The organism is Candidatus Nitrospira neomarina (assembly GCF_032051675.1).
Taxonomy (GTDB): Bacteria; Nitrospirota; Nitrospiria; order Nitrospirales; family UBA8639; genus Nitrospira_E; species Nitrospira_E neomarina.
Window position 1 is genome coordinate 3,170,746 of sequence record NZ_CP116968.1, and the last position, 115,343, is coordinate 3,286,088.

The 115,343-nt window shown below is 48.8% G+C and carries 109 protein-coding genes, 2 tRNA genes and 1 other RNA gene (2 of these 112 only partly in view); 48 read left to right on the top strand and 64 right to left on the bottom strand.

Features of this window, described 5'->3' with window-relative positions; all coding sequences use genetic code 11:
- The 3 genes from PQG83_RS13545 to PQG83_RS13555 form a co-directional block, all read right to left on the bottom strand.
- On the bottom strand, positions 1 to 1,055 hold the 5' portion of the coding sequence (locus PQG83_RS13545) for a V-type H(+)-translocating pyrophosphatase (RefSeq protein ID WP_312742004.1). The gene continues 1,087 nt to the left of window position 1, outside the view; 1,055 of the gene's 2,142 nt are visible here — the first part of the coding sequence; the start codon lies at positions 1,053 to 1,055; the stop codon falls past the left edge of the window.
- Between the two features lie 502 nt (positions 1,056 to 1,557).
- On the bottom strand, positions 1,558 to 2,160 hold the full coding sequence (locus PQG83_RS13550) for a pseudouridine synthase (protein ID WP_312742007.1): 603 nt from the start codon (positions 2,158 to 2,160) through the stop codon (positions 1,558 to 1,560).
- Positions 2,161 to 2,229: 69 nt separating this feature from the next.
- Complete coding sequence (locus PQG83_RS13555; RefSeq protein ID WP_312742035.1) at positions 2,230 to 2,463, bottom strand: hypothetical protein; 234 nt, start codon at positions 2,461 to 2,463, stop codon at positions 2,230 to 2,232.
- A gap of 467 nt (positions 2,464 to 2,930) precedes the next feature.
- On the opposite strand from PQG83_RS13555, the gene hflK reads away from it, so the two are divergent.
- The 3 genes from hflK (at position 2,931) to PQG83_RS13570 (ending at position 5,557) form a co-directional block, all read left to right on the top strand.
- Positions 2,931 to 3,971 carry an FtsH protease activity modulator HflK gene (gene hflK, locus PQG83_RS13560; protein WP_312742037.1) on the top strand — a complete coding sequence of 347 codons (1,041 nt, stop codon included), beginning with the start codon at positions 2,931 to 2,933 and terminating at the stop codon, positions 3,969 to 3,971.
- Complete coding sequence (hflC, locus tag PQG83_RS13565; RefSeq protein WP_312742039.1) at positions 3,968 to 4,825, top strand: protease modulator HflC; 858 nt, start codon at positions 3,968 to 3,970, stop codon at positions 4,823 to 4,825. Before hflK ends, hflC begins: the two co-directional genes overlap by 4 nt.
- 66 nt (positions 4,826 to 4,891) lie before the next feature.
- Entirely contained in the window at positions 4,892 to 5,557 is a 666-nt protein-coding gene (locus tag PQG83_RS13570) for a pentapeptide repeat-containing protein (protein WP_312742041.1), read from the top strand.
- A 219-nt stretch (positions 5,558 to 5,776) separates the two neighbouring features.
- On the opposite strand, the gene PQG83_RS13575 is transcribed toward PQG83_RS13570, so the two are convergent.
- The 6 genes from PQG83_RS13575 to PQG83_RS13600 form a co-directional block, all read right to left on the bottom strand.
- Positions 5,777 to 7,912 (bottom strand): PAS domain S-box protein, encoded by a 2,136-nt coding sequence (locus PQG83_RS13575; RefSeq protein ID WP_312742044.1) that lies wholly within the window; start codon positions 7,910 to 7,912, stop codon positions 5,777 to 5,779.
- Positions 7,913 to 7,976: 64 nt separating this feature from the next.
- A complete protein-coding gene (locus PQG83_RS13580; protein WP_312742047.1) occupies positions 7,977 to 8,147 on the bottom strand; it encodes a hypothetical protein in 171 nt (56 codons plus the stop codon).
- A gap of 226 nt (positions 8,148 to 8,373) precedes the next feature.
- Entirely contained in the window at positions 8,374 to 8,670 is a 297-nt protein-coding gene (locus PQG83_RS13585; RefSeq protein ID WP_312742050.1) for a hypothetical protein, read from the bottom strand.
- Between the two features lie 580 nt (positions 8,671 to 9,250).
- Positions 9,251 to 10,180, bottom strand: a complete 930-nt coding sequence (locus PQG83_RS13590) for a CobW family GTP-binding protein (protein WP_312742053.1) — start codon at positions 10,178 to 10,180, stop codon at positions 9,251 to 9,253.
- 60 nt (positions 10,181 to 10,240) lie between these two features.
- A complete protein-coding gene (locus PQG83_RS13595; RefSeq protein ID WP_312742056.1) occupies positions 10,241 to 11,002 on the bottom strand; it encodes an SIMPL domain-containing protein in 762 nt (253 codons plus the stop codon).
- Positions 11,003 to 11,257: 255 nt separating this feature from the next.
- Positions 11,258 to 12,487 carry a TraB/GumN family protein gene (locus PQG83_RS13600; RefSeq protein ID WP_312742058.1) on the bottom strand — a complete coding sequence of 410 codons (1,230 nt, stop codon included), beginning with the start codon at positions 12,485 to 12,487 and terminating at the stop codon, positions 11,258 to 11,260.
- Between the two features lie 127 nt (positions 12,488 to 12,614).
- Here PQG83_RS13600 and PQG83_RS13605 point away from each other — a divergent pair, with 127 nt between their 5' ends.
- Positions 12,615 to 12,818 (top strand): hypothetical protein, encoded by a 204-nt coding sequence (locus tag PQG83_RS13605; RefSeq protein ID WP_312742059.1) that lies wholly within the window; start codon positions 12,615 to 12,617, stop codon positions 12,816 to 12,818.
- 35 nt (positions 12,819 to 12,853) lie between these two features.
- Here PQG83_RS13605 and PQG83_RS13610 read toward each other — a convergent pair whose 3' ends face one another.
- The 3 genes from PQG83_RS13610 to PQG83_RS13620 form a co-directional block, all read right to left on the bottom strand.
- Positions 12,854 to 13,165: a hypothetical protein gene (locus PQG83_RS13610; protein WP_312644755.1), complete on the bottom strand. Its 312-nt coding sequence runs from the start codon at positions 13,163 to 13,165 to the stop codon at positions 12,854 to 12,856.
- 55 nt (positions 13,166 to 13,220) lie between these two features.
- Positions 13,221 to 15,005: an aminopeptidase P family protein gene (locus PQG83_RS13615; protein ID WP_312742060.1), complete on the bottom strand. Its 1,785-nt coding sequence runs from the start codon at positions 15,003 to 15,005 to the stop codon at positions 13,221 to 13,223.
- 174 nt (positions 15,006 to 15,179) lie between these two features.
- Complete coding sequence (locus tag PQG83_RS13620) at positions 15,180 to 15,515, bottom strand: STAS domain-containing protein (protein ID WP_312742062.1); 336 nt, start codon at positions 15,513 to 15,515, stop codon at positions 15,180 to 15,182.
- Between the two features lie 357 nt (positions 15,516 to 15,872).
- Between PQG83_RS13620 and recQ the strand changes: the two genes are divergently transcribed.
- On the top strand, positions 15,873 to 18,173 hold the full coding sequence (gene recQ, locus PQG83_RS13625; RefSeq protein WP_312742064.1) for a DNA helicase RecQ: 2,301 nt from the start codon (positions 15,873 to 15,875) through the stop codon (positions 18,171 to 18,173).
- Positions 18,174 to 18,419: 246 nt separating this feature from the next.
- Here the strand turns inward: recQ and PQG83_RS13630 are convergent, their stop codons facing one another.
- From PQG83_RS13630 to PQG83_RS13650, 5 genes are all read right to left on the bottom strand, one after another.
- Positions 18,420 to 19,196 (bottom strand): hypothetical protein, encoded by a 777-nt coding sequence (locus PQG83_RS13630; RefSeq protein WP_312742068.1) that lies wholly within the window; start codon positions 19,194 to 19,196, stop codon positions 18,420 to 18,422.
- Between the two features lie 705 nt (positions 19,197 to 19,901).
- Positions 19,902 to 20,390: an FKBP-type peptidyl-prolyl cis-trans isomerase gene (locus PQG83_RS13635; protein WP_312742070.1), complete on the bottom strand. Its 489-nt coding sequence runs from the start codon at positions 20,388 to 20,390 to the stop codon at positions 19,902 to 19,904.
- 62 nt (positions 20,391 to 20,452) lie between these two features.
- Positions 20,453 to 21,154 (bottom strand): ribonuclease H-like domain-containing protein, encoded by a 702-nt coding sequence (locus PQG83_RS13640; RefSeq protein ID WP_312742072.1) that lies wholly within the window; start codon positions 21,152 to 21,154, stop codon positions 20,453 to 20,455.
- Positions 21,155 to 21,264: 110 nt separating this feature from the next.
- Entirely contained in the window at positions 21,265 to 21,492 is a 228-nt protein-coding gene (locus tag PQG83_RS13645; RefSeq protein ID WP_312742075.1) for a hypothetical protein, read from the bottom strand.
- A gap of 236 nt (positions 21,493 to 21,728) precedes the next feature.
- Positions 21,729 to 22,328: a hypothetical protein gene (locus PQG83_RS13650; RefSeq protein ID WP_312742078.1), complete on the bottom strand. Its 600-nt coding sequence runs from the start codon at positions 22,326 to 22,328 to the stop codon at positions 21,729 to 21,731.
- A 296-nt stretch (positions 22,329 to 22,624) separates the two neighbouring features.
- Between PQG83_RS13650 and PQG83_RS13655 the strand changes: the two genes are divergently transcribed.
- Positions 22,625 to 22,801 (top strand): hypothetical protein, encoded by a 177-nt coding sequence (locus PQG83_RS13655; RefSeq protein WP_312742080.1) that lies wholly within the window; start codon positions 22,625 to 22,627, stop codon positions 22,799 to 22,801.
- Positions 22,802 to 23,040: 239 nt separating this feature from the next.
- Here the strand turns inward: PQG83_RS13655 and sucD are convergent, their stop codons facing one another.
- From sucD to PQG83_RS13725, 14 genes are all read right to left on the bottom strand, one after another.
- The gene (gene sucD, locus PQG83_RS13660) at positions 23,041 to 23,910 is read right to left on the bottom strand and encodes a succinate--CoA ligase subunit alpha (RefSeq protein WP_312742082.1); all 870 of its coding nucleotides are present in this window, start codon (positions 23,908 to 23,910) and stop codon (positions 23,041 to 23,043) included.
- Positions 23,911 to 23,960: 50 nt separating this feature from the next.
- Entirely contained in the window at positions 23,961 to 25,136 is a 1,176-nt protein-coding gene (sucC, locus tag PQG83_RS13665; protein ID WP_312742084.1) for an ADP-forming succinate--CoA ligase subunit beta, read from the bottom strand.
- Positions 25,137 to 25,219: 83 nt separating this feature from the next.
- Positions 25,220 to 26,797 carry an FAD-dependent oxidoreductase gene (locus PQG83_RS13670; protein WP_312742086.1) on the bottom strand — a complete coding sequence of 526 codons (1,578 nt, stop codon included), beginning with the start codon at positions 26,795 to 26,797 and terminating at the stop codon, positions 25,220 to 25,222.
- A gap of 21 nt (positions 26,798 to 26,818) precedes the next feature.
- Entirely contained in the window at positions 26,819 to 27,535 is a 717-nt protein-coding gene (locus tag PQG83_RS13675) for a 2Fe-2S iron-sulfur cluster-binding protein (protein ID WP_312742088.1), read from the bottom strand.
- 77 nt (positions 27,536 to 27,612) lie between these two features.
- A complete protein-coding gene (locus tag PQG83_RS13680; RefSeq protein ID WP_312742090.1) occupies positions 27,613 to 29,859 on the bottom strand; it encodes an aconitate hydratase in 2,247 nt (748 codons plus the stop codon).
- 66 nt (positions 29,860 to 29,925) lie between these two features.
- Complete coding sequence (locus PQG83_RS13685; RefSeq protein ID WP_312742092.1) at positions 29,926 to 31,752, bottom strand: citrate/2-methylcitrate synthase; 1,827 nt, start codon at positions 31,750 to 31,752, stop codon at positions 29,926 to 29,928.
- Positions 31,753 to 31,787: 35 nt separating this feature from the next.
- Positions 31,788 to 32,984 carry an ATP citrate lyase citrate-binding domain-containing protein gene (locus PQG83_RS13690; RefSeq protein WP_312742095.1) on the bottom strand — a complete coding sequence of 399 codons (1,197 nt, stop codon included), beginning with the start codon at positions 32,982 to 32,984 and terminating at the stop codon, positions 31,788 to 31,790.
- A 447-nt stretch (positions 32,985 to 33,431) separates the two neighbouring features.
- A complete protein-coding gene (locus PQG83_RS13695) occupies positions 33,432 to 34,133 on the bottom strand; it encodes a class I SAM-dependent methyltransferase (protein ID WP_312742097.1) in 702 nt (233 codons plus the stop codon).
- A 111-nt stretch (positions 34,134 to 34,244) separates the two neighbouring features.
- Positions 34,245 to 36,479: an NADP-dependent isocitrate dehydrogenase gene (locus PQG83_RS13700; RefSeq protein ID WP_312742100.1), complete on the bottom strand. Its 2,235-nt coding sequence runs from the start codon at positions 36,477 to 36,479 to the stop codon at positions 34,245 to 34,247.
- Positions 36,480 to 36,837: 358 nt separating this feature from the next.
- A complete protein-coding gene (locus PQG83_RS13705; protein WP_312742102.1) occupies positions 36,838 to 38,109 on the bottom strand; it encodes a PilX N-terminal domain-containing pilus assembly protein in 1,272 nt (423 codons plus the stop codon).
- 44 nt (positions 38,110 to 38,153) lie between these two features.
- A complete protein-coding gene (locus tag PQG83_RS13710; RefSeq protein WP_312742104.1) occupies positions 38,154 to 38,762 on the bottom strand; it encodes a PilW family protein in 609 nt (202 codons plus the stop codon).
- A 14-nt stretch (positions 38,763 to 38,776) separates the two neighbouring features.
- Positions 38,777 to 39,184, bottom strand: a complete 408-nt coding sequence (locus PQG83_RS13715; RefSeq protein ID WP_312742107.1) for a type IV pilus modification PilV family protein — start codon at positions 39,182 to 39,184, stop codon at positions 38,777 to 38,779.
- Between the two features lie 8 nt (positions 39,185 to 39,192).
- Positions 39,193 to 39,639: a GspH/FimT family pseudopilin gene (locus PQG83_RS13720; protein WP_312742109.1), complete on the bottom strand. Its 447-nt coding sequence runs from the start codon at positions 39,637 to 39,639 to the stop codon at positions 39,193 to 39,195.
- Positions 39,640 to 39,731: 92 nt separating this feature from the next.
- Positions 39,732 to 40,505: a prepilin peptidase gene (locus PQG83_RS13725; RefSeq protein ID WP_312742112.1), complete on the bottom strand. Its 774-nt coding sequence runs from the start codon at positions 40,503 to 40,505 to the stop codon at positions 39,732 to 39,734.
- Positions 40,506 to 40,630: 125 nt separating this feature from the next.
- On the opposite strand from PQG83_RS13725, the gene PQG83_RS13730 reads away from it, so the two are divergent.
- The gene (locus PQG83_RS13730; protein ID WP_312742115.1) at positions 40,631 to 40,891 is read left to right on the top strand and encodes a response regulator transcription factor; all 261 of its coding nucleotides are present in this window, start codon (positions 40,631 to 40,633) and stop codon (positions 40,889 to 40,891) included.
- Between the two features lie 14 nt (positions 40,892 to 40,905).
- Here the strand turns inward: PQG83_RS13730 and rlmB are convergent, their stop codons facing one another.
- From rlmB to fmt, 21 genes are all read right to left on the bottom strand, one after another.
- Complete coding sequence (rlmB, locus tag PQG83_RS13735) at positions 40,906 to 41,670, bottom strand: 23S rRNA (guanosine(2251)-2'-O)-methyltransferase RlmB (RefSeq protein WP_312742117.1); 765 nt, start codon at positions 41,668 to 41,670, stop codon at positions 40,906 to 40,908.
- Positions 41,645 to 43,147 (bottom strand): cysteine--tRNA ligase, encoded by a 1,503-nt coding sequence (gene cysS / locus PQG83_RS13740; protein WP_312742120.1) that lies wholly within the window; start codon positions 43,145 to 43,147, stop codon positions 41,645 to 41,647. The genes rlmB and cysS overlap by 26 nt, the downstream gene beginning before the upstream one ends.
- A 3-nt stretch (positions 43,148 to 43,150) precedes the next feature.
- Positions 43,151 to 43,732: a YqaA family protein gene (locus tag PQG83_RS13745; RefSeq protein WP_312742123.1), complete on the bottom strand. Its 582-nt coding sequence runs from the start codon at positions 43,730 to 43,732 to the stop codon at positions 43,151 to 43,153.
- A 64-nt stretch (positions 43,733 to 43,796) separates the two neighbouring features.
- Complete coding sequence (gene surE, locus PQG83_RS13750; RefSeq protein WP_312742126.1) at positions 43,797 to 44,648, bottom strand: 5'/3'-nucleotidase SurE; 852 nt, start codon at positions 44,646 to 44,648, stop codon at positions 43,797 to 43,799.
- Positions 44,649 to 44,798: 150 nt separating this feature from the next.
- The gene (locus tag PQG83_RS13755; protein WP_312742129.1) at positions 44,799 to 46,151 is read right to left on the bottom strand and encodes a transketolase C-terminal domain-containing protein; all 1,353 of its coding nucleotides are present in this window, start codon (positions 46,149 to 46,151) and stop codon (positions 44,799 to 44,801) included.
- Positions 46,152 to 46,194: 43 nt separating this feature from the next.
- On the bottom strand, positions 46,195 to 46,956 hold the full coding sequence (locus tag PQG83_RS13760; protein ID WP_312742132.1) for a carbon monoxide dehydrogenase beta subunit family protein: 762 nt from the start codon (positions 46,954 to 46,956) through the stop codon (positions 46,195 to 46,197).
- A 56-nt stretch (positions 46,957 to 47,012) separates the two neighbouring features.
- Positions 47,013 to 47,336 carry a pyruvate ferredoxin oxidoreductase gene (locus PQG83_RS13765; protein ID WP_312742135.1) on the bottom strand — a complete coding sequence of 108 codons (324 nt, stop codon included), beginning with the start codon at positions 47,334 to 47,336 and terminating at the stop codon, positions 47,013 to 47,015.
- A 35-nt stretch (positions 47,337 to 47,371) separates the two neighbouring features.
- Positions 47,372 to 48,106: a 2-oxoacid:ferredoxin oxidoreductase subunit gamma family protein gene (locus tag PQG83_RS13770; RefSeq protein ID WP_312749139.1), complete on the bottom strand. Its 735-nt coding sequence runs from the start codon at positions 48,104 to 48,106 to the stop codon at positions 47,372 to 47,374.
- A gap of 69 nt (positions 48,107 to 48,175) precedes the next feature.
- Entirely contained in the window at positions 48,176 to 49,066 is an 891-nt protein-coding gene (locus tag PQG83_RS13775; protein ID WP_312644825.1) for a thiamine pyrophosphate-dependent enzyme, read from the bottom strand.
- Between the two features lie 419 nt (positions 49,067 to 49,485).
- Entirely contained in the window at positions 49,486 to 50,487 is a 1,002-nt protein-coding gene (locus PQG83_RS13780) for a M23 family metallopeptidase (protein ID WP_312742137.1), read from the bottom strand.
- A 74-nt stretch (positions 50,488 to 50,561) separates the two neighbouring features.
- The gene (cutA, locus tag PQG83_RS13785) at positions 50,562 to 50,900 is read right to left on the bottom strand and encodes a divalent-cation tolerance protein CutA (RefSeq protein WP_312742140.1); all 339 of its coding nucleotides are present in this window, start codon (positions 50,898 to 50,900) and stop codon (positions 50,562 to 50,564) included.
- A 221-nt stretch (positions 50,901 to 51,121) separates the two neighbouring features.
- Entirely contained in the window at positions 51,122 to 51,874 is a 753-nt protein-coding gene (locus tag PQG83_RS13790; protein WP_312742143.1) for a hypothetical protein, read from the bottom strand.
- Between the two features lie 323 nt (positions 51,875 to 52,197).
- Complete coding sequence (gene thrH, locus PQG83_RS13795) at positions 52,198 to 52,818, bottom strand: bifunctional phosphoserine phosphatase/homoserine phosphotransferase ThrH (RefSeq protein WP_312742146.1); 621 nt, start codon at positions 52,816 to 52,818, stop codon at positions 52,198 to 52,200.
- Positions 52,819 to 52,986: 168 nt separating this feature from the next.
- Positions 52,987 to 53,634, bottom strand: a complete 648-nt coding sequence (locus tag PQG83_RS13800) for an HAD family hydrolase (protein WP_312742148.1) — start codon at positions 53,632 to 53,634, stop codon at positions 52,987 to 52,989.
- Positions 53,631 to 54,197, bottom strand: a complete 567-nt coding sequence (locus PQG83_RS13805; RefSeq protein WP_312742150.1) for a hypothetical protein — start codon at positions 54,195 to 54,197, stop codon at positions 53,631 to 53,633. Before PQG83_RS13805 ends, PQG83_RS13800 begins: the two co-directional genes overlap by 4 nt.
- Positions 54,198 to 54,267: 70 nt before the next feature.
- Positions 54,268 to 54,744 (bottom strand): sigma-54-dependent transcriptional regulator, encoded by a 477-nt coding sequence (locus tag PQG83_RS13810; RefSeq protein WP_312742152.1) that lies wholly within the window; start codon positions 54,742 to 54,744, stop codon positions 54,268 to 54,270.
- A 61-nt stretch (positions 54,745 to 54,805) separates the two neighbouring features.
- Positions 54,806 to 55,495 (bottom strand): LolA family protein, encoded by a 690-nt coding sequence (locus PQG83_RS13815; protein ID WP_312742155.1) that lies wholly within the window; start codon positions 55,493 to 55,495, stop codon positions 54,806 to 54,808.
- Entirely contained in the window at positions 55,492 to 57,873 is a 2,382-nt protein-coding gene (locus tag PQG83_RS13820; protein ID WP_312742158.1) for an FtsK/SpoIIIE family DNA translocase, read from the bottom strand. Before PQG83_RS13820 ends, PQG83_RS13815 begins: the two co-directional genes overlap by 4 nt.
- Positions 57,874 to 57,951: 78 nt before the next feature.
- Entirely contained in the window at positions 57,952 to 58,767 is an 816-nt protein-coding gene (gene rsmA / locus PQG83_RS13825; RefSeq protein ID WP_312742160.1) for a 16S rRNA (adenine(1518)-N(6)/adenine(1519)-N(6))-dimethyltransferase RsmA, read from the bottom strand.
- Positions 58,768 to 58,828: 61 nt separating this feature from the next.
- Complete coding sequence (locus tag PQG83_RS13830; protein WP_312742161.1) at positions 58,829 to 59,146, bottom strand: hypothetical protein; 318 nt, start codon at positions 59,144 to 59,146, stop codon at positions 58,829 to 58,831.
- Positions 59,147 to 59,226: 80 nt separating this feature from the next.
- Positions 59,227 to 60,210 (bottom strand): methionyl-tRNA formyltransferase, encoded by a 984-nt coding sequence (fmt, locus tag PQG83_RS13835; protein ID WP_312742163.1) that lies wholly within the window; start codon positions 60,208 to 60,210, stop codon positions 59,227 to 59,229.
- 222 nt (positions 60,211 to 60,432) lie between these two features.
- Here fmt and PQG83_RS13840 point away from each other — a divergent pair, with 222 nt between their 5' ends.
- Complete coding sequence (locus PQG83_RS13840) at positions 60,433 to 61,188, top strand: YebC/PmpR family DNA-binding transcriptional regulator (RefSeq protein ID WP_312742165.1); 756 nt, start codon at positions 60,433 to 60,435, stop codon at positions 61,186 to 61,188.
- A 280-nt stretch (positions 61,189 to 61,468) separates the two neighbouring features.
- The gene (gene ruvA / locus PQG83_RS13845) at positions 61,469 to 62,080 is read left to right on the top strand and encodes a Holliday junction branch migration protein RuvA (RefSeq protein WP_312742166.1); all 612 of its coding nucleotides are present in this window, start codon (positions 61,469 to 61,471) and stop codon (positions 62,078 to 62,080) included.
- Positions 62,081 to 62,696: 616 nt separating this feature from the next.
- Here the strand turns inward: ruvA and PQG83_RS13850 are convergent.
- The gene (locus PQG83_RS13850) at positions 62,697 to 62,825 is read right to left on the bottom strand and encodes a hypothetical protein (RefSeq protein WP_312742168.1); all 129 of its coding nucleotides are present in this window, start codon (positions 62,823 to 62,825) and stop codon (positions 62,697 to 62,699) included.
- 190 nt (positions 62,826 to 63,015) lie between these two features.
- A complete protein-coding gene (locus PQG83_RS13855) occupies positions 63,016 to 64,266 on the bottom strand; it encodes an FG-GAP repeat domain-containing protein (RefSeq protein WP_312742169.1) in 1,251 nt (416 codons plus the stop codon).
- A gap of 199 nt (positions 64,267 to 64,465) precedes the next feature.
- On the opposite strand from PQG83_RS13855, the gene PQG83_RS13860 reads away from it, so the two are divergent.
- The gene (locus PQG83_RS13860) at positions 64,466 to 64,789 is read left to right on the top strand and encodes a hypothetical protein (RefSeq protein ID WP_312742170.1); all 324 of its coding nucleotides are present in this window, start codon (positions 64,466 to 64,468) and stop codon (positions 64,787 to 64,789) included.
- Between the two features lie 417 nt (positions 64,790 to 65,206).
- Here the strand turns inward: PQG83_RS13860 and PQG83_RS13865 are convergent, their stop codons facing one another.
- The gene (locus PQG83_RS13865; RefSeq protein ID WP_312742173.1) at positions 65,207 to 66,733 is read right to left on the bottom strand and encodes a spermidine synthase; all 1,527 of its coding nucleotides are present in this window, start codon (positions 66,731 to 66,733) and stop codon (positions 65,207 to 65,209) included.
- 216 nt (positions 66,734 to 66,949) lie between these two features.
- Here PQG83_RS13865 and murJ point away from each other — a divergent pair, with 216 nt between their 5' ends.
- From murJ to PQG83_RS13895, 6 genes are all read left to right on the top strand, one after another.
- Entirely contained in the window at positions 66,950 to 68,569 is a 1,620-nt protein-coding gene (gene murJ / locus PQG83_RS13870; RefSeq protein WP_312742176.1) for a murein biosynthesis integral membrane protein MurJ, read from the top strand.
- Positions 68,570 to 68,641: 72 nt separating this feature from the next.
- Complete coding sequence (gene dtd / locus PQG83_RS13875) at positions 68,642 to 69,139, top strand: D-aminoacyl-tRNA deacylase (RefSeq protein ID WP_312742178.1); 498 nt, start codon at positions 68,642 to 68,644, stop codon at positions 69,137 to 69,139.
- A 54-nt stretch (positions 69,140 to 69,193) separates the two neighbouring features.
- Positions 69,194 to 69,757 (top strand): hypothetical protein, encoded by a 564-nt coding sequence (locus tag PQG83_RS13880; RefSeq protein ID WP_312742179.1) that lies wholly within the window; start codon positions 69,194 to 69,196, stop codon positions 69,755 to 69,757.
- Between the two features lie 449 nt (positions 69,758 to 70,206).
- A complete protein-coding gene (locus tag PQG83_RS13885; RefSeq protein WP_312742180.1) occupies positions 70,207 to 71,727 on the top strand; it encodes a sensor domain-containing diguanylate cyclase in 1,521 nt (506 codons plus the stop codon).
- A gap of 55 nt (positions 71,728 to 71,782) precedes the next feature.
- Positions 71,783 to 72,703: an isoaspartyl peptidase/L-asparaginase family protein gene (locus PQG83_RS13890; protein WP_312742183.1), complete on the top strand. Its 921-nt coding sequence runs from the start codon at positions 71,783 to 71,785 to the stop codon at positions 72,701 to 72,703.
- A 118-nt stretch (positions 72,704 to 72,821) separates the two neighbouring features.
- Positions 72,822 to 73,265 (top strand): VOC family protein, encoded by a 444-nt coding sequence (locus tag PQG83_RS13895; protein WP_312742185.1) that lies wholly within the window; start codon positions 72,822 to 72,824, stop codon positions 73,263 to 73,265.
- A 39-nt stretch (positions 73,266 to 73,304) separates the two neighbouring features.
- On the opposite strand, the gene bcp is transcribed toward PQG83_RS13895, so the two are convergent.
- Positions 73,305 to 73,979, bottom strand: coding sequence for a thioredoxin-dependent thiol peroxidase (gene bcp / locus PQG83_RS13900; RefSeq protein ID WP_312742187.1), 675 nt, complete (start codon positions 73,977 to 73,979; stop codon positions 73,305 to 73,307).
- Between the two features lie 606 nt (positions 73,980 to 74,585).
- Positions 74,586 to 74,954 (bottom strand): hypothetical protein, encoded by a 369-nt coding sequence (locus PQG83_RS13905; RefSeq protein WP_312742190.1) that lies wholly within the window; start codon positions 74,952 to 74,954, stop codon positions 74,586 to 74,588.
- A gap of 315 nt (positions 74,955 to 75,269) precedes the next feature.
- Between PQG83_RS13905 and PQG83_RS13910 the strand changes: the two genes are divergently transcribed.
- The 7 genes from PQG83_RS13910 (at position 75,270) to PQG83_RS13940 (ending at position 83,327) form a co-directional block, all read left to right on the top strand.
- Positions 75,270 to 75,728, top strand: coding sequence for an RrF2 family transcriptional regulator (locus PQG83_RS13910; RefSeq protein WP_312742192.1), 459 nt, complete (start codon positions 75,270 to 75,272; stop codon positions 75,726 to 75,728).
- A gap of 101 nt (positions 75,729 to 75,829) precedes the next feature.
- A complete protein-coding gene (locus PQG83_RS13915; protein ID WP_312742193.1) occupies positions 75,830 to 78,340 on the top strand; it encodes a ferredoxin-like domain-containing protein in 2,511 nt (836 codons plus the stop codon).
- A gap of 6 nt (positions 78,341 to 78,346) precedes the next feature.
- Positions 78,347 to 79,063 carry a phosphoadenylyl-sulfate reductase gene (locus tag PQG83_RS13920; protein ID WP_312742195.1) on the top strand — a complete coding sequence of 239 codons (717 nt, stop codon included), beginning with the start codon at positions 78,347 to 78,349 and terminating at the stop codon, positions 79,061 to 79,063.
- 79 nt (positions 79,064 to 79,142) lie between these two features.
- Entirely contained in the window at positions 79,143 to 79,556 is a 414-nt protein-coding gene (locus PQG83_RS13925) for a DsrE/DsrF/DrsH-like family protein (RefSeq protein ID WP_312742197.1), read from the top strand.
- Between the two features lie 14 nt (positions 79,557 to 79,570).
- Entirely contained in the window at positions 79,571 to 80,659 is a 1,089-nt protein-coding gene (locus PQG83_RS13930) for an anthranilate phosphoribosyltransferase (RefSeq protein ID WP_312742200.1), read from the top strand.
- Positions 80,656 to 81,456 (top strand): sulfate adenylyltransferase subunit CysD, encoded by an 801-nt coding sequence (gene cysD, locus PQG83_RS13935; protein ID WP_312742203.1) that lies wholly within the window; start codon positions 80,656 to 80,658, stop codon positions 81,454 to 81,456. Before PQG83_RS13930 ends, cysD begins: the two co-directional genes overlap by 4 nt.
- 2 nt (positions 81,457 to 81,458) lie before the next feature.
- On the top strand, positions 81,459 to 83,327 hold the full coding sequence (locus PQG83_RS13940; protein ID WP_312742205.1) for a GTP-binding protein: 1,869 nt from the start codon (positions 81,459 to 81,461) through the stop codon (positions 83,325 to 83,327).
- A 190-nt stretch (positions 83,328 to 83,517) separates the two neighbouring features.
- Here PQG83_RS13940 and sugE read toward each other — a convergent pair whose 3' ends face one another.
- Positions 83,518 to 83,838 (bottom strand): quaternary ammonium compound efflux SMR transporter SugE, encoded by a 321-nt coding sequence (sugE, locus tag PQG83_RS13945; protein ID WP_312742208.1) that lies wholly within the window; start codon positions 83,836 to 83,838, stop codon positions 83,518 to 83,520.
- A 335-nt stretch (positions 83,839 to 84,173) separates the two neighbouring features.
- Here sugE and ssrA point away from each other — a divergent pair.
- The 3 genes from ssrA to PQG83_RS13960 all read left to right on the top strand — a co-directional run bounded on the left by ssrA (position 84,174) and on the right by PQG83_RS13960 (position 85,963).
- Positions 84,174 to 84,524: a transfer-messenger RNA gene (ssrA, locus tag PQG83_RS13950) on the top strand.
- A gap of 310 nt (positions 84,525 to 84,834) precedes the next feature.
- Entirely contained in the window at positions 84,835 to 84,981 is a 147-nt protein-coding gene (locus PQG83_RS13955; protein WP_312742211.1) for a hypothetical protein, read from the top strand.
- A gap of 766 nt (positions 84,982 to 85,747) precedes the next feature.
- The gene (locus tag PQG83_RS13960; protein ID WP_312742213.1) at positions 85,748 to 85,963 is read left to right on the top strand and encodes a hypothetical protein; all 216 of its coding nucleotides are present in this window, start codon (positions 85,748 to 85,750) and stop codon (positions 85,961 to 85,963) included.
- Between the two features lie 120 nt (positions 85,964 to 86,083).
- On the opposite strand, the gene PQG83_RS13965 is transcribed toward PQG83_RS13960, so the two are convergent.
- The gene (locus PQG83_RS13965; protein ID WP_312742216.1) at positions 86,084 to 86,803 is read right to left on the bottom strand and encodes an SDR family NAD(P)-dependent oxidoreductase; all 720 of its coding nucleotides are present in this window, start codon (positions 86,801 to 86,803) and stop codon (positions 86,084 to 86,086) included.
- A gap of 426 nt (positions 86,804 to 87,229) precedes the next feature.
- Here PQG83_RS13965 and PQG83_RS13970 point away from each other — a divergent pair, with 426 nt between their 5' ends.
- Together PQG83_RS13970 and sthA are read left to right on the top strand one after the other, a co-directional pair.
- Positions 87,230 to 88,105: an HDOD domain-containing protein gene (locus tag PQG83_RS13970; RefSeq protein ID WP_312742219.1), complete on the top strand. Its 876-nt coding sequence runs from the start codon at positions 87,230 to 87,232 to the stop codon at positions 88,103 to 88,105.
- The gene (gene sthA, locus PQG83_RS13975) at positions 88,102 to 89,496 is read left to right on the top strand and encodes a Si-specific NAD(P)(+) transhydrogenase (RefSeq protein ID WP_312742222.1); all 1,395 of its coding nucleotides are present in this window, start codon (positions 88,102 to 88,104) and stop codon (positions 89,494 to 89,496) included. The genes PQG83_RS13970 and sthA overlap by 4 nt, the downstream gene beginning before the upstream one ends.
- A 162-nt stretch (positions 89,497 to 89,658) precedes the next feature.
- Here the strand turns inward: sthA and PQG83_RS13980 are convergent, their stop codons facing one another.
- A complete protein-coding gene (locus PQG83_RS13980) occupies positions 89,659 to 90,231 on the bottom strand; it encodes an acyloxyacyl hydrolase (protein ID WP_312742226.1) in 573 nt (190 codons plus the stop codon).
- A 453-nt stretch (positions 90,232 to 90,684) separates the two neighbouring features.
- A complete protein-coding gene (locus PQG83_RS13985) occupies positions 90,685 to 91,245 on the bottom strand; it encodes a hypothetical protein (RefSeq protein WP_312742228.1) in 561 nt (186 codons plus the stop codon).
- Between the two features lie 719 nt (positions 91,246 to 91,964).
- Between PQG83_RS13985 and PQG83_RS13990 the strand changes: the two genes are divergently transcribed.
- The 3 genes from PQG83_RS13990 (at position 91,965) to PQG83_RS14000 (ending at position 96,441) form a co-directional block, all read left to right on the top strand.
- On the top strand, positions 91,965 to 92,309 hold the full coding sequence (locus PQG83_RS13990; protein ID WP_312742230.1) for a 4a-hydroxytetrahydrobiopterin dehydratase: 345 nt from the start codon (positions 91,965 to 91,967) through the stop codon (positions 92,307 to 92,309).
- A gap of 8 nt (positions 92,310 to 92,317) precedes the next feature.
- On the top strand, positions 92,318 to 94,267 hold the full coding sequence (locus PQG83_RS13995) for a RiPP maturation radical SAM C-methyltransferase (protein ID WP_312742233.1): 1,950 nt from the start codon (positions 92,318 to 92,320) through the stop codon (positions 94,265 to 94,267).
- A 254-nt stretch (positions 94,268 to 94,521) separates the two neighbouring features.
- A complete protein-coding gene (locus PQG83_RS14000; RefSeq protein WP_312742235.1) occupies positions 94,522 to 96,441 on the top strand; it encodes a lytic transglycosylase domain-containing protein in 1,920 nt (639 codons plus the stop codon).
- 33 nt (positions 96,442 to 96,474) lie between these two features.
- Here the strand turns inward: PQG83_RS14000 and PQG83_RS14005 are convergent, their stop codons facing one another.
- Positions 96,475 to 97,284 (bottom strand): tetratricopeptide repeat protein, encoded by an 810-nt coding sequence (locus PQG83_RS14005; protein WP_312742237.1) that lies wholly within the window; start codon positions 97,282 to 97,284, stop codon positions 96,475 to 96,477.
- Positions 97,285 to 97,465: 181 nt separating this feature from the next.
- Between PQG83_RS14005 and PQG83_RS14010 the strand changes: the two genes are divergently transcribed.
- The 17 genes from PQG83_RS14010 to PQG83_RS14090 all read left to right on the top strand — a co-directional run bounded on the left by PQG83_RS14010 (position 97,466) and on the right by PQG83_RS14090 (position 113,799).
- Positions 97,466 to 97,541 (top strand) — tRNA-Val (locus PQG83_RS14010).
- Between the two features lie 115 nt (positions 97,542 to 97,656).
- A tRNA-Asp gene (locus tag PQG83_RS14015) sits at positions 97,657 to 97,735 on the top strand.
- A 193-nt stretch (positions 97,736 to 97,928) separates the two neighbouring features.
- A complete protein-coding gene (locus tag PQG83_RS14020; RefSeq protein ID WP_312742239.1) occupies positions 97,929 to 98,540 on the top strand; it encodes a MotA/TolQ/ExbB proton channel family protein in 612 nt (203 codons plus the stop codon).
- A complete protein-coding gene (locus tag PQG83_RS14025; protein WP_312742242.1) occupies positions 98,537 to 98,977 on the top strand; it encodes a biopolymer transporter ExbD in 441 nt (146 codons plus the stop codon). Before PQG83_RS14020 ends, PQG83_RS14025 begins: the two co-directional genes overlap by 4 nt.
- An 11-nt stretch (positions 98,978 to 98,988) precedes the next feature.
- Complete coding sequence (locus PQG83_RS14030) at positions 98,989 to 100,476, top strand: energy transducer TonB (RefSeq protein ID WP_312742244.1); 1,488 nt, start codon at positions 98,989 to 98,991, stop codon at positions 100,474 to 100,476.
- An 18-nt stretch (positions 100,477 to 100,494) separates the two neighbouring features.
- Positions 100,495 to 101,853 (top strand): Tol-Pal system beta propeller repeat protein TolB, encoded by a 1,359-nt coding sequence (gene tolB, locus PQG83_RS14035; RefSeq protein WP_312742246.1) that lies wholly within the window; start codon positions 100,495 to 100,497, stop codon positions 101,851 to 101,853.
- Positions 101,854 to 101,897: 44 nt separating this feature from the next.
- Positions 101,898 to 102,872, top strand: coding sequence for an OmpA family protein (locus tag PQG83_RS14040; RefSeq protein ID WP_312742249.1), 975 nt, complete (start codon positions 101,898 to 101,900; stop codon positions 102,870 to 102,872).
- 52 nt (positions 102,873 to 102,924) lie between these two features.
- Positions 102,925 to 104,703: a coiled-coil domain-containing protein gene (locus PQG83_RS14045; protein WP_312742251.1), complete on the top strand. Its 1,779-nt coding sequence runs from the start codon at positions 102,925 to 102,927 to the stop codon at positions 104,701 to 104,703.
- 157 nt (positions 104,704 to 104,860) lie between these two features.
- Positions 104,861 to 105,766: a tol-pal system protein YbgF gene (gene ybgF / locus PQG83_RS14050; RefSeq protein WP_312742254.1), complete on the top strand. Its 906-nt coding sequence runs from the start codon at positions 104,861 to 104,863 to the stop codon at positions 105,764 to 105,766.
- 58 nt (positions 105,767 to 105,824) lie between these two features.
- On the top strand, positions 105,825 to 107,615 hold the full coding sequence (mutL, locus tag PQG83_RS14055; protein WP_312742257.1) for a DNA mismatch repair endonuclease MutL: 1,791 nt from the start codon (positions 105,825 to 105,827) through the stop codon (positions 107,613 to 107,615).
- A gap of 20 nt (positions 107,616 to 107,635) precedes the next feature.
- Positions 107,636 to 108,661: a tRNA (adenosine(37)-N6)-dimethylallyltransferase MiaA gene (miaA, locus tag PQG83_RS14060; protein WP_312742260.1), complete on the top strand. Its 1,026-nt coding sequence runs from the start codon at positions 107,636 to 107,638 to the stop codon at positions 108,659 to 108,661.
- A gap of 136 nt (positions 108,662 to 108,797) precedes the next feature.
- Entirely contained in the window at positions 108,798 to 109,736 is a 939-nt protein-coding gene (gene mtnP / locus PQG83_RS14065) for an S-methyl-5'-thioadenosine phosphorylase (RefSeq protein ID WP_312742262.1), read from the top strand.
- Positions 109,737 to 109,741: 5 nt separating this feature from the next.
- On the top strand, positions 109,742 to 110,656 hold the full coding sequence (locus PQG83_RS14070; protein ID WP_312742264.1) for a PfkB family carbohydrate kinase: 915 nt from the start codon (positions 109,742 to 109,744) through the stop codon (positions 110,654 to 110,656).
- 64 nt (positions 110,657 to 110,720) lie between these two features.
- Entirely contained in the window at positions 110,721 to 111,638 is a 918-nt protein-coding gene (locus tag PQG83_RS14075; protein WP_312742266.1) for a RodZ domain-containing protein, read from the top strand.
- Positions 111,639 to 112,026: 388 nt separating this feature from the next.
- Positions 112,027 to 112,485, top strand: a complete 459-nt coding sequence (locus PQG83_RS14080; RefSeq protein ID WP_312742268.1) for a c-type cytochrome — start codon at positions 112,027 to 112,029, stop codon at positions 112,483 to 112,485.
- A gap of 197 nt (positions 112,486 to 112,682) precedes the next feature.
- On the top strand, positions 112,683 to 112,886 hold the full coding sequence (locus PQG83_RS14085) for a hypothetical protein (RefSeq protein WP_312742270.1): 204 nt from the start codon (positions 112,683 to 112,685) through the stop codon (positions 112,884 to 112,886).
- A 43-nt stretch (positions 112,887 to 112,929) separates the two neighbouring features.
- Positions 112,930 to 113,799, top strand: coding sequence for a HEAT repeat domain-containing protein (locus tag PQG83_RS14090; RefSeq protein WP_312742271.1), 870 nt, complete (start codon positions 112,930 to 112,932; stop codon positions 113,797 to 113,799).
- A 227-nt stretch (positions 113,800 to 114,026) separates the two neighbouring features.
- On the opposite strand, the gene PQG83_RS14095 is transcribed toward PQG83_RS14090, so the two are convergent.
- Positions 114,027 to 114,452 (bottom strand): hypothetical protein, encoded by a 426-nt coding sequence (locus PQG83_RS14095; protein WP_312742272.1) that lies wholly within the window; start codon positions 114,450 to 114,452, stop codon positions 114,027 to 114,029.
- Between the two features lie 262 nt (positions 114,453 to 114,714).
- On the bottom strand, positions 114,715 to 115,343 hold the end of the coding sequence (gene glgP / locus PQG83_RS14100; protein ID WP_312742274.1) for an alpha-glucan family phosphorylase. It continues 1,525 nt past the right edge of the window; the window shows 629 of its 2,154 coding nt (coding positions 1,526–2,154); its start codon lies beyond the right edge, outside the window — the gene reads right to left on this strand; the stop codon is at positions 114,715 to 114,717.

Sequence of the window (115,343 nt, forward strand, 5' to 3'; positions counted from 1 at the left end):
GACAGGAAGCAAAAATATACACCCAGATCGGTATACGCCTGCCCGCCAATCTCAAAAGTATCCGGAAGCATTGCCTTGGTGACAAACAGCATCACCACGGCCATCAACGCACTGGAGATGATCAGCATCTTTTTCAACGCCGGACCAACCTGGTCTTCGGAATTGACCTTGATCATCATTAGGGTGAGAAGGCTCACGGGGATGCCGATGGCAGAAATAAGGATTGGATATAACAACGCATCAACCATTCCTGAAAAGGCGACCGCGCTAATCACCATCGCAGCACAGGTGCTTTCCGCACAAGAACCAAAGAGATCGGCCCCCATTCCGGCTACATCGCCCACGTTATCGCCCACGTTATCGGCAATCACCGCAGGGTTACGCGGGTCGTCTTCCGGAATGCCCGCTTCAACTTTCCCCACCAAATCAGCCCCAACATCCGCGGCTTTTGTGAAAATACCGCCACCCACACGAGCAAATAACGCAATAGACGAACCCCCCAGACCGAAGCCGGCAATGACTTCCATCAAAATATGCGTCGGGAGTTGAGCCGGCATGATACTTTTGAGTCCAAGATAGATAATTAACAGTCCCAAGACCGCCAAACTGACTAATGCAAACCCCATCACGGAGCCGGAATGCAGGGCAACATTAAATGCGGAAGAGAGGGATTGGTTGGCAGAGACGGTCGTTCGTACATTTCCTTGCGTGGCGATTTTCATCCCGATGAAACCCGAGGCAATCGAAATGATGGCGCCAAAAATGAAGGCAATAGCCGTGTACAGCCCTTCATTCACGTAGTCGGTGTGATGATCGTCAATTAACACCGCAATGATTGCGGCAAAAACCACCATGAAGATGGCCATGATTTTGTATTCCTGTTTCAGGAATGCCATGGCCCCGGTGGCAATAGCCGAATGGATTTTCGCCAGACGCTTCCGGGTTTCCGGATCTTCGACACCCATATCAATGGGGATCTTCAGGACCGATGAAGAGTAGTAAAACGCAACAGCTAATCCAAGAACAGACAAAGCCAGAATAATAGTTACCGACATGTTAGGAATATCTCCATTCTTATGTAAGTGACCAATTAAGTGACCAATAGTGAATTGTTCGCACCGGCTCAAAAGAAACTATAGGATGAGACCGTCGAATTCCGGCTATGGGCTAAGACCCTACGGCACAACCTAAGATCCGACCCTCTATTTGTCCACAGAGAAATGCCTCATTCTGGAATCAACTTCCTTCTATCGTTCTGGCTTGGGGACAAAACAGCGCGCGAGGGGTGGCCCTGGACCGACCAGACACCATCATGACATCGGCCTGATTTAAGTATGTGTCATGCCGCCGTTCCGCCGGTCATCAACTCATGTTCATTAGATGACGAGCGCTGAATTTTACCTGTCCGGGCAACAATGTTCAAGGTAAAAACCCTAATAAACATTTTTACCGGCACCATTACCATGATCAAGGTCAAACATGAGGGATGGTTCAGGCTCCTGCCAATTATTTCATCCGAATGGCTTTTTCCCGTCCACGAACGCGACACAGAAAGCCCTACGACAACCCGCGCAATTCTCCTGCTCGAAGCTCCCTCCATTGTCCTGGCGCAAGAGAGCCCAACCGAATCGGCCCGATGGCGACACGAATGATCCTTAGAGTCGGATGTCCCACTTGAGCAGTCATATGTCGAATCTGCCGGTTCATGCCTTCCTGAATTTCCATCCGCAACCATGCCGTAGGAACGGATTTGCGAAAACGAATAGGGACCGGACGAGGATAGACGTCTGGCTCTTCATGAAGAAGCTGCACCTTAGCCGGTCGGGTCCTTTTGCCCTTGACCATAACGCCCTCCCGAAGCCCCATGAGGGCTGATTCATCCGGAATACGTTCCACTTGCACCAAATAGGTTTTGGAAACTTTTTGAAATGGCGAGGTCAGACGATGAGCCAGATCTCCATCAGAAGTCAGCAGCAGAAGGCCCTCACTATCCATATCCAATCGACCGGCCGGATACACCCGTGCATCAGCCACATAGTCGGCTAACGTCGGACGTCCTTCTGAATCGGTAAATTTTGACAGGATCCCGTAAGGCTTATGCAGCATCAGATGTCGATGAGATGCTTGCGAGGATGTGCCAGCTTGAAATTTGGACTTCATTAATCTGCGCGTCCGGTCAATAAAAAAATGCCTCTCCTGACTTTCTACATGACCTTTCCTCTGCCTCCCTCAATTATTCCAGGAAGAACATCCGACGGGAGTGATACCACAAAACTTCACCTTAGCTGACGCCGTATCTACCACAAACATTCCTCCCTGAACTCCCTCAACTCTAATCCCTTGGTAACGACCAGGAATAAGATCCTCATTGATAGAAACGACAGGACCTGAAAAAGCTCGGCTCACCCCCACAACACTCACAAGCATCAAACCAAAAATTAATAGTTTTCTCCATGTCGTCATAAACATCCCTCCTAAAAAATAAAACCTATTTCATCGTTGTCATATTTCCAAGCTCTCTGCGACTATTGGATCAACATCAACCACTTATGGGCAAGTGAGAAACGTCTCCAACCTGACTACCGTATGAAGGCCTCTCACCGATCAACCCAGTCTCCTTTCACGCCAAATATCATAAGAAATGATCAGACCATACAATGTTGATATTTTCTTCATTTAGTCCTAACAGGAATAAGAGATTTTTTATTCCTGAATGCCAATCTAGGTCTCTCATACGGCCCATTTAACAAAAAAGCAAATAGAACGAACTTCTATCCCATTAAGAGCTGCAGCGCTCCACTCTCTGCCTGTTTGGAATAGGATTCATTGATCTTTTATTGCCCCATCCAAAAATTTCTGTTACCGTGGCTCACGTAACTACAGTAATCACCTCGCACGTCCCGCTTGTAACTCAAATATAGGACTAACGTATGGCATGGGAACCTAAAGATCCGTGGGGAGGAAGCGGTCAAGACCCCCTCGATGAAGCGCTTCGGAAAGCACAAGACCAACTCAATCGACTCGTGCCCGGCCGGGGTTTCAAATCAATCATTTACATCGTCTTGGCAGTCCTGGCTCTCTGGCAATCGGTGTTTATTGTAGCCCCGGACGAGCAAGGTCTGGTGAAACGATTTGGCGATATTGTCCGCGAGGTTGAATCCGGCCCACATTTTAAAATTCCATTTGTAGAAACAGTCGACACTCCAAAAGTTGAAAAACTCCATCGAGTGGAGGTGGGATTCCGCCAAGACCGTGGACGCACCCAATTCGTTCCCAGAGAAGCCCTCATGTTGACCGGTGACATGAATATTCTGTCTCTTGAGTTCATCGTCCAATATAAAATCAAGGAAGCTAAAAATTATTTATATAAAGTCGCCGATGTCGAGTCCACGATTCACAACGCGGCTGAAGCAGCCATGCGGGAAGTCATCGGCAAAAGTAAAATTGATGAAGCGCTAACGATCGGCAAAGCCCAGATTCAACAGGAAGCTCAAGACCTGCTTCAAGGCATCCTCGATCAATACCTGGCCGGCGTACAAGTGGCCACAATCCAACTTCAGGATGTGAATCCTCCGGATGCCGTCGCCGCGGCTTTTAAAGATGTCGCCAGCGCCAAGGAAGACCGTGAAAAACTCATTAACCAGTCTCACGGCTACCGAAACGATCTCATCCCCAGAGCAAAAGGGGAAGCGGCTCAAGGCATCAACCAGGCCAAAGGGAGCGCACAGTCACGGATTGCACGTGCGGAGGGGGAAGCCAATTACTTTCTCCAGACTTTAAAAGAATACAAACTGGCCAAGGATGTCATCAGTAAACGGGTATACATTGAAACGATGGAAGAAGTCATGGCCAATACGGAAAAAATCATTTTGGACTCGAAGGCCTCAGGCAATGTCCTGCCCTTTCTTCCGTTAGACCGCCAATCCCGCTCTAGGGGAGAAACAACCACGCAAGGAGGGGACTCCCGATGAAACAAAATCTCCTCATTGGTGTCATATTAGTTTTTGGATTGCTTTTGGTATTAGGTCTTTCTCCGTTTTTTGTGGTCGATTTAACCGAAACAGCTATCGTGGTCGCATTGGGGAAACCTGTCGAGACCATCACGGAACCAGGGCTGAAATTCAAGATTCCCTTTTACCATCAAGTCACCTTTTTTGATAAACGCTATTTGGACTATGACGCTCCCGTACGCGATGTCATTACTAGTGACAAGAAGTCTATGGTGATCGACAATTTCGCCAAATGGCGCATAGTGGACCCCTTAAAAGTCTATCAGGCCTTTCAGACACAACGAGGGGCCCTTCAGCGCCTGGACGATATCATTTACTCGGAATTGCGTGTTGAGTTGGGCCGGCATGAACTGACGGAAATCGTTTCCGCAAACCGGGCGTTGATCATGAAAGTCGTGTCAGATCGTTCCAACGAAAAAGCCTCGGCCTACGGGCTGGAAGTTTTGGATGTACGGATCAAGCGGGCTGATTTGCCCGAGCAAAATGAAAAAGCTATTTTCCAACGGATGCAGGCCGAACGGGAACGGCAGGCCAAACAATATCGAGCAGAGGGAGAGGAAGAAGCCCAAAAGATTCGCTCCGAGGCCGAGAAAGACAAGCAGATCATTCTGGCAGAGGCCTATAAAACCGCACAGGAAATTCGCGGAGACGGTGAAGCTAAAGCCTACAAAATCTATGCGACCGCCTATCAACAAGGCCCGGAGTTTTTTGAATTTATCCGAACCATGGAAGCCTACAAGAAAACCTTTGCGAACAATACGACGTTGGTTCTCTCCCCGGATTCGGAATTCCTCAAGTACCTCAAAAAACGGTAAACAGGCAAAAACCCACCACCTTCAGCCAGGCGATCCGGTTCGTCGTTCAATCCCGACACTCTCCTCATGGCCAATCCTGAACATGTTGAACGCCTCATCAAGGGAGGGGTCGGGGAATGGAATAAATTTCGACGGACAAGCCAGTCCATTCAACCAGACCTGAGCGGAGCTGATCTTTCCGGGTACGACTTTACCGGGCTTGATTTAAGCCAGGCCAATCTGGAAGGGGCAGACCTTTCAGACGCCTATCTCTTTCATGCCAATTTAACAGAAGCCAACCTCTCCGGGGTGAACCTCACCGAAGCCGATGTGCAGGAAGCCAATCTGATCAAGGCTAATCTCTCACATGCCACCATGACCAGGATTGATTTGTCCGGAACCGGGCTCATTGCCTGCAACCTGGAGGGCGCGAATCTTGAGGGGGCCACCCTTACACGTGCTTCGCTTCCATGGGGAAATCTTACCCGTGCCAATCTGGCCAAAGCCAAGCTCAACTTAACTGATTTGCGTGAGGCTCAACTCATACAGGCTAATTTGGAAGGGGCTTCCCTTCAGGATACATCCCTGACCGGGACGAACTTACAGGGAGCCAATCTCCAAGGCGCCACTCATATCTCCATTGATCTGCTCGCCAAAGCCAAATCTCTGTATCAAACCATCCTTGATCCGGACCTAAAGGGAACCCTTCTGCAATCCCATTCTCACCTTTTCGAAAAACCAGTTGACCTATAGAAAATAGTTCCAAGCAATTTTAATTTTATTCCTAGGGACGGCTAATTTACGAAGTTTTATCCATGCCATTATTGTACGTATCGATGCAAGGCGGTAAGCATTTGAAATAGTCTTGTTCAGCAAGGCGGTGGCACTTTGGCAGGCGAAAGGTCAAGATTCGCAGGTAACAATGGACCAAGATCATGTATGAATGGCCATTCCCCTGTATCAAGGATCCCGCTAAGGAAGAATTCCTTCTGGTTTCAAAATCTTTGGAGTCATCGGTAATTGGATGGTGAAGGTGGTGCCTTTCCGTGGTTCACTATGTACGCTGACCGTTCCTGAATGAGCATCAACCACATCCTTGACTATCTTCGTCCCCAATCCAGTTCCCCCGGCTTTACCGCTGATCGCATCTTTAGTAAATAATCTGTCACGGATTTCAGGGGGCATTCCCCCACCCGTATCTGCGACCGTTAACACCACGGTTCTTCCATCTAACCCTATTGACCCACCAATGGTGACTGATCCACCGGCAGGGGTTTCCGGAATTGCATTATTGACCAGATTGTAGAGGGCGTTGAACAAACGGTTCTCATCCGCCTGAATGTGCGGAAGGACGTCAAGACCTTGCGTGTTTAGGGAAACACCCATCTCCGTGGCATAGAAGCGAAGGATGCCGAAGACGCCTTCGACCACTTCCGACACCTGGCATGGAGCAAACCGTAGCGGGCTGGATATACCTTTGACCGTATCGGCAATCTCCCGCATGCGACCTTGAATCCGACGGGCATTCTTCACGATCATTTCGACCGCCTCGTTGGAAAATTTCCTTGAGGCCGACAATTCCTTCGGAGTAACGTCAGGTAACTTCTCAAACAATTCTTGAAGATCGTCGTCTAGCAATTTGGCGCCATTCAGCACCGGCATGAGCATATTCTTGATATCGTGAGCAATATCCCCTAGCATCACTGTCACGCCAGCGAGTTTTGTTTCTTCCAATAATTCGGCAGTCATTCGTACCCGCTCGCTAATATCCTTGAACGTCACCACAGCCCCAATTAAAATTCCATTTTCCCGGATCGGCGAAATGTAGTAGTCAACAGGGAAAGAGGTCCCATTTTTGCGCCAGAGCACCTCTGTATCATCATGATAAACCGTTCCCTCCCTGAGCGCGGCATGAATAGGACAGGCTTCTCTGGGATAGGGTGACCCCTCGGGTTTCGTATGATGAATCAGCTCGTGCATCGGCTCGCCAATTAATTCCTCGACCTTGTATCCCAGCATAAGAGTCCCGGCCGGATTCACAAAAGTGGTTTTGCCTTCTCTATCCAATTCATAGATCCCCTCTCCCGAGGCGGCGAGGATTCGTGCGTAGTGCCTCGCGAGATTTTGGTGTGTTTCCATCACTCTTTGACGTTCAATGGCCGTGGCGATGCGATCAGCCACTAAACCAAGACTGTGCCACATGAAACTGGTCAAGGGTTGCCGGGAAAACACCGCCATAACCCCCACCACCTCCTGGTCGATCAGCAACGGATACCCCGCAAAGGACACAAGCCCTTTTTTCTTAGCCCATGCCCGTTCTGGAACCCCGGAATCATTGATGATCGCATTGGTCAGATAGGGCCTCTTCTCAAAGGCAATCTGACCGATTTGCGAATGGCCAAATGGCACGGAACCGGCCAAATGAGTAGAAAGCCCGGCACTAGCCTGCAGCTCCAAACCTTCCTCCATAGAATGCATCGTCCAGAAACCGGCCCAAGCCCCATCCAGATGACTTATGAACGAATCCGCACAACCCTGCAGGCGGACACTCAGCGTTTGGTCACAGTTCAGGACCTGCCCCACCTCCGCCTCAAAGGCCAACATTCGGTTCCGTTCCTCCAGCACCTTCTCCGCCAGTTTCCGCTCAGAAATGTCGCGTATGATGCCACAATAAAATGTCTCATTTTCGAGGTCTGATTTTGAAGGAGCCATCTCAATAGGGAATTCCTCCCCGTTCTTTTTCAAACCATGTAGTTCGAGGGTTTTCACGATGCCGCCCCCATCGACTGCTGATCCCACCCGTTCCATTCCATAGCGATGCGCTTCGTGATACCGAGCCGGGATAATCCGAGTCAGTGGACTCCCCAGGATTTCCTCGCGGACATACCCAAACATCCTTCTGGCACCCTTATTCCAAGACAAGATGGAGCCGTGCTCATCCCACAAAATAATGGCATCCGTGGCGGTCTGTACGACAGATTGAAACCGTTCTTCACTGGCTGTCAACTTCTGAGTCAATTCCCTGGATGAATTCCTGGAAGCCGTACCTTTTGATGTATGGGTGTGGGTTGTTATGATTTCGCTCCCTGTCGTTTGAGTGTTTTTCATTGTCTTATGAAATCCATTACAAAATCCTATAAATAAAACCCTTAAAACTGTATTGAAATACGCTTTACGGTGCAGAAGCCCGCCATTTGCGATCAAGAAACCATATGATCCCGTCAGACAACCCCAAAATGACAGTCATGACCACCCACCAGGTCCCGACCACTAATACCGGAATCAACAAAAGGCCCACCAATCCCATGACGATCCCTAAAACGGCCCACATGACCAGTTCCATGTTTCACCTCCATGCAATAAGCTCAGACAAGTTTAGATATGAGGCAGGGGGATCTCCCATTGGACGCTCTCACCTCACCCTTCCCTTCCGAGGGAAACGGTGAGGCGAAAGAGCCATACTCAAAACCGGCAGGGATTCAACTTCACACTGCTCCGAGCCAGTCGTGAGACACTTTCCTCAGGAAGACTCCCGGGACACCAACAAGCAGGGGCACCCGGATCGGGCCTCAGAAAGTCAGTGACGTCTGATTGATTGTCCTGGCAGTCTCAACTTGTTGGCAGCTTTCTTCCGCCAACATAAGTTGCCCGCTACTGGCATTTTGGGGAATTCTTCCCAGACAGGCTTTTAAAGTGTCCTGGACACTTCCCACCGCAATTTGCGTGAGACCTTGAGCCTGCGCCTCGGCAGAAGACATCGGTTCTGTTCCTTGTGGGGCGGCTAAAGTCAGTCCCGGCAGGATCAAAGGAACGAGCGCCATGGAGGCAACAAGAATGGTGCGTTTCATCAATAAAGTGTGTTTCATGGTTATTCTCTCCTTCTTTAAAAAAAAGGTAAAAAAAGTGTCTCCCACGTCACATGGGGCCATATGACGTGGCAAACAAGATGGCAACCTGCCTAGAAAGTAAAGGTCCTTACTCCTTCAAAGGCAGTTCCCTACACAGCGGATGTTGGCCTCTCGATAAAAGACGCATAAATGGCCGCACCCCAAAAGAGAAACATGAGGCCTAAGAGAGCTTCCAATGGATACATAGTGTTCACCTCTTTCCTGGGACCGCAGGGGTCAGGAATGAACTCTCCCGGAACCTGATCTGACGACCAGCGTTACAATCGAAGCCGTTGATCGGCACCGATTGGTGAGAAGAGTTTAGGCGTAGGCTTGCGGAGACAGAGGAATCAGACGCGCAGGAAGGAAAGTTGAAGCGCGAGGGATAGGAGAGTCAACGTAGATTCATACGTCATATATCCACGCTATACCTTAAACAGGAGGGTGTCAAGGCTACACCATGTGCGTCTTTGAGTTAGTCGACAATTAAAGTTGAATTCCCACAAGTCCTGCATGAATGAGAACCCGATCCGTGGAGAGATGGGCAAGGCCGGAGTGTCTATTTTCGGCGGATGGCGACCAGGCGGCCAAGCATTTCTTTGGGAAATTGCGAGGGAGGCGAGCTCAGATCAATGCGGGGGCCAACGCCTTGAACCAGCTTCGGACCTTCTGAGGTGTTCACGATGCCTTTGATGCGAAGAGTGTTAAGGGGTTGAAGTTCTTGGATGAGCTGTTCGGGCGTGAGGTCGTCAGGAAAGGAGAGTTCCTCTGCTTCAAATTCCTCATGCGTGTGAGGAAGGAGTTCGGGCTTTCGTTGAGAGTTGGGTGAACCCTTTTTGGCGGGGAGGGAAGGAAAAACAATCGCCGTATCGATTTCCCCCTGAATGCTTCGAATCACTGGAGCACCAGGGGCCATGTCCTGAAGAAGGTTTTCCAATCGACCGATTGAGTCTGATGGAACTAAATCGACTTTATTGAAGACCAACAGATCTGCCGAAGAGACTTGTTGCTCAAACGTGCCCTCCAAGTCCCGCCCGTGTGCCACTTGTTCCGCATTGACGACAACCACCGCTAAACTCTCACCCACCCACTCCGTGACGGGCTCACGCCAAAATGTCAGGAGCGTTTCGAAGGGTAAGGCCACGCCGGATGTTTCCACCACCACTCGATCCGGACGAATAGTTTCCCACAGATTCTGCAACGTGTTGAGTAATTCACCGGAAAGCTGGCAGCACACACACCCTCCTTCCAGTTCCACATACCCTGGACCGCCTTCTTCTTGAAGCAGAGCCCGATCAATGCCTAATTCACCAAATTCATTGGAGATCACAGCCAATTTCAGCCCCTGTTGTTGAGCATCCGCAATCAAATGCTTGACAAGCGTCGTCTTACCAGCCCCAAGGAAGCCGGACACCACCAATGCCGGAACGCCAAGATCTGCTCCAGCTTTTCCAGTACGTGCAACAGCTTCTGGTTTTTCATTGTTCATGGAGGGAATGCTCCTGAGCACTATGGGCCGGGGACCAGAGTCAGATAAAGACAGAATTGATTACTTCTGACTGATTTCATACACCAGGAGGACGGAACCACGTATCGAGATTTCACCTGCCGACACCGATGCTTCTCCTCCGCTATCCATCGCCATCGCCATGCGGTATCGACCCTCAGGAGGGGATGGAGAAACGCCACCTTCCGAGACATTGATCATCCGAACCAATTTGAGGTTCAAGGCCTGAGCCAACGCCTCAGCCTTGGATTGGGCTTGGGCAGAAGCCTGTTTCAAGACTTCAAGCTTGGTGGGTTGTTCATTTTGCAAGCCCCAGGCAATGCCTGAAAATCTGTTGGCTCCAACCTGTAAAAGCCGGTCAACGACCTTTCCCACCACCTCAAGATTACGCACCTCCACATTGACCTGGTGGACGACACGATAGCCAATGATACGGGGAACACTGTTCTCTAACGTTCCATCGGTTGGACGTCGCGGGGGTGGTGGATATTCAGGAATGACGTTCAAGGACGTCGTTTGAATGAACTCAGACGGAATATTAAACCCTCGGCACTCCTCCAAGACCTTCGCTACCCGCTCCTGATTCTCCTGTTGAACATCGGACAGCTTTTCTCCGACTGTTTCGACCGCAAAACTCAACACCGCTTTATCAGGAGACACATTGATCATCCCCTCTGCGGAAACCGTTAATCGTGGAAGATCCTCATCATTCGTTTCCGCCCACCCGGATACCGGGAGCAACAGCAATAAAAATCCCAGCACCACACCATTCACTAATGTTGAGGCATTCATGGTCGTAGACATTGACAAACCCCCTGAATGTTTTTGAGAATGGCTTCTAGTTATGACCAACACTGATTCTATTCCTCCTTTGACGCCCTCTGCCTCGGATCTGCCGGACCGTCTCTGCACCTGGTGTCAAACTGCTATGCTGAAACGTCTCGTAGGCGATGGTCGATTTATACACTATACCTGCCCGAAATGTATTTTCCAGCATACGTCAAAAGTCTCCGCGCCCCAACCCTAACCTCACCGTGCGTTGCTTTGTTGGGGTCCTGATTAAAACAAATTGGAAACAATGCGGGTGCCCCCTACCCACGTACCGATGAGACTTCCAATCGTGGGAAGGAGAAAGGCTAAAAATACACGGAGGAGCCGACTTTTCCACCACTTTCGTGGAATGGCAATATCTTCCGCCACCGTTTGAAACTCCCGCACCAGAGGCGGTTGCATATAGGCCTGGACAAACGCCGTGACATACCCGACTCCAATTACGGGGGTGAGACTGGTAAACGGTGCGGAGATAAATGCAGCGGCGATGGTGAGCGGATGAGCCATGGCCAACATCCCGCCAATCCCGCTGGGAATACCATTGGCCAAAATCCAAAACAATAAATTCTCTCCGGCAGCACTTAACCCCTTTTGCCATCCAATCCAGGCAATGGACCCCACAATTAGAACCGGGATACTCCAACCCACGGCTTTCCAGACCGGAGAGACGGGCTGGATGCTTTCCAGCTCCTCCAAGTCCACCGGCTCCCGGCCATGCAATGTGCGGCAAATGCCTTCCACATGCCCGGCGCCAACCACGGCGACAATCCTGGACCCTGCCGCATCGGCAATTTTTTCAGCTAAATAGTGATCCCGCTCGTCAATGAGCACCGTTTTGAGCGTCGGCACCTCTTTCCCTAAGTCCTTCATCATTTCTGAAAGCACATCCTGCTTTTTAAGGTTCCGAATCTCCTCTTCGGAGACTTCAGTGGTATCAAAGATACTCAGCATGAGCGAGGACATTAACAGACTTTTTCGCCAAAATGGGGTGTTGCGCCAGGCACGACGCATCGTCACCCGCACGTCTCGGTCGGCGAGAGTCACGGGAATATCATGCTTGTCGGCCATTCGAATGGCCTCCAGCATTTCGGTACCTGGAATAACGCCCAATTTATCTCCCAACCGTTTTTGGAAGGAAGACAAAATAAGATTGACCATCAGCGTACTGAGCTGCTGCTTGCGGATGATTTCCTTGATGTCCAATGATTCCCATCGATTGGGATGCGAAATGGCTTCAAACCGCTTGGCATCCAATTCTACACAAACACGGTCTGGATGCTCCTGTTCAATGACGAGTTTGACCAAATCCACAGATTCTTGTGACACATGGGCCGTGCCAATAAGAATCACGGTCTTCCCATACACGGACAGACACAAAACATCAGTCTCGTACTGTCCCACCAAGCCTGTGGATGCTTCCGACACAATTCCTGGTGGGGTATAATCTGAATTTTTCATGGGCACACCATGGCATATCCGGCAAGGAACTTGTCAAGCCTCATAGTTATGGATCACAATACTTTCATTAAAATTGAATTCAGCGCCTACCAAAAGACCCTTTCAGCAAGACGACATGGAGTTTTGAGTGCCATCCGAATCTCAACGACCCGTTCAACGTCCTCCCGTCTGGATGTGGATCAGTGCCGATGGAGGACGATGGCGGATTAATCATACACCGAACGGTGTGTGGTCCTGTCGGATTGGTCTCGGGGGAAAACGCCTTGGATCCTGGAAAACCGGACTTCCTCCTAGCCTGGATTCCTGGCCCAAAGGCAACAATCAGGAATAGGGGAATCCCCTTGCATTGAGATTCTCCTGTGAAAATTACAAGTCAAACAGGAAGTTGACATTATCCCCGCCAAAGGCTTTAACCGTTCCCTCAATTACTTTTTCGTTCTCTGAATACACCCACACCGCCACATCCGATAATCCGGTGAGTCGCTTCATCTGTTCCATGAGGACCAGGATAATTTTCCGCCCTCGTTCGCGATCGGCTGACAAACGATGAAACAGTCCCTGCGTGACATGGAGTTGGAGAAGATGACCCTTCACGATCACATTGGTAATCTCAGGATTTTGTCCCATTTGGGTTTTAATGGCATCCACGATCTCTTCATTCGATTTTTGGGTTTTCATATAATAAATAGCTCCAGTTTGACTATGTTGCGTAGCATGGAAGGAATTGGCGGATTTAGCTGAGAGATTGCGTCGCCTGCTCCAACCAAGCACGCGTATCCGTATCCAGAACAGATTGGAGTTCCGCCCACACCCGAGCATGATAGGTATCCACCCACTGTCGTTCGTTGAGCGATAACACCTCCATGGCAATGAGGGCTCGCTCGAATGGCACAATCGTCAGGGTATCAAAGGCAAGAAACCTCCGCGATGAGTTCTTGAAAGACTCATCCTCCACCACCGTCACCAGGTTTTCCAAGCGAATCCCATAGGCACCGGTTTTGTAATAACCCGGTTCATTTGACACAATCATTCCAGGCTTCAGAGCGACCGCATTGGCAGCTTTCCCGATTCTTTGTGGACCTTCATGGACCCCTAAAAAACTCCCGACACCATGGCCTGTCCCATGATCGTAATCCAACCCCATTGCCCATAGGGGCGCACGTGCCAGCGCATCCAATTGGCTCCCTGTGGTCCCCTCAGGAAATCTGGCCGTGGCCAGAGCAATATGACCTTGTAACACGCGTGTATAACGATCACGATGTTCGTCCGAAGGACGTCCAATCGCAATGGTCCGGGTGATATCGGTCGTTCCGTCTAAATATTGCCCGCCGGAGTCAACCAGATACAATGTCCCCGGCTCCAGGCGCCTATTCGTCTCCGGGGTCGAATGATAATGCACAATGGCGCCATTTGACCCTGCACCCGAAATGGTAGGGAAGCTGCAATCCTCCCACAACGCCTGTTTTCGCCGACAGGCATCGAGATAGTCCACGGCCCCTAATTCAGTCACCAGTCCCTTGGGTCCTTCCCGGGCCAGCCACGCCAGAAATTGACACATGGCCACTCCATCCCGTTGATTCGCCGCGTAGGCTCCTGCAATTTCCACCGGATTTTTACAGGCCTTTGGCAGCACACAGGGATCATTTTTATGTACAATGTCAGCCCCACTCTGGCTTAATGTGGTGAAAATCCAGGAATTGGTCTTGGCTGGATCACACAGCACCCGATTCCCATGGGCTCCCAACTGTTGTAAGCCAGCTTCAAATTCCTCTGGTCGTGCAAAGGAAATGTCCGGACCCAAATGCGCTTGCAAGCCCGGGGTGATTTTTTTCTGATCCACAAACAGGGCGACCCGTCCTGTGGCATATAGAATAGCCCGGCACAGGGGTAATGGAGTATGGGCTACATCCGATCCGCGAATGTTCAACAACCAGGCAATGGAATCCGGTGCGGTAATGATAGCCGCATCGATCCGGTCTTCTAAACACCTCCGGCTTAATACCTCACGCTTAACCTGGGAACTTTGACCGGAAAACTCCAGGAGATGAGGCTTGATCACACCTGAGGGTGGTTGAGGCCGATCATGCCAGACCATATCGATAGGATTCGATACACAGGGGACGAGTTGTGCACCGACTCGTTCGGTTGCTGCCTGAAACCGTTCGAGATCCTGCGGAGTATGCAGGGAGGGATCATAACCGATTCGATCGGTTGGTGCTGCACGAAGCGCCAACCATTCATCCGGTAACGTTTCCCCACTATTGTGAAGCGTGAAGCTTTTCTCATCAACCTGGTCAGCCACTTGAAGCGTATACCGGCCATCCACAAACATTGCGGCTTCATTCGGTAAGACAATCGCCGTCCCCGCCGAACCGGTAAACCCGGTCAACCAGGCAAGCCGCTCTGCGCAGGCAGGCAGATATTCATTCTGATATTCATCCGTATGCGGCACCACAAAACCCGTCAATTGCTGACGGACCAGTTCCGCTCGCATCGCCAGAAGCTTCTCACATGCCATCACAACTTTCCTATTACCATAAGCATTCGGGTTTAAGTCCTTTCCTTTAGCGAGCCCATGCGAGGATAACACATTGACTTCTGTCTGCCGATTATTTAAACACACGTACCCCGCGTCGGAAAAATCCAACTACATTATTTTAAACGATGGAAACAAGGAAGCGCACCAGGGAATCTATTGGATGGCTTGCAAGGCAGTCTCTTCAGTGGGATATGTCGGAACCAGTTCGGGAAAGTTTGCGTCTTCGAGTAAAGTTTTCACCGGCTGTTGGGGTTCTACGACACTCATGACCATATGATTGTCATTCAAGTCAAGGTAGGCGAGCATTAATCCCCCCAACCCAATGGTGTCCATGAACGTCACGCCCTCCATATTAAAAATGATATGCCTGGCGCCGGAGAATCTGGCGGATTTCACCATCCCCTGGAACACTTTCCGTGAGTACGCAGTCACCCGTCCAGAAATCATCAAGACCAGCGTTGTATCTTGCATTCGTTCGGCTACTTGCATCTCGACACCAGGGGTTATTTTGTTATTTTCGGCAATTTCCTCCGATTCTTGCTGAATGCCCCCGATTTCCTCATGATGTCGAGGGTCTTGTGCCTACACAGGTAGACAGTCACATTATGGAAAGAGCATTATGACGGATCTTGGGCCGCCCACTGGCAAACATTATACTGAATTGACGAAGAAACTGAGAGAAAATATAGAATATCGCGCCTGAGCGGCAGAAAACCGTCGGAGTGGGCAAGGAGAAGGTAACCGAGGCTCACAGGGGAATGCCCCCCAAGATGAGCCTCGTGTCAGATCAGAATCTCCCTATCAAACTCTTCAGCACCATCTCCTACATTTGCGACAACTTCAATTGTGAAGAACAACCTATCCCCTCAACAGACCAACTCCCGGCACCTGTCCCCCTCAACACAATCTCACCTCCTCTCTCTGTTAAAAGAACATTTTGGTTTCACGGCCTTTCGGCCTTTACAAGAAGAGATCATTCGGGATGTCCTCGCTAAGCGCGACGTGGTGGCCCTGTTGCCCACGGGAGGAGGGAAATCCCTGTGCTTTCAGTTACCGGCGCTGGCCCGCTCGGGCCTGACGATCGTTGTCTCGCCGCTCATTGCGCTGATGAAAGATCAAGTGGATGGGCTCCGTGCCAATGGCATTGCTGCAACATATCTCAACTCATCTCTGACCGCGCAGGAATCCCAGGCACGGTTACGGGGGCTGCATCAGGGTGACTATCGCCTGCTCTACATGGCGCCGGAACGCCTCATGGTCCCCGGATACCTCAGCCTGGTCCGGAATTTTCAGGTCAATCTGCTGGCCATTGATGAAGCCCACTGTATCAGTGAATGGGGCCATGATTTCCGGCCGGAATACCGGCGACTTGTGGAACTCCGAGATCAGGCCCCGAGTCTCCCGATCATCGCACTCACCGCCACCGCCACGGAGCGGGTGCAAAAAGACATCGTCACACTTCTACGATTGCAGGATCCGGCCTGCTACGTGGCCAGTTTCAACCGTCCCAATCTGACCTACCATGTGCAGCCTAAGGACAACCCGTTTGGACAAGTCCTCGCCTTTCTCCGGAAACGCCACAAGGACTCAGGAATTCTTTACTGCCAGAGCCGGAATACCACGGAAAGTGTGGCGGATCGTTTACAGCAAAATGGGCTGAAGGCGCTGCCCTATCATGCCGGCCTGAGTGCCGAAGAACGTACACGTCATCAGGAATTGTTCCTGCGAGATGAAATCCAGGTGATTTGCGCCACCATTGCCTTCGGCATGGGAATCAACAAGCCTAACGTGCGATTTGTCATTCACTACGATTTACCAAAAAACCTCGAAAGTTATTATCAGGAGACCGGCCGCGCCGGGCGCGATGGTTTGCCAAGCGAGTGTGTCCTGCTCTTCAGCGCCGGGGATACGGTCAAGCAGCAGCGCTTTATCAATGAGAAAACCAACTTCCAGGAACAGCAGATTGCCAACAGGCAATTACAGGAAATGGTGCACTATGCGGAATGCGGCACATGCCGACGTCGCACCTTGCTCCAATATTTTGGAGAACAGGTTGAATCAGAAAACTGTGGCGGATGCGACAACTGTCTCTCGCCCAGAGATACCTTCGACGGCACAGATGCCGCACAGACCGTGCTCTCTTGCGTTGAAGAAATTCGTGGGACAAGTGGATTTAGCGTCGGACTCAATCACGTCATCGCCGTACTCACGGGAGCCAACACCGAGAAAATCCGCAGATGGCGTCATGACCATTTAACCAGCTACGGGAAAGGGGAAGGCCACCGGAGGCCCGAATGGGCCGCCATTAGCCGGGAACTCATCCGGCTGGGATATCTCCAGCAAACGGTAGACCCATTCACAGTGTTGGAAGTTACCGACCAGGGTCAGCATTTTCTTCAAGACCCCAAGACGCTCATGCTCACAAAGCCCATGAGCACACCGGAACGCAAGGCGCTCTCTGTCGAAGACCTGGGTCACGACGAGATGCTCTTCACTCGCCTCCGCCAACTACGAAAGACATTAGCCGATGAGGGTGATGTCCCGGCCTACGTCATATTCTCCGATGTGGCACTACGGCAGATGGCACGAGACTATCCGACCAATGAACAGGAATTCCTCCAGATTAGTGGAGTCGGGAATCGGAAATTACAGGAGTTTGGCCCCAAGTTTCTGGCAGTCATTGCGGCACATCTGGAGAATTACGCTCCCCTGAGTATTCCCAAGGAATCGAATCCCCCTTCCACGCCCTCTCTAAGAAACCAGAACCCGGCGAACAATCAAAGAGGTGTTGGGTGCAGGCAGGATTTAGAAGTCAATGAAGAAACGGCCATAAAAAAAAAGCCGCTTGGAGATACCGTCCATCAAACCTTGCGCTATTTTCGGTCGGGGCATTCGATCGAACAAATCGCCAGTGAGCGCGGTTTGGTCACCAGCACCATCTATGGACACCTGGAACAAGCCATCCAAGCCGGTGAACCGGTAGACCTTACACAACTGTGGACATCGGAGCAGGAATTAGAAATGGCAGAAGCCTTCATGAAAACGGGTTTTGGCAATCTCACCGGCGCCAAAGAGCTCCTCGGCAATCTCTACGATTATGGCCAACTTCGGCTCTTCCGTGCCGTTCATGGGAAAAAGTGGCAATGATTGAATCAAATCCCATTTCAGGCATTTAGTATTCCAAGTGGGTGCCTATTACAAGCGTATTGGGGAGTAGTGGAAAAGGTGTTTACCTTGGCTGCAAGTCGTAATCTCCTAGGAGGGCCCCCCGGAAGGCGCGGCTGGTTTATGTTGCCCCGAGTTTGATGCGGGTACATGAAAAAGATCATACCCGGACGAGCCCTTTTATCCGCAGGATAAAAGGGCCCGCTCATGGGCAATCCTACTATGGGGCTATGGGACGAGGTTGATTTCGACGTTGAAGAAGTAGTCGTTGGCGCCGTTTCCTGTCCTCAAAATATCTACGGCATCACTCGGATCGGCTTCCCCTCCTAAGGGAATTTTAATCGCATCATTCGGTTGATCAAGAAAACTATCATATAGTATTTGCTCGGGTATTGTTCCTAACCGTACTATTTCCAGTCCAGCTGGAGTTTCCCAGTTGAAGAGAGAACCTGAAGCCGATTGTACAATGACGGCAGTGGGCGTGGCGGAAAAAACGTGGGTAACCACCACTGAAGTCGGGTTGAGATTGCCAAGATCTGGACAATCGGCGTCGGGGGGAAGTGAGCAAGGGGCAAAGGTCTTGGGGTATTGGCCGAATTCAACGGTGTCACCCGCATTAATCACGCCGTCCATGTTGGCATCAACAAGCTGCGAGATTTCAACGTCGACTTGCGGGTCGTACGTTCCGTCCCGGTCTATATCGATATATGCCCGGGAAAAAACGTGCCGCGCGATGACCTCGTTGCATTCTGCATCCAGAGTGATCGTTCCAGCACCATTTGAATTTTCGGGGAATATGTCCCCGTGGTTGGCTTGGTGATTCTGGACTGCGTTACCACTAACGGAAATTTTCTTAAAAACCCCTTCATCCGCGTCAAAATGGCAAATCTCCACTTTAGGCATCTTGGCAGCTTCAACTTGACCCGTTCCTAGAATACACGCACCTGCAAAAGCTGCACTGAGCCATACCGATGTTCTTTGCCTTCTTCGATCGATCAAATTCATAACACCTCCAAATGTGTGGTTATGAATAATACATCGGCTGGTTATTCAAAAAGGAAAGTACCACGGAGCAAAATAATTTCACCCATGGCCGCAAACCGTTAACACAAGGGGACCCTCCCACTATTAATTCGCATACGTCCTGGCTTGAGATGCTTCAATCAATGGTCAAGGCCAAAATCCTGAGAGGCATCATCAGAAATTAATACTACGCTTAAAGGGGATTTTCTGTAGGCGGTATGGCCTATCAACGGGGATGAGCGGCCAGTGCTATCAATGGGGACCTGGGACAAGCTATCCAAGCTGGTGAGCCCGTAGACCTCACTCCTCTCCGGAAACCAGAGGAGGAATTAGATATGACAGGGGCTTTTGAGAAACTAGGGCTTGAAAATCACACCGGCGCCAAAGGAATCTTCAGTGACCTTTACGATTACAGCCAACTCCGCCTCTTTCACGCCGCCACAAGCTGCGCCCAAGCGTTCGTCTAGGTTCATGGCGGCCAACCCCTTGTCGAGCAGCGGTGCGGCGAAACCGCGTCCTTCTAAATTGCCTTGTTAGAGTTTCCCATCATTTATATCTAATCCTGCGGGATGTTCAAAAAGGCTCGCCCAGCAAGGCCGCAGGTGATTGGGCGAGCGGAGCGTACGCTAAGTACGTGAGCACGACCAAGCGCCGAGAACGCCGCTGGCGACCTTTTTCAACGTCCTGCTAGTGGTCATGCCCGTGCTCATGGGTATGCCCATGCTCAAGTTCTTGCTTTGTCGCTTCCCGTACACTCAGAACGTTAATATCAAAGTTGAGCGCGATACCGGCCAGTGGATGATTGGTATCAATGGTGACTTTATCCTCATCTACTTTCACCACCATAATTTGCTGCGTCGTGCCGTCCGGCGCCTGGGCCTCAAAAACCATTCCCGGTTCAACCGACTCTACCCCCTCAAACGCAGCCTTTTCGATGCTCTTAATCCCGTCAGGAATGACCTCTCCATAGGCATCGGCAGGCTCAATCCTGACCTTCAGAGCATCACCCTCTCCTTTACCTGCCAGCGCTTTCTCCAGCCCTGGGATGATATTTCCCGCACCATGCAGATATACCATGGGCTTTGACCCATCTGAACTATCCAACACCTTACCAGAATCGTCCGTGAGCTTATAATTGACGCTGACTACCGAATTCTTCCCAATCAATACAGACATAATCTCTCCTTCCTTTCCTATTTCAATGACCACTCACACACGCAAAGGTGTATCTTCCACGCTCACCACCATACCGTAAACTTTGATCGCGGCCATGGCTTATCCATCCATGACGTGTCAGGCAGAGGTAACTTGGAGGCTTCTTGAACGGTCAGCCATCCACCTGGCAATTCAAAATGGGATGTTGTGCCACGTCCGGTAATCCAACTAATTTTTTTCGCTTGTTCACTGGCTTCAGCCACATCCAACGTTAACCGACAATCCTGAGCCACATAATCCAGGACCGTTTGGAAGTCGCCATCTTTCCACAGCTTGGGGGCGACGGAGCCATCCACATTCGCAGGCTTACTCACACCAATGGCCTTCGCCGCGGCATTGAGCTTAACAGGGAACCCTTTTCCGCAAAAGAAGTGATACATCATGTCCACGTGGCTCATCGCCAGTTCACGGCAATCATCAAGCTGACCGCATTCTTCCGCCACAATCACGAAATCGAATCCCAATCCATTGTGGGTGATGATGGTATAGCCTTCCTGCAATTTGGTTTTGAGATGCTGGACAAAGGCGGCAACATCCACTTTGGTCATTTGCGGCGCAGGAGATCCATCTGGATTTTTCGAATAAAACGTCACCGCCGAGGATTCATCGCTACACCAGCTCGCCATACAGGTGATGCCGAGGGGCCGATGATCATGTAAGTCAACGAAATTTTCGGGCAAAATCTTTGCCGTTTCGATATCAAAGGCCAGATATTTACGGGACATTGGTCAACCCTCCCCACGATTGAGCCGGATGGCTTGATTAAGGGTCAAATCCCGCACCATCCCACGGTTGTTTGGGTTTTCTGGAACAATGCGGTGTGAGTGATTTTTGATCAACACGCCGGTTCAGCAACGGCTTTTTGAATGATACCTTCGGCATCGAGTTCAAACGTTTTATGACACTCATACGATGTGCCATACACTTCACCACCCAATGGATGGCGAGTGATCCGTTGAATAAATTCCAATCGTTGTCCGCCATTAGGCATGGCCGTTTGCCTAGTCGGCGGCCCCATCACCCGAATAAGCTCCTCACGATGCACGCCCTTCCATCCATTCATTTGTTCCTGAGGGAACGAACCGCAACCCATTGCGAAAAACCCTAAAATGGCTAAAAAAACAAACGACAATCTTCTCATTCGTACTTTCCAATTTCAAGTTCGACAGGATGGTGCTGTCTCACCATTTCCCTAATACCGACAAAGCTTCATTGGCGGCTTTTGACGGATTCGACATTTGGGTCGGAATTGTCCATCTGCAATCCATCTTTAAAACCTGAATTTTCTCACATCTAAAATTAACAGGTTAAATGGCGGCAAAACCACCATACCCGAGGATAAGGAGATATTTCCACTAAACGCGTTTCCGAATCCTTGGGTGTCGGGAGTTGCGATTGAATTGGAAGACCGGCTAAATCGGGATAAAGTGAACGAACTTCGGCTTTTGCGTCCTCTAAATCAGATTCCACGGAAACTTCAACCAATCGAAGATACGTGGGGGGGTGTATTTTCACTTCCCATTTTCCCAGATAATTCAATTCACCCTTCCTCACCTGGAACGTCGAATTCAATTGGGCCATAGATCGGAAAGCCCCTTCATTAATCTGTAGCCGCACCAACTCATATTCACCCGGCGGAAGTGCGAGAAAAAATGGCGAGTCCGCAGACTCGATATCCACCCGGAACCGTTCCGCCGTGGAGTGATTCATGAGCTCAAAAAATCGAACCTGCGGAGTATACCATCGGGTGGTAGGTCCGGTGAGACTTGCTTGAACCTTCCCAAACACGATGGTTTGATCGGCGGAAAGACTGGCAGGCAACGGCGCCATTTTCGTGGCACATCCTAAAAAAGTAAAGACTATTCCGAGGACTAACATCAGGCTTCTGATTTCTTTCATGACCAAATAGTTTCTCGGGGTTTTCATCAATCGGTCTGAAAAGAAAGATTTGGCCTCCAAACAGAACTACTTCTTTTTTGTATGAACGAAATCGCATGGAACACATACTGAAAAAAAGCGATCTCTCGGCTTCAGCTGGGCGCTCGAAGGAAGTATCACTCTAAAACAGCCAACGAACACCGACCGAAGAGATACTCTTTCGCTATCTGATTATATCAGAGGGATGATGGGTACCTGCCATGACGATGATACCAACCGAGGCCGATTTTTCTTCATGGTGAGGGAAGACCATCATCATGAACGATACACTCATCAAGATATTCGATAATGTGCGCCAATTTCTCAAATCAGGGGCGTTGAACTCAACCGGAATGCAGGCCAGCCCGCTATACCGAATTTCAAGCCATGCGGATTTGTTTGCACGGCTCCAGGCCGGCAAAGCCTTGAAAGGGCTACTGCTCGATTTTCCATAAATCAACGGCTATTCGGCGATTCAATAGCTAGCCAGCCATCTCTACGCGTGGAAACGACTCACCAAAAAGACTTTGATGATATGAATGGGATGTACGAAAACAATGCCGCCGGAGGTGATCAAATTTGAGATCAGGCGGTCTGATGGAGGAGACGCTCCGCATCACTTATGGAATAAAAAAACTGCGGAAACCTGAAAGGAATGGGCATATGAGAATGCCCGGACAGAAATATCGACCGATCAACCCAACACTGACTTCACCGTCTCGCCAATTTCAGCAGGGTTTTTTACCACTCGCACTCCAGCCGATTCGAGTGCGGCCATTTTATCGGCTGCGGTGCCCTTTCCTCCCGTGATAATGGCGCCGGCATGGCCCATCCGCCTTCCGGGAGGTGCCGTAATTCCGGCAATGAAACTCACGACCGGCTTAGTCATCTCTTTTTGAATATAGGCCGCAGCCCGTTCCTCGGCATCGCCACCAATTTCCCCAATCATCACGACGGCTTCCGTTTCGTCGTCCTCCTGGAACATGTGCAACAAATCGATATACCCGGTTCCGATGAGAGGATCGCCACCGATGCCGACACAGGTCGTTTCGCCAAGACCTAAATTGGTCAGCTGATTGACGGCTTCGTAGGTTAGGGTGCCACTTCTTGAAATCACGCCGACCCGCCCTTTTTTATGAATGAATCCTGGCATGATCCCAATCTTGCACTCCTCGGCCGTAATAATTCCCGGACAATTTGGGCCAATCAGACGCGTGGTCTTCCCATAAAGCGCCCGCTGGACACGAACCATATCATTGACAGGAATCCCCTCTGTAATGCAGATGATCAGCCATATGCCGGCATCGGCGGCTTCTAAAATGGCATCGGCCGCAAAAGGAGGTGGCACAAAGATCAATGAGGTGGTGGCTTCAGTCTTTTTGACGGCTTCACGAACGGTATTAAACACCGGAATGCCTTCGACTTCCTGACCGGCTTTGCCAGGCGTCACGCCGGCCACGACTTGCGTTCCGTACGCCTTGCACTGGGTCGCGTGAAATGACCCTTCTTTGCCGGTAATCCCTTGAACGACGACCCGGGTATTCTTATTGACCAAAATGCTCATGCCACATCACCTTTCACCAATCAAGGAGAATATTTCCACGACCAGGTTAGCTATTTCTTTTTTCTGAGAGCGACAATCCGTTGAGCGGCTTCCCAGAGGTCAGCGACCCCTTCCACTTTCAAGCCTGATTCAGCCAGAAGCTTTCGGCCTTCTTCCGCATTGGTTCCTTGAAGTCGCACAACAACAGGTAGCTTGATGCCGACTTCCTTCGCTGCATCAATCACTCCATGAGCAATACGCTCGCAACGCACAATCCCGCCGAAAATATTAATGAATATGCCCTTGACCTTTTTATCTTTCAACAGAATGCGAAATCCGGCTGCGACCGTCTCTTTTGTCGCCCCACCGCCCACATCTAAAAAATTCGCCGGTTCGGATCCCGCCAATTTAATGACGTCCATGGTTGCCATCGCCAAACCCGCTCCGTTAACCATGCAACCGATGTCTCCATCAAGTTTGACATAGTTCAGATTATTGCTACCCGCTTCAATCTCCAACGGTTCCTCTTCGTGCAAATCTCTAAACTTTTGAATATCAGGATGTTTAAATAGTGCACTGTCATCAATTGAGACTTTTCCATCCAACGCGACCAGACGCTTATCCGTGGTGATGACCAATGGATTAATTTCCACGAGCGATGCGTTTTTTTCCATGAACAGGCGGTACAGGTTTTCCAACATTTGAAAAAACGGCTTCACCACCGCCGGCTCAAGCTCTGGAAGTCCCAAGCCGAAGGCCAAATTTCTTCCATTGTACCCTTGGAATCCCACTGCCGGATCAATGGACTCTTTCAGCAATTTGTCCGGCGTATGTTCGGCCACTTCCTCAATGTCCATGCCACCTTCTGTACTGGCAATAAATGTCGGAAAGCCTGACTCACGGTCTACCAGTAAACTCAAATACAATTCCTTCGCAATCCCTGCACCTTCTTCAATCAGTAGGCGCCGAACTTTTCGGCCCTTGGGACCTGTCTGATGGGTCACCAGAGTTTTCCCGAGAATTTCCTTAGCCAGTTCCGGTACTTCAGTTTTATTTTTGGTTAATTTGACCCCACCGGCTTTGCCACGTCCACCCGCATGAATCTGCGCTTTCACCACAAATACGGGGGTATCAAGAACTGAGGCCCACTTTTCAGCCGCTTTGACGTTTTTGATTTCCTTGCCTTTGGGTACAGGAATCCCAAACTGTGCAAAGAGCTGTTTGGCTTGAAACTCGTGAATATTCATAAATCCTCTTCGTAGGTTCTACCGCTCAAACCGGAACATTCGGCGATGACAATATCCCGTTTGGTGATCAATCGACTTGATAATTACTTGTTGGTGTAAGACGGCAAGACCATAGGTGAAATGATACCAGCAGACACATGATGCCGTTTGGCTTCGGCTCGAAATCTCTTCAGATGGTCTAAGGTCAACGAGCTTTTCGGCAGAGATTTTGACCGCTCTGCAGCAAGAATACCTGTTCGCTTGCCAAACACCATTAAGTCCAACAAGGAATTCCCCATGAGCCGGTTTCGCCCATGTAATCCGCCGGAAGCCTCTCCCGCCACGAACAAATTGGCCACAGGCGTTTCTCCATTCACATCAATTTTGACGCCCCCGTTTTGATAATGCAGCGTGGGATAGATCAGCACCGGGTCTTTCCGAATATCGACCTGGTAGCGCTCATACTGCCGAACCATCGCGGGAAAATGTTTGTCCAATGTTCCCGGTCCATGTTCCACATCTAACAACGGCGTATCCAGCCAGACGCCCACCCTTCCTGATGGTGTTCGAACGCCCCGCCCCTCTTCACATTCCCGAATGATCGACGAGGACACAACATCACGGGTATCCAATTCATTCACAAAGCGCTCGCCCTTCCCATTCACCAAATGGCCGCCTTCAGAGCGAATGCCTTCTGTCACCAGCGCACCGACTAATTGCTCAGGATACACCCCACCTGAAGGATGGTATTGAAAGGTATCGATTTGAACGAGAGGCACGCCGAGACGATAGGCCAGGACCAGGGCATCCCCTGTCGCCCCGAAATGATTGCTGGTTGGAAATCCCTGAATGTGCAACCGGCCAATTCCGCCTGTTGCCAGGATCACCGTTTTAGCGGAAACGACGATGAACCGATTGTTGTCTAAATCTTTCAGCACCGCTCCCGTGCAGGCCCCATCGGCATCGCTTAACAATTCCACCGCAGCGACAAATTCCAGCAACGGAACCTTCTGGTTCAGTACTTCGTCCTTCAACACTCGCATGATTTCCAAACCGGTGTAATCGGAGCAGGTTAACAGCCTGGCCTTTGAGCTTCCTCCCCCTTTTTTCACATGCAGATTTCCATCGGCATCCCGATCGAATAAGACACCCAATTCCAACAGCCATTTCGCAATAGACGGTCCCTCTTCCACCATGACCTTCAACAACTGGTGGTCATTTTTCATGTGCCCGCCCTTTAAGGTGTCTAAGAAATGCTGGACAGGCGAATCGTCCGAGCCGACGGCAATTTGCATCCCGCCTTGGGCCATGACCGAGTTGGAATCCCCCAGGCGCAACTTGGTGGCCAGTAACACATTGGCTCCCTGGGCATGGGCATGGAGCGCCGATGCGCACCCTGCCCCTCCTCCACCAACGACCAGGACATCCACGGTGTAATCGGGAGTGAGATTAAGATCGGCCGGAACCGGGCTCTCCCCTTCTAATAGGGTCGCCACTTCGGTCACGGTTGATTGACCGGCATTCGGCCCAAAGATAATCGGCCGGTAGGCATGAGCCCGATGATCAGGATGGTATTGCTTGATAAGGCTATCCCGTTCGGCTGGAGAAAGCTTGGGAAAACTTTTAGACCGACGGGCGTCCCTGGTTTGATGAACTAAATTTCTCTGATCGGTAAGTTCCATGAGAGAAACAAGAAAAACTGATTAGGTTGTGGCGGCGGAGGTATTTTGTAATTCCTCATCGGACAACTTGAGGACCCGATCCCATTCCTGCTGAAAACGTCCATCGGTAATCTCTTGAATACGTTTCGAGAGGCCTTCAGGTTTTTCGGTGAAATGCACGCCTTGAGCCCGGCTGGCATAGAGCGCGACAAGATTGGGAGCAATATCAGCGATACAGACGGGCGCACACATTCCACACATGACACAATCCATAAACATTTCAGAGACCGCTTTAAAATCCCCAAACACCGCTTTCCACACCCCTTCCCGCACATCAATAGTTTGCGGGCAGGCTTCCGTGCAGGCATTACAGTTCCGACATAAGGGAGCTTCAGGATAGAGTGTAAACAAGTCCTGCTTAGGATCTTTGAGCTCCAGAAGGTTGTAGGTCGCTTTTCTCGCCGGAAAAGCCGGCATAAACGAAAAGGACATGCCATCCTCGACTGCCATCGAACAGGCCAAACAGGTTTTGACCTTGGGATCGTCTTTCGTACGGTAATAGGTCGCACAGGCTCCACAGAAGCCGCCTAAGCATCCAACTCCACGAATCACATCCTGCCCTGCATACCACAAGGCCTTGATCAGGGTGATACCTGCGGGAACCTGGAACGGTTTCCCTTCAATCTCCACGGTAACCATCTTGGGTTGGAGACGCTCTTCTTGGTCCAGAGTATTTTTTTTATCCAATGTGTCAGGCATAGCTTAGAAATAGTACCTTATACGATCGACAAATTTCTCGTCGTGCGCTTCCACCACCCGGCCCACTTAAATGGGAATTAATTTAGCGCGTTCAACGCGGAACCAGCCTTAAACCAGGTGATCTGTTGTTCGGTCATACTATGATTGGCCTGAATGACCACTTCCTGACCGTCCTTCTTGTGAAGGACAACTTGCACTGGCTTGCCTGGTGCAAGTCCACTTAACCCTTTCACACTGATCCGGTCTTCTTGTTCAATTTGATCATAATCCTTCGGATTCGCAAACGTCAGCGGAAGAATGCCTTGCTTCTTGAGATTGGTCTCATGAATGCGAGCAAAACTTTTTGTCAGAACAGCTTGGACACCCAAAAATCTCGGAGACATCGCCGCATGCTCACGGCTGCTCCCTTCACCATAGTTTTCATCCCCCACGACAAACGACCCCAAACCTTTTTCTTTATACCTTCGGGCAATTTGCGCAAGAGTCAATCCCGACTCTCCGGTTAAAACATCATTGCCTTTTCCGGCCTCATCTGAAAAGGCATTGTTGGCTCCAAGAAACATGTTGTCACTGATCTTGTCCAAATGTCCCCGGAATTTGAGCCACGGACCGGCGGGAGAGATATGATCCGTTGTGGTTTTCCCCTTGGTTTTAATTAATAACGGCAACTTTTCAAAATCTTTTCCATCCCATTTTGGGAAAGGCTTTAATAATTGCAATCGCTCACTGGTAGGAGGAATGTCCACTTGAAGCTTCGAACCATCCTCAGCAGGTTGAACTAAACCTTCTTCGCCTTTAGCAAAACCCTTGGCCGGCAATTCATCTCCCTGAGGCGCCTCAAACTTGAACTCTTTCCCATCTGCGGTTTTCAAGGTCCCCTTAATCGGATCAAAGCCCAGATCACCTGAAAATGCATAAGCCGTGACCACTTCAGGACTGGCCAGGAAAGATAAGGTCTCACTCACCCCATCATTCCGCCCAGGGAAATTTCGGTTAAACGTACTGACAATAGAGTCGGCTTTGCCTTTCACGGCATCCGCTCGTTTCCATTGACCAATGCAGGGTCCACAGGCATTTGCCAGGACGGTGGCCCCCATGCTTTCAAAGGTCTCCAAAAATCCTTCGCGCTTCATGGTGTGGTAAATCCGTTCTGATCCCGGGCTGACCAGAAAAGCCGTTTTGGCTTTAAGTCCAGCTTGTAACCCTTGCTTGGCAATATGCGCCGCGCGACCGATATCTTCATACGAAGAATTCGTACAGCTTCCGACTAATGTTGCTTTTAATTGAACGGGATAACCTTTTTCTTTGGCTTCCGCTGCCATCTTTGAAATGGGCCGCGCCAAATCAGGGGTATGCGGTCCCACAACATGCGGCTCTAGAGTGGACAGATCGATTTCGACGATTTCATCAAAGTATTTTTCCGGAGACTGATAGACTTCAGGGTCTGCAACCAACATGCTCCGGTTGGCAGCGGCCAATTTGGCAATGTCAGCCCGCTCCGTGATATTCAAGTATGCCACCATTTTTTCATCGAACGGGAAAATAGAAGTCGTGGCGCCAAGCTCAGCTCCCATATTGGTAATCGTGCCTTTGCCTGTCGCACTGATGGTTTCCGCGCCAGGGCCAAAATACTCCACGATCTTATTGGTCCCACCCTTCACGGTCAGAAGCCCGCAAATATACAAAATGACATCTTTTGGCGAAGCCCAGCCACTCAGCTTTCCGGTTAACTTTACGCCGATGAGTTTAGGATGGAGGACCTCCCATGGGAGACCTGCCATTACTTCCCCCGCATCGGCTCCACCCACGCCAATGGCCAGCATTCCCAACCCGCCACCGTTTGGCGTGTGTGAATCGGTTCCAATGATCAATCCGCCTGGAAATGCATAATTTTCCAACACCACCTGATGGATGATCCCGGCCCCAGGCTTCCAAAATCCGATCCCATATTTTTTCGCGGCCGAGGCAAGAAAATTATAGACTTCTCGGTTTTCATCACATGCGCGCAGAAGATCCTTTTCCGACCCGACTTCAGCCCGGATCAGGTGATCGCAGTGAATGGTACTTGGAACAGCGACTTGATCTTTCCCCGCTTGCATAAACTGCAACATGGCCATTTGGGCTGTCGCATCCTGCATCGCGACTCTATCGGGACGGAGCGCCAACATGGCCTTTCCACGTTCCCATACTTGTGAATCGAAATCATCGGCATGGCTGACCAGGATTTTTTCCGTCAGCGTGAGAGGCCGCCCAAATTTTTTGCGAGCTTTGTCCACGATTCCCGGCATTGAAGCATACAGTTTTTCGACCATTTCTAGGGACATAGCACCATCTCCTGGGTTCAGTTCAACATGGATAAGATTCAATCAAAAAGTCCACTTACACCATCATTACTTTAACGGTGGCACCTCGCGACGCTTTGGGGAGGCATAATTTACCAGATAGTCAAATAATCGTATGAGCCGACTCCCTTGCCGCTTTTGATCGGTCCAATGTCCAATCATTCCGATGGTTCGCGACAAAATGAAGAAGCCATTGAGGCTATCTACCGGAAACCCGATATCAACCAACACCGCCGCCATGGTTCCATCAACGTTGAGAATCAGATTATCTTTTTTGACAGCGGTTATTTTTTCGACTTCCAATGCAAAATCCAAGTGCGGAGTGGCCATGTTCAAACTTTTCACGTACCCAACCAACTCCTTCACCCGCTTATCGGGATTTTTCAAGCTTTTGACTCGATGACCGATTCCCGGAACCGGTCCCACATTTTTCTTCATGTAGACGAGGAAATCATCGACCGAAAGTTTGTTGTCGATCGCGTATTTGAACCATCGTCCCGCGTCTGTCACCGCCCCACCAAAGCGCGGACCGATCATTATCATACCGGCCGCGACCGCTTGAGATAATCCGATTCCAGCACAAGCGGCGATAATCGTCGTCAAGGCTCCACTCACGCAAGGACCATGATCGGCCGACAGCATGATAATTCGTTTGATGATTTCTGCTTCCTGTTTGGAGACAAGACGATTGTCCCATAGCAAGCCGATAATATGGGGGATGTCATATCCGTTATTGATCAGTTCAGAAGCCGGATAACCTTGATAAAGCGGTTCATCACCACGGTCGTCACTGATTGTGGAACGAATCAGCGGCGTCACCAGCACTTCCCCTTCCTTCATGCTCTCTTGAACCGTTTTGGGAAGCCTTGGCACATCTGCTGGAGCCAAATCCGGTATGGGCTTGACCTGTCCGCTTTTCAGTAACTCCTCGTGGGTGGCCTTGATAGCCGGCCCTAGAGCTCCGAAGGTATCCGGTACAATCGCGCCGGCCTTTTTCAAAGCTTCAGACTTTGCCCGCGCAGACCCTTCGCCCTTCAATCCTTCTTTTGCCCCGGCATGCCCGAATTTCATACCCTTTGGAAGACTCTCTTGACAGAACCCTGATACGACCGCGAGTAATTTAATCCGGCGCTTCTTGGCGCCGTACCATTCGGCGGCCCGTTCTTCCAAATCTCCACCCATTTCCCCGACAATGACCACCGCTTTGGTTTGCGGATCGTTTTCAAACATTTCCAGGTAGCTGACATAGTCCGTTCCTGGGTAGGCATCACCGCCGATACCGATCGCCGTCGTGATGCCGTCTGCAAATTGGGAACAAATCCAAATAATCTCGTTCGACAATCCCCCGGACTTGGTGACGACGCCGAAGGAACCGGGACGATACAGTTTGCACGCCACCAAATTATCAAACGCCCCCCCGATCACTCCGAGGCGGCATTCTCCTGCCGACACTACCCCAATTGAGGAAGGGCCATTAAAAGTCTTCCCAAGCTTACGAGCATGCTTCCCCAAAAGTTTGGCATCTTTTTCCGGCACCCCTTCGGTAATCATGGAGACCGTTTTAATATGCGGGTCATTCAAGGCCTCCATGGTTCCGGCATAGGCCCGGTCTGCTCCGATATAAACCAGACTCGTGTTAATCTCCGGGTGCTTGGCCGTCGCTTCGGCGACGGTTTTATAGATGGGGATCATTATTAACTCGGTTCCACAAATGATCTCGTTGGTCTTCCCCGCATCAGGGGGATACACGAACGCAGAGACATTTAATGGTTGCTTAATCATGTACCGGAACTCTGCCATACGGCGAGCGGCATTCACCCCGGCCACCCCACCTTGAATGACGACATGCGTGTCTTTCGTTGCAAGAATACTCATCGAAACGGTCTCCTACATCCTCAAGGTCTAATAGGTTATTTTGCGGCCATGGCCATATCGACAATGTCCGTTAACGGCGTTTTGCGGTCAAATACCTGAATATCAAAACCCTCATCCTGAAGCGCACGCATAGCCGCTAATCCCTGCAATTCGTTTGGACCACCCCGGCGCACCCAAATCTTGACACCCTCTAGCTTGCCTTCCGCTTTGGCCTTTCGAAACGCGTTGATAATGCCCCCAAAGGTCTTTTTGACATCGGTAAAATTCGCAATCGCTCCGCCCACAATAATATGCTTGATACCAGGCAACGAGCAGACTTTTTCCGTCAGAACTTCCACTGCCCAGTCCGGTGGATCACCTGAATATTCTGCATAATTCGCAAGTTTGCCACCACGGGCCACCACCGCATCTGAATAATAAACGCTGGCTCCTCCACCGGCAGGTAACATCGCAATATTGCCACCGGGAATCTCAATGAGCTTGACGGAGCCTTTTACCTTGGCATCAACCGCCATGACTTCCTCTTCATTTTTGGTATAGGCACGCCCAAACTCAGCCGCAAACGGAAAAGTCCAGTCCTTATGCCGGAACTTGGCATCACCGTCCAGAAGGGTCACCGCATCCAGAGCCACAAGTTCTCCCTGGCCACTGAGCACAACCGGATTTACTTCTACATATTGAGCATCTTCATTATCAAAACAGGCATATAATTTCTTCAAAAATTCCGCCATTTTAGCGGCCGTATCGCCGGAAAACCCCGCATCCTTCACCAGGGAGGAAAGCGCTGAATCCGAGAGGGTCTCACCGGTCTCAATGGATACATGCTTGACCTTATCCCAATTAGATTCCACTTCGATGCCACCACAGGTCGCCACTAAGAGGTCCACTCCATCGCGCGTCGATTTGGCCGCGGCATAATATTCTTCTTTGTGATCAACCGCTTCGGAAACAATCACCTGCCTAATCGTGAGGGTTTCCAATTCTTTACCAAGCATCTCCCGCACAGCCGCTTTTGCCGCGGCTAAATCCAATCCCACCTTGACCAACCCCAATTTAAAACGAGAGCCAAGTGCTTCATGCGCTTTGACTACCAGTTTATTTTTTTGGAGCCAATCATTGACCTGAGACAATTGGTCAAATTCCTCACTCGAGGTCACGACAGCATAGTTGGGAGTTGAAATCCCCCATTTTCGCAATAAGCCCATACCCGGGCCTTCAAGAACTTTTGCCATAATCCAACCCTTCCTTCAGGGACCCATCATAATGGTTAAGGACAAACGTAGCACAACCCGCCTGCCGCGCGGAACGGTGCATTGTACGAATGCCCTCATCCCGCTGCAATCAATCAAAAGACCCATGAACCCCTTTCAAAAGTCCCAGTGCCCCCACGTGAAATGCCCATAAGAACTCCACCACACTCTTAAAGAGAAAATCTATTTAAAATTAATTAGTTGAGATGATAAGACCCCACATCCCCACCCTTAGCCCCAGGCTTTATTAAGCTAACCCCCAAAAGACGACGCTCTCTCCTGCTATAAGAAAAACCCCTGCCATGCCCTAGCCATCCATCTTGTTGCTTTAAAAAGCCATGGACTTTACTCGATAAATTTTGTATTTGTGACAACCTTAGGTTTAAGGGTCTCGTCATCATTCATAAATAGCCCCTCAAACATAGCCCCTCAAACACCTGGAAAAGGATTTTGGCAGAATGCCTCCTGACTCCTGCGACTTAATTGGTAAAGAAACCCCTTCTTTTCTACTCCAGCATCTTTTCGTGGAGGCCAGTTGAGCGGGACTTCTTCTATTGCCACAATAAATTTCTCTTTAAATCCATGTTCGACGGTATCGAGCCCCAGTCTATTTGGATCACAAAACATGGCTTTCCCCTTCTGGGTAAGCACCTGTTCAAGAATATGAGAAATACCGGCTAAAATTCCTTCGTCATAAAAAACTTCACTGCCTATTACCAAATCATAAAAAAACTTTTTTGGTCCAATCTGTTCCGTCCAATTCAACAGGCATGTGTCAAATTTGCTGATGTGATTCAGACGACAGGACTCCTTTGTTGCTTCAAGGGTAATAGGCACCATATCTGAAAATATGGTAAATGCCCCGAGCCGAGCAGCAACCACTCCGGCCAACCCTGTTCCGCAGCCAATTTCCAGAACTTTGACGCCTTGTAGTTTTGATGGGAAAAACCGATGAATGAGACATTCGGATAAGGCCACCTCAGAAGGCCAAATTCGATCCCAGTACCCCCATCCGAGGGATTCGTCATCCCGTGCATCTAATGGGGTTTCACTAGAGATGTCTCGCTTGGTCTTACAGACAATGGGAACATTCCCGATTTTGGGAAGTGTCACAACTTTCACATGACTCACACAAATTATCTCCTCCCCAAAAAAGGCGAGCCGGGCTCCGTTTGGAACCCGGCTCGTTGCACACATCCCCAGTATAAGAATAATACCGGAAGATCAGCCTACGTTGAGAACCTAGGCTAAGCGACCTAAGATGGCATTGAGAGTCGCGCTGGGACACATGGCGGCCTTCACCTTGGCCGGATCCGGACGATAATATCCGCCAATATCCTGAGGCCGCCCCTTCGCTGCTTTTATTTCTTCAAGAATTGAATCGACTTTGGCCTCCAACTCTTTTGCGATCGGGCCAAACTGATTTTTCAAGTCCTGATCATCGTTCTGGGCGGCTAGTTCTTGCGCCCAGTACATGGCCTCGTACACATGACTTCCGGCATTATCCAATTGCCCTAATTCACGTCCTGGGGACTTCCGGTTGTCCATAAGTTTTCCGGTAGCCCGATCCAATGTTTCTGCCAGAATTTTGGCTTTTTTGTTATTTTTGTTTTGGCTCAAATGGGAAAATGACTCGGCTAACGCGAGAAACTCCCCGAGAGAATCCCAGCGTAAATGCCCTTCTTTGACAAACTGCTGTACATGCTTCGGGGCCGACCCTCCTGCTCCGGTTTCAAACAGTCCTCCACCATTGATGAGTGGAACGATGGACAGCATTTTGGCACTCGTACCCAGCTCCAAAATCGGGAATAAGTCAGTAAGATAATCCCGAAGCACATTTCCAGTGGCCGAAATGGTGTCATGGCCGTCCTTCGCACGTTTGAGTGAGAACTTCATGGCATCCACCGGTGCCATAATTTGGATGTCCAACCCTTTCGTATCATGATCCTTGAGGTAGAGATTGACCTTTTCAATGACTTGGGCATCATGAGCCCGATTTTTATTGAGCCAGAATACCACCGGCGTCGAAGAATTCCTGGCCCGGTTCACAGCCAGCTTGACCCAATCCTTAATAGCAACATCTGTCGTATAACAACTGCGCCAGATATCGCCTTTTTCGACATCGTGTTGCAGCAAGACATTCCCTGTTCCATCCAGCACTCTGACTACGCCTTTCCCTGTGGATTCAAATGTCTTGTCATGTGATCCGTATTCTTCGGCTTTTTGTGCCATTAACCCCACATTGGGTACGCTGCCCATTGTGGAAGGATTGAATTCCCCGTTTTCGCGGCAAAAATCGACCACCGCCTGATAGATACCGGCATAACTCCGGTCAGGAATGATGGCTTTCATGTCATGTTCTTTACCATCAGGTCCCCACATTTTTCCCGAGGTTCGCAGTGCAGCTGCCATGGAGGCATCAATAATGATGTCACTCGGCACATGAAGGTTGGTAATGCCCTTGTCGGAATCTACCATCGCCAGTGCCGGTCCATTTTTGAGGCAGTCCTGGATATCCGCCTCAATTTCCTTCTTTTTGGCCTCCGGTAAATTTTTAATTTTGGCCAGAATGTCACCTAATCCGTTATTCGGGTTGGCGCCCAATTCAGCGAACGTTTTTTCGTGCTTTTTAAATACATCGTCGAAGAATGCCCTCACCGCATGACCAAACATGATGGGATCCGATACTTTCATCATGGTGGCCTTCAGATGTAACGACCACAAAATGCCCTTCTGCTTGGCATCCGCCACTTGCTCTTTAAAGAACTGCTGCAATGCCTGGCAGCTCATCTTGCTGGCATCCAGCACATCACCCTTACTGAGGGTTAATTTGTCTTTCACGACGGTAACGCTACCATCGTCCGCCACAAATTCAATTTTTCCCTTCCCAGCGGCTTTCTCGTTTATGGTGACGGACTTTTCATTGCCGAAGAAATCTCCGGCCGCCATGTGTGCCACGTGCGTTTTGGAATCTTTTGTCCATTTACCCATTTTATGAGGGTTCTTTTTGGCATATTGCTTGACCGAGACTGAAGCCCGACGATCGGAATTTCCTTGCCGCAGCACCGGATTGACCGCGCTTCCTTTCACTTTGTCATATTTGGCTTTGATATCCTTTTCTTCTTCGTTTTTAGGATCTTCAGGATAGTCAGGGATCGCATAGCCCTGAGATTGTAATTCAGCAATCGCACCCTTGATTTGTGGGAGCGATGCACTGATGTTTGGTAATTTAATGACATTGGCATCTGGCTTTTCAACCAGTTCGCCTAAAAGAGCCAGATCATCCGGCTGGCGTTGTTCAGGCTTGAGCTTGTCAGGAAATTGCGCAAGAATTCTTCCCGCGAGGGAGATATCTTTGGTTCCAACGGTCACACCTGCCGCTTTAGCAAATGACTGAATGATTGGAAGAAACGATCCGCTGGCCAGCTCAGGCGCTTCATCAACTTTCGTGTAAATAATGTCTGGTTGTACACTCATGGCATTTACCCCGTTAAAAAGTTAACTAAGAACACGTTTTTCCTGGAAAGAACTCGCCTCACACACGCCATGGGGAACTCTACAGGCGGTTAAATTGAAATTTGTAAACCAATCCCCATGCCGTGACAAGAAAACTATTGTAAGAATGGTGTCACCCTTCTGCAATCAATCAAAGGACCCATGTCGCCACGAATCAAAAGTCTCAGGAAAGATGCGGAAAAAGGGGAAGTTTGCAAAAACTTTACCTGAAAAAGTCATCTCAACTAGAAACTGGAAGTTGGAGGAATTATTGAGAGTTAGCCTTGCATGCGAATTTCTTAAGATTTTTCAGTCGAGTAGTAGAAATTCTTGATAGAGTCTAGAGAAGTTGTTGCCAACTGAGGGTCGCAACAGGAAGTACTCGAAGGGACGCGGCGATCGGACAGGTATCCAGAGTCATCTTCACCTCGCCATTCAGTATTTGCAACTGGTCTGCCAAGAGGGCACCCTGAATGACTGAACTCCCAATTCCACCATCAAACGTCACTTGTCCAGCGACAATGATGAGTCCTTCCCAATGAAAAGGCGCGGAAATGTTTAGATTTCCCGCTACCAAAAGTATGCCATATCCATAGAGATTCTGAACGACAAGGGGGCTCGAAAATTTCCCTGCAAGCGATCCGGCATACAATAAGGCAGGATCCCCAGGCGTCCCAAGATTCATACCGACAAGATCTCCCGAAATGACCTGAGCGCCTCCCTTGAGGCTATCTAAAGCCTTAACTAAATCCAGGAATTCCGAGCCCACTTGTGGCGTCGGGGGATTTCCTGTGAAAGTGGCGGTTCCTGCCAACGCACCTGCAGGCCCCAACTGCACCGGGGGTCGACCTCCTGGCAGAAGCCCACAATTATCAAATCCTTCTACGGCTGTGGTTCCGCCAGCAAATACGACCTGACTATTCGCATATACGGCGGCCAACAATGGCGGCCCAGACGGGTGTGCAACCTCCACTTGAATCAGGGACGTGGCACCTTCTACCTGACCCTGGCTGATGATGATTTCGACGGGGGAATATGGAGTTGGATTTGCTGACGTAAATGACGTGGGGATGAGTTCACTTTCTGATGGAAATCCAAAATAAACAAGGCTACCTCGATAATTTATTGAATGCGTCGCGCCTGTTCCATCCCCATCCTGATAGTGAGGGGTCAGAGAACTGTGTCCCGCCTGTTCCGCATCATACTCGGTTTTATGACGAATTTTAGTCCAGTAAGGGAGAACAGTTTGCACACTATTTTGAAGAACTGCCGTATTGGTGAGATTTCCACTCAAAGGAAAATAGTTGGTGAAACCCCCTGAATATTCAGGATCATACTGTGGTTTCCACTCAGGGGAGGACAACACATAGGCGGACCAATTTGCTTGCAGAATGGGAGAAGGATCGCCGAGATATCCTGGATTTGACAAGGAAGATCCACCTAAACGAACGACGGTTTCTGCGATGCCCGCCTCTGCGGCATAGAAGGTAGCCATTGCCCTTCGGAAATTTCCACTGATTTGTAGATCGGTTGACGTGGCAAACAGAATCGTCGCACCCATAATTGTGGAAATAGCGACCAATAACAAGGCTGCAATGAGCGCTCCACCCATGGAATTATGACAAGACCTTATTCCTTCCTTGCTAGTGAATCCGATCATGATTGGCCATTTCTCATCGTGATTCGGGAATGGAGAGTCACCGTTCGATATCCACCGTTTTTGGCATAGTGTGGATCAGGCTGTGACGTTCGGGCTGTCACCGAAATTCTCACTTGTCGAATAGCTTTGGAATTTGTGGTCGGGTTCCCAGCCTGATCAAGATAGGCTATGACAAACGCTTCAATATCCTCACCAAATGGTTGATTTCCTCCACCGGTATTTCGCCGGAGCATGTGGGTCGAGGCATCATAGACAAAGACAATCGATTCATTGGCATCACCGGTGACACCATTACCATTTAAGTCAGCCTTGATAGAGAGCTTTTGGGGATCATACGTAATCCCCTCAAAATCATTAGTAAGATCGGAATCACGATTCACTCCGCGAGGATCATAACCGGCCATCAAAATTTCTCTGGTCACCAAATCCACCACCACGCGAGCCTGTTGCTGCATGTCCAAAATATGCTCTCGCACACCCTGGGCTTTGAGTTCTTGAATATACAGAGCATAGACCACACTCACTGTCAGGAGACTCAAGCTCAGGGCCACCACGACCTCAACGAGGGTATACCCCTGTGGGGACCCTATCGAAACATGTGGCATCTGCGTATTCACTTTTACTTTGTGAGATATGTGGTAAGTGTGGTGGTATGTGCATCGTGATCCCACCGCACTGCGACCGTGACAGTGTGTAACCCGGATATTGGAAAATGCGGTTGAATCGTGAGCATCCGTTGATGTTGACTCGCACCATCAATGGAGCCATAGGGTTCCGTGGTGGTCCATGTACCGGTTAACGAACTTGGCACTCCATCCCGGCGCACATCTTCCAATTTTTCCTGGGCGAGGGTGACGGCTCGGGTCATTTTTTCACTCGCGGTCATGCCGGTATGAGCGACAACGGAATAGGATGCAAATCCAAGGAGCGCCAGGAAAACCACCACCAGGGCCATTAGCACTTCTAACAATGAGAACCCTCGTTGATCTCGCAGGCAACTCGTCAGTCGATATCTCTCATGAATCATGATGTTCATTAAGACTTCACTTTTACCCGTCCGGTTATGCTAACCGTAATGATCCGTTTTCCGGCTGAATTGGACAGGGTAATAGAAGCTAAGCTGGACGCCGTTCCTCTTGGCAGAAAGGAGGGATTGTTGGTGGCCGTCATCATGACATCTCGAAAACTCTCCTGAATATCGCGAGCTACAAGATGCTCGCCCGGGTCGGACTTTCCATTATTATTATCATCATCCAATAACACATACCGATGATTATCCTGAAAGAAGACTCGTTGCCTATTCCGCTCCATCACGGCCTTCATTTTTGACCCTAAAAGGTCAGAGGCCACCTGTCTGGCTGCTCCATTCAATCGCCAATGAGGTAACTGGGATACCAACCAGGTCTGAGCTAACATTAAGACTACCCCGATAATGCCAAGCACGATGATTAATTCAGTGAGGGTAAAACCTCTGGCACACAAAAGAGATCTCTTTAATCGTCTTGTCCCTGTTAGACTAACGTCTTGAACCGGCTCCGTGTGATCGCACCTGCCTTGCTGAATTCGTTGAGTACTTATAACAAGCCATGAAAATACCAGTGCCATATCTCCGTTCCCCACACCACCGCGATCAGACCGCCAAGCGCTAAGTATGGTCCGAAAGGAATATATTGACCTTTTTCAAGGACCTTCGTGGCCAGCAATATTATCCCGACAACCGCTCCCACCACTGATCCCACCATCAGGATAAGAATGGCCTGCTGCCACCCCAAAAAGGCTCCAACCATAGCCAAAAACTTAATATCACCACCTCCAATACCTTCTTTCCCGAACAAGAAGGGACTGACCCAGGCGAGAGCTAGTAAAATCCCCCCTCCCACCAATAGACCGATAAGCGAATTGACCCAGCCCGTCGGTAGCAGAAAGGATGCGCACAAAAAGCCAACTACAATTCCAGGTAAGGTAATCACATCCGGAATAATTTTGTGGTCCCAATCAATCCAAGCCACCACAAGGAACACCGACACCAATCCCGCATACACGATCGTGGGCCACGTGAGCCCAAACCGCCAGACCACCAGGAGATAACCTAAGCCATTTGCCAACTCAATAATGGGGTATCTTCGCGGAATACCGGCATGGCAAGCTCGACACCTCCCTAGTAGCCAGATAAAACTCAAAAGTGGAACATTGTCGTACCAGGAAATCTGGCTGCCGCAATGGGGGCATGTCGACCGAGGAGCCACTACCGATTGTCCCTTTGGCACCCTATGCACACATACCGTCAAGAAACTCCCAATGATCGTTCCCAGAATAAAGACGCTCGGCCAAACAATCCAGTGAGACATATAAGTCACATATTCCGTAGTTAATTCGACTAGGGTGAGTTTACGTATTCTTTCGGTTTACAATCCTAAAATGACCTGATATTCTCCCTTAGATAATTCGCCTAGAGGAAATGCCTGAGGTACCCATGACCAACCAACTAAAATCGGACAAATTGGACATGCCACCTATTAAGCGAAAACGCCCAGAGGCCCTGACTCAACGCGAGCAAGAAATCCTGCAACTCATCTGGTCAGGATTGAAGAATAAAGAGATTGCACAGCAATTGAAAATTAGCGTCAAAACGGTTGAAGCCCACCGGGCCAATATGATGAAGAAGGTTCGGGTTTCTAATGCCGCCCAACTGCTCAATGCCGCAATTCAGGAAGGCCTGATTCAGATAAAATAATTTCCCCATGGCTCTTATGGTTTCCGAGTCCGTTGCCGAACTGCTTCAAAGAGCGTCACTGCTACGGCAACTGACAAGTTGAGCGAGTTCATGCTTCCAAACATTGGAATCCTAACTTGTTGATCGCATTTTTTTAGCACAATCGGCCGGATGCCTTCTCCTTCACTTCCAAACACCAGCGCAACGGGTTCTGTGAAGTCTACCTCTGAATAGGATTCAACTCCTTCCGGGACTAATGCTACAGTCCTGATGTCCCGCTTCTGACATGTTTCAAGAAACTTTCCCGTATTAGCTACACGGGCAATGGAGACATGCTCTAAAGCTCCAGCCGATGCTTTGGCCACTCCACCCGTCAGACCCACGGCACGATGCTTGGGGATGACAATCCCATCTCCACCGGCCGCCTCTACCGAACGGATAATCGCGCCTAGATTATGTGGATCCTGGATTTGGTCTAACACTACTAATAAAGCAGGGATAGGGTTAAGAGAAAGTTGGTCCAGAAACTCCTCTCCCTCCAGATACTCTTTGGCGGAAATCTGAGCCACCACGCCCTGATGATGTCGATCACCAGCTAAGCGATCTAATCGCTCCCTTGATTCGACCGCCAGGGAAATACCGCGTTCCCTTGCCAGTTTTACAATGGGAAGAAATCGGCCATCAGCTCGAAGAGTCCAAATTCGTTGGACGGGCCGAGACTGCGAGTGGAGAGATTCTAGAACCGCATGAAACCCGTACACCGTTGCGGGGGATTCATCGCTTCCATCGTGTGGTGCCATCGGGTCGGTCTTCCAGGATAATGCCTTGTTCGGCTAATTCATTTCTGATGGTATCAGCGGTAGAAAAATCTTTCTGAGCACGGGCTTCATTGCGAAGACGAACTTGTTTTTCAATAAATTCTGATTCATCCAGAGGAGTAATCTCCAGGCTTTCGGAAAATTTCGCGGGAATTTCTTCAGAAGTCTCAATTACTCTTAGTTTTCCAGACCAAATATCTGGAGAAATTTGGAACAATCCAAGAGGCTTCCCAAGTTTTCTGAAAATTTCCTTAACTTTTTGTTTCGTATTATGGGATAAACCTTTCGCTAACAACTTGTTGACTACCCCTCGAAACTCATGAAAGGCGGCAAGCACCTTTGGAGTATTGAAATCATCGTCCATCGCCTCCTCAGATTTTTGGGCAAGGCCTTCAAGAAGTGAATTCAGATCATGGTCTCCCACAAACACGGGACTAGCAACATTGGATGTCCCCTCTTCCTCCAGGCGCTGAATTAACCCATACACACTATCCAATGCGGCTTTAGCCTCGGCAATCGACTGATTCGAAAAATTGATATCGCTCCGGTAATGCGTGGAGAGGAGGTAATAGCGAAGACATTCCCCGGTTACGATTTCTGAATACGGTGACTTCTCAAAGATCTCTCGAATCGTGAAAAAATTCCCCAAGGACTTGGACATTTTCTCTTGATCAATCGTCACAAACCCGTTGTGAATCCAATACCGGGCAAACTCTTTTCCCGTGTAGGCACAGGACTGAGCCACTTCATTTTCGTGATGAGGGAAAATGAGATCCTTTCCTCCCCCATGGATATCGAATGTTGGACCCAAGTGCTTAATCGACATGGCCGAACATTCGATATGCCATCCCGGTCGACCTTTACCCCAAGGGCTCTCCCATCCTGGCTCATCCGGCTTTGCTGATTTCCAGAGAGCAAAATCCATGGGATCTTTTTTCCGATGGTCGACTTCAACGCGAGCACCGGCCAATAATTCTTCCAGATTCCTACCGGATAATTGGCCATACTGACTGAACTTTCTGACTTCAAAATACACGTCACCTTCCACCTCATAGGCAACGTCCTTCTCAACTAATCCGGCAATCATGTCCACGATATCCTGGATATGGTGAGTCGCCCGAGGCTCTATTGTAGGGGGAATTATTCCCAACCGCCCCATGTCGCGATAAAAGGCTTCGATATATTTTTCCGTCACCTGAGTCCAGGGAATACCTTCTTTGTGAGCTCGTTGGAGAATTTTATCGTCCACATCGGTAAAATTTCTGACATAGGTTACCTGGTAACCGCTGTACTCCAAATACCGCCTGATGGTATCGAAAACTAACGCACTCCTGGCATGTCCAAGATGACAATCATCATATACCGTGACTCCGCAAACATACATCTTAACCTGATTCGGCGTCAGCGGGAGAAACAGTTCTTTCTTTTTTGTTCGGGAGTTATACAGGGTGAGAGGCATGGCTTACTGTTCTCGAGTGGGTGTGGGATGTGTGATTCTTTTCCCATGATGTTGGACCAGCCAAAATCCAAGAACCAACATCACCACAAAGATGATGGAAAATAAGTTGAAATACTTCTCTATGAGTTCTTTGACCCATGGGCCCATGAATTGGATAGCACCTGCAACCAGAAAAAACCGACCGCCCCGACTGATAAGTGAGGCCACCATAAATGTTCGAAAGTTCACATAAAACGCTCCAGCCCCAATGGTAAAAATTTTGTACGGAATGGGGGTGAACCCTGCGATGAGAATGGCCCAGGCTTCATACCGTTGAAAATACTGATGCACCAAATCCATTCTGGCTTGCCCCATAAATTTAAGCAGAAGAGGCCGACCCCCAAACCATCCGATTCCATATCCAAAAGCTCCTCCAAGCACAGATCCGATTGTCGCAACCGTTGCGTACCACCAGCCCAGGCTTGGATTGCCAAAAGTAAGCGCAATGACTAACACATCAGGAGGCAGTGGGAAAAATGAAGATTCGGCGAAAGCGAGACAGAACAAGGCCGGGACTCCATAGGGAGAGTCAGACCACGATAACATCCACTCGTATAATTGTTTGCCCAATTCCATAATTTTTCAGTAGAAGTTGCTGGTTATCAGTCTCTTATAGACGTTTTGGTTTTACTGGAGATCGCTTACCTTTCCCAGAACTTTTGATTGGTTTTCGCAGGGATTGTTTTGAGGGAAAAAGAGACTTCTCCCACCCCTTCAGCTCCTGCATGGCAGAATAATCGGTCAAATCCAAATGAAGTGGAGAAATTGAAACCATTTGATTGGAAACGGCGTCATGATCAGAATGCTTACCTCTAGCCCATGATTCTCGTTGTCCCGCAATCCAAAAATATCGATTACCCCTCGGATCTGTCTTTTCGACTACGGGATTGAGATAACGTCGCTGGCTCAAACAGGTTATTTGAATACCGGCAATGTTCTCCAATCGACGACTCGGAACATTCACGTTCAATATGGTTTCTTCAGGAAGCCCACATTCTAAAACCCGTTTGCCAACCAAAAAGGCAAAATGGCCTGCGACGGCATATTGGCATTTTGGTAAGTCTTCCAGGGAAATGGCAATAGAAGGGATACCATGAAGCATACCTTCAATAGCTCCGGCAACCGTTCCGGAATTAGTAACGTCATCACCCAAATTCCATCCATTATTGATACCTGATACCACCAATTTTGGCAGGCACGCCGGTAGAAGATGACACACGGCTAGTGTCACGCAATCCGCTGGGGTCCCATTAACGGCATACCATCGTTTTTTCAGAGGACGCAGTCTTAATGGTTTATGCAATGTCATCGACCGCCCAACGGCATTTTGGGTTTTCTCTGGGGCCACAACCCAAACTTCCCCTAATGGGCTCAGAGCCTCAGCCAACACCTTGATACCAGGAGCATTTATTCCATCATCATTGGTAACCAAGATGATTGGCCCGGCAGAAGAAACGATCATCTAATAGACCTTTTACTTTATCAGGAGCTTGTAGTAACCGACAGCCTCTCCCTTTATCAATCCTCATTTTTCCTGATGGCAAAGAAAAGCCCGCCCCAATTATTCTTGGGACGGGCTTTTGGTATTCCTATCTTGGCTACTTTACTGATTCTAAATGCTCTTCATAAAATGAGCAACCGCTGCTGGATCCACCGTTCCCATAATATGAGACTCTGGAACCGTGTTCGACTTCTTACCGGTTAAACCACATTCCACTTCATCCGTAATCATCTCTACTGGCATGGACATCCCGCCGTAAACATGTGGGCCGGCCACAATCTTTGCATTGGAGAAACCATAAATTGCCGTAGCCACATCTTTGGCCAACCATCCGACATAGTTAAATTCCGGAATAACAATAAGCTTGGCTTTGCCACACAGCTCTCTTAGTTCGTTTGTTGGGAAAGGTCGCAAGGAACGAATTTTGATTAATCCTGCCTTGATGCCTTTCTCTTTACATTGACGAACCGCTTCGCGGGATTGTGCCGCAGCACTCCCCGAAGCAATAAGAAGAACATCTGCATCTTCCACATCCTGAGCTTCTAACAATCCATCCATATATTGATTAATATATTTCCGTGAACGTTCTACGCCAGCCCACACTTCCTGCTGCCACACCGCATGAATGTTGTAGGCCATAAAATTAGATTTTTGCACTGGAGCATCACGGGACAATCGAGCTGGCGGGTTCTCCGCATCTAAGACCGGGACCGACCCTCGGTAAGGGTCTCGAGGCGGGAGCTTGAGACCACGATCCTGCATCGCACAATACCCTCGAGCATGAGTCACAAAAAAACCATCACAACAGACACCCACCGGAAGGGTCACATCATTTTTTTCGCTGATGATAAAACCCTTCATGATAAAGTCGAACAGATCCTGTTGATTTTCCGCATGAAAGACCAACATTCCGCTATTTAAAAGGTAGGCAATTTCAATATTATCAGGTTGGATAGCCAATGGAGCATTCACGACCCTGCACGTAAACATGCAAACAGCGGGAAGGCGGTGACCTGCCCATGAGACAATGGGCTCAAGACCTCGCAATGTTCCGGGACCAGCTGTGGCCGTAAAAGCTCGAACACCTGCACGGGAAGCGCCAGCAATTGCCGACATGACGCCATATTCTTCCTCACCTCGATAGAATTCCTTCACATACCCTTCCCCATACAAGACTCCGATTAATTGCAAGGTTTCGCTTTGAGGAGTAATGGGATAGGCCACGGACATATCTACATTTGAGCGCCTCACCGCCTCTTTTGCACATTCACTCCCGGTAATAAATTCCCGTTCACGGGGAGCCTCAAAAAACATATACTCTGGAGAGACAACCCTCTGGCGCTTGGCTTCTCCATGAGGATCCTTTCTTCCCTTTCCGCTATCAACCGATGGTGCAGCCGGCGCACTCGTAATTGGATCACCTTGGGGATTGGTTTTAACTTCTGATTCAAGGGCTTCGCTCATGGTTTGACCCCCTTATTACTTGAATGAAAATTTACAAATATACTCATGCTTCCTTTTTCATATGTTCAGCTTTATGGCCAAACGCTGCGGCGTTTCCATCAACCGGGCTTTCAATACTAAAATCCAAAGGATTGGTGTGTGTTTTGCCACCGTGGACTTTGGACTGTAGTCCAGTAAAACGAACATTATTGCCACTTTCTGGTAATTTTATCCCCATTTCTTCTCGTACCCGCTTAAAAACTGCTGCAACCCTTCGGATCTTTGCAGCATCAGAATCTCGAACTGTAAACATGGCATCCTCATGCCCTTGTTCCGCACAAATAGCAGATGTCCAGCAATTGGTTCCAGCTCGAATCATTTTGAGAGTCAGGTTAGCATAGTGACAATGGACTCCGATAAAAATACAGGCTTCAATCTTATTTCCCCATATTGTCAGATTGGGATGATTCGGATTGATCACTTCCTCCGGTTCAACTTTGGGGTACTTGGGACGATAATCCGGCATGGGAATGACGAGCACATCGGGTAATTGCGCTGCTAGCTCTAATACAGCCCTAGCCTTATCGGCCGCATGATCATTCCAATTCCACAAAACCATCGGACCAGGGAAAATGGTTGCATTCTTTCGAGTCAACATCGTACGCGCCATGGCTTCCATTGCCAGCTCTTCCGCAACAACATGGCCAAACTTCAAACCGTACCCTTGTTCAGGCGTCAGGACACCAAGCTCCGCTGCAGATGGTGGATGGAAACCTTGTGGCCCTGGGGCCACGATTGCTTCTTCTAACTCTTTCGTTAATTCCACGTTGGACTCCGATTGATGAGTATGAGATGACTGGAGAATAAAAAACTGTTATTAGATTATCCCCTCAGCGGACTAGCAAGAACCGCTTTGGTATTTTTTTCCAAGTATGAAATATTTTCAGTAAGTGCCGCATCCCCTATTTGATCGATCATTTCCATTTTAATGGCATGATGTTTGGCCATATTGTCACACACCCACACACATTGTGCGCAACCTTTACAACGATCAACGGCGACATAAGCCGACCCATACTTTAAACCCCTGTCCTTTCCCGCCTCCGTATCATACTGAATTGTGTTGGCCTCCGGGCAGTACTGTGTGCACAACTTACAGCTGGTTGCAGCACAAATATCTATATCTATATTTGCAACAAGATACATTGCTCTCCCCTTTCAATTCCTTCTTTTTTTCGTTTTTAGACCGACGCCTTTGCTGCTTTATTTGCTGCACTGGTTGTTTGGTCCGCCATTGAGGACGCTCCCAATGTCCATCCATTATCGACAGCGTAATCCCAACCAGCCTTTACTACCGCTAAGTTTTTCTCAATCAATTCTGCCTTCTTTTTAAACTTTCTTTCCACCACACTATCCAATGCAGCAGTTCCACCTGACACCACAAAGCCCTTTCCGAGAAATCGATCTTTCACAGCCTCTCCTGTGGCCTCGATAGTCGAAAGTCCCGTAATCGCGCCAATGGCTCCTACCATCGCCATGTTGGTGGCCAAATCAATTCCCGCCACATCTAGAGACATTTGGGTAGCTGGGAGGTAATATATTTTTGCACCTAGGTCTTTCAATTCGGCAGCTTGATCCGGCTCAAGATTCATGGGGGTGTTGCTATTGATAAGAACGACTCCCTCTTTTTTTAATCCATAATAAAATGGATTCGTGTAGCTCTTTCCATGGGTAATGCACTGTGGATGAAAGACCATGAGAATATGGGGAAAGGTAATTTCTCCAATTTCATAAATCGGTTCATTTGAAACACGAACATAACTTTCTACGGGAGCCATTCGCTTTTCAGACCCATAAAACGGAACGATGGTGCTCTCGCCACCAGCATTAATGACCGCTGTGCTAAATATGTGGGATGCAGTCACCACACCTTGACCACCAACGCCTGCCATACGAATGTTATAACGAATAGCCATTTTCAACCTCCTCCATTTTCATACCTTTAAGAGCATCCCAACCAAGCACGCAAACTTTTGCAGGGAAAACTACCCTTTTGTTACTGCAGCTGCAGGCTTCGGTAGATATTCTTTGTACCCATACAGTTCCCCTAAATACTGCTTGGCTTCGTCTGTAAGATATTCAGAAAATGCATAACGATCATTCTCGACATCTTTGGCATCTTCCATCACTTTATCTGTTGGAATCGCATATTCAATATTACATGAGGTATAGGCTTGGATATACGTTGGGCCAACTTCTCGTGCAATCAAGACCGCCTTTTTAATGACACTTTCCACTCTTCTTGGGTTATTGGGAACCACTGTCGCCACATACGCACACCCGGCAACCTTGGCCATTCCTAACATATCCATCTTTTCAAATTTTTTCCCTAAGGGCGCCATCTTCAAAACTTGACCCTTGTTGGTCATGCCACTTTCTTGACCACCGGTATTCCCATAAACTTCGTTATCCAACATGATGGTCGTGAATTTTTCTTTTCGAAACCAGGAATGCAAAGTCTGAGCAAAGCCAATGTCTGCCATTCCACCATCTCCCGCCATCACAACAACATCTTTAGGGCGATCTCCAAATCTCAAGCGAAGTCCGCGTGACAATCCACTGGCCACCCCATTTTGATCGCCGTAATTTCCATAGACAAAAGGAATAGCTGCCTGAGAAATGGCTAGTCGTCCACATCCTGCAGTACCAACTGTAATCGTGTCTTCTGGATTAGGGAATGCAATAATAGCCAATCGGATAAACAAGGTCATCGCGCATCCTGCACACATAGGATGTTCCTCTAAAATCTCCTTAAATGTTCCCACTTGCGAAACAGATGTTTTTTTCCCAAATGGACCATGCTCGACCATATCCCTATATTCTTTTGGCATAAATTTTCCGAAACCGGGCGTGAATTTTACGTAATCGAGACTCATATCGGGCCTCCTCCTTGGTTAAAAGCAAATGTCATCACCATCATTTTTAGAACCAACTTTCGGCTAGGTAAAATACCCCAACCAAACAAGAAATTAACAAAGAAAACAAATTATTGTCAATTTAACTCATAAACTTAAATTTCCAATAATATTTACTTGAATGTCCTGAGGATTTTTTTAGTTTTTCCACAAAACAAAAATTCCCCAACATCTTCAAGGTTAATCTATGCAATCCCTATAGATAATTCAACACAAAAGAAGGCCCACCCTCTATAAAAGAAGACCCAGTCTCGAACGAAACGGCTTAGGTCTTTTGTCCCAGATTTTAGAAAAGAAGGTGAAAGTGGAAGTGTAGCAAAAAAAAATCACGAAGAGACCTTGTGGATATCTAAGAAATCTCCAAGGCCTGAAATGGCAGGCTAATCCAAAATGTAATGAATAGGATCTACAACCCTATCATTCACAGCCACTTGATAGTGAAGATGGGGTCCCGTAGAAAACTTTCCCGTGCTCCCGACCAGACCGACAAGATCCCCTCTTTGAACTTTATCCCCATATTTCACATTAATTTTAGACATATGACCATAGGTCGTTTCTATGCCGTAACCATGGTCAATACGAACAAATTTTCCCATACGCCCATCATAGGCAGCTACAACAACTTTCCCCGCTGCAGGAGAACGAACTTCAGTACCAGTAGGAGCACCAATATCAATACCTGCATGCAAGGCTTTTTTACCTGTAAAGGGGGAGACCCGTGGACCAAACTTTGAGGTTAAAGCGCCTTTAACTGGCCAGATGGAAGGAATAGATGCCCATTGATCGGCTTTTTGCTGGGCTGCGGCAGAAAGCTCTTCCAGAATTTGACTTTCCAATTCAGTTTGTTGATTTAGCCACTCTAGTCCAGCCTTAATCTCGGTTATTTTTCGGTCCATGGTCGAATTTAAACCAGAGACCTCAGGGGACGTCCCGATTTTTTCAATTGAAGTCTTTAACTCCCAAGACGCCTCTTCTTGGACCCCATCGTATGGCATCTCCTCATATGGCAGTTCCTCTCCCCCCTGCCCAGGTAGACCAGAAGGCAACCCCTGAATCTCATCCGCCTCAAGACCAAACATGGTTTGGAGCTTCCGATTAAGGGTCTCTAGCGCTAACATCCGCTTTTTCATTCCATCTACTTCGGTTGAAAAATTACTGGTTCGAGCACGCGAGGTCGTTAATTCCTGTTTTATTTCGCCTAATTCACTCAGTTGGCTCCACTGGTAAACATAATGGGTAATAACCCCACCCTGAACGAGCAGCAACACTAACCCCACAATCATTCCATACTTCACAAGAGATTTTCGGAATTTTAGACGCCAGGGATTTGAGCGGGCCCCACGAAAGATTATGACCGTCAACGTATCTTCAGACTCTTTCATAATTCACCTAAATTATAAAATTAAGAGCATCAAGGTTTTCATTCATGCAGACATTGAGCCCAAAACACTTTCCCTTACTCTTCAGTCATGCCGACTCGACTCTTGGTTGAATCTCGAATCCAGGCTAAATATTCTTCGCTTCCAAACTGAATAGGGAGAGCAATGATTTCAGGAACCTCATAACTATGATTGGCTTTCACCATGGTAACCAATTGGTCATACGACCGTCTCACAGTTTTTGCCAATAGCAAAAATTCCTGTTCCTCAGCAATTTTCCCATCCCAATGAAAAATTGATCGCACGCCTGGAATGATATTGACGCAGGCGGCTAATCCGTTCTTCACCAAAATTCTTGACAGTCCTATAGCCTCTCCCTCAGAACCTACCGTCACCATTACGACCATTTCTTCCATATAAAAATACCACCAAGTGCCTGAATTCTTGAATGAAAGAAAAAGATCTCATAAATTCATGAGAGACGACAACGAACGTCCTTGCAAGATATCAGTGTTTCCTAATCATTATCGGCCGTTTTTTCAATTCCTGAAGCTTAAAATAATCTTCTGCTTACCAAATATCAACCAGATATTTCATATTTTTTTTCGATACTTTACATGGCAATAATTTCAATCACTTAGCGTGGCATTAGGCGGGCTGGGTCCTCGTTGGCCAAGCCAATTAAATCTGCAATTGCGGGTTTTAAGGCCTCTTGCATAGCTTCAGGATAACTTTCGACAGCATTCTCAAGACCATAATATGGTCCATCAAGCTGCTTCCCTTCAAATTCCATTGTCATGTTCCATAACACCTTCGACGGATCATTCAGGGGTGTTAATCGAAGATCAAGCTCCAGAGCAGTGGTGGTTTCACTCATAGGAAGGCCTAACATCCAAAAAACTACTCCCACGGGAGCTAATAGATACGAGTATAATCGACGGCTCCAGTCAGTAGAACGGAGACGACCTCGAAAGGCCAAATCCGCCGGGTGTTGTCCTTCATCTTTGGCAAAATCAACCGAGGAAAAAATTTCTGCATGCCTTAATTCCGCAACGATGGATTGGGCCAGATCATTAGCCGGATCAAATTTGACGACATCGACCTCTTCAGGGTTGGGTGCGGCCTCAGGGCGTTGATATCGTGTGTCTCCATAGGGAACTAGAGGGATGGCGGCCTTCCAATATTCCTCTTTTACCTCGTTTCCCCTCAAATCTTCTAAGGGAAGAACAATGGCTTTTGCCGGGATGGGCGCGGCGGCTTTTTCATTCAGAAATGACCCCGTAGAGGCCGGGGGGTATTGCCACTCCCGCTTCCCAAGACAGCCGGTTACGGCAGAGAGACAGAGCAATACCATTACCATTAGAGACAGGCGAATGCGAGAGACCCCCATGTAAATGCTCCTTTCAAGTTTGTCAGTGCTCTTGGCATAAAAACTTTGCAGCCAACAGCCCTAGAGGATCCAGAAAAATTTTCTGGCAATTTTTTGAGGATTACATCTCTTATTTCTTCAAAAATGATTCTTTGAACATCTTTCCCCTTTATCATCAGCACCCTTCTTCAGCCACTCATAAAACGCCATACATCTAGCAAGTACAATTTGGAAACGCAACAATGCTTCCCTCAGAAATCTCTTCATAAATTTTGGCATTAGCCAGCGGCCTCTTGAACGAAACATGGGGGGAAGGAAATTCAAACCTACCCAGCATGACCAGGTCAGGAAGGGAACCCGCCTGCCCGACCCAGGTGCTCCTGGAATTCTGCATACGAACGAGCTACAGGGAATTGGGGAAATTCCTGGATAATTGAATCAGGAGGACAGAAAAAAAATCCGGCGTCGGCTTCCTTTAACATCGAAACATCATTATAGGAGTCTCCTCCGGCCAAGACTCTAAACCCGATACCTTTTAATGCACTGACAGCATGTCGCTTTTGATCATGTTGGCGCAAGAAATAATCCGTAATAAACCCATGGGAATCAACTCCCAATGTATGACAAAAAATCGTAGGGAATTCGAGCTTCTTCATAAGTGATCCGACAAACTCATAATACGTGTCCGACAAGATAATAATTTGACATCGTTCACGCAGCCAGGCAATAAAGTCAGGAACGCCCGGAAGGGGAGAAATCGTATTGGCAACTTCCTGAATATCCCGAAGAGTAATGCGATGCGCTTTCAGGACTTCCAGTCGTTTTTTCATTAAGACATCATAATCCGCAACATCCCTGGTGGTGAGACGTAGCTCTGGTATCCCGACTTTATCCGCCAAAGCTAGCCAGATCTCAGGAAATAACACTCCTTCCATGTCCAAACAGGTAACAACCGGCTGCGCCATCAAGACCTCTTCTGGTGATTATGAATCAAAAATGTAGTTAGCCATCAAAAATATCAATGGATCATAAAAGAATTCCTTGGTTGGCCACAACTAGAAAAAATCACGGGGTGACCTAGCCACTTTTCCTGTATGCTGTCACTCGCAGAAATGAATTAGAGGTGGGAGGAATTAAAACAACCCAAGAAGATCTTTCGGATTTTCACAATAAAAGTCAGGCCGTAGTGCTGCAACTTTTTCTCGATTTCCATATCCATACCCTACGGCACAAGCTCGAATGCCCGCCGCCTGAGCTGCTCGAACATCATTCGTACTATCCCCAATCATCACCGTATCAGAGGGATCGACCCCCAATCCCTCAAGTGCCCGCAACAACATTACAGGTTCTGGTTTCAATTCCATCGTATCTCGAGGAGCTTCAACATGATGAAAGAGATCCTGGGCATGTAACCCATCCACAATTGAAAGGGTATACTCCAAAGACTTGTTGGTCACAATAGCTTTTCTTCGGTCCTGATAATGATGAAGCACTTCCCAAATCCCAGGGTAAAACCGTGTGGTTTCCACGCAATGCTCTAGATAATGTTTCCGAAAAATCTCCAAGGCTTTTTCATATTGATCAAAATTTTCTTCTCCCACCGATAACCGCAATAGCCGCTTCACCCCGTCACCCACAAAACTAAATATTTCTTCCCGTGATCGTAAGGCCAATCCCAAATCCCTTAGCGTAAGGTTTACCGAGGTGGCAATATCTATTTTCGAATCGATCAAAGTTCCGTCAAAGTCAAAGAACAACACTTCCGCACGCCATGTAGTCATTTTTGAACATCTTTCTCATTTGTAAGCTCTAATTGTTGTATCAAAGAATTGAGCAGATTTTTTCTTTCCGGCCCAGATTCATTTAACTCCGCCCAACGAACAAAATCGACCAGACGTTGACGGCCCACATGTGGAGGCAATTGAGGCCCAACAATTTGCCACCGGTCCCCAACCGCCTTCAGATGAAAATATTGTATTTCACGATGTGGATTGGTCACAAACGTTGCTCGTTCCCAGTGCATCGTTCCAAACACCTCGAAGATTACGGGTATTTTGGCCTCTAACCCATTAATAACTTCCCATTGCGACACATCGTCCACCACATCATATCCAGAAATCACGACTACGTGTCCCCAGACCGGTTCTTCCAGCCAGGCCACAAAGGGTCTCACCACCTGCCAGGAATGCGCCTCCAACCGAACCCCTTTTTTATCGAGGGAAAGATATTTCTGTAAAATTTTGGTGGGATCTTCAGTGATATGGCCGCCAATGGCTTGAAGAGAGCTTGCACTGAACACCACCATACCCAAAACACACAGTAAGACCCGCATGAACCACGACAACAGACTCACAATGAATTTGGGATTGGCGATTGAGCCATGACCACACAAAAACCACTGAAGGAAACAGCGATTATCCTTTGAACAGGATAACCAGAATTATCCCCAATAAGAGCCAAAGAGGAATGGACAACATTAAACCCCAGGCCAAGCCTTGCGCTGTTTTTAAGCGGCCTTTTAGGGTTTGTTTTTCCAACGCTTTCGTTACCCGCAACCTGACGTCCTCGAGATGGAAGGGTTTGGTAATATAATCATCGGCCCCACGATTAATAGCCTCCACAGCTGTGCCAATGGAGGGATGTCCAGTGATCATCAGAAAAATCACCTCATCATTTTTAACCTCCCGGATACGCCTCAACAATTCCATGCCATCCATATTGGGCATAATCAAGTCCGCCATTATTACATCAAAGTCACCCTTACGATATTGTTTCAGGGCCTCTTCACCATTTTCGGCCATGATGACGGTATAACCCAATGATAGCAAGAACTCTGACAAGGCTTCCCGAACTCCCTTGTCGTCATCCACCACCAAGATGCGCTCAGCCATTTCTTTCCACCTTTTCCTTATCTGAGAATACCAACTAAAACGACAGACCTGAATGTTGAAATTATGGTAATTCGATCACCACAACATCCGGCGGGATATCGAACGTCAGCTGACTGGACGAAAGACCCGTATTCGCCTGAATGTGGTCAAACATCACATGAGAGATATTCCCGCTCATCTCAAACAAGGTAATTCCCTGAATAAAATACGTATCAGGAAAGAGTTTGAGCACAATTTTCTTGATAGTTGGAGGCGTTTGGCCAACAGGCTTAGGGACTAAGGTGAGACTAGGGAACTTTTCATTATCTTTCGAGCCCTCAGCGGATTCCAGAATCGTAAATTGCTGAGATAGATTTCCTGCCCCCTGCAAAAGAGCTAGAGGACCCTTGGACGCGGCCATTTGCGTAAGCGCCCCTTTGACTACCTGCTGATGCTCAGGGACATACATCATGACCTGATCACCATTCACATAAATCTGCTCCTCCGATGGGTGAAGATAATCCCATCGAAGCAATCCAGGTTTTTTTAAATAGAGCCGCCCTGAAGAGGTAAACCCCGTCGTAAATCCCTCAAGAATGGTTTCCTGAACAAAGTCAGCTTGCAAATCCTTGGTCTGAGCATAACGAGCCTCAACCTTTGCAACGATATCCTCCATGACGGAAACAGATGCGGCCGAGGTATCGGATACAGGCATTATAAAGGAAATAATGCCTAGAAAGATGGCTCCTCGCAGAACCGGCAATGACATCATCCTATCTCCGACGTAACAGTACTTCGAGCGAGAACCTCTCGTCTCCCATCACGCCCTGGAGCACTCACCAGACCTTCCTCCTCCATTTGCTCAATCATCCGGGCTGCTCGGGGATACCCCACACGCAAGCGACGCTGAATAAAAGAGGCTGAGGCCTGTCCTGTGGTCATCACCAATTCTCTTGCCCGCTCATAGGTCTCATCGCGATCCTGTTCATCCACCGAGGGTTCCTGGACGGACTCCAGGGCCACGGGGTCATAGACGGGAGTGGCTTGGGATTTCACCCATTCCACTACCCCACGCACTTCCTCATCCGAAACATAAGGACCGTGCAGTCTATTAATGCCACCGGTGCCGGAGGATAAAAACAGCATATCACCTTTTCCCAAAAGACTTTCTGCTCCATTCGCATCTAAAATGGTCCGGGAATCAATTTTGGAAGAAACCTGATACGCGATACGTGCAGGGAAATTAGCCTTGATCAATCCAGTCACAACATCAACTGACGGTCTTTGAGTCGCCAAGACAAGATGAATGCCTGACGCACGGGCCATCTGAGCGAGTCGCGCTATGCGATCTTCAATATCCTTAGGCGCCACCATAATCAGATCGGCAAATTCATCAATGACCACCACAATGTAGGGCAACAGAACCCGCTCTTCTTGTGAAGACTCCAGCAGGGGGGCCCCTTCCTCCACATCCATCGATTGGCCTTTGCTCAGCTTCTTCACGGTTTGAAGTGGAGAACCCGTCTCCTGAGAATCGGTAACTTTTTTATTATAGGCATCAATATTCCGAACACCCAATTCCGCTAACACCTGGTAACGACGCTCCATTTCTTGTACGACCCACCCTAGCCCACGAGCGGCTTCTTTGGGGTTTGTGATAACCGGTCGAATGAGATGGGGAATCCCATCGTACACCTGCAATTCCAACACTTTGGGATCAATTAACAGGAGTTTCACTTCGTCGGGATGGGCGGTAAATAAGATATTCAATAACAGGCAGTTCAGCCCCACACTTTTTCCTGACCCTGTAGCACCCGCCACCAATAAATGGGGCATGGTGCGGAGATCCGTCACCACCGGTCGCCCAAAAATATCTTTCCCCAAGGCCAAGGCCAGCTTTGAACGGGCACGGGTGAACGCCTCTGATGTCAACATCTCTTTCAATCCAACCGTTTCCCGTTGGGGATTCGGGACTTCAATCCCTACGGTGGATTTTCCTGGGAGAGGAGCCACCACCCGAACTTTTAGGGCTTTTAACGCCATGGCCAGGTCATCAGCCAAATTCACAATTCGGGCGACTTTGATGCCGGGACCGGGAGCAAACTCATACATGGTAATCACCGGTCCAGGATGCACATCTGTGACGCCTCCCTCAATCCCAAAACTTGCCAACGTGTTCACAAGAACTTCGGACTGAGATTTTAACACCGCATCGGTCTGATGAGCTGCCCGCGCTGCATGAGTATCCAGCAGATCGGTGGGGGAAGGCATTTGATAGGACTTGGAAATTTTCTTGCGAGAGATAAAGGTGTCGTCGACTTCCTCAATGAGTGGAAGAGTAGGCGTTATCTCGATTGTAGCTGGCAAATCATCTCTTTTTATCTTGGATAACTTGGACTTTGGTTCCAAAGTTTCTGAAACCATCGCACCAATACCACCACGAGCAGCCAATTGACGATTAATTCGAATCGATTTATTCATTTTTGGTTGGAACTCTGCTACCCACCAGTCTCGCTCCCTCACCGATTCCACCACAGTATTTTTGAGGCGTCCCAAAACATTCAGGAGAGTTCGAGCAATTTGTCCAATCGAAACCGGCACAAGCAAAAGAAAGGCAATGAGTAACAGTGCCCCAAGCATGATCGTGGCACCCGTGACCGCCAGGTACGATCCGAGCCCGGCCGCTACCCATTGTCCCACAACTCCACCCTGGCTTACCCCTAAGACATCCATGTCGGATACTTGAGGCTGGCCTGAAAATCGAAGATGTAGCAGTGCGCTGAAAGAGAGAACACCAAGCAGCGATCCCAGAAGACTGCCGGACGTAATACGAAGTTTTTCTCCCCATAGGACGCTTAAACCCAACACAATGAGCAAGAATGGCACTACATAAGCCCCCCCTCCCGCCACAGTGAGGAGGGAAAACGCGAGAGTAGCCCCAATCAGACCTACAGCGTTTTCGGGAATGGAATTTGAGGAAGGTTGCTGGGCAAAAAGAATCGGGTCTGAAGGAGAAAAGGTTGCCAGGCTGAGCAGCCCAAGAATGCCCAAAGTCGCGACTAAAATTCCCACAACTTGTGTGGTTAAGACAGAAAATCCCTTGGTTTGGTCTTTTGTTGGCTTGGTCTTTGAACTAGGGAAGATACTCATCAAAAAATCCTACCATAAGTGTTTCTATCGAGCAAACAACCCTTACGCATACGACAAGGCTACAAAATCCTGGAGATATTAAGAAGCGGAGGGCAGCATTCCGTCATTGAGCGCTTCAGTTAAATGCTGAAACTCCCCCACCGACAGCGTTTCCGCTCGCCTGGTTAAGGTAATGCCTGTACGCTCTTGAGCACTTTCTAGACAGGTCAAAGAAAAACCCGCTCCTCGTAATGCGTTGAGGAGGGTTTTTCGGCGTTGCCCAAAGGCCGCCCGCACCACCAAAGCAAACATGTCGGCTTCCTGAACAGAATAAGACTGATGAACACGAATATCCAACCGTACTACTCCCGAATCTACATCAGGAACGGGGCGAAAGCATTTTCGAGACACGGGGAAACCAAAACGGACATCAGCCAGGCGTTGGGCCATGACGGATAGCACACCATAATCTTTAGTATTGGGTTTGGCAGTTAACCGCTTGGCGACTTCCAGTTGCACGGTTAGGACCATTCGAAGGATCTTAGGCCGGGCTTCCAACAATCGAAACATAATGGGCGTTGAAATGTTATAGGGCAGATTAGCCACTACTACAGCGGGCTCTGGTAGTTGATCGAAGGGAAAACGGAGCGCATCGTGTTCTTGTATATCAAGGTTCGGACATTTCCCAAATTCCTCTTTCAAGAAATCCACCATACGGGGATCAACCTCTAAGGCTAACACCCGCTTCGCCGATTGGCATAACAATCTGGTCAACGCGCCGCCGCCCGGTCCAATCTCACAGACATACTCATCAGGCTTAATGTCCGCCAGATTGATAATTTTTCGAAGCAAATTTGGGTCAATAAGAAAATGCTGACCGAGCCGTTTGCGCGGATAAGGAGGAAGGGGTGCCATTATAATAGGCGGGGAGAAAAATGAGAGCGTTCAACCCGGCGCTTTATATGGAGAGGAACCATCAGGGGATACCGGTGGTCTGAATGTCCTTAACCAACTTTTTAAGATGCCGACGGCACATGTCTACTTCATCGGCTAATTCATCAAACACATCGCCCACAAAATAGGTGGTTTCCAACCATTCCTTGGTAATGTGCTGAAGATATGCCTGACTCACGTAGGGTTCGAGACCATTCACCACTTTTCTCTTCCACTTGGTGACATGGTCTTTTCCCTGCACCGCATTGAGAGCCTTCTCCGCCTGTGCGTGAATAGTGGTGATTTCCTCTATTTGACTCTGAATATAGGCCAATAACTCTGAGGTTTGATCGGTCATCATTGGATCCTTTTCCACCAAAACGGGTCATACTGAGAACACCTGGCACCAGAACCCTGACGGTGCCAATTTTTACCACACGATTACACCGCCAAATCGTCATGCTTCCCCATTGAAAAGGTCATGCCGATGGTAACTCGATGGCCGGTTATATAGTCAGAAACGTGCATGCGTTTTTTATTTTCAGGTTGAATCTCCAAAAGGTTCAAACTTCCCTGACCAGTTTGGACACGAATGGCCTGTTTCGTGATGGCCGTAATGGTGCCCGGGGCCTGAGAAATGTCATGGGCGGGGTGCGGGTTATCTGGTTCTTGATCTTCAACTTGGACTTTCCAAATCCCCCAACGTTCACCCTCCAGGAAAGTATACACACCAGGCCAGGGCGACAGTCCGCGTATGCGATTGGCGAGGGTTCGCGCCGGCCGATCCCAATACAGCAACCCATCTTCTTTGGTCAAGATGGGCGCCATAGTCGCCGCCGAATCATTTTGGGGGATAGGGGGCAGTGTGCCCTCGATCCATCCACGTAGAGTCCTGACCAGAAGGTCTCCCCCAATCTGAGCCATTCGTGGAGCTAACTCCCCTGAGGTTTCGTCCTGCCCAATAGCAATTTCTTCCTGTTGAAGAATGGCTCCCGTGTCCATCCCTTCGTCCATAAGCATAATGGTAACCCCGGTCTTCACCTCTCCCTGGATCACAGCCCATTGAATGGGGGCAGCACCCCGATACTGCGGAAGAAGGGACCCATGCACATTCAGGCATCCCTTCGGGGGAAGATCAAGAATGGATTTGGGTAAAATTCGCCCAAACGCAGCAACCACCACCACTTCAGGCTCCCATGCTCGAAGAGTTTCCAATAATTTTGGATCTTTCATTCTTTCCGGCTGCACCACCGGGATATTTTGTGACAATGCAAGCGCCTTGACTGGCCCTACTTGAATTTTCTTCCCACGCCCACTCGGTCGGTCAGGCTGACACACGACACCGACCACAGAAAATTCGGACTTCAATAACTGCTGAAGGGTAGGAACTGCAAAGGCTGGGGTGCCCATAAACACGATACGCATGACTAATTTCCTTAACACCGGATAAAGAAGAAAATCAATTGAACAGAATATAGCTCGAAGACTCTTCAGGACAACAACTATCCACCCTGCTTGCGATTCCAAACCTCTTCTACTGCCATGACCACGTGCATTGACTCCCTTTCAATTACTGTGATAGAAGCCCACGCGGGGGCACATTCGGGTATTTTCGATGCCTTAAATTATAGGAAATGGACCGCGAGCATGGGTGGACATAGTCATTGGTCAACAATTAAGCGCCACAAAGGCGCACAAGATGCCAAGCGGGGGAAAATTTTTACCCGCGTAATCCGTGAGATCTCCATTGCCGCTCGTAGCGGCGGCGACCCGGACGGCAATCCTGCCTTACGCCAAGCTATTGCGAAATCCAAAGAAGTGAATATGCCTGCCGATACGGTCAAACGGGCAATTCAACGAGGGACCGGAGAACTTCCGGGAATGCAATTCGAAGAGTTTATGTTGGAGGGCTATGGACCAGGAGGCACGGCACTTCTTCTAGAAATCTCAACCGACAAACGTAATCGGACGGTAGCCGAAGTTCGAAATATTCTCACCAAAAATAATGGGACGATGGCCGAAGCTGGCGCAGTCGCCTGGCAATTCCAAAAAAAAGGGCTACTGGTCATCGAAAACCAGGCTGTGACAGAAGAACAACTATTCGAGCTGGCACTGGAAGCCGGAGCTGAAGACGTGAAACAAACTCCCAACGGATTTGAGATCATTTCGGAACCAGCAAATTTTGAAGCCGTCAAAGAAGCCATACAGAAGGCTCAGATTGAAACCAGTTTGTCCGAGCTGACCTTTATCGCACAAAACCACATCCAACTTGAAGGCAGAGATGCAGAGCAAGCCTTAAAACTCATGGATCTCCTAGAGGAGAACGAAGACGTGTCCAAAGTCCATGCCAACTTTGAAATATCTGACGAATTGATGGAGAAAATGGCTGCCGAAAGTGCCTAGGAGGCTGTTCATTATTAGACTGATCTATTGCGGAAGCGCTGGGTTTCTCCAGATCTTCAGATCCGTTTCGTCCAACTACCCAACCATTCGCCTCACACGTTCAAAACGCCTGACTCAAACAAATAGAGCCTCGTTATGATCGCTAATCTCGGACAGGCTCTCTGCCTTCTGGGTTCCACTCTGCTCTTCCTTGGCATTATCCTTCAAAATTCCTACTCTGCCCCTTTACAATCCCGACCATCCCCTCACCATTTGCAGACAGTATGAGTTTCGCACAATCATGATCGCCTCCCTGTCAGGAACCCTCGTTTCAAAAACACCGCAAGACGCCGTAATTTCTGTGCAGGGCGTGGGCTATCATGTGTTTATTGCCCTTTCCACCTATTTCAGCCTTCCTGAAATCAATTCCACAGTACAAGTTTTTGTCTCCACCCACTTACGGAATGACACTATTCAGCTTTTTGGATTTTCCACCACTGAAGAGAAACAAGCTTTTTCACTTCTTACCACCATCAGCGGCGTCGGACCGAAACTCGCCCTGAGTGCGTTATCGACCCTTTCCATCCCAGATTTATGTACAGCTATTGAAACCGGTGACCTTGAAATCTTAGGTTCCATCCCCGGAGTTGGGAAAAAATCGGCGAGTCGAATCGTTCTGGAGTTAAAAGACAAAACCAATCGCATCATGCTCCCTGATTCCCACAAACCCTCACCGGCCCCGACTGAACCGACCAACTTTCTTCAGGAAGAAGCCGCCTCCGCCCTCATCAATTTGGGATATCGCGCCCCAGAAGTCAAAAAAGCCATGAATCTGGCGACGGCTAAATTGGACGAAGCGTACGAACTCGAAGACCTCATCCGCACCACCCTCAAGGAATTAGCTAAAGGTTAATTGAAAAAGTTTTTTTGTTAGGGGGCTACAGATTTTGGCCCCACAGAAATATTTGGGTTTTGGGCAAAGTCCCAGGTGTGATCTAAATGTGGAATCAGGGATTGAGAAAGACAAGGAACGTTATTGCGAAGATCAGGACATTAAATTATGCCATCAGAAATAAAAACCCATTACACCACGGCATAATCCTTAGAATCCACTCAGTGGTTTTGCCACACCACAGAGACCAGACAGAGACTCAATCAGTTCATAAAGTTTTTGAGTTACTAAGTTGAAAGTAAGGCGGGAGGATAAACAGGCTAGAGGGTTTCACGAATTTTTTGACCGTTGTAACCACTTTCGAGGACGCGTTTAAAAAAACGCAACACATCTGCTAAATCAAACCAAAATCCACAATTGATACATTTTGCGTTGAATCGGCGTGACATCCGGGTGTACTGACGTTCAACCAGCATAGTTCCTTGGCATCTAAGACACGTCATATCGATACAAACCTACTCCTGGATGAGATACTCTCGATGAGCGGACGGGACAATCCCCACTTTTCCCTTGCCAACCCCAAAAAAACAGGAGGATTACAGGACCTTTCAGTCTTGTCCCGAATCATCCCGGTTGCCTAGCGAAGTCGATTTAGAATCACCGCTACACAACCCGCAATAACTCCACCTCCTAAAACCGTGAGTCCCATGGAGAGAATCCCTTCCCACGTCCCAGAATACGACGAACCATAAATCAGGTCTCTCATGCCTCCCTGAACAAGCAAAACAGCTAGGGTCAACAGAGACCCCATTCCAAACCACCAGCCAAAAGTTCGCACATTCTCCTCACAAGGCTGAATCACGCTTTGGACCGGCGTTACGCCTCTTTCTGAAAGGCAAAGGTACTGTAAACATTGCAGAAATCGGGTGTCAAGAACATCACATTTGAAGAAGAATTCAAGAAGGAGTTGCCGGAAATTGGCTCTTCCGGATATTCAACCCATGATGTAAAAAAATAGAGACATTACTTGAAGCATTATTCACGACCGCCAATCCCGGTTCTTCCCCCCGATCGGTGGCAATCGATAGGGTAGTTAAGGCAAAGGGGGCATGCGGAGTGGGATAATCTCTTGGAGGATAATGAAAGGTCCCATCGCCCTTCCCAAATAACAACGAAATACTTCCGGATTGAATATTGGCAACGGCCACATCCGGAACTTTATCGCCGTCAAAATCCTGAGCCACTCCATAATTTGGACCGGCATCACCGCCCGATTCCCTTCCCTCCTGAAAAGTTCCATCCCCGTTTCCTAAAAACACGGTGATCGTGTTCATTTCACCGTTAATCACGAGAAGATCTATGGCTCGATCAGTATTAAAGTCTCCAAAGGAGACTCCCAATGGCCGCTTGCCAGTACGATAGTCAGTCGGAGCTTGGAAGGTGCCATCCCCCAATCCCAGCCAGATCGAGACCGCATGACTCATCGGCCCTCCATTGGACACGGCCAAATCCAAATGTTTATCCCCATTTAGATCCTCGGTAGCCACAGAGGTAGGCGTATCTCCATATTCATATAATGGTCCCAATCGAAATTTGCCGTTCCCCATCCCCAACAGGATTTGGATTTTGTCGTTGCGGAGGGCCACCACTAAATCAGGAAGAAAATCTTCATTGAAATCTCCTGTGGCAATACTCACCGGCGTACGATGAACCAGGTATTGGGCCCCACGCAAAAAAGTGCCATCGCCTTGTCCCAAAAACACGAGAGCATGATTATCCCCGGAACACGCCACAACGAAATCCGGCACGTGGTCAAGATTAAAATCATCCACCGCCACATTCCTCGGCTCCTGACAGGCAGAAATCGTTTTTTGGTCCTGAAAACTCCCGTCCCCCTTTCCCAAAAGCAGTGACAGGGAATTTCCCTGAATATTGCTGGTAATCAAATCCGTAAACCCATCACCGTTAAAATCACTGGCTCGGATAGACGTAGGGTTTTTACCGACCGGAATATCTAAATAATGATAAATCAGATCAGGAGGATTGTACTCTTCACGCGTAGGACAACCGACCAAAGACAGGAGGCCCAAAAGACCCAGAGGAATGACAAGGCGAGCCCACAAAGACTGACTGGAATACAATTCTTCTTGCCTTTCTCCAGAATGTGTGGGTTGAGAGGGTACTCTTATAGATGCAGGATAAACCATGTCCAGCGCCTCGAGTATACGGATTTTTCCAAATGATGTAAAACCTGCTACTAGCCGGAGAGATCCTCTTTTTCTACCAGGCTACAGACGACTTTGCTAGAGACAATTTTGAAGATATGACCTTCGCACACTGGATGACTCGACTCTCTTTATGTTATAGAGGTCCCTTGTCTTTTTGTCTGTTTGTAAGGAGGAAATCATGGCCGAAGAAAAGCAGAAAATTGATCTAAGCATGTATGGGGTAGCCGAAATCATAAAATGGTGCATTACCCGCAACAACGGACGTATTCCAGGAACTGATACCGCCGTCTTCAAAGAACTTCAGGCAGCGGTGGCCGAGAGGCCAACCTCAGGGGATTACTATACGCTGGATCAATTTTATAAAACACGGAAAGTATTCGAATTTACCAAAGATGAGGTAGCCGTGGTTGATCGATGTCTTTATGATCTCCCGAATTTTGACGGCGCTCAGCTACCACAAATTCGATACAAGTTTTGGCCAGAGGCTGTCTGTTCAAAATAGGATGACAACAGGCACCATACCTCCTGAACCTATGGTAATCTCTTTCGATTGCCTGTCTCCAGACAATCCTTGTCTTCAGGCTTAGAATGGGCGCAAGAATGCTTCCCGATGGCCAAAATCAAGCGAGGATTGGACGGCTCACCAGAAATTCTAGTATGCACTTACACGTTGAGATTTGAAACAACCGGTAAACGTGGGGAGTGATAACCCCTCAAGCCGTTCACCCCAGACACCACATGTGTCAAGTGCTTCTTTTGTTAGAGTGGCCTCTTACGGTTTTTACAACACCCGGATTATTCCCACCGTAACAACCAGGACCAGGTCACCTTTCTAGTGAAACTCTCCTCAGTAAACGGAGAGGCCTCCTAGGTCGTTTTATGAGGGAAGAATCCTGCTAACTCGAAGCGAAAGGGATACTCACCCTTCACCTTGAAGTAAATCTAGCGGAGAGAAATCATCAGTCAGAATCTGACCAGGAGCCAGAAGGACCGGCTCCTGTGACATGAATAATGCAAACCCTTCTGGCGGAAATCGATCCCGATTCATCTGACGAGCCAGAACATCCAAAAACTGCGAATCACGCATAACGGAGACAGGTTTTCCACCAAAAAAAATCAGGTTCACGGAACCTTTTTTTGTATCCAACCATTCAGGGCCCGCGACACCGTAGGACACCACATCAGGAAACGCCAGTTGCATCGTGGTCAACACCGCTTGAGCACGACGAACATTCGCGGGCGAATCGGAAGACGCCAGATTAACTGCAACCGCGCCTTCCGGGTGCACATGCTTTCGTAATTCTTCAAAGAATTCCTGAGTCGTCACATGGAACGGAATAAGATGCCTGGCAAACACATCGACCCACACCACATCATACTGGAAAGGATTATTTCGTAAAAAGGTGCGCGCATCCTCCACATAAACATGATGGTTGAGCGGTGGCGTATAACCAAAATACCGTTCAGCGGCCCGAACAACAGACGGATCCATTTCGACCACATCTAATTCCAAATCCGGCCAGTTCTTTCCTAGCCACTTTGCCAATGATCCTCCGCCATGGCCTAAAATCAATCCTCGCTTAGGATTCTCGACAATTGGCAACACACCCATCATGACTTGGCTATAGGGCAAGGCAAGAGATTCCGGAGTCGCTTTCCACATCACCGCGTGGAAGGTATTGTCCAAAATGAGATAACGGAATAAATCATTTTCACTCACTCTAACCTGTTGGTACGGGCTATCCTCCTGATAAATGGCCGGTGGCAAAATGCTGACCGGATGAAAACCCATCCAGGTCATTCCCGCTATCGCCGTAAGAAGCAGGGCCTGTAGACTCGGCTGGAGTATTCCAACTTTGAATGTCCACCATAGACCAAGACATACCTGGACCACGCCCAAGATAGCGACTAATGTAGCACTACCCAGCCAGGTTAAAAGATAAAAGGACGTCCCCCACGTTCCGATGAGGCTGCCAATGGTTGAAACCGCAATCATGCCACCGGTATGACGTCCAAGATGCCCCATATCCCCGATAGCCAAACGCAAGAGGGCCGGGAGAACGCCGCTCAATCCAAATGCCGGAACCGCCAATAGCACACCGGCTGCAAAACATGGCCCCCAGCGAGGATCCTGAATCCATTGGGCCACTCCAAAAACGACGGGCTGCCCTACCCATGCCAATAACAAGGTCCAAGCGCCGGACAGCAACAACAGCCCAGCCAACACCCGCTGCGGAGCATATCGATCAGCCAGCCAGCCTCCAGCGGCATAGCCACTGCTCATGGCAGCCAGGACCACCCCAATCAGCGCGCCCCAGACATATAGCGAACTGCCAAAAACCGGCGCGAGAAGTCGGCTTCCTAAAATTTCCAACGCCATCACCACCGCACCGGTCGAGAACGCCGTCGCAAAGCACCACCATCGTGGCAGACTGGATTGAGTCAACGAAGATCTTGTCATAAGATGAAGAATTGGATGGACAAAAGGGAATTGATGCTAAAGCATGATTTAGAGGGTGTCAATTCAGAAACAACCGAAAAAACCCGTATCCAGACTCTGCGTGCGAACCCGGGCCCATTTTTAATCCTCGAGCAAAACGATCGCTCTCTGATATCTGACAGATGAAACAACTCAACCCTTTCCGGTAACATTCCGATTCGGATGTCTCAATCAGCTCAACCTCCACCAGTCCCGTCATCTCCTCAAGGAGAGACCCAACGTATTAGCCGTGCGGCCGGGCTGATCGGCGGAGCTACTTTCTGTAGTCGGATTCTCGGATTTATTCGAGATGTCACTCTCGCCAATCTGTTTGGCGCCAACGCTTCAGCAGACGCCTTTTACATCGCCTATCGAATTCCCAATCTGTTGCGAGAACTTTTTGCGGAAGGGTCCATGTCTTCCGCCTTTATCCCGGTGTTCACCGAATATCATTCGACCCGCTCCAAGCAGGAAACCTGGGAATTAGCCAGCGCAGCATTCACCACGCTCCTGACGCTCGTAACCCTTGTCACCTTACTGGGCATCGTTGCCGCTCCGAGTCTCGTCTGGCTTCTTGCGCCAGGCCTCCATGATCAAGCGAATCAACTCGCCACGACCACGCTCCTCACACAGATCATGTTTCCCTATTTACTCTTCGTGAGCCTTGCGGCCCTGGCCATGGGAATACTTAATTCCCTCCATTCATTTGCCGTTCCGGCCCTGGCTCCTGTCTTTTTTAATCTGTGTGTCATTTTCTTTGCAGTAGCCATTTCCCCGTTATTTGATCAGGCGATTCTGGCTGTAGCCATTGGCATTGTGGTGGGAGGGCTCGCTCAATTCCTCATGCAATTACCCAGTTTACACAAGCATGATTTCCCATTGTCCTGGAATTTTCATCCGCGCCACCCCGGCGTGAAACGAATGGGGTTTCTGCTCATTCCTTCCCTGTTAGGCTTAGCTGTGACCCAAATCAATCTCACCATCAGCACGATTTTAGCTTCGTATTTTCAAGGGGGCCCCACGTATCTGTTTTATGGAATGCGACTCATTCAATTCCCATTAGGGATTTTTGGTGTGGCAATGGCCACAGCCATTTTGCCAACCTTATCCGGCCAAGCAGCCCGTGGGGCCATTCATGAACTACGGGAAACGGTAAATTTCGGGTTACGCATGGTGCTATTTATCATTCTTCCATCAATGGTTGGGCTGATCCTATTACGCATACCCATAATTCATGTGTTTTTCGAGCATGGCGCCTTTACGGCCATGGACACAGCTGGAACCGCTTCGGCCCTTTTCGGATTTTCAATCGGATTGTGGGCATTCGCCAGTTATCGAATTCTGGCAACCGCATTTTATTCCCTTCAAGATACGAAAACACCCGCCATCGTGGCTGTAGCGTCGGTTGGCCTCAACATTGGGCTGTCATTATGGCTTATGCAATGGCTTCAATACACCGGATTAGCCCTGGCGACCGCATGTGCCGCAATGGGGAACACCCTTATCTTACTGACCATTTTGGGGAACCGCCTTCAGGGGTTACTGTGGAAGACCCTCGGCCTATCTTTGGTCCGCACAGGAATAGCCCTTCTCCCTCTCATCGCCGTTTCTCTCTGGATTGCAGGATTCCCGCTATGGCAGACAATAGGGCAGAGCCTCGAAAAAGTTGCCTGGTTGATTGTGGCGCTTGTCACAAGCACGATTGGATATTTTTCCGTTCACCATGTATTCAAGTCAGAGGAACTCACCCACCTGACGCTCATGTTGCGAAGAAGGATACGCAAAGCATCTTCTACAACGTAAGCATGCGGACTGACAGACTTACCGTCATCATGCACGGCTGTCCTTAAAATAGGTGATATCAGGAAAGGTCTTATGATTGCCGTTATTCAACGCGTCACACAGGCTTCAGTCACCGTGGAGAGCCAAGTCATCGCCCATATCAACCGGGGGCTTGTCATTCTGCTAGGTGTGGCTAAAGGGGACACCGAACAAGACGTGTCCTTCATGGTCCAAAAAATTCCTCGCCTACGAATTTTCACGGACGTACAAGGGAAAATGACCGATGCCCTTCAAGACATCAATGGCGAACTCCTCCTGATCTCTCAATTTACCTTACTGGCTAATACAGGAAAAGGACGACGCCCAAGTTTTGAATTGGCAGCGCCTCCCGAAGAAGCACGTGTGCGATACCAGGAATTACTGGAACAATTCCGAGCCCTGGATCTATCTGTACAAGCAGGAATATTTGGTAAGACCATGGTCGTGTCACTGGACAATGACGGTCCCATGACCCTCATCCTGGACAGCAGGGCAGGCAAAGGAGTAAATAAGGTTAAGAACCTCTTACATCAGACCGATAGACATACATAAAAACCGACACACCCTGACGAAGGGAATTCGGTGGAAAGAGAGGGAAGGGCATTGATGACACAAATCCCTGAACAACATCCTCTAAGGCAGCTATTTGGTCGGTTAACAGAACGAAACTTTTCCGAAACATTGGGATGGCCAGATTTTCAAGTGACGGAATATGTTTCAAACCTGCTTCTCGAATTTATCCATATCGATCAACTCTCCCGTATCAAAGACCATGAGGGAGAACCCGTCGAAACAGTGGTGGAACTCCTGTACGCGGCCGAATCCCATAGCCAACAGTCTTCTGCTGAAAAAGAGCGGGATATTCATCGTCATATTGGGGACCTGACCTTGTTCCTCGCCGGACTCTTCCCCGAATATTGCAAACGGATAAAATGCTCCGGACTAATTCACCATAAGGATTTTTTGGTGGATTACGTTAAAGCCGGCAAACGCTCCTACAGTATTGTGGCTACCCATCAAGACCCTCAGGGCAAAAATCCACCCGCACTCTTTCAAACGCTTTCAACGAATTTTGAACTCTGTGTCGCGGGCCTTGGTTTTGTCCGATTAGACCTGGATCGTTTTCAGGATCCTAACCTGAACCAAGCGCAAAGCCACCTTTTCCACTAAGCGCTGTTTTTCCCGGCCGTCTCCTTAGCTCGGCCCTCAATATGATGACCCACCTATCGAGCCCTATTCGCAGCCTCGCTGGTTTCCGGTATGGCTCGTGCCATCATCCACAGAATTTGTAAACCCGACAAAAACAGCCAAGTCAACAGGAATGTGACAGAACATCACTATTACCTTAAGGCCCAATGCTTTTCACTTCCATTTTCAGTTATCCCGCTTTCTCGCTTCGAGTCGGTCAATCAGGAGGATCGCTTCCGAATCAAAAGGAGAGAAACCAATTTTCCTTTCACGCCTATTCAGATGACATACAAATTTGCCGAAATGCCTATAATCAGAAAACATCCCCGGATATATCCTCGTGTTCATGGATCCCGGTATGAGGATTTGTAGATCTTCGGGTGCACAGTCTTTCGAGACACTCGCGAGGGTCTTCTGACCAAGAGTGCAGTATGACACCAGAACTTGAAAAGAAATTACAATCCTGCCCAAGTCTTCCAAGCCCGACAAACGTCGCCATCCAAATCATCAACTTAGCCAATGAACCGGAAATCGACCTCTACAGTTTCATCAGAATTCTCAATTGTGACCCGGCACTGGCTAGTAAAATCCTACGAATCGCCAATTCTCCTTTATACCCATATTGCAAGAAAGTTGAAAGTCTTCAACAAGCAGTGTTGGTCCTTGGTCTCAACGCGACAATTTCTCTGGCCCTGTCCTTTTCATTAATGAAATCCCTACAAACCAGTCGGGGAACCGGCTTGGACTATGGGTTGTATTGGAAACGTGCACTTTTGGCAGGAACGGCTAGCCGTGTCCTTGGAACGGCCTGTGGGTTGGCTGAAATTGAAGAGTTATATCTTTCGAGTCTGATGCAAGATTTGGGAATGCTCGCCCTCGATCAGGTGTTTCCTGACCTCTACAATCCCCCTGAACTTGATCAAACATCCCATGCCCGTATCATCTCCCATGAATCCCAGATCCTCGGAGTCAATCATGCTGCCGTGGGGAGTTGGCTCTTGACGCAGTGGAATTTTCCGGATCGGCTCCGATTGGCCGTGGCTGGAAGCGATGACCCCTCTCGCATTCCACAAGGAGATGAACGCGCAAAATTTGTTTATTGTGTGTCGCTGTCAGGGAAAATTGCAGAAATCTTTTTACGCGACTCTCACGGCACCTACCTTCAAGCGGTCAGAGAGGATGCCCATACTTCGCTGAATCTCTCCTCAGCAGGGCTTATGGAAGTATTGGAAGCCACACAAGGACTTCTTCCGGAAACAGAGAAAATATTCCGGACCGACTTAGAAACATGGACCGAACCTCAAGTCATTTTGGAGAAAGCCAGGGAAGCACTTGTTCTCAGAAGCCTTCAAACTCTCAAGGAAGTTCAGGAGCTTCAACAGAATAATGCCGCCATGGAAGCCAAGTTCCACAATTTGGAAGAAATCCACCGTCACGACCCCCTCACCGGGGCATTGGCAAGAGCCTCCCTGGATAAATATTTAGAAGCCTCTTTTAAACAAGCTCTCGCCAACAAAGAATGTTTGACGCTGGTATTTGGAGACTTAGATAAATTTAAATCCGTCAATGATACCTATGGTCACCAGGCAGGGGATATGGTTCTTCAATCTACCGCCCATCTCCTACGATCGAACCTTCGCACGACCGATTCGGTCGGACGCTACGGAGGAGAAGAGTTCGTGCTCATTCTGCCCAAAGCCTCATCAACCACCGCCATCATGGTGTGCGAGAGAATTCTCTCAGCGTTTCGGAACACCACTCATGAAATAGCCGAAGATAAACGCATCAACGTTACCATTTCCCTTGGAATCGCAACCCACACGCCGGATCAACCCTATCCGACAATCACCGATTTACTCCATGATGCAGATGAAGCCGTCTATTATTCCAAAATTCATGGTGGCAACAGACACACCTCCTATGACAAAATACAAACTGAACAATCAGTTTGATTGAATCGAGATAAAGCACGACTCGCCACCGAGATTGTGTAAATACCTTCGCCCTTTGCCTACGTCAGCACTCATCCCGACTCCAAAAGTCCTCATCCACGGGGGCGCAGGCTCCCGACAACCAACCCACAGCCAGTCAGTTTGTCTGACAGAGGCACTCGTGAAGGGATATGAATGCCTCAAGACAGGACATTCACCACTCGATGCGGTAGAAAGCATGATCCGCTACCTGGAACAATCGGGACAGTTTAATGCCGGGAGAGGGTCGCTTCGACAACTCGACGGAATCCAACGGATGGACGCGTCAATCATGGAAGGCCAAACCTTATCGGCCGGTGCCGTCGCAGGACTGAAAGGATACCTTCATCCAATCTGCGCCGCGCGACGGGTCATGACCGACACAGACCATGTATTGATAGTCGGCCCACATGCCAATCGATTGGCTCGGCATTTTGGTCTAGCCCGATTGGTCCATCGGAAGAATTCGACTCACCTGAGGAACAAACGAAGTTCACGAAACACGATTAACCCTAAATCCCAGGCGCTTTACCGTCAGTTAGGAATGTATGACACAGTCGGTGCGGTCGCTCTGGACCGTGCCGGCCATCTGGCCGCAGGGGCCTCAACAGGGGGAGTTGCGGTCATGTTACCTGGCCGTGTTGGAGATACCCCCCTAATCGGCGCGGGAGTGTATGCCGATGATACCGCCGGTGCCATTTCCATGACGGGATTAGGAGAATCCATCATACGAGCCGGCATGGCCAAACATCTAGCTATCCTGCTCGGGCTGGGCTGGACACCTGCAAGAGCGGCCAACTATGCACTCAAGGCACTCGTCAGCCGAATACAGGGGGAGGCAGGATGCCTCATCCTTGATCGCACTGGAAGGTTTGCGATTCGGCATACCACCCCCTGGATGAGCGCCGGGTATTGGAACGGCCGTGGTAAGCCTATAGTCAAAAATCGCTTTTCCTGAAAGGGTGTTTAATGCCAATTTTTTATTGAAACGCTCTGCCTTCCTCCTCTATTGAAAAATAGCAACACATTTTCATTGATCATCCGAAACATGCGATAATTCTGAAGGAGTCTATAATATGTCCTCTTCCCCTTTTCATCTCTCCATTCCGGTTAAGGATATCGAATCCACAAAAACATTTTATGGTGAAGGCCTTGGATGCAGTTTGGGCCGCCAGTCTTCCGTCGCCATCACATTAAATTTCCACGGCCACCAAATTGTCGCCCATGTGACCGAGGACCTTGGCCCCCAACAAACAAGTATCTACCCCCGACATTTCGGGCTGATCTGCAGGACGGAAGAGGAGTGGAATGAACTCCGGAATCGGGCCCAAACGAATAGCCTCATATTTTTTCGTGAACCCCGTCGACGATTTCCTGATACTCCTCTCGAACACTTGACGTTTTTCCTGGAGGACCCATCGCATAATTTGCTTGAATTCAAATATTACTTCAATCCGAATGCCATTTTCGGGGAAGAGACTTTTTCCCAAATTGGCGACGTCCATGAACGGAATGGGTAGGAAGTTTTCCCTCACCTGTCATCATTTTTCAGAGCCACACTATCTGAGGGCTTGAAGCACTTCAGTAAAATGCCCGTTCACTTTGACCTTAGGGAATACGTTCCTTATGGTCCCATCTTCATTGATCACTACCGTCGTACGTTCAATCCCCATATATTTCCGGCCATACATTGACTTTTCTTTCCAAACCCCATAGGCCTGAATCATGGCCTTAGACTCATCGCTTAACAAGGGAAAATTGAGTTGAAATTTATTAGAAAACTTCCGGTGAGAGGAGACCGAATCCGCACTCACGCCGAACACGACCGCCCCGCTCTTTCTCAATTCCTGAATACCATCCCGAAACGAACAGGCTTCTGTCGTACATCCGGGCGTGTCATCTTTCGGGTAGAAATATACCACCACTTTTTTTCCTCGAAGATCAGATGAATTCACAATGCGTCCAGCATCATCAGGAAGGGAAAAAGCAGGAGCAGGATCCCCAACCTGCAACTCAGACGTCGCCGCTATGCGTGGACTCTGTTGAGCCGGTTTCTTCGTTTTAGGGGTAGATGCCGCTTTGATTTTTGTTGAGGGATTTCGAGATCCTGAAACCAGCCCCTGACTCTTTGATGAGGAACGCTTGGGTGCTGCCTTCTTTTTTGCAACAACCTTTGGCTTTGATTGTACCGGCCCCTTCTTTTTAGTCTGGGCTTTTTTCACTTTGGATGCCATGGGATTCTCCTCTGATGACAAGTGGGTATACGTGCCGCGATACCTTTTTTTGCTGAATGGAACTATTCTGACTTAATGCAGGAGATTCTCCTCATCTCCCTGGTAATGAGGGACCATTGTACAATGAATAAGAGGTTTCAATCTTCCCTTTTTTTCAGGGAAGCGAGCCACATGGCCCCCATCCTTGCGAAGGAACGGATCGCGTATAGGGTTGATGCCCTCAAATCCTTTGAGCAGACTATCATTTGTACCGCTACCTCAATGGATCTCATCTGACGGTTAATTCTAATGAGCAACGCCAGAAAACATTCTGAGTGGCCTAACCAACCAGGCATTTCCCATCCGGCTCACACCTTAATGCCCAAACGAAATTTCTGACTTGGGATTTCAACCCTATGGATATTCCTATTTATCCTTCACCGGCCTATATCGAGGATTGGCAAAGTGAAGGAATCCCCCACTTCTTGGTCAAAGGCTCCTCATACCAGGAATGAAAATGCTGACTGGGGGTTATCAACTCGACTCAGGAAGGAACCAACGCAAGATCGAGGTTTTAAGACATCTCTCCACAGTTGGAGGATTTGAGTTGAAAGGCATTTCCCGAACTTAGCCGATAGGCTTTTCAGCTCGGAAGGATGAAGAAGTCAAGGAAGTGTATTCACGAAGGCGCAATTCCAATGTTTTTATTTCTTCGTCTTTCTGTTTGAGATCCATAACCAGAAGATTATTCTGCACTTCGGTATTCTGCAGCTCATCTTGCAAACTTTGTATTGCCGGATGTACCTGATCCAATTTTTCTTTTGTATCTTGTAGTTCCCGTCCGAGTCTTTCCCTCGTTTCCTGTAGATCACAAGCAATGGACTTTTTCGCTTTCTCCATAGTCAATAAGTCGTTCTCCAACATATTCAGCCGATCCTCAAGCATCATCTTCTCTTCCCGGATAGACTGAACGAGGTTATGAACTTCTTCAAGCAAATCAGCAAGGTCCTTCATTTCATTGATCCTCACAGCTCTCAAACATTGCAACCGGTGACTTTAATTGGGCTTTCCCCACTCATGGTATCGGCCTATTTTCCCCCAATATTTAGTAGCCATACGATTATTGTTCAGTTTTTTTGTTTGAAACAATTGCTCTCTGCAGATGAATCCCTCCAGGAGGCAATGTTTCAGGCACCCATTGTTACCCGACATCTCCTTTTTGAGAAAAAGTACGACTCATATTTCTTGACAAATGTTTTCTGCAAATTTTATATTGCACATTATTCCTATCGTTTTAGTATGAATTAAATCATGAACAAGTTTCCGATCAAAGTCACGTATGGGATTATGGCCACAATCGAGCTAGCAAAGCAGGACAGGTCCATTCCGCTTCAAGCCAAAATCATCGCCCAACGACAGAGGATACCCTCTCGATTTATTGAGCAGATCCTTCAGCACTTGAAACAGGCCGGGATCATTAGGAGCCTTCGAGGAGCACAAGGAGGGTATACCCTCGCACAACACCCCAGTCAGATTTCCCTGGCGGATTTAGTCAATTCAATGAATGGTTGGGCGACAGAACCACTGCTGCAACATGGGCACACCAACGGTCATTCGGAAAGCCGACAGGTTCCGAATGTCTTACTTTCAAATATTTGGCAACAGGTTCAAGAGGCGGAGCAGGCAGTTCTGCGTGGCATTTCCTTACAAAAATTGGTCGAACAGTATCAAACGCTCGAAACCCAGCGCTGCCTGATGTATCATATTTAGCTTTGGCAAAGGATAGACAATTCCAGGGTCGAACAGAAAATAGGGCATTTTTAAGGCAACCCTAGAAATTTACCCCTCTATACGGGATTTGGAGAATTACCATGAACACCTCACCGGTCACCACCCGCCCTCCTGTTCAAACGGTTCCGATACCCCAGGAGATTCTTGAAGAAATAGAAACTTTCGAAGATGAGGTCAATCGCCTGCAATCAGGTGACACTCCAGCCGACGTGTTCAAACCGTTTCGACTCCAATACGGCATTTATGGTCAGCGCCAGGCGGACGTCCAAATGGTCCGGATCAAGATTCCCTTTGGTGGTCTGAACGCCAACCAACTACGACAAGTAGCAGACATTGCGGATACCTTTGCGACCGGCGTGGGACATGTCACGACGCGGCAGGATATTCAACTGCACTTTGTTCCCCTCCGCCACGTTGGCACCATCATGCGAAAACTGGCCGAAGTTGAACTCACCACTCGAGAAGCCTGCGCCAATACCGTCCGGAATGTCACAGCCTGTGCGTTGGCAGGGGTATGCCCCGGGGAAGTTTTTGACGTGACACCCTATGCGAAAACCGTGGCTTATCATTTATTACGGAATCCTCTCAACCAAAGTCTCCCTCGCAAGTTCAAGATTGCATTTTCCGGCTGTAAGCAGGATTGTGCCCTCACCCCCATCCACGATGTCGGGCTTCTGGCTGCTCGCAATCCCGAAGGGGTTCCGGGATTCAAAATGGTCGTTGGAGGCGGCTTGGGGTCCACTCCCCGCCTCGCCAAAGTACTTCATGAGTTCGTTCCCATGGAAGAATTGATTCCCGCCATCGAAGCCATGCTCAAGGTGTTTGATAATTTAGGCAATCGAAAAAATCGAAGCAAAGCCCGGATGAAATTTGTCATTGACAAATTAGGGTTTGATGAATTTTCTCAACGATGGAAAGAGACCTACGATGCCATGTTGCAATCCGGCGCCACCAAACTTGGATTGAAAACGACCCCATATCCCGATGATCCTCCCTTGGTGATGCCGACGAAATCCGGGAACGGCACCTCCACCCAAGGCAATGGGAACAGGCATCCTCATGGCTCATCACAACATGAAGATCCCTCATCTCAAGAGGCGTTCGATCATTGGTGTGCAACCAATGTAATTACGCAACGCCAGTCGAGCTACAGAACAGCGGTGGTGAGACTCCCCTCCGGTGATATCACGTCTGAGCAAATGTTTGGACTGGCCGATCTCGCCGAACGGTATGCCAATGGAAACCTACGTACCACCATCAATCAGAACATCATGGTGCGATGGCTTCCCGAACTGCGTCTCCGGCACTTCTATGACGAACTAGTCGCTCATGGATTGGGGGACCCTGGAGCTGAAGGCGTAGCAGATATCGTCTCCTGCCCAGGGACCGACACCTGCGGACTGGGAATCACCTCTTCCAAGGGACTGGCACGAGCGCTGGCAGAAGTGTTCCCTGCGGGAAAAATCGCAGGTGACCTGGAAGGGGTGAACGTGAAAATCAGTGGCTGCCACAATTCCTGTGCTCAACATCATATCGCCACAATCGGATTGCATGGAGTCGGTAAACGCATTGGAGACCATGTGGCGCCAGTGTATGAATTGCACCTTGGGGGACGGGTCAACGGCACGGCCAAAATTGCCCAACTTATTGTGAAGGTCCCTGCGAAAAACGTTCCCGCTGCCGTCCAGCATCTGCTCGATCTCTACCGCCGGGATAGAAAAGATGGAGAGTCCCTCCTGGCGTTCATTGACCGCACTGGGAAACTTCGACTAAAAGATGAACTGATCCCCTACACCATTCTTCCCACATATCAAGAGGACCCACAATTCTATGTTGACTGGGAAGGCGATGAGGAATTTTCGGTTGAAGACCTCGGACCCGGCGAATGCGCCGGCGGCGCATTGGAGATGATCGACAATCGGATTCTTGAAGCAGAACAGGAACTGTATCAAGCACGCCTGTTGGCTGAAAAACACCAATACGCGTTTGCCATTAACAAAGCCTATCGAGCCGTAGTGGCAGGAGCAAAAGCCATCCTTGTCACAGAAGGGATTGATCCGAATACGGATGCCGACACCTTAGCGGAATTTGACAAGTTGATTGTGGCCAAAGGGCTCATGCCGGCGGAATACCATAATCTAGCCATGACCGTGGGCGATCTGGGGAACAAAGACGCCTCGGCTGACCTGACACAAGGGAAAATCGCCTTTACCAAAGGTTTCGTGGATCTCTGCCGGACCGTTTCGGATCAAATCGGCCAGGACCTCAAGTTGGCTCCGGCTGAACCGGGACAAAAATCCACTGAATCAACCAGGACGGTACCCACGTCACCTGACAAGGCATCATCTCCATCAGGCGTGCCCGTCTATGACCTGCGGGGCGTGGCCTGTCCCATGAATTACGTGAAAACCAAGTTAAAATTAGAAATGATGGATCACGGTGAACAGTTGGAAGTATGGTTGGACGGCGGCGATCCGATTCGCAACGTCCCAGTGAGTCTTCGAAACGATGGGCACAATGTGCTCAAACAGGAGCCCATAGATCCCGAAGAACAGCATTTTCGAGTGGTAGTGGAGAAAGTGGAACTGTAAAACACCATGGCTCTTTTCCTCAGTACCAAACCAACTCCAGAGGAACTCATCGCGGTCAATCGATCCATGGAGGGCCAAACTCCTCGGAAGATTGTCGAGACCGCGATTGCGGAATATGGGGGAACGATCATTCTGGCCTGTAGTTTTGGGGCCGAGGATGTTGTCCTGGCCGATATGATGTTTCGCTCAAATCCGGGCAGCACACTCTTTTATTTGGATACCGATTTTTTATTTCCTGAAACCCATGCTGTTCGGGATCGGATGATTCAACACTATCAGATAAAGGATGATCAGATCATCCAGGTCAAATCAACGCTCAGTCCCTCCGAGCAAGCCACAAAGTTTGGGGAAGCCTTGTGGCTTCGGGACCCCAACCAATGTTGCACACTCCGAAAGGTTGAGCCTCTCACATGCATCCTGTCAAAGTATGCGGCGTGGATGACCGGTATTCGGCGTGATCAATCACCCACTCGTGCCAATGCCGCTATTGTCGAGTGGGATACGAAGTTTGGCCTTGTGAAATTTAACCCCTTAGCCGCCTGGTCATGGGAACAGGTCTGGGAATACATTCGCACAAATGCCGTTCCCTATAATGCATTGCATGATCAACACTATCCCAGCATTGGATGTACCCATTGCACGGCACCTGTCAGGCCGGGAGAAGACCCACGCTCCGGACGATGGAAAAGTTCGGAAAAAACCGAATGTGGGCTTCATCGATGATAATCCAGCCACATGACCATGCCGTCATTCATGACTTCACATTCATTTTTCTCAATCAAGTAGCTATTGGAGACCGCCAGTGAAGAAAATTGCCGTCATTATTACCAGAGGGGGATGGAACAATCTTTTCCAAGCCTGTGAGTGGATCGCCCTGGCAGCGGCCAGTGGCATCGAGGTGAGTGGCTATTTCCGTGACGAAGCCGCCGGTCGAATGACCAAAACCAAGATCAAAGAACTGACCATGTCCCCGGAGTTTAAAGGGCGAGAAGGCTTTATTCGTGAACTCTTGAAAAAAGAAGATAAAGCGGACCTCTCGAAACTCATGCAAACCTCCAAAGAAAAAGGAAACGTCAAATTTTCGGTGTGTACGGATTCTCTAAAATATTTTGGGGTGAAAGTCGAAGAGCTCATTCCGGAATTAGATGAAGTGCAAACCGCTCAGGCCTTCTGGAAAGAAGCTGTTCTTCCCGCTGACCAGGTTTTGACCTTTTAACCCGGAATCATGGCATGGATCATCTGATTGCAAAAATTGGAAAAGGGCTGAAGGGGGCCAAGGATTTGACCTGGGACGAGGCCAAGCTGGCTCTGAACGCCATCATTGAAGGGCAGGCCACTGACGTTCAGGTGGGAGCGTTTTTGATGGCCATGCGGATCAAAACCGAATCCATCAGCGAACTCGCCGCGTTCACCACCACGGTCCGCAGGTGGGCGCCACCGATTCCACTCCCGCATGCCGAAAACATTGTGGACCTTCCTCTCTATGGAGAAAAACACAACACCATCCATGTGGTCATCGCCTCAAGTCTTGTTGCGGCTGCAGCCGGCGCAGGTCTCTTCATGCATGGCGTAGAAAACCCCGGCCTCCCATACGATCTCCCGCAAGTCCTTCGTCACTTACAGCTTCCTATCGCCAATACTGCGGCTGAAGCAATTGAACATGGGACTCAATCGCCATGGGTGTACATGGATTTAGCAGGATATCATGCACCGTTAACCAAATTACTGGACCTGCGTCAGGCATTCGGGTTGCAGAATCTGTCCCATCAGGTGTCCAGACTACTGAACCCGGCCAGGGTCGGCTCACAAGTCATCGGAATTTCCCATCCTCCATACCTGGATAAAATGGTGGAAGCTTTGGATATGCTGGGCGCGAAGCGGGCATTGATTATTCAAGGAGTCGAAGGATTTCCCGAACTGTCCCTCTCCGCCCCTTCCTTGGCGCGCGAATTACGAAGCGGGCATATTTCATCATTAGCCTTTCGTCCCGATGATGCCGGATTCCGATCCGGACCATTTCAAGCCATGAGTTCGACCATCAATGGGCCGGGATCCGGGAACCCCCAACATGAAGCTCAATTGATAATGCAATTACTCGTCGATCGCCAGAAAGGCGACCGACGGAACTGGGTGATCATGAATGCAGCCTTACTGATGTATGCCGCAGGGTTGGCTTCCTCTCTCGCGCAAGCCACACCGCTTGCCCAGGATACACTGGATTCCGGAAAAGCCGGAGCGTTCTTTACCGCCTTGACCCAGGGACGCCCTCCCCAGTCCAAATTCGTTGTCCCACCAGCACCGGCGGAGGTGCCTGCATGAACCATATTCGCCAGTTAGAAGATCAAAGCGTCTATATCCTGCGTGAGGCCTACAAAAACTTTGACAACCTGGCCATGCTGTGGTCCATGGGCAAAGATTCTACGGTGTTGTTGTGGCTAGCCAGAAAAGCATTTTTTGGCCATGTTCCCTTTCCGTTACTCCATGTCGACACCAGCTATAAAATTCCTGAAATGATTGAATATCGGGATCGCCTCGCACGCGAATGGCGATTAAATCTGATCGTGGGCCAAAATAAAAAAGCCCTGGCCGAAGGGATGAACCACACGAAGGGACGAGTGGAATGTTGCACCGCCTTAAAAACCCTAGGATTAAAACAATTGCTGGAAGAAAAAGGCTACACCGGGGTCATTTTGGGTGTGCGATCGGACGAGGATAGTACCAGGGCGAAGGAGCGGTATTTTTCCCCACGGGACAAAAACAATGAATGGGATTTTCGCGATCAGCCCCCCGAACTTTGGGATCAATATAAACTATCGTTTCCTCCAGGCACCCATATCCGGATCCATCCCCTTTTGGATTGGACAGAGATCAATATTTGGGAGTACATCAAATTAGAAAATATTCCCTTTCTGGATAATCTCTACCTGGATCAAGGCACCGGCAAACGCTATCGCAGTCTGGGATGCGCCCCATGCACGACACCCATTGATTCCACCTCGAAAAATGTGGATGAGGTCATCATTGAATTACGCAACACCAAGGTGGCGGAGCGGGCAGGACGCGCACAGGACGAAGGACGGGGGATGGAACAATTACGCAAAGATGGATACATGTGAAGATGACGGTCACACCAGCCATAGGCCAATCTCCCGACACTCCCCAGGACAAGTCCATCCGGGAGAGAATGAATATTGTAATTGTGGGTCACGTCGACCACGGCAAATCCACGCTATTGGGGCGTCTGTATGCCGACACCGGAACCTTACCAACCGGCAAGATCGAAAAAATCCAGGCCATTTGCAAACAACAAGGCAAAGAATTCGAATACGCCTTTCTTTTTGATGCGTTTTTAGAAGAGCAACAACAGGGGATCACCATCGACACGGCCCGTACCTTTTTCTCCTGGGGCGGGCGACAATACATCATTATCGACGCACCGGGACATAAGGAATTCTTGAAAAACATGGTGTCAGGTGCCGCTCGTGCCGAAGCGGCGCTCCTGGTCATTGATGCCCTGGAAGGCGTGCGCGACCAATCAAAACGCCATGGGCTGTTGCTCTCCATGTTAGGCGTCAAACAAGTGACCGTGGTGGTCAATAAAATGGATCTGGTCAATTATCGGGAAGACACCTTTCACGCCATTGAAAAAGAATACCGGGAATTTCTCACCCAATTGAACGTCATTCCCCAATATGTCATTCCCGCGAGCGCCAAACAGGGCATCAACATCATCAAATCAAGCCCGGAAACTCCATGGTACACCGGACCATCCGTCTTGGATTCCCTGGCGCATTTCCATCTGGAATCCAAACGTGCGGAACAAACGCTTCGTCTTCCCATTCAGGACGTGTATAAATTTGACGCCCGCAGGATTTTAGTTGGCCGGATCACGGCGGGGAAACTCAAGATTGGTGACCGGCTGGTCTTTTCCCCTTCCAACAAGTCAGCCAATATCCAAACGATTGAAGCCTTCAATCTCGATCCACCGCCCACTCAAGCCGAAGCCGGCCAATCCGTCGGCATCACCCTGGACGAACAAATTTTTGTGGAACGAGGGGAAATTGCGACACACGATGATGCCAGGCCGTTGGTCTCTACCCGCATTCGTGCCAACTTGTTCTGGTTAGGAGGGCGTCCCTTAGAAACCCGCCGGCCCTATGTCTTACGACTGGCAACCAGAGAAGTTCCCTGCGAAGTGGCCACCATTCATCGCATTGTGGACGCCACCAATTTAGACGACCGACAGACGCAAACCACCGTGAAACGGAATGAAGTGGCCGATATCACGCTTCGGACTAAATCTCCGATTGCCTTTGATCTCTATGCCCAGTTCGAGACAACCGGCCGCTTCGTCCTGGTGGACGAATACGATGTGGCAGGAGGGGGAATCATCACGGAACTGGTCCAGGATGACCAGGAAGATTTTCGAACGGAGGCACGAGAACGGGATTCCGCATGGGTCAAAGGAGATGTGGGAGCAGAAGACCGGGCTCAACACTATGGACATCGAGCGGCTGTGGTCTTACTCACCGGCCCAGATACCACCGCGAAAGGATTTCTGGCTCGAAAACTGGAAACCGTCTTAGTCGCGGAAGGCCGGCATGCCTACCTTCTCGCGCCGGAAAATCTACAACGGGGACTTGATGCGGATCTCGTTGACACGAAACCGGATGAAATCATCCGACGGTTTGGTGAAGTCGTGCGGTTGCTGACCGATACAGGCTCCCTGGTGATTTCCACAACCAATGCACTCCATGAACCGACCAAACACATCGTGCAAACCGTCCAAACGTTGGTGAACCCGATCCCGGTCATCACCATCCATATGGCCAAAGATTTACAAGGACCTCAACCCGATACCGATCTGATTTTTGCAGGGCCGGAAAATTTCGACGACTGTACTCACCAAATCATTGCTTTGCTCAAATCCAGGGGGATTCTGGCTGAACCGTCCGAGGGCCGTGCCGACTTTCAGTACTCCATTTAAGCACTCCTCCCACCCTAGGCTTACCCCCGTTTCCAGCCTTACTGCCGGCAAATGGGTAAACATAGGCCCTTTCTTCAGATGTGGGCTCTTTGTGAAAACGGGAAATCCACCCTTCACATATTCCTAGCCACCTCCCTTACACCTAAAATCACAGGGCAATAAGAAAAAGAATCCACAAACGCTTTTATGATCAAGAAGGATCAGACAACTTTAACCCCGCAATGCCCACAATAATGAGGGTAATACAGAATAATCTGACCGCATTTTTCGGCTCGTCAAATAACAGAATACCCAAGAGAACCGTGCCCACTGCACCAATACCCGTCCACACCGTGTAAGCGGTTCCCATCGGGATTGCCCGAAAAGCTAACGACAGGCAAATCATACTGACGGCCATGGCCACCACGGTGCCAACACTGGGCCACAACCGGGTAAACCCATCCGTATATTTCAATCCCGTGGCCCAGATGATTTCAAAAATTCCTGCCACCACCAACAATGTCCACGCCATAGGCCTCTACTCCTTCCTCTTCTCTGCTTGTTACATTGACTCTCATCACCCATCCCTAAAACATCATTCTCCACCCATACCCCAGGGTACGAGTACCATCATATCCGAAGGAGATTATCCTAAAAGAAGGAGCCGGGAACACTTAAAAAATTTTAGGACGGAGTTGAAGGTCTTGTCCCCCCTTGGTACACAGTCGGTTGATCTTTCTTCTTTAGTGGCTATCTTATAAAAAGAACAATCTTCCCAAAGATAATGTTTGTGAATTTAAAGGAAGAATCAGTGTATAATGTAAAGAACTCTCTGATTCTCAGGGAGAAAAGGTTGAACGTTAACAAGGGGGTGACTGGCTTCGACGGGAATCAAGAGGTCAACAGAGCGTGTCGAGCTCTCGGAGTCTCGTAAAACCTTCGGGAAAACATTAAGTGCCAACGATAACTTGGCTCTCGCGGCTTAATTGACCGCGACGTCCCTCCTCTCTTTGCCTGCGGGTGAGGAAGGGGCGTCACACTGCAGGCTGGTCCAATGCCGGTGCTCAGCGGCGGCGGACGAGAACATTCTGGGCTAGCGGGTGCTCTAAGCCGGTCGGTGGGCGTGGGCAACTGCGAATAACAAATCATCGGCTACACACGTAGGGCTGTTGCGCTGAATGTTCTCGGACAGGGGTTCAATTCCCCTCACCTCCACCAATCGGCCTCTGGATCATAGGATCCAGAGGCCATTTTTTTGGAAACCATATCAAATCCCGCATGCACTCATTGGGGCATTGATGACCAAACATAAAAGTTCTCATCACACTATCAGGCTGCCTGCAAAGACATGGCCGTTTAGTCTGAATTCATTCATCGGACCTAAACATCCTCACGGGACATCTCAACAGAACCGCAGGCTAAAACCATCCCTTGCGAGACATTCACTCAAAACGACTGAACGAACCATGAACTTCCATTACAACCCAATCGATTTTCTGGGTATTATGCCCTTGGCATGATCCAACGGATGACCATACTTTCCACACTTACTGCGGCCATCCAGCGCAGCAGAGTGGTCGTGTTGTCCGGCCCACGCCAGTCCGTCAAGACCACCTTGGCGCGAGAATCCCTCAGCGAAGATTTTAATCGGGCAATTGGATGGCCAACCGGTTGATTCACCATTTCATGAAAACCATAAGGCAACCGAACAACAAGTGGGTCGCATTAAAAAATCCATGAATTAGGTTGTGGTGAGGGACCTACTTTTGGCCATCATAGAAATATTGGTGAGGTGAATGGTCAAATTCAAAGATAAAGGCAAAAAAGTTAGGCACAAATAACTTTTGATTAGCTTTTTTTCACCTTTCTTACTTCTCTTACTTCATCTTTGTTCATCGCCCTTATCCTTGTGCCGTGACCTTCAGGCTCGGCATTCCACGGCTCTAATCTCCCTCGCCTTGGCCACCCGGTTAGATCATCTGAAATCTTCTCTTTTTTGTGATCCGCTCGATCGACCTGCGTACCATTTCTTGCACATTTTTCGCCTGTTCCAAGTGCTTAGATAGTAAAAATGGATGGAGTGAAAACCATACTCGATGGAGGGCAACCCATACAGTGGGGAGGCATGAGAATTCAAAAGAGTTCCTCTAATTATAATGTTACGCAAGTTATTGTATTTTAATAGTTTTCTACGAATTTTCTTACTTTTTTCTGGATGCAATTTTCGTTTTGGTGAAATTATTAGAAATTCTTCATAAATTCACCAGGCTGAACAGTTACATTTCATCAATAAAAACAATATGTTATGCGATTGAGTTTTACATAATTCAGGGGAATGATTTTTGCTCATTTACGCGGTCCTGTGCGTAGTTAGAGTTATTCTCCCAAGATGATTTTAGGGAGAGCGTGGTTAACCTTTATTAATTTTGGAGGGCTGAATCATGGTTAAATTATTCACTGCTTTACTGACCTTACTTGTTGCCTTGTCCTTTGGCGGAATGACCTTCGCCGGGTCCTTGGCTGACAATTCGTCCATTCAAAACACCTTTCCCTTGGGCGCAGATGGGGATAAGGATGACCATGGCGATAAAGGTGACGACAAGAAGATGGACGACAAAAAAGACGATGAAAAGGATGGAGAAAAAGGCGAGAAGTAGTTTTTTGCCTGGTCTACATAATTTTTCTTTTAGTCTGATTGAAGAACGACCTTCCAGGGCTTATCCCGGAAGGTCGTTTTTTTATGGGACATGTTTTCTCAACTCAAACTCAGCCGTTCTTTACCAATCAGCCCCTAACCGATCCAGCACAACCTGATGCACAACCGTATGGTATCCCAATGTCGCCAAAAATATGGCGGTTTCGGCTACATCATAGGGACTGATTTTTTCACTGTTGAGGATTTCTTCTTGTGTCGCATCCACTAATTCATCTGCCACACCACCCGGGCAGATCGCACTCACCTTGATATGAAAAGCCCGTCCTTCATCGGCCAGCGACTTGGTCAATGCCATGATGCCATGCTTTGAAGCACTGTAGGTGCCTGTTCCTGCCCAGGCCTGAACGCCGGCGACACTGGAGATGTTGATGATAAGCCCGCCTCCCTGCTTTTTCATGTGTTGGAACCCGGCTCGACAACAGAAAAAGGTCCCCCGCAAATTGGTACCCACTACCTCATCAAACACTGTTGTGGATGTGTCAGCCACCCGTCCTCCTCCAACCACGCCGGCATTATTGACAAGAATATCGAGGCGCCCAAAGCGCCTAATGGTCTCCTGCATGAGCGCCTCGACTTGTTCTTCCTGCGAAATATCCGTTTGTTGAGCATGGGCGGTTCCCCCATTCTCTTTTATTTGAGCCACAGTCTTTTGACATAAATCGGATCGTCTGGCGGCCACCACCACCGTTGCTCCCTCTTCTCCGAATCGAAGGGCAATGGCTTTCCCGATCCCGCTGCTGCTTCCCGTGACCACCGCGATTTTCCCTTCTAACCGTTTCATAGCTATCTCCTTTTTAGGCCTCTCCTCAACATACTGTTTCAGCCTCCTTGCCAGACCGGACCCTTCGGTTGACTGTAGACCACTCCATCAGTCCAGGCCAACCGTGATAAACCATACCCGGTTAGGATGAGATCTCATTCAGGTCTCGACAGCCATACGGAAACCTCCTTGAGAGAATGCCCTTCATTTCAGAGAAGTCTTTTAACTGAAAGACTTAGTCGCTACCCCACCATTAGCGGACAGTGATGAGAGAGGGCTCCTTCGCCCAACAAAGAAGGCCGTCATTCCTGTCGCACATTGGCCGGATCCCGACAGGTTGAGCTGGAGACTTTCTTCAGCCGGTTCCTTTTTTCATTGTTCAACCCCGATACCCGCCTTAACTAGAGAATTCTCAAGGTTGTTTCTCGAAAACCGACAAGTTGAGACATGGCTCACTCTACGATCACGCCATTTGCACAAGAAGAGAGGGAAACCCTCCGATCCTTCCTCGCCGGTCAATTGGAACGAGGAAACCTGGATCTTCCCCTTTTGCCCGTAGTGGCCAATCGAGTTCTTCTGCTTTCAAGCGATCCGGATGCGGACGCCTCAAAGCTGTCCTCATTGATTCAACAGGACCAGGCCCTTGCGGGCCAAATCCTCCGCATTGCCAATTCCCCTGCCTATGCGACTCGCACCCCGATCGTCTCGCTGCAACAAGCCATTACATGGTTAGGGTTGACGATGTTGGCCGGGTTAGCATTTTCGGTGTCGGTTCAAAGTGGCGTATTTCAAACGACCGGCTATGAGAAAGAAGTACGGAACCTCTGGCGGCACGCCTTAGCGACAGGACTTTTCGGAAAGGAAATCGCCAGACGAATCCGTCATAATGTGGAAAACGCCTTTTTGTGCGGGCTCCTGCATACCATCGGAAAACCTGCCATTCTTCATCTGCTCTCCCAATCCCCGGACAAATCAGCGGAACCGGTTTCCTGGACCACCGTCGAATCCCTCTTCGAAGAGTTCCACGTCATGGCAGGCTCTAAATTGGCCGCCGTCTGGCAACTGCCCGATCCAGTTCAGGAAACGATCCGTTATTACCAGGACGACCACTACCACCAAGGCGTTTCCCCGACAAAAGGGGCTATGATCACCTGCCTTGCTCATCATCTGGCCTCTGTCATGCTTGGGGATTCAACCCATGACGAACATACCCTGGTCACACTTTCCGTCGTACAGGATCTGAATTTTTACCCTGAAGACATCACGGCCCTTCTGGAATTGCGGGAAACCCTCAAGGCAAGCGTGGAGTGTTTTTTGCCATGACGTCACCTACCCTATTTGATCTTATTGTGATCGGAAGCGGCCCGGCAGGACAAAAGGCTGCTATTCAAGGCGCCAAAGCAGGAAAGCAGGTGGCCCTCATCGAGCAAACCCGAGAGGTGGGAGGGGCTTGCGTCTATCAGGGCACCATTCCCAGCAAAACATTACGGGAAAGCGCCCTTCAAATGGTGCGATTTCTCCAGGCAACTGAGGTCTTTGAATTCCGCATGCGCGACGATGTCAAAATCACCAACCTGATGACCCGATTGGACCGGGTCGTGCGCGCGCATGGGAAATTTATGAAGGACCAACTCACCCGAAATGGTATCCACTGCTTTCATGGTCGCGCTGCCTTTGTGTCCGCCCATGAAATGCGAATCCAAAAAATTGACGGCACGGCCTCCCTCGTCACGGCTCCGATTATCATCATTGCCACCGGCTCGCGCCCGCGCGTCCCTGACAATATTCCCATCGACCATGAACATATTCTGGATAGCGACTCCATTCTCTCCATGGTGTATTTACCGAAATCTCTGACCGTGTTAGGCGGTGGCGTCATCGCAAGTGAATACGCCTCAATTTTTGCCTTGCTGGGAGTGCAGGTCACCATGGTGGATACAGCGGATCGCCCGCTCAAATTTTTGGATCAAGAACTCACCGATGAATTTTGTGAAGCGTTTGAGAAAACCGGAGGGCACTATCGGGGTGGACAAAAAATCGACACAGTCCTGTGGGACGGATGTTCCAAGGTAACCACCATTTTAGAAAACGGTGAAACGCTGGAAAGTGAAAAAGTGCTGGTAGCTCTTGGACGAGTGTCCAATCTGGAACATTTACACTTACAAGCCATCGGCATACATCCAACCACTCGGGGGCTCATTCCGGTCAATACCCACTGCCAAACTACAATTTCCCATATCTATGCCGTCGGTGACGTCATTGGCCCTCCGTCGCTGGCATCCTGTTCCATGGAACAGGGCCGACGTGCCGTTTGTCATGCCCTAAGCCTCAACCCCGGCGGCGCTCCGGAGCATATTCCCATGGGAATTTATACGATCCCTGAAATGTCGAGTATAGGATTAAACGAGCAGGAAGCTACAGCCAAGTATGGCGGTTCGACAGTGGGAAGAGCGCGGTTTCATGAAATTGCACGAGGACAAATCTCCGGCATGACCAATGGATTGCTCAAAATGGTCGCTGACCCAAAAGGCCAGCAACTGTTAGGCGTTCATATTGTCGGGGAAGGAGCAACCGAACTGATTCATATTGGCCAAATGGGATTGCTTCACCATATGCCTATCGACCGATTCATTGACAACATTTTCAATTTCCCGACTCTCGCCGAAACCTACCGGGTCGCCGCACTCGATATCGCCAAACAACGCCAGCGGTAAACAGCTGGCTTTTTGTATTCGGATTTTATTTTTCCAGTGTAGAAGCCGTCATCATGGAAATGATGAATTATTCGGCCATTAAAAGAAAAACAAGATGAAGCGGGAAGACCTTAACCGCGGGAGCGCTACCACGCATGATGGCAAAAATCCTCTCAAATACCCTCAGAACCGATAGCTGAGCTCGTACAAGTGCAGATCCACTCCCCGATTATTAGACCCGTAGAGTGCCGCATCAGAAATATGATGAAATCGCCATCCCAGTGATATATTCCAGGGAAGGTGATAGGTAATACCAGCATGGGCCACAATTTGAACCGGTCCTCCGATATCCTGCCGACCATATTTTTCCCTACTTAAATATGCCCCACCACCGCCGATGTCGAAGGTAAGTCTCCAATCTGTCTGCGTAAAGGCCAGCCCGGGACTGACCTCTCCGATGAACCCGGCATCTCCGGCAGCCCTCAACATCCCTGCGGCAACATTAAGCCTAAAACGAATATCCCACCCGGAAGAAAATTCCCAACTCCAAGGTGTACCAATAACCGCAAATACGTCGTATTGCTGAAAATCTTCCTTTTCAGACGGCGGAATGCCTAACGTGTCGGAATTTAATCCTCCCCGTATCCCAACTGAGAGCAATTCAGTCTCTTTTGTGTGGGCCAAGCCCGAAAGGATTACCGTGAGCCATACTGTCATCACAAGAACACGGGTTATCGTCGCTTGGACTTTGGACACAATTTTGCTTCTCTCCACGGTTGGTCCTTTTTTTGAGTGGTGACAACAGCTAATAACACCATCACTAGACAGTAATCTGCATGACCCCTGACTTGAGTACTGCATAGTCTCTTCCTTCACATTTCGCCACTTGAGGCCATAGTCACGGCTTTTCAGGGTCTTTCCACCCGTGAAATTTCTCTCTGCTCGTAGCCGAAGTCTGGGAGAAAAAAATTACAAGAGGGGATTAAAAAAAGAAGGCCAAGGGTGCGATGAGAGGGTCAACACTGCAGAAAATATATCATATTCTCATGGGTTTGTCGTCCCTTTGAATTTTAAAGGAGGCCGTATGACGCTCAACGAATTTTTCGAATCATTGGAGGCCGTCCATCAGAAATTTGAAAGTGGCTGCCTTTTCCGGTTTCCTCATAAAAACCTACCAGGTCTTCTTCACTCTGACAAAACTTTTGTTGGTTAGCCAATACCAGGGGCTAGATCTTCATCAAGCCGCTCTTTTTGAGACTCGTTATAGGCCTTCTCAGCATCTTCTAACGCCGTAGATTGTTGAATTTCCAGGACCTCTTTGGGAGTGAGATATTTTAATGCCGTGGCTCCAAGCACCTTTTGCTCGGCAGTGCCCTTTAATTGAATATTAATTAAGGCATCTGCCCCCATACGTTGTGCCTTCTTCACAAGGGCAAAATGGAGTTCATCCCAATTGACTTTCGATTTATCAGAAGATTGTTCTACCTCTATCTCATCCAACGTCTCGTAGGGAACAATGGGTTTTTCATCAAGTATATCAACAACTTTATTGAGGTAAGCATGGTCCTCGGTTTGGGGAACATCTTCAGCAACGGGTTCCGGGCGTGGAAATCGGGCCACCTCCACATCAAAATCTTTCAATCGTAGGGCGGCCAAGGCCGCCTCGTGGGGATTACTGCTTTCTGTTAACCGTTTGAGTTTCTCCACTCGTGCAAGGGCTTCTTGCAGACTCATTCTGGCCCCAGGTTTTCGCAGAGCATTCACCGGCATTGCACAACTCCATGATCGTGTGGCATAGACCTTCCGACGCTCATTTCAAGAAGAAAGGAAATTACTCATTAGGGTAGCTTTAAGTCCTGAATGACGACGAGAATGCCCAATAGCAGACGGACCTAAGCTTTTGGAGTGTTTTTCTACCTGTCTAGGATTCAGGTTGTCAAATGATCATTTGGCAAGAAAAGAACGACTCCATACGCTGTTCACTCCCCTAGGGCCTTCCCTCCCTAAGGCTGGCCATCCAATCACGGCGAGAAAATTATGAGGCGCTGGTCTGAAGCCACCGAAGAGCTTGATGGACCTCGATTGATCAGCAAACAGCTTCTTCTGAATACAATAGAAATTGGCGTTTTATTTGCCTAGAGAAACCATTGTGGATTGAGCATCGGTCCCCTGAAAGCCTTTAAGGGGCTCAATTTACAATGATGCTGTAAACCGGATCAGCCCAAATAACCACTCCCCCTAAACAGATACCCCATGTTGCACATTGGCTTATTCCAACTTCTGGAATTGTGCACAGAAGTTGGTGATGTCTATAATTAGTGGCTTGACTGGGGATAGGGTATGATCTCACGAGTGTCTGAAGTTCCCTATACCATCCAACATTATTCATACGAAGAAGAGAAAAAAAACCGGTTATCCCTGGCACGGATCACGAACAGGGTGAAAAAAGGCAATCCACCAGAAATGTTCAGACTGTAAGGAGGAAGTAAATGAGTCTAGCAGATAACACATGCGTACCTTGTCGAGGGGGCGTACCTCCGTTGGAACCTCAAAAAATCCAGGACCTGCTTGGTCAATTAGAAACGGGATGGGCGCTCAATGCTCAAGGTCATATTGAGAAAACCTATATTTTTGACAACTTTGCAGATGCCTTGGCTTTTACGAATCGAGTAGGGAATGTGGCGGAACTTGAGGGCCATCACCCTGATATATATTTAGCCTGGGGCAAATGCAAGGTAGAAATTTGGACTCACAAGATTCAAGGCCTTACCGAAAGTGATTTTTATTTAGCCGCCAAGGCTGATCGCGCCTTTCACCTTCCTGCTGCCTATTGAAGGCTCTTATGGCCACCAGCCCGATTTTGATCAACCCGGTCGCTTCCGAAGCAAAAGGAACCCAGACTGCGGCCTCTCAGGGCCCCACCGATTTCCGATCTTTCGGAACGAAGGTCGCACTGGTGACCATGCCATTTAGTTATTCGAAATTTCCCTCGATCCAATTAGGGACCCTTTCGTCCTTACTAAAAGCGCAAGGGATTGGTACCCAAACCTATCATTTCAATCTCCAATTCGCCCATAAAATCGGGGTACCGTTATATGAAATCTTATGCGAAAAACGTGGCCTATTTGGCGAATGGCTGTTCTCTGCACTCCTGTTTCGGAACAATCCGAAACACAGAGAATATCCTATCGTGTTTAAACCCATCTTCGAAGACACGGCTCGGGAAGCCGGCTGTTCGATCAGTCATTTAGAAGAGATTGCCCGGTCGATCGCTCCTCAATTTTTAACCTGGTGCCTGACATCAGTGGATTGGAGTCAATTCGACGTGGTGGGCTTTACCTCCACGTTCGATCAAAATGTCGCAAGCTTGAGTCTGGCCAAATTGGTCAAGGACGTATATCCCGATGTTCGGATTGTTTTTGGGGGGGCAAATTTCGACGGAGAAATGGGGCTGGAACATTTTCGGGCATTTCCCTGGATTGATTATGTCGTGATCGGAGAAGGTGAACAAGCCTTTCCTCCATTGGTTCAACGAATCCTCCTGGACGATGAAACGGATATTCCTCCCGGTGTGGCCTTTCGACGGGAAGGAGAGATCACCTTTACTCCACAGGAAACCCTCTTCACCAAGTTTTCAGAAACGCCCCCACCTGATTACGACGATTATTTTGCAGAGCTCCAGGAATTAGCCAAACAGGGATCCACCGGATTGAATCGGATTCTACTCTATGAAGGATCTCGCGGATGCTGGTGGGGAGAAAAACATCATTGCACCTTTTGCGGTTTAAATGCTCAAGCGATGGAATTCCGCGCAAAAAAACCTGCTCAGGTCGCTTCAGAATTGGACTATCTTTCCAGCCGGTACGACACGACCCGTTTTCGCTTGGTCGATAATATTATTGACATGAAATATGTGGACGGTGTCTTCGGGCAACTAGCCCAAGAACACGTGGACCTGGACGTGTTTATGGAGACGAAAAGCAATCTCAATAAACGTCAAATTCAGACACTGGCGAAGGGTGGGGTTAAATGCATGCAACCGGGCATCGAAAGCTTGAGTCTGGCGCAACTAAAAGAAATGGATAAGGGAGTCAGCCCGCTACAAAACATTGAATGCTTAAAATGGAGCCGATATTACAATATCGACCTATCATGGAATATATTATTGGGCTTTCCACAGGAAACAGATAACGATTACCTACAACAAATCGAACTCATTCCCTCATTAATCCACCTGCAACCCCCAGAATCCACGGCCAAACTCTGGCTCGAACGGTTTAGTCCTTATTTTAAATGGCCTGAACGATATGGTATTCGCCGAACAGGACCGGGTTTAGCCTATGCCTATGTGTATGACGAACGGCAGGTTGATCTCAACAAAATCGCTTATGATTTTGAGTACACAATCGATTGGAAAGTCGATCCACATCTCTATAAGGAACTCGTCAGACTTGTTGAAGAGTGGAAACAAAGATATCACTCTTCTAATCGGCCCTTTCTCTTCTTTGCAAAAGCCTTGAGCTATCTCACCGTTTATGATGGGAGAGGCTTAACTCCGACGAGCGAACGATTTGAAGGCCCCTATGCTTTCATCTTAGAATTTTGCAATGAGCAACCCAAGTCCGTCGAACAAATTCGTAAAGCCTTGCAAAGTTGCTCCTTTCCAGGATCGGAGGAAGACACTGTCGTGCCCATCACGGATATCCTCACGATATTGCAGGGGAAAAGGTTATTGCATAAGGAAGGGGGCCGGTATTTTACTCTGGCCCTACCGGTCAACCCTCATCGTTGACATTTTTGCCTAACAACTGGAATAAAAACGCCACTCTCATTCTCCGGCCAACCATATTTTTTTCTTCTTTTCATACACTTACTGTTTGGTGCGGTTCATGCAATATTTTTATCCATGCACCAATGCCAAAATTTGATGAATATGTTTGACAATTTTTCCTTACGAAGGTAGCCTATTAAGTTGTGCACAGATTTGCCGAAAACTCTTATAAAATGAGCCACTTAGATAAAACGTTACAAGTTCAACGCTCCTTCATGCCTCTGCGAGCTGCTGGTTTTTCCCGCGCCTTACTGGCTGGCTTCAGTGTGACTTTGTTCACGTTAACTCTCTGCCCTCAACCAACCCGCGGCGAAACCTCTTTTTTACCTCCAAAGGATTCTACTGAGACTCTTACGTTTAATTATGCAATTGCGAATAGCTACCCTCGACCAGCGACCTCAATTGAGACTCAAAACTCTGAGGCAAGCACCATCCATAACGGTCAACAATCGTCTATTCTTCTAGGTCAGACTGATGAAACCACTCCAGGCATTCCAGGATTATCTACCGAAAATGACCCGAACCAGTCTTCTGTGGAAGACCTAGCTCAAACCCCAGCACCCCAGATTCAATCCTCTAATGCTGGAAAACCGGTTGCTCCCCTATCAGTGGTTGATGTCTCTCAAGAATCTAACGCTTCCCATGACCAGCGGATTTTTTTATCTGACGAGAACAAGATTGAAGCCCTGGACACTCAAACTCAATTTTCAATTAACTCCTCTACAAAATTACGTTTTTACCCTGCTGATTCATCTGAGCAACGAACGCAAGTTGCCTTAGCTCGATTTGCCAAAGTCTTCGATCAAACATGGGAAGCCCCCCACCAGAAAAAATCTGGGACATATGGCACCATTCCCCTTGTCCTGAACGATTCCGTAGAGAAAAACCTTGAATATTTTCAGTATGGAATTCATGAACGATTTCAATCGTATCTTGACCGCTTTCATCATTACCAAGATCTTGTAGAACCCGTTTTTCATGAACTGGGTCTCCCGCCGGAACTCATGTATCTTTCACTCGTTGAGAGTGGGTTCAACCCACGTGCATTTTCTCGATCCCGTGCTTCCGGCCCCTGGCAATTTATGAAAGGGACCGGGCGTGTGTATGGCCTCGATGTCGACTGGTATTTGGATGAACGGCGGGATCCGATTAAATCCACAGTTGCTGCCGCTCATCATCTTCGTGATTTATATGACCAATTTGGCTCCTGGCCTCTGGCCCTGGGAGCGTATAATGCGGGGAGCGGAAAGATTTCGCGAGCCATCAAAAAAACGGGCACCCGTGACTTTTGGAAGATTCGACGGTCACGCCATATAAGACGAGAAACTAAAGACTATGTGCCTCGCTTTATTGCGGCAACCCTTATCGCCCAAAATCCTACAGCCTATGGATTCACGACTCCGGACGGTGATCGGCATGAATTTGAAGAAGTCCTGATTACGAAACGCGTTCATCTTTCGGCCGTCACCAAACAAACTGGGATTCCGGTTGAGGAACTCCAACGGCTGAACCCTGAACTTCGACGCAGTATCGTGCCCAGCCTTACGGCTCCTGGTTATTTTTTAAAGGTACCCCTAGGAATGGCCTCACTTGTTGAGGAACTCCATCCGACACTCGCTGTCTGGACACAACCTCCTCCCCCACCAACAGAATGGCATACGGTCAGACGAGGAGAGAGTTTATCGGTTGTAGCCAAACGATATAGAATGAAGGTAAGTCAGCTGAAAGAAATGAACAACTTGCGGAGCAATATAATACGAGTAGGAACCAAACTCCGGGTTCGTGGCGAGGTTGGTGACGATGATGCTGACTCTGAAATCACCTGGTACCGCGTTCGCTCCGGGGATTCTCTGGGAAGCATTGCCACCCGATTTAGAAAATCTGTTAATTCACTGATGAGACTGAACAATCTCTCTACCCATATCATTCATCCAGGAGATCGGTTACGCGTAAAAGGGGAACCTTCAGTCAGCCCTTCGAACAAAAACAACTCTAAATGGTATAAAGTCAGAAGGGGAGATAGTTTATGGACGATTGCCCGGCAATTTAGTATGAGTGTGAACGATTTGCGAGCACTCAATAACCTCTCTTCCAGCATTATCCAGGCTGGCCGCATGTTAATGGTTAGCCAATAACCCACCACATCTGGTTAAGCGACTGACCTCATACTATTTTCCCTCTTCATTGTCCTGAACCTTTGGATTTTCAGGGCTGCTCTTCTCGGTTCCACCCATTTCAATTGTTTCCGATGAAGGCAAATCTTTGGCTTCTTCTGGAGCTAATACCTCCACCCGGAGAGCGGCTTCCGAGGCAAACGGAGATAAAGGAAATTCCTGGATAACCTTTTTATACTGCTCCACCGCTTCAGGAATATTTTCATCCGCCTCTGCAATCTTGGCCAGCTCAAAAACTACCTGGTCTTTATTTAACGCATGTGGATTGGCCAGCACTGCGTCAAAAGCTTTTAGGGCGGCCTCTCGATTGCCATGAAGTAAATAGGCAAACCCCAATCGTTGCTGAACTAATCCGAGGAGGATCTGATTTTGCCCATATTCCTTGACCCATGAAGTATAGACATCTATCGCCCCTTGGTAATTTTTCTCCTCAATCATACTGTTTCCCAATAAAAAAGAGGAGACTCCCGCGCTAGGCGTCCCTGGAAATTGATCAAGAATTTCTTTGAACATGCCTGAAGCCTTTTGAATATTCTCTTGGCCTTTTTTGACATCATCCAGAGGACGATCCAAATAGACCGTTTGCGCCTGGCCTTCTAATTCCCAGGCATGTTCTTGATTATTTTGATTGAGCCAAATCAATGTCACAATCGCCACAATCACCGCCAGAACAAGAAAAATCCCTCCCCACACCAAAGCTCGGTGCTCTTCGACAAAAAACAAAAACCGTTCTTTACTGGACAGAAACTGAGCTGGTTCCACCATCGGAGTCTTATTGCCGAGGTCTTTAATTTTATATCCCATAATTATTTTTCCCTCTCGTCACAGGACGACCACATTTTTTTCTGGAATGACGCATTGATTTAGGCGTGATGCCTTATACCCACGTGCCCTGATCATGTCAAACAGTATTCCACACTATTCCATTTGAGTTGACAAGGTCTAACTCACTGTTATAATAGAATAATTGTAGTCTTTTATTTTTAGGCGGATAGCTCAGCTGGCAGAGCGCTGCCTTTACACGGCAGATGTCGCAGGTTCGATCCCTGTTCCGCCTACCAAATATTTTTTTGGCTTATAGTCTTCTTGATCTGATATATTACGAAATTCTTCATCGACTCCATTTCCTCTTTGAATGAATGCGTGGGCTATTTGCCCAAGATCAAAAAAATTTTCGGGGCCGTCGTTCAGCTAGGTTTAGGACGCCAGATTGTCAATCTGGAGGTCGCGGGTTCAAATCCCGTCGGCCCCGCCATACCTCATCTCGCAGTGGTTTATTTCTGTATCAATTATCCCCTGTTTAGATTCTGATCAGCCTAGAGGAGGTCGAAAAACAAGCTATGACCTTTGCTGCCAATCCCTCTGAGTTCTTTGGGTCGTTGGGCCTGCTATCAATTGTTATTCTTTTTATCCTGTCAACTTTTTCCGTGATTTCGTGGGGAATCATCGTGAATAGATTCAGGCGATTTAGTCGCATTCGACAGGAAGAATCACAATTTCTACAATTGTATGAACAAAATCCCATCGACCAGCACACCTTAAGAAGTCAGGCTCAAACATTAACTTACAGCCCAAGCTCAGTGGTGTATTTGGGCATTACCGACCGCCTGCCAGAATCCTCCGATCTCTTCACCTCGAGACCTTCCATGGACCCAAAACAGGCAGAGCGTTCCCCTAACCGTCAGTATTTGGAAAAAGTCGCTCAATACATCATCCAAAACCAAATCGGCCAACAGGAAGCGTATTTACCTTTTCTGGCGACCACAGGAAATCTGACTCCATTTATTGGTCTCCTCGGAACCGTCTTGGGCATTATCAATGCCTTCCATGAAATCGGGCTTCAAGGTTCAGCGAGCATTGCCGCAGTTGCTCCTGGAGTCTCTGAAGCACTTGTGGCCACTGCTGCTGGGCTATTTGCCGCAATTCCTGCTGTGATGGCCTACAACTATTTTCTCTCTAGAATTCGAAGAATGTCCTTCAGGGTCGAGGCGTTTACAATTGAATTTCTCAATACAATAGAAGAAGCGGAAAAAGCCTATGAGGTGGAAGTAACCCGATGAATAGTGGATCAAAGCCTCGGCAATTTCTCTCTGAAATCAATGTCATTCCTCTCGTCGATGTCGTACTTGTTCTCTTGGTGATTTTCATGGTTACCGCCCCGATGTTGCATCGGGGCTTAGACATTAACCTCCCAACCACAACGGCCAACAATATCAAAGCCGAAGAACGATTGATTGTGACAATTCAGCGAGATCACACGTTATCCCTCGGCAATGACACGATTAGTTTGGTCGATTTACGAGCCAAGCTTCAAGAAGCCAAAACCTTAAATCCCTTGATTTCAGTGTATCTGCGAGCGGACCAAACGGTTCCATATGGAACTGTTGTACAGGTCATGGATGAGGTAAAAGGGGCCAAAATTGAACGTCTCGGAATGATTACCGGCCCGAAGACTGAAACTCTAATCGAGGATGAGACCATCGGGATTTCCCGCTAAGCGTTTGACCAATGGGACATGCTGAATCCCCAAGTTTAATTTCCCTGGGGCTCTCTACTGACGTTTCTCAAAAAGATGCCTCATTCCGTTGGGGACTCGCCACCTCAGGTCTCTTCCATGCTGTCGTCATCATGATGGCCCTGTTCCTACGATTTCCATCGACAGTTGAGGAACCTCTTCGAGCCATCGATGTCACTCTTATTTCTGTACCGGAGGCACAAGCTCCGGCTCCAAGCCAAAAAAAATCTTCTCCTCCACCACCATCCCAACAAAAATCCCAACCAACAAAAAAAACAGAACCAACAAAGACGCAACCAATAGACCCCCCCCTTCCTCCTTTGCCGGTCCCAAAAGCCTCCGAGCGATTATTGGAATTCATGGAAGGAGCCGTTGGCTCAATCGTGATGCCTCACAAACAAGAAATGACTTCACCAACACCCCCGCCCCCCATAAACGAACAACCTTCCTCGAATGACGAGTCACCGTTGTTTGAAAACCTTCGAATGCCCCCTATTGCTCCACAAATTTCACGCCCGGAACGCTTACATCCCTCACAACCCTTAGTCATTCCCAAACCTGCTCCAACTCCAGCGCCAACTCTTAAAGAGGCTGCGCCCCCAACAACAGTTCCTCCCGAGCCTCAAGGTTCGGAATCACAACCTCAGATTTCTAAAATTGAACCAACTGTCAAGCTAGCTCCTGTGCTACCGGAATTGAGTTCGGTAACCCCATTCAGCACATCCAAGAAAGAAAGAAAACCCAACGACGCTTCTCCATTAAACAATCTTGAGGAATCTCTCAAACGAACCATCCCAACCGTTCCGACACCTGCGCCAAAAATCAAAAAACAGCACAAAACCATTACACCAAAACAGGAAAAGCCTTTCGTCCCTGAAGTCTCCCCTCCTCAACTAGCCCAAATCTCTCCCTCCCCACCACTGGAAAAAGCTCCCCAACGTGAGAAAATGTCAGATATGATGAAGCAATTATTGGAAGAAGCTAGAGTCCCAAATTTTCAATCGTCTCCACCTGCACCATCCTCTCAACAACCATTGCCCTCTTCTTCCACATCAACCGAGCCAGTCCAGTCGGAAATAGATCAACAAATTGCAAAATTATCTATTCCCAATGTCACACCCGTAGAATCGATCAAGGAACGGCTCCAACGGCTCGAGGTGCAGACCAACTCAAAACCAGGCCAATCGTCGTCTCCGGCTTCTCCCGGCAAAAACAAATATTTAGCCATGGTCGAGGACAGAATTGATCACGAGTGGAGAGCCCTTCCACTGGTCACAAACCCTCCGGTGGTGGTCCTCAAATTCCGCATATCCCGATTTGGAGAAATTTCTAATATTCACGTTGATGAAAGTTCTGGAAACGGGAACTACGACTCCGCAGCCAAACGGGCGGTATCTGCCGTGAACCCATTACCACCTTTTCCACCAGACATATCCGATCCATTCTTCGAAGTACGATTTCGATTCATCAAAAAAGATTAGAAGGACACCAGCTATATTATGAAGAAAGCACTCAACCCTTTGTATGCCATTCTGGCTCTTCTCGCCTTTTCTGTTATTTCCGTCTCACCGGCCTCTCTTCATGGGGAGGAAGCGGATCTCAAAGCCACACGTTCAGAGTTTCAGAAAATCCCGATTTGGGTAATGGGGTTCTCGCCCGTTCAACAAGATACCGGCCTTTCAGCAGACCTCGAGTCCCAAGTCGCTTCGGTCCTAAAAGCGGATCTCAAACGCTCACAAATATTTTCAATAGCTGAATTACCTCCTGCCAAAGGGGATTTTTCTGACAATAAATGCATGAGTCTTTCTTCAAATTTGGCTCCGCACTTCCAAAAGGTGACAGTCTCTACCTGGGGGAGAATAGGTGTAGGAGGGACGTCGAGCGGTGTTCAAGGACTCATCCTTGATGCCTGCGCATTTGATCCCGGACAACAGGATGTGTTGACCGGAAAACGGTATTTTTCCCTTAAAACGACAGAAACCCTCACTCGCTTAATGGCTCACCGATGGGCGGACGAACTGGTTTATCGGTATACCGGCGAGCAGGGCATTGCAAGAACGAAAATCGCATTTGTGGGTCAAAAGGAGAATGGACGAGAGCTTTTCGTCATGGATTACGATGGATATAATCCGCAACAGGTTACCGCTGATGGGTATTTAAACCTCATGCCGACCTGGGCTCCGGACCGGAAATCCCTCATTTACACCGCATATCGGGACCGGAAACAACTGATTATAAAAAGGGAGCTGGCTACGGGTCGGGAGGAGGTGTTGGTGTCGCCAGCCAGTCTGAACATTACCGCCACCTTTGCTCCTAATGGAAAATCTATAGCCTATTCCGCGGCCCAAGATGGCAACTCGGACATTTATCAGATAGAATTGGACAGTAGAAGCGTGAAGCAGTTAACCTCCCATAACAGCGCAGATTTGTCCCCGTCATGGTCTCCCGACGGGCGGCATCTGGCCTTCACCTCAGATCGGGGAGGCCGCCCCCAAATTTACATCATGGATGCCGATGGCTTGAACGCCCGTCGATTAACCTATGATGGAGACTATAACGCGGCGCCAGCTTGGTCTCCAAAAGGAGATTGGATCGTTTATGTGTGTCGAATACCAAACGAGGGATTTAAATTATGCCGCATCAGTCCGAATGGGGAACAGCGGAAACAAATCACCAACGGGCAAAGTATAGATGACTCGCCTTCCTGGGCTCCAAATGGACGCCATATTGTTTTTAGTTCGATTCGAAGAGGAGAGAGTCAATTATACATCATCACTAGCGAGGGGGCAGGATTGGAGAAAATTTCATCGGCAGGCGAACATCTCAGCTCTCCCTCCTGGTCGCCGTTTCAACCATAATTAACGAGACACCAACCGTGATAGTCAAAAAAAGGAGTCGTTCCATGATGCGCCCAGCCATTCATATGATTTCACTACTTGGCATTCTCAGTCTTTCACTCCTCAGCATTTCGGGATGTGGAGAAAAACGGATCCACGTCTCCACCGCTTCCGGCTCCCCAGGCGAAGAAACCGGGGCATCCGCGTCAGGCACTGATACGGCGGGGCTGGCAGGAACCTCCGTTGATGAATCCCCCCTGTCGGGGCAAGGTACTTCCACCGATGAAGTTCAGGCAGAGGCGGTTCCACTACCCGCTCCGGTTCAACCACCCGCTCCGGTTGAACCTCCTAATTTTGGTTACGATCCCAACCACATGGATGAATCGTTCAAGCAGAATCTTCAAGCTGGAATCCCCTCTGAGCAAGACTCCGGAATTGAGAAAAGCAATACCGGCTCACCGACACCCTTAAACGATGGAAATGACATCTCAACTCAATCCAGCTCTTCAAGTATGAACGGCTCACCTCACGACCCAACAGGGACGTCTCCCTTTACCTCCCAGACGGAATTCCAAAATGATCTTTCGAATTTGCCAAAGGACACGGAACCAATTCCTGAAACCTTTCAAGTAGCGAAAGCTGAACCGTCAGAAATCATTCGAGAGCAGTTGGAGAAGATTCAAGAGGAAGAATTGGCCACAGTATCCGCCGGCTTAGAAGATGTATTTTTTCATTTTGATAGTTGGACTCTCACCGCAGAAGCCAAGGATTCCCTCCAACGGGACATGGCCTGGCTCACCAACGATCCCTCCGCACTGTTAATTATTGAAGGACATGCCGACCAGCGTGGAACGCAGGCTTATAACATGGTGCTCGGAAAAAAACGAGCCATGGCTGTTCGGGATTTCCTTTCTCAATTGGGGGTCGATCCTTCGCGATTGACTGTCATTTCTTATGGCAAAGACAAGCCCTTTTGCCAGGACACGACAGAAGTGTGCTACCAATTGAATCGACGGGGCCATTTGCTTGTTCAAAATTAGCAACTCCTTTTAATCGATCAGTTTTCGGAAAGCATGGAGGGATAATTCCAGAGTGAATATAGGGCGGACCTTGCAACATGTTTCAAGATTGTGGACATCGTCTTTTTCTTTCAACTGGATAGTGGTCTATGGCGTCTGTAGTTTATTGGGTACGGGTTGCGTGGCTCAACAAGCTGATCTTGCCCGAATTCAAAAGGATTTAGAACAACAAATTGCCAAGATCAAAGAGGAAAAAAAGACCCTTGGCGTACAAGTTGATGAAACCAAGGCACAACTCATCAAGATGAATGAGGAAGCGCAAAAAACACGGGGCAATCTGGCTTCTATTAATCAAAAAGCCACGCTCCTCCAAGAAAAGGATGTGGCGAGTTTATATGGAAAACTTGAAGAAACTGAAAAAAGTATCCAGGACCTCAAAAAAGACTTTACCAACCAAACAGGCGCTTTGAAATCTGACGTCCAATCGATCCAATCAACAATTCAAACACATGGGGAAGACCTCCAAACGGTAAAAACCCACAATACAAACCTCGCCCAACAGGTGGATGAAAACAATTCAGCGTTAACCACAAACATGGGCGAATTTCAGAATTCCCTTACCCAATTCAAGGAAACGCTGACCAGCCTCGGAGCGACGATTGGACAGGTCCAAACAGATTTGTCAGGACAACGGCAAGACCTGGAAACCGTGCAATCTCGCACAGAAAATTTGTCTGTTTCGATGGTCCAGGTTCAGAGAGGTCTAGAGAAATCCGGAGAGTTGTTCAATGCCAGACTCGAAGAGGAATCACAACAAATCACTCAACTGGAAAACCAGGTCACGACTCTGCAAGAAAAACTTACCGCCGATACCCAAGCCCTTCGTTCCTATCTGGAACAAGACGTAAAAGCCTCTATGGCGGGGTTAGTTGCCGATATCAATGCCAACCAAGGCCCAATATTAGAGCAGATTGACTCCTTACAAAAAGATATGGAAGCACTGGGAACGCACGTGCAAGCGGATGCCTCCCACGTGCAGGATCTATCCCAATCAGTTCTTAAGCTTCGCGAAGCACAGGAAGTCATGGGAAGTTTACTCGGGAAACGCGGAGATGAAATTATTCAACAAGCGGGACGAATTTCGGAACGCATGAATAGGATTGAATCCCACCAAACCGCACTGACCGAACAGCTTCAATCCAATACCCAAAAAACTTCAACCCATCTAGCCGAGGTAAATGCCAGCCTCACCTCCATTACGCAAGCACTTGACCAAACCAGGCAATCCCTCTCCAGTCGCCTGGCCAAACAAGAAGAAACAGGACAAACACTCAATCAGTCGGTTCAACAAATCCAACAGTTGAAGCGAGATGTCCAGGACCAAAAGCAACAAGCGCAGGCGGTCAGTCAGGTTGCCGATCAGCTCAACCAGACGGTCGAGCGCATTGGCTCACGATTAAAAGACCTGGAGACTCATCAATCTGGGCTGGTGGGGAAAATTGACTCTGACACCCAGATGACGAATACCCACCTCCAAGAAGTCAACAGCGGAATTCAATCGGTTGCCCAAGCATTGGAAAATGTCAGTACGAAGTTGAATGCTAGAATTGAAAGCCAGGAACATCGGCTGAATCGAGCCATGACCTCTTTCCAACAGGTCCAGGGAACCGCTGATACCTCACAAAACAATCTGACTCACCTTAATCAGTTAACAGAAACCGTTAATAAGTTGCGCGATGTGATTAATACCATTGGGACCAAATTAGGCGAGCGGGTGGACCAGCATGAAGATCGTCTAGGCCAATTGGCCCAGAGAGTCAATCACTTGCAAAGCCCCAAACCCCAAAAATAGGGTATATCATTACTTAATATTCTCAAAGAAAGGCCGACTATACCTTTATACTGTCAAAGACCCCTTTGTCTAAACTCCATGGCAATTGATAAGATATTAGGCTGAGGGAACTGACTCCCTGATTTCAGACATTATTTGTTGCCGAAGCCGGAATTTCATGACTCCAAAATTTTCCAATATGGCCATCTTTATTGGTTTAGCCCTCACGGGCGGATGGGGTTGCGCAACCGAACCCAACCTGACTGACATCCAGAAACAAGTCCAAACCCTCATCATCCAACAGGAAGCGTCCCACAAGCAGGAACAACAAATTCTCGACCGGATGGAGACGGTTGAATCACAATTGGACGAACATGATTTCTTAGTGGGGGAACTCATCAAAACAGAAGAAGAAGCCAGTCTGGATACTCGACACCTTCTGGAAAAGCTCGAACGGACCAGTACTCTGCTCCGAGAACAAATCGAACAAACCCGCTCCACCACCCAACGCCGTGATCAGGACATGTCCATTCGGGTAAAGGCTCTGGAAAGCCGAATAGACAATGTGATCCATCAACCTCGATCTGTGTCAGAATCCCCTGAAGTCACGACTCCTAACCCCACAGGCCCTTCTTCCGATCCGAAAGCAACCCAGACAGGAATCCCCGCATCACCTACCTCTCCTAAAGGAAGCGCGGGAGCGGAAAACGAGGCATCGGCCTTTCGGTCAGCCTATAAAGTTTACCTCAACGGAAATTATGAACGGGCCTCGGTGGAATTCCAACGATTTGTCACAAATTATCCTTCGACTACCTTAACACCTCAGGCCTACTACTATCTTGGGGAATCGTTCTACGTGCAAAAACAGTATGACCCTGCCAAGCAAGCCCTAGAGCAAGTCATCAGCCGCTATCCAAGCAGTAAATATCGGAGCCACGCTTTGTACAAGCTCGGACAGATTATGCTTGAAATCGATCAACGATCAAAAGCTCAGGAACTGTGGAACTCCATCATCCAAGATTACCCAGATTCACCAGAATCCACCCAAGCGAAGGAACAATTAAAAAAATCTGGGCTGTCTTGATTCTCCGCAAGTCTTCGCAATCTATTGTTCACCCTAATCACCCCGTGCTTGGAAACCCATGCTTTCGACCGTAACTGGAAAAGTTCAAATCCTTCCAGACAGCGTGTCATGTCGTATTGCCGCAGGAGAAGTGGTTGAACGACCAGCCTCCGTGGTGAAGGAACTGGTCGATAACAGCCTGGATGCTGGCAGCACGTTGATCACCGTAGAGGTCGAAGAAGGTGGTCGACGTGTCATTCGCGTCATCGATAATGGGACAGGCATGACGCGAATGGATGCCCAACTGGCCTGTCAACGTTTTGCAACCAGCAAACTTCGATCCGAAGACGATCTCTTGACACTCATGACGCTGGGATTCCGAGGGGAAGCTCTTCCCAGCATTGCCTCCATTTCTCATTTTTGCTTGAAGACCGTTCCACGCGATAGCACGCTTGGCACCCAAACACAGTCCACGGGAGGCGTGACATGGGAGGTTCAAGACTATACCGGACCTCAAGGCACTCAAGTGGAGGTGCGTGATCTCTTTTTTAATACTCCAGGACGGCTGAAATTTCTCAAGACCGTTCCCACTGAATTTTCTAAAATCTGTTATGTCGTCCAACAGGCGGCAGCCGTGCATCCAGAGATCCACTTTCGATTACGCCACCAGAACCATAAGGTGCTGGAGTACCCCGCCGTGTCCTCGCTGCAAGATCGATTATTACAGATCTACGGACCAGACTTCCTTGAGCGCTTTCTCCCCGTCACCTATAACGCTGGTTCATTTCAACTCACGGGGTATACGGTCAGTCCTCACCATGCACGGGCGTCTCGTGCGCCACAGGAAATTTTTGTCAATGGACGCCCTATAAAAAATTCGACCATATCCCATGCGGTGCTTGAAGCCTACGGATCATTTTTACCAAAAGGGAAACATCCACAATTTACTGTATTTATCCATCTTGATCCCCAGTCAATCGATATCAATGTCCACCCGACGAAACGGGAGATTCGCTTCTCCCATCCAGAATTCATTCATACAAGCGTTCTTCGTGGGATCAAAGCTCTCTTTTTCACGCACCCCTCATCCGATAGCCCCGCCGATGAACAAAAGGAAAAGACTGGCCCAATTCCTCATTCTGCCAGGCCATCATCTGGGTCACTCACCGTCGCCCCGGCTCCATTCCAGCCTGTTTCTGTATTCCCTGGGGGCGGCACCAATCGACATCCCACTCTTTCTCTATTTGTCCAGGAACCGCCTGCTATCTATACGGACAGAGAGCAGCCATACGATGTCTATCCTCTTGGGCAGATTCATCACACGTATCTTCTCGGACAAATCGATCAAGACCTATTCATCGTCGATCAACACACAGCCCATGAACGGGTTCGTTTTGAGAGACTGCTTCGGTCATGGAAGAAAAAAGAAATTCTTCAACAACCCTTACTCATTCCTGAGCCGGTTGAACTTCTGCCACACCAGGGAGAATTATTGGAAGAATGGCTGCCCCTCCTGGGTCAGGCGGGATTGGAGGTGGAGCGATTTGGCACCACATCGTATGTGGTGCGAGCCATCCCAGCCATACTAGGAAATATTTCCGTTGGTCCCTTGGTCCTGGAATTGTTGGATGAACTCTCAGAATGGCAATCAACAGATCTGCTGGACAACACGATTAAACCCATTCTGGCTACCATGGCCTGTCAAAGTGCCGTTCAAGCCGGACGACCCATGACGCAACCTGAAATCACCATCCTTTTACAGGACTGGGCACAGGAAAATTTTCCCATGACTTGTCCTCACGGAAGGCGAGTGGCTGTACGACATTCCTTGGAAGATTTGCACACCATATTTGCCCGTCCATTAAAATAATTTTCATTCGTTGATGGTTCATGAAACAAGCCGACATCATCTCAGCATGGAAACCCGTCGTCGCCATTGCGGGACCCACCGCAATCGGAAAAAGCCGTATCGGAATTGAAGTCGCTAAAATTCTCAACACGGAAATTTTAACGGCAGACTCACGACAGGTTTATCGTGGCATGGACATCGGCACCGACAAACCCTCATTAGCCGAGCAACAAAATATTCCGCATCGGTTAATTGATCTCGTCGATCCCGACCAATCCTTTAACGCCGGTGACTTCAGGCGTCACGCTATCCTAGACATTGCCCGCCTGCATCGCTTGGGTCTCCTGCCTCTTGTCATCGGAGGTACCGGGCTCTATATCCGAGCCCTCTTACGGGGTCTTTGCCCTGGTCCACCGGCTAATTGGCTGATTCGGAGTGAATTAGCCCAAGAAGCCAAATTGCAGGGACCCGCTTTTCTTTATGAAAAGCTTCAACAAGTGGATCCCGAACTCGCACAACGGCTACATCCCAATGACCAGCCCAAGGTCCAGCGCGGCCTTGAAGTGTATCGCATTCTTGGCGCGCCCCTATCGGTCATCCAGCAACAACACCGATTTGACGAAGCGCCATATCCCTATTTATTCATTGGGCTCACCATGAAACGCCAGACCCTCTATCAGCGAATAGAAACCCGCGTCGATTGGGAAATTCAAAAAGGGCTTGTGGAAGAAACACATTCCCTCATGAAGCAAGGATTTCCTCGAGAACTCGGTTCCATGAAAGGGCTGGGCTATCGACAATTTTCAGGATTTTTAGCAGGGAACTATTCTTATGAAGAGGCTGTGCGATTATTAAAACGCGATACCCGTCACTTCGCCAAACGACAAATGACCTGGTTTCAGAAAGAATCTGAGATCCAGTGGATAACATTGGATGAGTCAGACATCCCTGATCGAGCGGCCGCCAAAATCGTGGACCATATCAATCAGTTTCTCTCTACCTTCGAAAATTTACCCCTTCCTGCGGAAGCAACGTCCCATTTAAAATCCACTCAATCGTCGGGTTAACCATACAGGACCATTCATGATAGAATGCGGGAAATTTCGTTCCGTTGAGACCTAAAGACTCCCCGTTAGTTGGGGTCAAATCAGCATTCCACCAAAACCACATGCCTTTCCCCTTTAAACAGAGAGACCCTTTCACATGACGGAGAACGAGGAAGCGAAGACTAAACGGCCCTCTTTACGTACCCAAAAAGCACAAATCGGGATTATCGGAGGCAGTGGATTATATGAAATGGACGGGTTTACCAATCTCAAAGAGGTCAGGATGGCCACCCCGTTTGGGAAGCCTTCTGACGCCATTATGTTGGGAACCTTGCATGGCATGCGAGTCGCCTTTTTGGCTCGTCACGGTCGAGGGCACCGCACGCTACCTTCCGCCATAAATTATCGCGCAAATATTCATGCCCTCAAAGCCCTTGGTGTAACGCGGATATTTTCCATCAGTGCGGTGGGAAGCATGAAGGAATCCATTCGACCGGGGGACTTTGTCCTACCTGATCAATTCATTGACCGAACCACTCAACGTGCCAATACGTTTTTCGACCAGGGGATTGTCGCACATGTGGCTTTTGCAGATCCCCTGTGTGGGACCCTATCGAGTGTGTTAGAAAAGGCTAGCCTTGGAGTCTCCGTTACGGTACACCGTCCGGGAACATACCTCTGCATAGAAGGCCCACAATTCTCCAGTCGAGCAGAATCGTTTCTCTACCGGCAATGGGGCGTTGATGTCATCGGGATGACAAATATTCCAGAAGCCAAATTGGCTCGTGAAGCCGAAATTTGCTATGCCACACTTGCGCTGGTCACGGATTATGATTGCTGGCACGAGACGGAAGATGCGGTTTCCGTTGGAGCCATTTTATCTATCATGCATCAAAATGTCGAAACCGCTAAAATCGTTTTGCGGCACGCGCTAGAACTTGCAAAAGATCTTGGACCTTGCTCTTGTCAGACCGCATTGGAACACGCCGTCATCACTCCGCTCAATCGAATCAGTCCGGCCTTGCGAAAGCGGTATCAGCTTCTGTTACGGCGTCATTTATTATCGACCACCCTACACTCCAAAAAAAGGGCCTAATCATTATGGGTAATTTATTAGTAGTTGGATCCGTTGCTTTTGATTCTGTACGAACGCCGTTTGGCGAAGCCTCCAATGTGCTGGGAGGATCCGCCACGTATTTTTCCACTTCGGCCAGTTTTTTTACAGATGTGAATCTCATTGCGGTCGTTGGTGAAGACTTTCCAAAAGAACATCTCGATTTTCTGCACAGTCGGGGTATCAATCTGGACGGATTAGAACAACGACCTGGAAAAACTTTTCGCTGGCGGGGAGAATATTCCTATCAACTCAACGAAGCTCAAACCCTGGAAACTCATCTCAATGTTCTGGAAACGTTTCGCCCGAAAATTCCCGACAGCTACCTCACGCCATCCGCCTTGTTTCTGGGCAACATCGATCCAGAATTACAACTGGATGTCCTGAACCAAGTGAAGCGCCCATCTATCGTGGCCTGCGATACCATGAACTTTTGGATTGAGGGGAAGAGGGAAGCGTTATGGAAAGTTCTTGAACATATCGATATTCTCGTCATAAATGACGGAGAGGCCCGTGCATTGGGCAATGACGCCAATCTCGTCCAGGTGGCGAAACGGATCTTATCGCGCGGTCCCAAAACCCTGATTATTAAACGCGGAGAATATGGCGTTTTAATGTTTCATCAACAGGAAATTTTCGGGGCTCCAGCCTATCCGCTGGAAGCGGTAAAGGATCCAACCGGCGCAGGCGACACTTTTGCCGGCGGCTTTATGGGGTACCTTTCTGCTACAGAAAATTACTCCCAAGCTGGGCTCCGACAGGCCATCATTTTTGGAAGTGTCATGGCGTCCTTCAATGTGGAGGAATTCAGCCTGGACCGACTGAGGCATTTAACCCGCGAAGAAATTGACAAGCGATTTACATCGTTTAAACATCTGACTCATTTTGAAGATTTGTCATAGGACTCAGGATTTCGGAAGGCACACCTTTTACATGACGTGTGCCTTCCCATGACAAGTCAATCACATGAATACCGGAAAGGCCTTTCCCATTCAGGATAACGCCATGGAAACTCTTGGGGGATTATTCCGACAGACCCGGGAACGACAACGTTTATCTTTGGAGCAGATCGCTTCCAGAACTCGCATTCAACAACACCACCTTCACGCACTTGAGGAGGAGGATTTCGCAAGCCTACCGGCCAAAGTGTTCGTCAAAGGATTCGTTCGTTCATATGCACGTGCGTTGGGACTGGATGAAGAAAATGCCATTCAGCTTTTCCTAACCTCCTCTAGCAATTTCTACGATCGCACCCAAGAAGAGGAACAACACATTCAAGTCACCTTACAAGCAGCCCATCGTAAACGATTCAATTGGAATTTTGTGGTCATACTGTTTCTCGCCCTTGGTGGAATTCTCTTTTATCTGCTACCCGATCAGCAGGAACCCCTTCCACCCGCATCTGAATTCGAAACCTCTTTACCCAGCAATGAGATCCAGAAGGAAGTCATACTCGAGCCCGCAACCCCCATCGAAGAATTACCCGCCAGTGTTTCAACAGAAGCCCCTGTCCACACCGAGGAACTACAGCTCACTTCTCCTCCCCCATCCGGTATAACACCTTCGCCGCCACCCCCTGAGCCTCGACCGATATCCCCGACCTTGCCTGCTTCTCCCATTCCTGAGAAGACCGCAGGGACCGATGGAACCCTGGTCCTGGAAATCGAAGCCACTCAACTGACTTGGGTGGTAGTGCAGTCTGATAATCAGGATCCGCATGAGGCCCTATTACAACCGGGACAAAAAAGCACCTGGAAGGCGAATACACAATACTTGCTTACACTAGGGAACGCTGCCGGGGTGGTCATCCGCCTTAATGGAGAGCCACAAGGACCATTTGGAAAGCCAGGTCAGGTGGTCAGAGACATTCGCTTGAAGCCCTGATCTCACAAAACGAATGCCAAGGACTCCACATAATCTTCCTCCCTGTCACCTTCCAAAATTTCCCTAAATTCGCACTCGCGTTATTTTCTTGATAAAGGTTATAAAACCTTATTCCTGGCTATTGCACCATTCTCAAATGTTCGAGTGGAGTGGCTCGTCAATCTTATGTCCACAATCACATTCACCTTCTTGACAGTCTAAAAAAGTGATTGATATGATGACGGAGTTTGGGTGGCCTAAAGGCAACCTATCTTATAAATATGTTATGATTATGAATAAGTTAGGTGCCTTCAAACGGCACCACTCCGAAGAAGAAAAAAGGGGAAGCGATAATGCACCCTCATGCTTTTTACGGTCTCATCAACTCTGTTTAACCTAGGAGGCTTACATGACGTTTTCGATGAAAGTGCTTGGAACCTTAACCGCTGCCATGTTTTTGACCACGGGCTTGGCCATTGCCGGACCAGAAAAAGATCCTTTACCATCCCGTGTTCCCGCTGATAAACGGAGTGAAGCTAAAAAAGATAAAACAGACTTATACTCCAAGGCCGAAGATGCTCCGCCTGAGATTGTAGCGGAAGGAAAAGCTTTGTATGAGGGAAAAGGGACTTGCATTAACTGCCACGGCAAAGAAGGCAATGGGCAAGGTCCGGCAGGAGCCGTCTTAAATCCGGGTCCCCGCGATTTCACCAATTGTAAATTTCACAAGAAACGGAAAGATGGCGAACTCATGTGGGTCATCAAGAATGGTAGCCCGGGCACAGGCATGGTTCCCTTAGTCCCAGCCACTATCAACGAAGAAGAAGCCTGGAAGATCATTGCGTACGAAAGAAGTTTCTGCAAATAATAGTAGTAGGTATCTTCATGAAAACCCCCGCTGGGCTTGACCGGCGGGGGTTTTTTTTTGAGAAAAGCCTTACCCCTGCCAATAATGACGGTTCCCCGTTGACACCATTCAAATCCCTTGACTAGACTCAATGTGGTAGAAGGTAACTTTACCACTATTCGTCAATCAAATTTTTAGTGTAAGGAGAGCATAATCATATGGCTAAACGACGATCACTTCAGGAGGACGCAACCTCTCTAAAAGCCAAGGTCACGAAATCCCTAGCCAGTAGCGACAATCCTGAGGGAGATTCAGCCATTCGGTCATTACGAAAACGATTACGACGGGTGCAACGGAAGGTCCGAACCGCTAAGCGGCGAGAGGAACACCGAAAATCAAAGAAAGTCGGGGCAGAGGCCTAAGGTTCTGCAATCGATCCTGAAGAGAATGTGGAGGAATTAAGTGATGCGAGACGACCAAAATAATATCGATGATGCATTTTCAGATCAAACGGAGGAGTTTGTATCGCTGGAAGGTAAGACAACCCTGCCTCAAGACGAACTAGTGGATGAAGTCTCAGAAGCCATCACGGCAGAAGCAGATGAAGAAACAGCCGACACCGTCGCCTCTGCTGAAACCGAAGAAGGCGTTGAACCAGAAGAAGAGTTGGTCGAAGAGCAGGTTAAAGATGAAATCGATATTCAGATCGATCTCTTAAATGACTCCGAATGGGTCGTCCGACGTGAAGCAGTCATTACCCTTGGCGAAATGGGCGATGAACGCTGTGTCGAGCCTCTCGTTCGGTGCCTTCGAGACGGGGATTGGCAGGTTCGGGATGCCGCAGTTGAAGCCATTGCCATGATTGGGTCACCAGCCGTGGACCTTCTCCTTCGCTATATACGAGACTACGATGCTCGGAAATCAGTGATCAAAGCGTTGGGGAAGATCAATGATGAACGAGTCCTTGATCCGTTAATTTCGATGCTTCACAATGATGAATTTAAGGACGATGCGACCTGGGCGCTTGCAGAACTTGGACAACCCGCTGTTGGACGGTTACTCGAATGCCTCAAGAATCAAGATGAAGTGATTAGAAAACAGGCCATCCTGGCTCTCGGAGAAATTAAGGATGCCAGTTGCGTGGATTTATTGATCGAACGCTTGCAAGACCCTGACTGGTTCATCCGACTCTCGTCAGCAGCCGCGCTAGAAAAAATCGGAGATCCTCGTGGCCGTGAGGCGATCAAACCCTTGATGAAAGACCCCGATCTGGTTGTGCGCTTACGCATCGAACGCATGTTGGCAGCATGGAAAAAGCAGGCTGTCACGGCTTAAACCTTTTTAAAAGCCATCAGGGTTGCGAACAAACCTGAGCCCTCAATTGTCCGGACAATTGAGGGCTCTTTTATGGGATGAGTCCTATCACGTCTTCCTGCCAGGACGCTTACATCCACATAAGGCACCGACGAAGGGATGATCAGAAATGGACGAATCCGGAATAATAAGATGGGGCTGAAAACAATAAAGAACGCAACCGGCGGCGGGCTATTTGAACGACTCAATCAAGGCATAACGGATTGCAACTCTTGACGAAGATCGTCCAACATGTGAGGAGGAAGGCTATGGCCTTGAGCCAGACTTTGCTGGGCCTCTCGAATTTTCTGTTTAATGATTTTGATTTTTTGCGCCATGGGTCCTTGAGGGTCCAACTCAACCGCTTGATCTAAATGGTGAAGTGCACGTTCAAATTCCTCTGACGCTTCCTTGAAATGATGATCTAACAGATACGCTCTCCCTTCCAAAAAGCCATCTTTTGCTGCCAACATTTGTCTCTGCAAGTTGGTCTTCTGATCAAATCCAATCGTGTTCTCCAGGACTTGTCCCGACAAGTCTCGCAATCGTTGCTTCACCTCGTCCGGTTTTTGGCCTGTGTAATAACCCAATCCAAATACAATACCTAGCAGGATCAATATTCGTAAAACTTTCATAGTGGACCTCGCCGGCTCAAAATGCCTCCTGCTCTACCCTGATAGACATCGGCATTAGTTCACTCCATGAATAAGACTGGAAGGGAAACTCATACCGATCGAGGAGAAACCGATGAGACAGGAAATGATGCACCATACGTAAGTCGATGGTATCACTGCATTGCAGAAGGTACAACTCTGACATGGTTTCCTCCATGACCTTCTAAGCAAAGAGTCAGCCTACCGCGCATGAGCCGAAATTTTATAGAACACGATGAGAGATTCAGGCCAACTTTTCGTCTCGTGCCTTCCCTGCCTCCGAAAACAACGGCGTATAGGCACGCTTCACATATTCTTTGAGCATGCGACGGGCACTAAATCGTGGAGCCGATGTCCGAATGGAATTTTTGACGACAGTGCACCACCCATGTGGAACGCCATCAACACCACGATCGTAATACAACGGAATCACCTCGCTTTCAAGTTTGGTGTAGAGGCCGACCATATCCAGATCATCCTGGGCCCAATCGCCAAGTGGCTCTTCAGGGAGAGGCACTGCCCAGCCATTGCTTCCATCGTAGCCTTCTTTCCACCATCCATCTAACACGCTCAAATTAGGCACGCCATTTAAGGCGGCTTTCTGGCCACTTGTCCCGCTCGCCTCTAATGGCGGGCGAGGATTATTGAGCCACACATCGACCCCTTGCACCAGAAATTTGGCCACATGCATATCGTAATCTTCGACAAAGGCAATATGGCCACCCAGATGATGCGCTTTGGCAAATTGATATATACGATGGATGAGTTCGCGACCTGCTTGATCGGCGGGATGAGATTTTCCGGCAAAGATAATTTGAACAGGACGCCATGGATTCAACAGAATCTGTTTCAGCCGGTCCAGGTCTGAAAACA

Excerpts from the sequence above, each read along its gene's own strand:
- PQG83_RS13550 (WP_312742007.1), bottom strand. The coding sequence starts at position 2,160 with ATGAAGTCCAAATTTCAAGCTGGCACATCCTCGCAAGCATCTCATCGA.
- PQG83_RS13555 (WP_312742035.1), bottom strand. The coding sequence starts at position 2,463 with ATGACGACATGGAGAAAACTATTAATTTTTGGTTTGATGCTTGTGAGT.
- hflK (WP_312742037.1), top strand. The coding sequence starts at position 2,931 with ATGGCATGGGAACCTAAAGATCCGTGGGGAGGAAGCGGTCAAGACCCC.
- hflC (WP_312742039.1), top strand. The coding sequence starts at position 3,968 with ATGAAACAAAATCTCCTCATTGGTGTCATATTAGTTTTTGGATTGCTT.
- PQG83_RS13570 (WP_312742041.1), top strand. The coding sequence starts at position 4,892 with ATGGCCAATCCTGAACATGTTGAACGCCTCATCAAGGGAGGGGTCGGG.
- PQG83_RS13575 (WP_312742044.1), bottom strand. The coding sequence starts at position 7,912 with ATGAAAAACACTCAAACGACAGGGAGCGAAATCATAACAACCCACACC.
- PQG83_RS13580 (WP_312742047.1), bottom strand. The coding sequence starts at position 8,147 with ATGGAACTGGTCATGTGGGCCGTTTTAGGGATCGTCATGGGATTGGTG.
- PQG83_RS13585 (WP_312742050.1), bottom strand. The coding sequence starts at position 8,670 with ATGAAACACACTTTATTGATGAAACGCACCATTCTTGTTGCCTCCATG.
- PQG83_RS13590 (WP_312742053.1), bottom strand. The coding sequence starts at position 10,180 with ATGAACAATGAAAAACCAGAAGCTGTTGCACGTACTGGAAAAGCTGGA.
- PQG83_RS13595 (WP_312742056.1), bottom strand. The coding sequence starts at position 11,002 with ATGTCTACGACCATGAATGCCTCAACATTAGTGAATGGTGTGGTGCTG.
- PQG83_RS13600 (WP_312742058.1), bottom strand. The coding sequence starts at position 12,487 with ATGAAAAATTCAGATTATACCCCACCAGGAATTGTGTCGGAAGCATCC.
- PQG83_RS13610 (WP_312644755.1), bottom strand. The coding sequence starts at position 13,165 with ATGAAAACCCAAAAATCGAATGAAGAGATCGTGGATGCCATTAAAACC.
- PQG83_RS13615 (WP_312742060.1), bottom strand. The coding sequence starts at position 15,005 with ATGGCATGTGAGAAGCTTCTGGCGATGCGAGCGGAACTGGTCCGTCAG.
- PQG83_RS13620 (WP_312742062.1), bottom strand. The coding sequence starts at position 15,515 with ATGCAAGTAGCCGAACGAATGCAAGATACAACGCTGGTCTTGATGATT.
- PQG83_RS13630 (WP_312742068.1), bottom strand. The coding sequence starts at position 19,196 with ATGAATTTGATCGATCGAAGAAGGCAAAGAACATCGGTATGGCTCAGT.
- PQG83_RS13635 (WP_312742070.1), bottom strand. The coding sequence starts at position 20,390 with ATGTCTGTATTGATTGGGAAGAATTCGGTAGTCAGCGTCAATTATAAG.
- PQG83_RS13640 (WP_312742072.1), bottom strand. The coding sequence starts at position 21,154 with ATGTCCCGTAAATATCTGGCCTTTGATATCGAAACGGCAAAGATTTTG.
- PQG83_RS13645 (WP_312742075.1), bottom strand. The coding sequence starts at position 21,492 with ATGAATGGATGGAAGGGCGTGCATCGTGAGGAGCTTATTCGGGTGATG.
- PQG83_RS13650 (WP_312742078.1), bottom strand. The coding sequence starts at position 22,328 with ATGAAAGAAATCAGAAGCCTGATGTTAGTCCTCGGAATAGTCTTTACT.
- PQG83_RS13655 (WP_312742080.1), top strand. The coding sequence starts at position 22,625 with ATGAACGATACACTCATCAAGATATTCGATAATGTGCGCCAATTTCTC.
- sucD (WP_312742082.1), bottom strand. The coding sequence starts at position 23,910 with ATGAGCATTTTGGTCAATAAGAATACCCGGGTCGTCGTTCAAGGGATT.
- sucC (WP_312742084.1), bottom strand. The coding sequence starts at position 25,136 with ATGAATATTCACGAGTTTCAAGCCAAACAGCTCTTTGCACAGTTTGGG.
- PQG83_RS13670 (WP_312742086.1), bottom strand. The coding sequence starts at position 26,797 with ATGGAACTTACCGATCAGAGAAATTTAGTTCATCAAACCAGGGACGCC.
- PQG83_RS13675 (WP_312742088.1), bottom strand. The coding sequence starts at position 27,535 with ATGCCTGACACATTGGATAAAAAAAATACTCTGGACCAAGAAGAGCGT.
- PQG83_RS13680 (WP_312742090.1), bottom strand. The coding sequence starts at position 29,859 with ATGTCCCTAGAAATGGTCGAAAAACTGTATGCTTCAATGCCGGGAATC.
- PQG83_RS13685 (WP_312742092.1), bottom strand. The coding sequence starts at position 31,752 with ATGAGTATTCTTGCAACGAAAGACACGCATGTCGTCATTCAAGGTGGG.
- PQG83_RS13690 (WP_312742095.1), bottom strand. The coding sequence starts at position 32,984 with ATGGCAAAAGTTCTTGAAGGCCCGGGTATGGGCTTATTGCGAAAATGG.
- PQG83_RS13700 (WP_312742100.1), bottom strand. The coding sequence starts at position 36,479 with ATGAGTGTACAACCAGACATTATTTACACGAAAGTTGATGAAGCGCCT.
- PQG83_RS13705 (WP_312742102.1), bottom strand. The coding sequence starts at position 38,109 with ATGGGTGGAGCGCTCATTGCAGCCTTGTTATTGGTCGCTATTTCCACA.
- PQG83_RS13710 (WP_312742104.1), bottom strand. The coding sequence starts at position 38,762 with ATGCCACATGTTTCGATAGGGTCCCCACAGGGGTATACCCTCGTTGAG.
- PQG83_RS13715 (WP_312742107.1), bottom strand. The coding sequence starts at position 39,184 with ATGATTCATGAGAGATATCGACTGACGAGTTGCCTGCGAGATCAACGA.
- PQG83_RS13725 (WP_312742112.1), bottom strand. The coding sequence starts at position 40,505 with ATGTCTCACTGGATTGTTTGGCCGAGCGTCTTTATTCTGGGAACGATC.
- PQG83_RS13730 (WP_312742115.1), top strand. The coding sequence starts at position 40,631 with ATGACCAACCAACTAAAATCGGACAAATTGGACATGCCACCTATTAAG.
- rlmB (WP_312742117.1), bottom strand. The coding sequence starts at position 41,670 with ATGGCACCACACGATGGAAGCGATGAATCCCCCGCAACGGTGTACGGG.
- cysS (WP_312742120.1), bottom strand. The coding sequence starts at position 43,147 with ATGCCTCTCACCCTGTATAACTCCCGAACAAAAAAGAAAGAACTGTTT.
- PQG83_RS13745 (WP_312742123.1), bottom strand. The coding sequence starts at position 43,732 with ATGTTATCGTGGTCTGACTCTCCCTATGGAGTCCCGGCCTTGTTCTGT.
- surE (WP_312742126.1), bottom strand. The coding sequence starts at position 44,648 with ATGATCGTTTCTTCTGCCGGGCCAATCATCTTGGTTACCAATGATGAT.
- PQG83_RS13755 (WP_312742129.1), bottom strand. The coding sequence starts at position 46,151 with ATGAGCGAAGCCCTTGAATCAGAAGTTAAAACCAATCCCCAAGGTGAT.
- PQG83_RS13765 (WP_312742135.1), bottom strand. The coding sequence starts at position 47,336 with ATGTATCTTGTTGCAAATATAGATATAGATATTTGTGCTGCAACCAGC.
- PQG83_RS13770 (WP_312749139.1), bottom strand. The coding sequence starts at position 48,106 with ATGGCTATTCGTTATAACATTCGTATGGCAGGCGTTGGTGGTCAAGGT.
- PQG83_RS13775 (WP_312644825.1), bottom strand. The coding sequence starts at position 49,066 with ATGAGTCTCGATTACGTAAAATTCACGCCCGGTTTCGGAAAATTTATG.
- PQG83_RS13780 (WP_312742137.1), bottom strand. The coding sequence starts at position 50,487 with ATGAAAGAGTCTGAAGATACGTTGACGGTCATAATCTTTCGTGGGGCC.
- cutA (WP_312742140.1), bottom strand. The coding sequence starts at position 50,900 with ATGGAAGAAATGGTCGTAATGGTGACGGTAGGTTCTGAGGGAGAGGCT.
- PQG83_RS13790 (WP_312742143.1), bottom strand. The coding sequence starts at position 51,874 with ATGGGGGTCTCTCGCATTCGCCTGTCTCTAATGGTAATGGTATTGCTC.
- thrH (WP_312742146.1), bottom strand. The coding sequence starts at position 52,818 with ATGGCGCAGCCGGTTGTTACCTGTTTGGACATGGAAGGAGTGTTATTT.
- PQG83_RS13800 (WP_312742148.1), bottom strand. The coding sequence starts at position 53,634 with ATGACTACATGGCGTGCGGAAGTGTTGTTCTTTGACTTTGACGGAACT.
- PQG83_RS13810 (WP_312742152.1), bottom strand. The coding sequence starts at position 54,744 with ATGGCTGAGCGCATCTTGGTGGTGGATGACGACAAGGGAGTTCGGGAA.
- PQG83_RS13815 (WP_312742155.1), bottom strand. The coding sequence starts at position 55,495 with ATGATGTCATTGCCGGTTCTGCGAGGAGCCATCTTTCTAGGCATTATT.
- PQG83_RS13820 (WP_312742158.1), bottom strand. The coding sequence starts at position 57,873 with ATGAGTATCTTCCCTAGTTCAAAGACCAAGCCAACAAAAGACCAAACC.
- rsmA (WP_312742160.1), bottom strand. The coding sequence starts at position 58,767 with ATGGCACCCCTTCCTCCTTATCCGCGCAAACGGCTCGGTCAGCATTTT.
- PQG83_RS13830 (WP_312742161.1), bottom strand. The coding sequence starts at position 59,146 with ATGATGACCGATCAAACCTCAGAGTTATTGGCCTATATTCAGAGTCAA.
- fmt (WP_312742163.1), bottom strand. The coding sequence starts at position 60,210 with ATGCGTATCGTGTTTATGGGCACCCCAGCCTTTGCAGTTCCTACCCTT.
- PQG83_RS13840 (WP_312742165.1), top strand. The coding sequence starts at position 60,433 with ATGGGTGGACATAGTCATTGGTCAACAATTAAGCGCCACAAAGGCGCA.
- ruvA (WP_312742166.1), top strand. The coding sequence starts at position 61,469 with ATGATCGCCTCCCTGTCAGGAACCCTCGTTTCAAAAACACCGCAAGAC.
- PQG83_RS13850 (WP_312742168.1), bottom strand. The coding sequence starts at position 62,825 with ATGAGAGACCTGATTTATGGTTCGTCGTATTCTGGGACGTGGGAAGGG.
- PQG83_RS13855 (WP_312742169.1), bottom strand. The coding sequence starts at position 64,266 with ATGGTTTATCCTGCATCTATAAGAGTACCCTCTCAACCCACACATTCT.
- PQG83_RS13860 (WP_312742170.1), top strand. The coding sequence starts at position 64,466 with ATGGCCGAAGAAAAGCAGAAAATTGATCTAAGCATGTATGGGGTAGCC.
- murJ (WP_312742176.1), top strand. The coding sequence starts at position 66,950 with ATGTCTCAATCAGCTCAACCTCCACCAGTCCCGTCATCTCCTCAAGGA.
- dtd (WP_312742178.1), top strand. The coding sequence starts at position 68,642 with ATGATTGCCGTTATTCAACGCGTCACACAGGCTTCAGTCACCGTGGAG.
- PQG83_RS13880 (WP_312742179.1), top strand. The coding sequence starts at position 69,194 with ATGACACAAATCCCTGAACAACATCCTCTAAGGCAGCTATTTGGTCGG.
- PQG83_RS13885 (WP_312742180.1), top strand. The coding sequence starts at position 70,207 with ATGACACCAGAACTTGAAAAGAAATTACAATCCTGCCCAAGTCTTCCA.
- PQG83_RS13895 (WP_312742185.1), top strand. The coding sequence starts at position 72,822 with ATGTCCTCTTCCCCTTTTCATCTCTCCATTCCGGTTAAGGATATCGAA.
- bcp (WP_312742187.1), bottom strand. The coding sequence starts at position 73,979 with ATGGCATCCAAAGTGAAAAAAGCCCAGACTAAAAAGAAGGGGCCGGTA.
- PQG83_RS13910 (WP_312742192.1), top strand. The coding sequence starts at position 75,270 with ATGAACAAGTTTCCGATCAAAGTCACGTATGGGATTATGGCCACAATC.
- PQG83_RS13915 (WP_312742193.1), top strand. The coding sequence starts at position 75,830 with ATGAACACCTCACCGGTCACCACCCGCCCTCCTGTTCAAACGGTTCCG.
- PQG83_RS13920 (WP_312742195.1), top strand. The coding sequence starts at position 78,347 with ATGGCTCTTTTCCTCAGTACCAAACCAACTCCAGAGGAACTCATCGCG.
- PQG83_RS13930 (WP_312742200.1), top strand. The coding sequence starts at position 79,571 with ATGGATCATCTGATTGCAAAAATTGGAAAAGGGCTGAAGGGGGCCAAG.
- cysD (WP_312742203.1), top strand. The coding sequence starts at position 80,656 with ATGAACCATATTCGCCAGTTAGAAGATCAAAGCGTCTATATCCTGCGT.
- PQG83_RS13940 (WP_312742205.1), top strand. The coding sequence starts at position 81,459 with ATGACGGTCACACCAGCCATAGGCCAATCTCCCGACACTCCCCAGGAC.
- sugE (WP_312742208.1), bottom strand. The coding sequence starts at position 83,838 with ATGGCGTGGACATTGTTGGTGGTGGCAGGAATTTTTGAAATCATCTGG.
- PQG83_RS13955 (WP_312742211.1), top strand. The coding sequence starts at position 84,835 with ATGACCATACTTTCCACACTTACTGCGGCCATCCAGCGCAGCAGAGTG.
- PQG83_RS13960 (WP_312742213.1), top strand. The coding sequence starts at position 85,748 with ATGGTTAAATTATTCACTGCTTTACTGACCTTACTTGTTGCCTTGTCC.
- PQG83_RS13965 (WP_312742216.1), bottom strand. The coding sequence starts at position 86,803 with ATGAAACGGTTAGAAGGGAAAATCGCGGTGGTCACGGGAAGCAGCAGC.
- PQG83_RS13970 (WP_312742219.1), top strand. The coding sequence starts at position 87,230 with ATGGCTCACTCTACGATCACGCCATTTGCACAAGAAGAGAGGGAAACC.
- sthA (WP_312742222.1), top strand. The coding sequence starts at position 88,102 with ATGACGTCACCTACCCTATTTGATCTTATTGTGATCGGAAGCGGCCCG.
- PQG83_RS13985 (WP_312742228.1), bottom strand. The coding sequence starts at position 91,245 with ATGCCGGTGAATGCTCTGCGAAAACCTGGGGCCAGAATGAGTCTGCAA.
- PQG83_RS13990 (WP_312742230.1), top strand. The coding sequence starts at position 91,965 with ATGAGTCTAGCAGATAACACATGCGTACCTTGTCGAGGGGGCGTACCT.
- PQG83_RS13995 (WP_312742233.1), top strand. The coding sequence starts at position 92,318 with ATGGCCACCAGCCCGATTTTGATCAACCCGGTCGCTTCCGAAGCAAAA.
- PQG83_RS14000 (WP_312742235.1), top strand. The coding sequence starts at position 94,522 with ATGCCTCTGCGAGCTGCTGGTTTTTCCCGCGCCTTACTGGCTGGCTTC.
- PQG83_RS14005 (WP_312742237.1), bottom strand. The coding sequence starts at position 97,284 with ATGGGATATAAAATTAAAGACCTCGGCAATAAGACTCCGATGGTGGAA.
- PQG83_RS14025 (WP_312742242.1), top strand. The coding sequence starts at position 98,537 with ATGAATAGTGGATCAAAGCCTCGGCAATTTCTCTCTGAAATCAATGTC.
- PQG83_RS14030 (WP_312742244.1), top strand. The coding sequence starts at position 98,989 with ATGGGACATGCTGAATCCCCAAGTTTAATTTCCCTGGGGCTCTCTACT.
- tolB (WP_312742246.1), top strand. The coding sequence starts at position 100,495 with ATGAAGAAAGCACTCAACCCTTTGTATGCCATTCTGGCTCTTCTCGCC.
- PQG83_RS14040 (WP_312742249.1), top strand. The coding sequence starts at position 101,898 with ATGATGCGCCCAGCCATTCATATGATTTCACTACTTGGCATTCTCAGT.
- ybgF (WP_312742254.1), top strand. The coding sequence starts at position 104,861 with ATGACTCCAAAATTTTCCAATATGGCCATCTTTATTGGTTTAGCCCTC.
- mutL (WP_312742257.1), top strand. The coding sequence starts at position 105,825 with ATGCTTTCGACCGTAACTGGAAAAGTTCAAATCCTTCCAGACAGCGTG.
- miaA (WP_312742260.1), top strand. The coding sequence starts at position 107,636 with ATGAAACAAGCCGACATCATCTCAGCATGGAAACCCGTCGTCGCCATT.
- mtnP (WP_312742262.1), top strand. The coding sequence starts at position 108,798 with ATGACGGAGAACGAGGAAGCGAAGACTAAACGGCCCTCTTTACGTACC.
- PQG83_RS14070 (WP_312742264.1), top strand. The coding sequence starts at position 109,742 with ATGGGTAATTTATTAGTAGTTGGATCCGTTGCTTTTGATTCTGTACGA.
- PQG83_RS14075 (WP_312742266.1), top strand. The coding sequence starts at position 110,721 with ATGAATACCGGAAAGGCCTTTCCCATTCAGGATAACGCCATGGAAACT.
- PQG83_RS14080 (WP_312742268.1), top strand. The coding sequence starts at position 112,027 with ATGACGTTTTCGATGAAAGTGCTTGGAACCTTAACCGCTGCCATGTTT.
- PQG83_RS14085 (WP_312742270.1), top strand. The coding sequence starts at position 112,683 with ATGGCTAAACGACGATCACTTCAGGAGGACGCAACCTCTCTAAAAGCC.
- PQG83_RS14090 (WP_312742271.1), top strand. The coding sequence starts at position 112,930 with ATGCGAGACGACCAAAATAATATCGATGATGCATTTTCAGATCAAACG.
- PQG83_RS14095 (WP_312742272.1), bottom strand. The coding sequence starts at position 114,452 with ATGAAAGTTTTACGAATATTGATCCTGCTAGGTATTGTATTTGGATTG.